We start from the raw sequence: 87552 nt of genomic DNA on the forward strand, positions 1-87552 counted from the left end.
TTCCTTGGGCTTGGACAGACCGCCATAGCTGACATTGATGGTGAATTCACCACCGGTCTTTTCACTGACCAGTTCAGCAAGTTTTTCAACATGTTCGGTAAAGGCGCGCCGCTTGCCCCAGACAGACGCATTCCATTCGGTTGCTGCGGCCTCTGAAACGAATGCAACACCCAAGGCGGCGACGGCAGCGCCGCTCAATATCTTTTTCATCATGAGTTCTCCCTTTGCTGCGCTTCTTGTGCAAGCGCTTGAGATTCAAGCTAGCGCCAACATCGAAATGTGCCAACCCCGGTCGGGCCGTCGCAGCAGTGCGCGTCAGCGCTAACAACCAAAAGGTGAATCGAATGCGCGGAAAAACCCGAAACCACCTCACCAAGACGCAGACAAATTTCGTTACAGATATTTATTTGTTTTTATTTTATTTTTTGTACTGATATAAATTTTGTTTACTGATTTATCCAGATTGGTAAAATTTCTTTACAAACAAATGCTGAGATTTCGGTAATTTATTTCATTGTTTTCAGTTCTCCGTATTATCCGTGTCGGGGAGGAAGCGGATCGACAGTGCTCGTACGACGGGCAAGTATTGGTCCAGAATTTTCAGTCCAGAGGGAGGAGCCTCAGAATGACAACCGCTGCCCAGGCAGATGCCAACGTTTTTCCGCCGTCCGCCGAGACCGTTGCGCGCGCGCATGTCGATGCCGACAAGTACAACGAGATGTACAAGGCCTCGATCGAAGATCCCGTCGCGTTCTGGGGTGAACAAGGCAAGCGGATCGACTGGATCAAGCCGTTCACACAGGTCAAGGATGTCAGCTATGACTTCGGCTCGGTCAACATCAACTGGTATTCTGACGGCACGCTTAACGTTTCCGCCAACTGTCTGGACCGTCACCTGAAAACACGCGGCGATAAGACCGCCATCATCTGGGAGCCGGACGACCCGTCTGAGCCGGCGCAGCACATCACTTATGCGGAACTTCACCGCCGCACTTGCCGCATGGCCAACATCCTGGAATCGATGGGCGTGCGCAAAGGCGATCGTGTCGTCATCTACCTGCCGATGATCCCCGAAGCAGCTTATGCGATGCTGGCCTGCGCCCGCATTGGTGCGATCCACTCGATCGTGTTCGCTGGTTTCTCTCCTGACGCTCTGGCTGCACGTGTTAATGGAAGCAATGCCAAAGTTATCATCACCGCCGATGAAGCGCCGCGTGGCGGTCGTAAAACACCGCTGAAATCGAACGCCGATGCCGCGCTGCTGCACTGCAAGGACACGGTGAAATGTCTGGTCGTCAAGCGGACGGGCGGTCAAACTACCTGGGTATCCGGTCGCGACTACGACTATAACGAAATGGCGCTGGAAGCGGATGACTATTGCGCACCCGCCGAGATGAACGCCGAAGATCCCCTGTTCATCCTCTATACTTCGGGTTCGACCGGTCAGCCGAAAGGCGTTGTTCACTCCACTGGCGGATATCTGGTTTATGCCGCGCTGACCCACGAGATCACGTTCGACTACCATGAAGGTGACGTGTACTGGTGTACTGCGGATGTGGGCTGGGTCACCGGTCACAGCTATATCGTCTATGGCCCGCTGGCCAATGGTGCGACTTCTGTCATGTTCGAGGGCGTCCCGACCTACCCGGATGCGGGTCGTTTTTGGGAAGTCTGCGCCAAGCACAAGGTCAACCAGTTCTATACAGCTCCGACGGCCATCCGCGCCCTGATGGGCCAAGGCAACGAGTTCGTTGAAAAGCACGACCTGAGCGACCTGCGTCTGCTTGGTACCGTCGGTGAGCCGATCAACCCTGAAGCCTGGAACTGGTACAATGAAGTCATCGGCAAAGGCAAATGCCCGATCGTTGACACCTGGTGGCAAACAGAAACCGGTGGTCACCTGATGACTCCCCTGCCCGGTGCACACGCGATGAAACCCGGTGCCGCGATGAAGCCCTTCTTTGGCATTCAGCCGGTAGTTCTGGACCCGCAATCCGGTGTCGAGATCAGCGGCAACGGTGTCGAGGGCGTTCTGTGCATCAAGAACAGTTGGCCCGGCCAGATGCGCACCGTCTGGGGCGACCATGAGCGGTTCGAGAAGACCTATTTCTCGGATTACAAAGGCTACTACTTCACTGGTGACGGCTGCCGCCGTGACGAAGATGGCGATTACTGGATCACCGGCCGCGTTGATGACGTGATCAACGTTTCGGGTCACCGTATGGGCACTGCCGAGGTCGAAAGCGCACTGGTGGCGCACGCCGCCGTCGCTGAGGCCGCCGTGGTTGGCTATCCCCATGAAATCAAAGGGCAAGGCATCTATTGCTATGTCACTTTGATGAATGACCGTGAGCCTTCGGATGAGCTGCTGAAAGAGCTGCGCACTTGGGTCCGGACCGAGATTGGTCCGATCGCTTCACCGGATGTAATTCAGTGGGCCCCGGGCCTGCCCAAGACCCGTTCGGGCAAAATCATGCGCCGTATCCTGCGCAAGATAGCCGAGAACGACTTTGGCTCGCTGGGTGACACCTCGACCCTGGCCGATCCGTCGGTGGTCGATGACCTGATCAAAAACCGCGCGAACAAGTGAGGATGTGATGGACGCTGCCGCTACCACTACCCCCGCCGTTCTGATCCTTCTCGGTCCTCCGGGTGCCGGGAAGGGTACGCAAGCGCGTATGCTGGAAGACCAATTCGGGCTGGTTCAGCTCAGCACCGGTGATCTGCTGCGCGAAGCAGTTGCTGCCGGTACCGAGGCCGGTCTTGCCGCCAAGGCCGTCATGGAGGCCGGTGATCTGGTCAGCGATGAAATCGTCATCGCCATCCTGCGAGACCGCATGGCCCAACCGGATTGCGCCAAGGGCGTCATTCTGGACGGCTTCCCCCGCACCACGGTTCAGGCCGAGGCGCTGGATGGCCTGCTGGCATCCGCTGATCAAAAGATCAGTGCCGCGATCAGCCTCGAGGTTCAGGACGCCGAAATGGTGATCCGCATCTCGGGCCGCTACACCTGCGCCGGCTGCGGCGAAGGATATCACGATCAGTTCAAGCAGCCTGCCGAAAAGGGCAAGTGCGACAAGTGTGGCCACATCGAATTCAAGCGCCGCGCTGACGACAACGCTGAAACCGTTGCGTCCCGCCTTGCTGCGTATCACGCGCAGACGGCACCGCTGATCGAATACTATCAGGCTCAGGGTGTGCTGAAAGGCATCGACGCTATGGGTCAGATCGATGACATCGCGAACGACCTGCAAGGGCTCGTGAGCGAGGTCATGAATTAAGGGGAGGAGATAAGCCCCCGGGGCTTTGATCCTACAGAAGGATACTTCAAAGGAACCGCCTTGGCGGACCGGAGAAGTTTTGCCTGACGCCAGTCCGGTGTTCGGCACAATCGAGAAGCGGCCCGGCGCACTGGAGGAGTTGGGTGACGGGCCGCCCAACGAGGAAGCGAAGGAGGAACCCGCAATGGCGGATCATTCAACAAACTCCGCGCAGACTGCCGAAGCCGATAAGGGCTATTGGCAGGCCAACCTGCGCCTCATCTACATCAGCCTCGCGATCTGGGCGCTGGTGTCGTTTGGATTCGGCATTCTGCTGCGTCCGTTGCTGTCGGGCATCGCCGTCGGCGGAACCGATCTGGGCTTTTGGTTCGCTCAGCAAGGATCGATCCTGGTCTTTCTTGTGCTGATCTTCAACTACGCCTGGCGCATGAACAAGCTAGACGCCGAATACGGCGTGGACGAAGAATAAGGGAGAGCGGGGATAATGGATCAGTTTACCATCAACCTGCTGTTTGTTGGCGCTTCATTCGCGCTATACATCGGCATCGCGATCTGGGCCCGCGCGGGTTCCACATCGGAATTCTACGCCGCCGGACGCGGCATTCACCCGGTCACCAACGGTATGGCGACAGCGGCAGACTGGATGTCTGCGGCCTCGTTCATCTCGATGGCGGGCCTGATTGCCTTTACCGGCTATGACAACTCAACCTTCCTGATGGGTTGGACCGGTGGCTATGTGCTGCTGGCCCTGCTGCTTGCGCCTTATCTGCGTAAGTTCGGCAAATACACCGTGTCGGAATTCATCGGCGATCGCTTCTACAGTCAGACTGCGCGTATCGTCGCTGTGATCTGTCTGATCGTTGCCTCGGTGACTTATGTTATTGGTCAGATGACCGGCGTTGGCGTGGCCTTTGGCCGCTTCCTCGAAGTGTCCAACACCTCGGGTCTTCTAATCGGCGCCGCTGTTGTGTTTGCCTACGCAGTGTTTGGCGGGATGAAGGGCGTGACCTACACTCAGGTCGCTCAGTACTGTGTGCTGATCACCGCCTACACCATCCCGGCGATCTTCATCTCGTTGCAACTGACCGGCACGCCGGTTCCTGCACTGGGTCTGTTTGGTGACACCGCCAGCGGTGAACCCCTGCTGACCAAGCTGGACGCCATCGTGACCGAACTGGGCTTCAATGAGTACACAACCCACCACTCGAACACGCTGAACATGGTGCTGTTCACCCTGTCGTTGATGATCGGTACTGCGGGTCTGCCGCACGTCATCATGCGCTTCTTCACCGTTCCCAAAGTATCTGACGCACGCTGGTCGGCTGGCTGGGCACTGGTCTTCATTGCGCTGCTGTACCTTACCGCCCCTGCGGTTGGTGCCATGGCGCGTCTGAACATCAGTGACATGATGTGGCCCAATGGCGGCATCGAAGGTGGTGCTGTATCGGTCGAGGATATCGACAATGATCCGCGCTATGACTGGATGGCCACATGGCAAAAAACCGGTCTGCTGGATTGGGAAGACAAGAACGGCGACGGCAAAATCCAGTACTACAACGACAAGTCCGAAGCCATGACCGCCATCGCGGAAGAAAAGGGCTGGGTTGGAAACGAGTTGACCAAGTTCAACCGTGATATCCTGGTTCTGGCCAACCCCGAGATTGCCAACCTGCCGGGTTGGGTGATCGGTTTGGTCGCTGCTGGCGGTCTTGCGGCTGCCCTGTCGACCGCTGCGGGCCTGTTGCTGGCGATTTCGTCGGCTGTGTCCCACGACCTTGTCAAAGGTGCGATCAACCCGCAGATCTCTGAAAAGGGTGAGCTGTTGGCGGCGCGTATCGCAATGGCTGTAGCTATCGTTGTCGCAACCTATTTGGGTCTCAACCCTCCGGGTTTTGCGGCGCAGACGGTGGCCTTGGCCTTCGGTCTGGCGGCTGCCTCGATCTTCCCGGCGCTGATGATGGGGATCTTCTCGACCCGCATCAACAACACCGGTGCGGTCGCAGGTATGCTGGCTGGTCTGACCGTAACCTTGGTCTACATCTTCCTGCACAAGGGCTGGCTGTTCATTCCGGGCACCAACTCGTTCACCGATGCTGATCCGCTTCTGGGTCCGATCAAGTCGACCTCGTTCGGCGCCATCGGTGCGATGATCAACTTCGGCGTTGCGTACGTCGTCGCCGGTATGACCAAAGAGACTCCGCCAGAGATCGTGGAATTGGTCGAAAGCGTTCGCATACCCCGTGGCGCGGGCGCAGCTCAGAATAAATGAGCATGATGCGGCATATGGTTAACTTCCATGTGCCGCGTTTTTCGATCTACTACTCCCGTCCGGCACACCACCGGGCGGGATTTTTCAACCAGACGCCCAGGATTTTTTGATGCCTCTCTCTCACGACCAGATCACCCGGTTTCTGAAATCCGTACATCCTTATGACGCCCTTCCCTCCGACGCACTGGACGATCTGGCCAAGCAGATCGAGGTGCGAGAGGTTGACGAAGGCTCTCCCGTGTACACGCTGGGCCATACCCTGCCCGGTGTATTCCTGATCTACGAAGGTCAGGTCGAGATCACAGATGAGAACGGCGCTGTTGTCTCTCATCTCGGGCTCAGAAATTCTTTTGGCGAGCGCGGCTTGTTGAAAGACGGCAAAGCAGCAACTCACGCGCACGCAGATACGCCGTCGGTAGTGTTTATTCTGCCTGCGGCAGTGGTACGCCAACTGATCGACAATCATGATTTCGTCGCCAAGTTCTTTGACCGGACACGCGGCGAGCGTTCTGGCCCGCAAAGCCTGGCAACCAGTTCGATTGATGTCCTGATGGCCCGCAATCCGGCCACCTGTCCCGCGGCCATGCCGGTTCAGGAGGCGGCGCGGCTGATGCGTGATCGCCACATTTCATCTCTGTGCGTGACCGAGGGCGACTCGTTGCTGGGCATCGCCACGCTACGCGACATCTCGGGCAAATACGTGGCGGACGCCATGCCCGACACTACTCCGGTTTCGGCGATCATGACGGTTGATCCGATTACATTGGCGCCCACCGATATCGGCTCGGATGTGTTGCATGTGATGATGGAGCGCGGAATCGGTCACATCCCGATCGCCGAGGGTGGCAAGCTGGTCGGTATCGTGACACAGACCGACCTGACGCACTATCAAGCCGTCAGCTCGGCCGAACTGGTTCGTCAGATCGCCCTTGCCAATTCGGCGGATGAAATGGCCCAGGTCACGGTCGAAATCCCGCAATTGCTGATGCAACTGGTTGCCGCGGGCAACCGGCACGAAATCGTCACCCGTCTGATCACCGACATCGCCGACACCGCAACACGCCGACTGTTGGCATTGGCTGAAAAAAAGCTGGGACCGGCGCCAGTGCCCTATCTGTGGCTGGCCTGCGGCTCGCAAGGACGGCAGGAGCAAACAGGCGTATCGGATCAGGACAATTGCCTGATGCTGGATGACAGCGTGACCGAGGCCAACATGCCCTATTTTGCGGAACTTGCGAAATTCGTCTCAGACGGGCTGGATACCTGCGGGTATTTCTATTGCCCCGGAGACATGATGGCGACCAATCCGCGTTGGTGTCAGCCGGTGCGTGTCTGGCGCGACTATTTCAAGGGCTGGATCGCGAAACCGGACCCCGAAGCGCAGATGCTGGCATCGGTCATGTTCGATCTGCGCCCGATCGGAGGCGCGTTCGATCTGTTTACCGATCTTCAGGCCGACACGCTGGCCGCAGCCAATTCGAATTCGATCTTCGTGGCGCACATGATCTCGAACTCGCTGAAACACACCCCGCCTCTTGGCCTGCTGCGCGGGTTCGCCACCATCCGCTCGGGCGAGCATCGCAACACGTTGGACCTGAAGCACAACGGCGTAGTTCCAGTAGTCGATCTCGCCCGGGTCTACAGCCTGCAGGGCCAATTGACCGAAGCCAACACCCGTGCCCGCCTGAAGGCCGCCGAAGCCGCCGAAGTGCTAAGCCCCGCAGGCGCGCGGGACATTCTTGACGCTTATGACCTGATTGCCGAAGCGCGGCTGGAACATCAGTTGAGGTTAATCAAATCCGGTGAAAAGCCCGACAATTATCTTCCACCATCCGCCTTGTCGGATTTCGAGCGGAGCCATCTGCGCGACGCCTTCGTCGTCGTAAAAACGATGCAATCTGCGGTGGGTCATGGCAAGGGTATGCTGGGCTAAACCAGAAAAACACTAAACGGACGCAAGCGTCTGAAATTCGGAGAGACACATGTTTCTGGAACTGATCGGTACCATCTTTGCAGGCTTCGCCTTCGCAGGTGTGGTGATGGTAGTGAACAAGTTGACGGGCGGCCGCCTGCCCCGCTGGGCGGCTCCGGTTGCCGCAGGTTTGGGCATGATCGGCGTGACCATCGCCAGTGAATACTCCTGGTATGATCGCACTGTTGATACACTGCCAGACGGCATGAAGATCGTGCAGGAGGTCGAAAGCCGGGCCTTCTATCGCCCGTGGACCTATGCGGTACCCTTTGTTGATCGGTTCGCTGCTATCGACACGGTCTCGGTTCGCACCAACGAACAGGTTCCTCAACAACGGCTGGTGGATATGTATTTTTTTGGCCGCTGGGCTCCGATTTCCAAACTGCCGGTGGCCGTTAATTGCGACGCCAACAGCCGCGCCAGTCTGGCCGATGGTGTCGAATTCGGTGATGATGGCCATTTACAAAACGTCGATTGGCTGAGTGTCGGCGACGGTGACCCAATAGTTGAGGCAACCTGCGGAGTGTAAAATGCTGACTCGGTTGAGCCTGCGCATTCGCATTTTTCTGTTCTTCTGCCTGCTTGCCCTGGGAGGCGTTGTGGTCAGTTCTCTGGCGCTGTGGATCAGCTACAAGCGCGCTGCGGATCCGGCTCTTGCGAGCGCTTTCATCTTTGCCGAAATCCTCATCGCCTTCGGTATTGTCGGTTTGATAGTCGGGGTATGGCTGCTGTTTGACGACAACGTCGCCAAACCGATCGAGAGGTTGTCAGCCCAACTGCGCGCCCGCGCCCATGCTGGGGTCAGTACAGATGTCGATATGCAGGCTGCGCGCTATCTGGGAGATCTGGCCCCCGCTGCAGCCGGGTTGGCGGATCAATTGTCGGGCAAGACTATGGATGTCGCCGAAGCTGTGGCTGCGGAAACCGCGCATCTGTCAGCCGAAAAACAACGGCTAACTGCGTTGCTGACCGAGATCCCCGTTGCAATGGTGCTGGCCAGCCCCACCCATAAGATCGTTCTCTATGACGGTCAGGCCGCCGGGGTTCTGGCCCAGATTGCGCATCCCCGTCTGAACGCCTCGTTGTTCGAATACCTGCAGCCAGTGCCTCTGCAGGAAGCCTATGAAAAACTGTCTAAAACCGGGCTCGAGGTCGCATGCACCCTGACCAGCATTGACGGCGCGCAGACCTATTCCGCCCGGATGAAACCGCTGGGCGACGCGCCCGGTTACCTGCTGATCTTTGACGAAAGTGCCGCCAATATCGAGCCCGAAGCCGCGCGGCCGCTGGTCTATGATTTCGACCTGCTCAACAGCGCAGCAGGAGGACAATTCGAAACCCTCGCGCTGCAGGAATTGTGCTTTGTCGTCTTTGACACCGAAACCACCGGATTGCTGCCGCACAAGGACGAGATCGTCCAGATCGGAGCGGTCCGGGTGGTGAACGGCCGGATTGTCGCGGGTGAGAAACTGGATATGCTGGTCAATCCTGGCATGCCGATCCCGCCAGCCTCGACCAAGGTTCACAAGGTCAGCGACCGCATGGTCGAAGGCGCGCCGGACATTGCCGAGGCCGGTCGCACCTTTCACCAGTTCGCGCGAGATGCCGTGATCGTGGCGCATAACGCACCCTTTGACATGGCGTTTCTGCGACGTCACGCCAAACACATGGATGTCGAATGGGATCACCCCATTCTGGACACGGTTCTGTTGTCCGCCGTTCTGTTTGGCGCCAGCGACAAACACACGCTGGATGCCCTGTGCGACAGGCTGGAGATCACCATCCCGCACGAGCTGCGCCACACGGCACTGGGGGATGCGGTCGCCACGGCGCAGGCGCTGGTCAAGATGCTGCCGATGCTGAATGCACGCGGCATGACCACCTTTGGCGCTGTCATCGAAGCCACCCGTCAGCATGGTCGTTTGCTGGAAGATCTGAATTAACCGCAAAATATTCAGATAGAATTCAGCTTTTCATGGACAATCACGGTTGGCCGTGGCACCTGATGCCCGGCCACTGCACGAGCGCGTAATGACGGAAAAGACTTTCACCCCTACCCCGGATCAAAGCCCCGCTTTTCGCGAAGCTTTGGGGTGCTTTGGAACCGGGGTCACCGTAATTACGACGCATTCGGCAAACGGACCACGCGCGATCACCGTCAACTCTTTCTCGTCTGTATCGCTGGATCCGCCGCTGGTGTTGTGGTGTTTGGCCAAGGATTCGCACAGGTTCAGTTCTTTCAACGCCTGCCAGCACTACTCCATTCACGTGATGGCGGAAGAACAGCAGGATCAGGCTTTGCGGTTCGCGCGCGACGGGTTGGATTTCTCACATGCCGTTTGGGAAACCGATCACAAAGGCCGTCCGCAACTGGCCAACTGTCTGGCCCGGTTCGATTGCCAGCTTCATGCCAAACACGAAGCTGGCGATCACTTGATCCTGGTTGGTGAGGTCGAACAGGTGATGTACCGAACCGGCAAGGGTCTGATCTTCAAACGCGGTCAGTTCGGCGGATTTGCGGACCTGCTTTAGTCGTCCAACGAGCCGTGAACGGCCAACGCCTCAAGCTGCGTTTCCTGCGGGGTGATGATGCGAAACGCCTCATGCACTCCGCTGTCGGACAATTCGCGGGCAACGGTCAGCAGAGTATTGGGGGCGTGTTCCTCGCATAGTTCAGCCATATGGACGATCTCGGACTGCGCCACACCCAACGCAGCCTCGACCGAGGGTGCGCCATAGAATTGTACGAAATGCTCGGCCAGGTTATGCGCGATCTGATCCAGTTCGGCCTTTTCGATCTGGGTGACGGCGACAAAAGTCACTCGCCCAAAGGTCTCAACGCCCAGCCAACCGTTTGAAAAGGCCTGCCGTGCCTTGCCCTCCAGATCGGCCTGCCCCCAGTTCGAAAACTCGAACCCGCCCGAGATGCACCATTCTCCGGTTCGGGCCGGGGAATGGAAGACGTTTATGTCGCTTTCATCGAAATGGATCGCGCGGGCCAGTTTCATCATCCGTTCTCCAACAGTTCGGTCAGGGGGCATAGGCGGGTTTCGGCACCGTCGCGGATCAGCATCCCGAACCGCTCATCCGTTCCCAGAAAAACGCCGGTCTCGCAGGGTTCTCCGACACCTCGCAGCAACCCCATCCATTCGCCATGCAGGGGCGCATTACCGTCCTCCTGCCAGCGGTTGAGCCAGGTCAACGTGTGCCGTGACCAGCTCTCGACCAACTGTACGGGCATAACTTCAGCGCAGCCTTCGTCATACAGCGCCGTGATATCCGGTGTTTTGCCCGGTGCCACGCTGGTTTGCATCAGCGCCAATTCCCACCCGACGACCAGCCAGTCGGGTTCTTCATCCGGGGCCGCTGTGGACGCGGAAACACGGAACTCACCGCATTTCGCTCCGTTCACGCAGATCAGCCCGTCCCAGCCAAGATGCACGGCGACCTCGGGCGGTGCCAGCGCGCCCAGCGCGTTCTGGAATCCCACGGCGCATAGCGGCAACATCGTCATGGCATCCTGCAAAGGAACCTCGGGCGCGAAGACAATCGCCACCCGCAGCCGGTCGGCCTGAATGTTGTACATGACCGATCCGGCATCACAGCCCAGCGCGGCCATGGCCTGCGCTCGCTCGAACGGGTCTTCCCCACCCTGCACCGGATGGCCGGACAGCAAGGGCGGGAAGACTGGCTCGCTCATGCGTTGCCCTTGGCGATCATGTCCCGGGCGATCTTGCGGAAGGCCTCGGCCTGCGGGCTGTCAGGTTTGCTAACGACGATGGGGGCTCCTCCGTCGGCGGCAACCCGAATATCCAAGTGCAGGGGGATTTCACCCAGCAGCGGTACGCCCAGCGCCTCGGCCTCGGACGCAACACCGCCATGACCGAACACGTGTTCCTCATGCCCGCAGTTGGAACAGATATGAGTCGACATGTTCTCGATCATTCCAACGATCGGCGTCTTCAACTGGTTGAACATGTCGATCCCTTTGCGGGCGTCGATCAGGGCCACATCCTGCGGGGTCGAAACAACAATGGCGCCGTCCACCTTGAACTTCTGGCTCAGCGTCAGTTGTACGTCGCCGGTGCCGGGCGGCAGGTCGACGATCAGCACGTCCAGTGCGCCCCATTGCACCTGGCTCATCATTTGCTGCAGCGCGCCCATCAGCATCGGGCCACGCCAGACAACGGCCTGCCCTTCATTGGTCATCAACCCCATCGACATCATGGTGACGCCATGATTGCGCAGCGGCAGGATGGTTTTGCCGTCGGGGCTGGCCGGACGACCCGAGACGCCCAGCATCCGGGGCTGCGACGGGCCGTAGACATCAGCATCCAGCAGACCCACGCGACGGCCCTCAGCCGCTAGCGCACAGGCGAGATTCGCCGAAACGGTGGATTTACCAACACCACCCTTGCCCGAGGCAACGGCAATGATCCGGTCCACACCCGGAACGGCCTGCGGCCCGGTTTGCGAGGGTTTGGGTTTGGGCTTCAGATCCGGCGGCGCCTTGTCGGAATGCGCGGTCATCATGGCTGAGACGTTGGCCACCCCGTCCACCATCTGCGCCGCTTTCTCGGCGGTCGCGCGCACCGGTTCCATCTGTTCGGCGTACTTGGGGTCGATCTCCAAGACAAAACGCACCGTGTCGCCTTCGACATTCAGCGCACGGACCACACCCGCGCTGACGATATCCTGACCAGAAACAGGATCAGTGATCTTCTTCAGGTTTGCCAGAACCGCGTCACGAACACTCATGCGATTACCCCTTTGACTTGCCCCACCACGAGGTTGCGTTTCATTGCATGTGTCTCCGTCTCATTCAGTTCATTTGACGCATTCGGGGCCAGATCGTTAGGTTGGGCCATGCGCTTTGTTCTCTTGTGCCTGAGCCTGACGCTCTCTGCCACCCCCACTTGGTCGCAGGAGACGCTGGGCCTTGCGGCCCCGGCCGAGATTACAGACTCTGGTCTGTTGCAACATATCCTTCCGCGCTTCTCTCTCAAGACCGGGATACGCGTTATTGCGGATGATGCGGGCGTTTTGGTGCTGGAAACGGCACCGCCGGGCGATCCGGTCTTCGCCCGTGACAGCGTAGTCTATCACCTGCGGATCGGAGATGACACCAGACATGAACGGTTCCGCGACTGGCTGTTGTCCGATATCGGCAAGAACACGGTTGAGAGCTTTACCCCTGAACAGGGCGCGTCTTTCTCTGCCCGTTTCGAAGTAACGACGGCCCAGCCCGACAAGGTGATCGATGGCGACACCGCCCGCGGTGAGGAACTGTCGATGACTCATTGCGGGCGCTGCCACGTGATCGGTCCAAAGAACCGCATGAACGGGTTGGGATCGACGCCCTCGTTTGCCGTACTGCGGGCGATGCCCGATTGGTCCGAAAGGTTCGAGGCATTCTTTGCGCTGAACCCTCATCCCGCCTTCACCCAGATCGACGGGCTGACCCCGCCTTTCGATCCCACGCGCCCCTCGCCCATCTACCCGGTCGAAATGACCCTGGAAGAGCTGGACGCCATTCTGGCTTTCGTCTCGATCATCAAGGCAGCCGACCTGGGTGCTCCGCTGCAGCTTCAGTGATCCTTTCGTTTTGAGAAATAGTCCTCGGTCGTGACCACCTTTGGCTTTGGCTTGGACTGGAACGGATTGTCCTGCTGCTGGAACTGCGCGTTCACACGGCAATTGTCACACATCTGGATCATCCGCGCCTGGTCCGAGGTGGCAAACATCGGATGCGTGCCCGAGAGTTTCTCCATGATCCGCTCGACCGTGGATTTCACACCGAACAAAGCACCGCATTCGACACAGGCGAACGGTTCTTCTTCGTTCAGCACTTGCTGCGACAGTGCAGCATCACTGAGGTCGAGTTGCGGAACCAGAGTAATCGCATCTTCGGGACAAACACCCTTGCATAACCCGCATTGAAGGCAAGCATCCTGCTGGAAGTTCAGCTGCGGCTTGTCGGGGTTATCAACCAAAGCACCCGACGGGCAGAGCGAGACACAGCTAAGGCACAACGTGCAGGCATCCACATTCACTGCCACGGCCCCATAAGGCGCGTGTTCGGGCAAAGGCAGCGGAGCCTCCACCTGCGGATTCAGCGCCTGCGCCGACAGCCGCGCGATTTGTCTGCGGTTGCCCAGAGGCAGCACCGGGTCGCCCAGTGGTTGCGAGACGTCCTGAGCGTATAGCAGATCAGCCATCGCGTCCGGGTCGGTCTCATCCATCAGCCCGACCTTGCCCGGCCCGGCAATCGCCTGCGCCAGCGCCAGTTCCCGGTCCAGAGCATCCCGTTCAGTTGTCGGTGCCAACAGCACGTCGACTCGGGCAAAGCCATGGGCCAGCGCGGCCAGCATCTCGGCATGACCGAAGCCTGAGATGACGTTCAACTCCAACGGAATGACATCCGCCGGAAGGCCACGCCCGAACCGGGCAGACAGCCGGATCATCTCGGCCCCGTAGGCTTCATGCACCAATAAGCGTGGCGCGCCGCCCCCCGCCTGCCGATAGGTTCGCGCCAGAATATGCATCCGCGACAAGAGGGCTGAGACCGGCGGGTCTTCGTAGGTGATCGCAGTCGACGGACACACTGCCGCGCATTCCCCACATCCAGCGCAGACCATCGGGTCGATGGATACATGCTCGCCAGCCGGAGTGATCGCACCTGTCGGGCAAATGTCCAGACAGTTGGTGCAAGCAACCTGTTCGGCGCGGGAATGGGCGCAGAGCGTCGCTTGCATTCGCACATAAAGCGGTTTTTCGAAGGTCCCTACCAGTTGTGCCGCCTCGAAGACTAGGCGCTCGACAGCGACCGCATCCTTGGGGTCGGCACGCAAATAGCCCTCGCGCTTGGATGGGGCCGGCAAAAAGGACGTCCCTCCATTCAGATCGATCACGATGTCACAGGTCGATTTCGCCCCATCACGCGGCTCGGACCACGTGAAAGCACCGCGCCCACCCGGTGCGACTTGCTGCAGGGCGTCCAGCCGCAGCGAGAACCCTCCGAGCGCGCCGGTCAAAGACCGCATCTGCCCGCGCACCACGTCAAAGGCCCGCGATACCGGTTGGACGTCATCGGTGACCAGCACCGTAACCGCCAGCGTGGTCGCCAGCCGTTCGGCCAGATCAAAACACAACTCACCCTGTCCGATGATGATGCATGTACCTTCGCTGAACACATCCACGCTGGACGTGATCGGCTGCGGCAACAACGCTTCGGCAGCCAGTGCCGCCATCTTGGGCGTGGCATCCTCACCCTGCTCGGACCACCCGGCGCGGTCGCGCAGATCGACAAAGCCCGGCGTTTCTATATTTAACTCTTCGGCAAGCGCACTGAACACCTCCTGTTCCTGACCACAGGCAATCACGACTTCCCGGTCCTGCATCAGCGATGCTGCGGTTTCCAACTCAGCGGTGCATAGGGCCGTGTGAACCTTGGAACACTCTGCTTTGCAGGCGGACGCGATTTTCTCGGCGTTCAGTTTTTGTGTCCCTGCACAGTCGCATAATAGAAATTTTGTTCCCATGGCCTCCCCTCCCGGACGTCTCCCCATCTCGGGATCAGATTAGGGTGTATGCAAAAAGTGGCAATCCCTGCAGACCAAACTACTTTCGGCATTGGGTCGGTGAAGTGGCTCAGACTCATAAACAAACGGTGATCGCGTCCGTGGCCAAAAAGTTCAGGCTTGGCACAAAGCTAACTTGTGTACCATAGTAGGCGCAGTGGAAGGTAGGGGAGAGCCTTCCGGGGAGGACTAAGTGGCGAAGGCCGCAAGCCAGATTGAAATGCCAATCGGCGTCGTCGTGCGCAAAACACCCGGTGTCACCCGCTGGGCGAAGTGGAACTGGCGCGCCGTTGCAGTGTTGCCCGGTGCGGGGCCTGCCGATTGGCAGGAACTGCGCCGAGAAGGCGAGGCTGTGGAGTATCACGCCGCTACCCTCCCTCTTACCCTCTGGGTCGACGAAACCGAAGCCTACATGGTCAACCTCTCCGACGGTCAGCCCTCAATCTACTTGGTTCTGCGTGACGCGCTGGATGGTGAACGCCCGATGGATGCGGTGCTTGTCACTGCATCTCCGTTCGAAGGGCAGGACTACGCAGATACCGGCGAAGAGATTGTCGAGAAGATTCCGATGACCGAAGGGCTGATTGCATGGGTCCGGGATTTCGCTCTGGAACATCACCGCGACGAGGTTTTCGTCAAACGCCGCCGTGACAAGAAACGCACCGATCTGGTCGAGGACGGCAAGGGAGATGCGCGTATCCGCCAGGACTCGGATGTCTACCGCGCCCCGCGGAGGATCGTGCAATGACGCAAGCTCGTGATTTCTGGTCCCGTCGAAAAGCGGCAGTGCAGGCCGAAGCCGAGGCCGAGGTCATCGCGGTTGAAGAACAGACACTTGCTACCCAGCAAGCCGAGCTGGAGCAGAAATCCGATGCCGAGATTCTGGCCGAGTTCAATTTGCCCGACCCGGACGAATTGCAGGCAGGCGATGATGTCTCGGGCTTCATGGCCAAGGCAGTTCCCGATCGTCTGCGCCGTCGCGCACTGCGCCGGTTGTGGCGACTAAACCCGGTACTGGCAAATGTGGACGGGCTGGTTGATTATGGCGAGGATTACACCGACGCCGCCTGCGTGATCGAGAACATCCCCACAGCCTATCAGGTCGGCAAGGGCATGCTGGCCCATATCGAAGCTCTGGCAACGGAAGCCGAAGAGATCGAGCCTGAACCCCTAACTGATGAACCGGAACCAGAAATGGTCGATGAACCGCCGTCTGAACCGGTCGTCATGGCCGAGGCAGAAGACCTCGAAGAGGTTGAGATGCCCCCCACCCCGCGCCGCATGAAATTTGAGTTTGAAGGATAACCCCATGACCGCAGGCAACGCGCAACAAATGGATGTTTCGGCCGAAGATCGCCTGCGCGCGGATTTCTACAATTTTCTTGGGCTGCTGTTGGCGGCTCCGCCGGATCAGATGTTGCTGGATCAGGTGGCCGGTCTGACCGGAGATGGTACTGACCTGGGTCAGGCCATTCAGGCGATGGCGCGCGTGGCCAAGGTCACGAAACCTGCCGCAGCCGAGCGGGAGTTCAATGCCTTGTTCATCGGGCTGGGGCGTGGTGAGTTACTGCCTTATGCCAGCTTTTACCTGACCGGGTTCCTGAACGAAAAACCGCTGGCACAACTGCGCAACGACATGGCTGCACGCGGGATTACGCGGGCACAGAACGTGTTCGAACCCGAGGACAATATCGCATCGTTGATGGAGATGATGGCGGGTACAATCGTTGGTCGTTTCGGCACACCCGCCTCGTTGGAGGATCAGAAAGCGTTCTGGAACAAGCATATCGGCCCCTGGGCCACGCATTTCTATTCGGATTTGGAAGCTGCCGAAGCTTCGGTTCTTTATGCCTCGGTCGGCACGGCCGGACGGGTATTCATGGAGATCGAGCGCGAAGCATTCCGAATGACGACAGCGTGAAGCGCTGTCATTCGCCAACGTCTTTAGGGGCGTTAAACTGCAATTGGGAAAGGAGGATCCCATGAGCAAGACCAAGGAAGAAGGCGCCACACGCCGCGACTTCCTCAAACTGGCCGGAACCGCAGCGCCCGCTGCCGTCGCCGCCGCCAGCCTGAGCGGTCAAGCCGAAGCAGCCGAGCTGCCTACGGACGAAACCCGCATGCAGGACACAGCGCATACCCGCGCTTACCTGGACAGCGCGCGCTTCTAAGCCGCCTCGACTGCGCCCGGTTCTCTGACCGGACGATGTCACCTACCCGGCGGACGGTTGCGATTGGCCCTGATGTCGGCATCAAAAGTACCAAGCCAGCCATGGCTTACATGGCGAGCAAGGGAGGAAACCAATGCTAAGGAAAAAGACCAACGGGGTTGCGAGACGCCCCCAGCGGACAAGTATCCTGTCCCAGGTCGGCGAAAAAACCGTCGATCGCCGCGCATTCCTGCGTGGCTCGGGCCTGACGATCGGCGGCCTTGCCGCGATCAGCGCCACGGGTGGAACCGTGACGCCGGCCAGTGCCCAGACAGCGGCAAACCAGGCCGTTGAAAACATCAAATCCGTATGCACCCACTGCTCGGTCGGCTGTACAGTCGTTGCCGAAGTGCAAAACGGCGTCTGGATCGGGCAGGAACCCGGTTGGGACAGCCCGTTCAATCTGGGTGCACACTGCGCCAAGGGGGCCTCGGTCCGCGAGCATGCCCATGGCGAGCGCCGCCTTAAATATCCGATGAAAAAGGAAGGCGGCGAGTGGAAGCGCATCAGCTGGGAAGAGGCGATCAACGAGATCGGCGACGGCATGATGAGCATCCGCGAGGAATCCGGTCCGGACAGCGTCTACTGGCTGGGTTCGGCCAAGCACAATAACGAACAGGCCTATTTGTTCCGTAAGTTCGCCGCCTATTGGGGCACGAACAACGTGGACCATCAGGCCCGAATCTGCCACTCAACCACGGTTGCGGGTGTTGCGAATACATGGGGCTACGGCGCCATGACCAATTCGTATAACGACATCCATAACTCTCGGGCCATCTTCATCATCGGCGGCAACCCGGCCGAGGCGCACCCCGTCTCGCTGCTGCACGTTCTGCGCGCGAAAGAGCAGAACAACGCCCCGCTGATCGTCTGCGATCCCCGCTTTACGCGCACTGCGGCGCATGCGGATGAGTATGTCCGCTTCCGCCCGGGCACAGACGTTGCTCTGGTCTGGGGTATCCTGTGGCACATCTTCGACAACGGATGGGAAGACAAAGAGTTCATCCGCACCCGTGTCTGGGGCATGGACCAGATCCGAGAAGAGGTTTCCAAGTGGAACCCGGATGAGGTGGAACGCGTCACCGGAACCCCAGGTTCGCAGTTGAAGCGCGTTGCGCGAACCATGGCCAACAACCGTCCCGGCACGGTGATCTGGTGCATGGGCGGTACGCAGCACACCAACGGCAACAACAACACCCGCGCTTACTGCGTGCTTCAGCTTGCTCTTGGTAACATGGGCACCTCGGGTGGTGGCACCAATATCTTCCGTGGCCATGACAACGTGCAGGGCGCGACGGACCTTGGTGTTTTGTCCCATACCCTGCCCGGCTATTACGGCCTGTCGAAAGGTGCGTGGGGCCATTGGGCGCGTGTCTGGGGTGAAGAACCCGAATGGCTGGCCGGCCAGTTCGCCACAATCAAGGACAAGGACGGCAAGGACAAACCGCTACAGAACGAGCGCGGCATCCCGGTCTCTCGCTGGATCGACGGTGTTCTGGAAGACCCGGCCAACATGGATCAGGACAACAATGTCCGCGCCATGGTTCTTTGGGGTCATGCTCCAAACTCGCAAACGCGGGGTCCGGAAATGAAGACGGCGATGGAGAAGCTGGACATGCTGGTCGTGATCGACCCGTATCCCACCGTCTCGGCCGTTCTGCATGACCGCACCGATGGCGTCTACCTGTTGCCGGCCTGTACACAGTTCGAAACCCGTGGCTCGGTCACGGCATCGAACCGCTCATTGCAATGGCGCGACAAGGTGGTAGAGCCGCTGTTCGAAAGCTTGCCGGACGAGGTCATCATGGCCAAGTTCGCCAACAAGTTCGGCTGGGCGGATCGGCTTTTCCGCAATATCGAGATGGAAGACGCCGAGACTCCGAATGTTGAAAGCATCACGCGTGAGTTCAACAAGGGCCTCTGGACCATCGGCTATACTGGTCAATCGCCAGAACGCCTGAAAAGCCATATGGCCAACCAGCACACGTTCGACAGAACCACGCTGCAGGCGATCGGTGGCCCCAACGACGGCGAGTACTATGGTCTGCCCTGGCCTTGCTGGGGAACGGCTGAGATGGGTCACACGGGGACACCAAACCTCTATGACATGTCAAAACCGGTGGCCGAAGGCGGCCTGACCTTCCGCGCCCGTTTCGGTGTGGAGCGCGATGGTGACAACCTGCTGGCCGAAGGGGTCTATAGCGTGGGCTCGGAAATTCAGGACGGATACCCTGAATTCACGATGCAGATGCTGATGGACCTTGGCTGGGACGGCGATCTGACGGCGGAAGAACGCGCTGCGATTGACGCCGTTGCGGGACCAGAGACCAACTGGAAAACCGACCTCTCCGGCGGAATCCAGCGGGTCGCGATCGAGCATGGCTGCGCGCCCTTCGGGAACGCCAAGGCCCGCGCGGTTGTCTGGACCTTCCCGGATCCGATCCCATTGCATCGCGAACCGCTTTATACCAATCGGCGCGATTTGGTGGAGGACTATCCGACCTACGAGGACCGTCAGGCCTATCGCCTGCCCACGCTGTATGCATCGATCCAGAAGAACGACTTTTCAAAGGATTACCCGATAATCCTGACGTCCGGTCGTCTGGTCGAGTATGAGGGCGGCGGCGAGGAAAGCCGGTCGAACCCGTGGCTGGCTGAGCTGCAGCAGGACATGTTCGTCGAGATCAACCCCCGCGATGCCAACAATCTGGGCATTCGTGACGGAGCTCAGGTCTGGGTCGAAGGTCCCGAAGGCGGCAAGGTCAAGGTGATGGCGATGCTGACCAACAGGGTTGGTGCCGGGGTGGCTTTCATGCCGTTCCACTTTGGCGGCCATTTCCAGGGTCAGGACTTGCGCGAGAAATACCCCGCAGGCGCCGATCCCTACGTTCTGGGTGAGAGTTCAAATACCGCCCAGACTTATGGCTACGATTCAGTAACCCAGATGCAGGAGACCAAAGCGACTCTCTGCAAAATCTCGGCAGCGTAAGGAGGACGATAATGGCTAGAGCAAAGTTTCTCTGCGACGCTGAACGCTGCATCGAGTGCAACGCCTGCGTCACCGCGTGCAAGAACGAGCACGAGGTCCCATGGGGCATAAACCGCCGTAGGGTGGTGACGATCAATGACGGCAACCCGGGCGAACGCTCGATCTCGGTTGCCTGCATGCATTGCTCGGATGCGCCCTGTATGGCGGTCTGCCCGGTGGACTGCTTCTATCAGAACGAAGAAGGTGTCGTCCTGCACTCCAAGGACCTGTGCATCGGTTGCGGTTATTGTTTTTACGCGTGCCCGTTCGGCGCGCCACAATACCCGCAGGCGGGCAACTTCGGATCACGCGGCAAGATGGACAAATGCACCTTCTGTGCCGGTGGCCCCGAGGAAACGCACTCGACTGCGGAGTTCGCTAAATACGGTCGCAACCGGATCGCCGAGGGTAAACTGCCCCTCTGCGCCGAAATGTGTTCCACCAAGGCCCTGCTCGCCGGTGACGGCGATGTGGTCTCGGCTATTTACCGCGAGCGTGTCGTCGCGCGTGGATTTGGCTCGGGCGCATGGGGTTGGGGCACGGCCTACGACCAAAAAGACGGTTAACTCCGTTTGAAAATGGCGGCTCCGCGGTGTCAGCCACGGGGCCGCCTAAGCCCGGTCACAACCTGTTGGCCGAGCATATGTAGGCGTGACCTGTCCGAGAGGAACCTTCTATGACTTCAGATGTTTATTGGCTGCTGAAACTCGACCTGCAGGCAAATCAGGATGTCGCATTCGATGAGCTGATGGCTGAAATGGTAGAGGCAACACTGAAGGAAAGCGGCGCAAAATCCTATGAATGGCATCGCAGCGGATCGGCTGTTCACATCTTTGAACGTTACGCCAGTTCCGATGACGCGATGATCCATATGCAGGGCTTCGGTGCAAATTTTGCCGATCGTTTTCTAGCAATTCTGACACCGATGCAGTTAGACGTTTACGGACCGGCAAAAGAAGACCTGCGCGCAGCTCTTACCCCCGTTGGTGCGACCTTTCACAAGCAAGTCGGCGGCTTTGACCGGTAAACACGAACGACACAGGAGATTCGACAGATGCGCCTGATCCAAATGCTGCTGATCCCCCTTTTTCTTACAAGCTTCGCCTGGGCTCAGGAAAATGTGGACATCCCTCAGGAATCTGACCGCAGCACGACCGGCGGCGCAACCACTTTGGAAGACATTCTGGCCCGCCAACGTGGCGAAAAGGTCGACAATAGCTACCGATCGGATAACACCGGACAGGGCAATGCCGAGGGTCTGCTGGGCCAGTTGGGCACGCGCGGCGTGGCCTCTGACAGCGATATTTACCGCGCCATACGCTATGGCTCGGCCGATACCACGGTTTCGTCCAAAGGACCCGCAGCGGGGGTACTGATTCAGGATGGCGGCATGTGGTGGCTGAACTTCCGCACCGGGCCGCTGCGTGAATACGGAACCTATATTCTTGGCGGGATGATCGCCATCATCGTTTTGTTCTTCCTGATCCGCGGGAAAATTCGCATAGACGGAGAAAAGACCGGCCGCACTGTCACCCGATTCAATGGCCTTGAACGCTTCGGACACTGGCTGTTCGCCGGATCTTTCCTGGTGCTTGGGGTAACCGGACTGCTGACCCTCTATGGCCGTGATTTCCTGATTCCGATCTTCGGGAAAGAAGGTTTCGCGACCATCGCTCAGGGATGCAAATGGCTGCATAACAATCTGGCTTGGTCCTTTATGCTGGGGCTGATCATCGTCACCGTGAACTGGATCGCCCATAACATTCCCAATCGGACTGACCTGAAATGGCTGGCCGCCGGGGGAGGCCTGTTCACCAAGGGCAGCCACCCGCCCGCCAAGAAATTCAACGCGGGCCAAAAGGTCATCTTCTGGGCCTGCATCCTGCTGGGCGTCTCGATCAGCCTGTCGGGGCTGTCGCTGCTATTCCCGTTCGAACTGCCGATGTTCGCAAAGACTTTCGAGATCGCCAACTCCACCGGTATTCCACAGATGCTGGGTCTGAACCTGCCAACGCAGATGTCACCACAAGAAGAGATGCAATACGCACAGGTGTGGCACGTGATGGTCGCCTATGTGTTCATCGCCATCATCATCGCCCATATCTACCTTGGCTCGGTCGGCATGGAAGGCGCGTTCGATGCGATGGGCACCGGCGAGGTCGAAGAGCAATGGGCGCGCGAACACCATTCGCTGTGGTTGGAAGAGGTGCAGGAAAAAGAGGCCAGCAAGGCGGCAGCCTCTCCCGCTGAATAGATGCACCGGCTGGTTCTGGCACTGGCGCTGGTTCCCCTACCCGCTTTGGCCGAGTTCTTTACACTCAAGGGCCACGGCGGGCCGATCATGGGGATCGCCACTGCGCCCGACGGGCGGATTGCCACTGCCAGTTTCGACAATTCCGTCGGCTTGTGGTCGGACCGCAAGCCGGAATGGCTTGAGGGGCACGAGGCCTCTGTAAACTCCGTAGCCTTTAACGGGCACGCGATCTATTCGGCCGGGGATGACTTTACCCTGCGCCGGTGGCCGGGCGGAGAGGTTGTCGGGCGGCACAAAGGCAAGATCGTGGGGCTTGCAGCCTCGAAAACCCATGTGGCCACCGCCAGTTGGGACGGCACGATCGGTCTGTGGCCCGAGGATGGATCAGCCCCGAAAGTGCTTAAGACGGGCAGCGGCGTGAACGCCGTGACGTTCTCCTCGGATGGCGCGACGCTGTATTCGGCAGACATGGACGGAACGCTGCGGGCCTGGGATGTAGCCGCGGGGCAGGAAACCCGACGACTGGTCGAACATGGGTTTGGTGTTAACGAACTGGTTCTGAACGACCAAGACAACTGGATCGCTTATGGCGCGGTGGATGGCGTCACGCGCATTCTGGACCTGACTACCGGAGACGTGCGCGACTTTACGCTCGACCGCCGCCCTATTCTGGCCCTGGCGCTGAACCCAGATCGCAGCCTGTTGGCTGTGGGCGATGGTCAGGGCTATATCATGGTGATCGACACCGCCGAATGGCGTATCGCGCAGGATTTCCGCGCAACACTTCGTGGGCCGGTCTGGGCGCTGGCCTTTTCCACCGACGGCCAGAATCTCCACGCTGGCGGACTTGATGACGCGATGTACAGCTGGCCCGTCAGCACACTTGGCGATCAGGCGCAGATGGCTGCGACCGAACCCAGTTTTCTGAAGAACCCCGACGAGATGAGCAACGGGGAACGCCAATTCGCCCGCAAATGCTCGATTTGCCATAGCCTGACGCCCGACGGGCAAAGGCGCGCGGGGCCGACCCTGCATGGCGTGTTCGGACGCAAGGCGGGTACATTGCCTGGATATTTCTACTCGGACACGCTGCAAGACTCTGATATCATTTGGAATGACGAAACGATAAATGCCCTTTTCGACCAGGGGCCTGACCACTACATTCCGGGGTCAAAGATGCCGATGCAACGGATTACGCAGGCCCAGGACCGCGACGACTTGATCGCCTTTCTGCGTCGCGCGACAGCACCGGTAAACGGGACCGGAGGAGACCAATGAAAGCCTTTCTTGCCGCTATGGCCGCAATGGTCGTGATCACTGTTGCCGCGCCCTTTGCACTACAACAGATCGGGTTCAGCGCCGCGGATGCCGGCTCTGGTACAGCGGTTCGGCTCGACTGAATGCCCGAATATCTGACGACGAAAGAACTGGCCGACCTGCTGCGCATTGGCGAGCGCAAGGCTTATGATCTGGCTTCCTCAGGCGAGGTGCCCTGCGTTCGCGCCATGGGCAAGCTGTTGTTTCCCCGGGCCGAGGTCGTCGCGTGGCTGAACGCCTCACGATCCGGCCCGCAGGTGGCCGAACCGCCCCTGCCCCCAATTGTCGCCGGCAGCCACGATCCTCTGCTAGACTGGGCCCTGCGCGAAAGCGGTTCGGGACTGGCCACCTATTACGACGGTTCGTTCGATGGCCTGAATCGCCTGAAGGATCGCAGCGCACAAGCTGCCGCATTGCATATCCACGAAGACGACGGGTTTAACACACAAACCCTGCGTGACATGCTGGGTGAAGCCCCGGTTGTTCTGTACGAAATCGCACACAGGCAGCGCGGGTTGCTGCTGGCCCCCGGTGTGACCGGTATCTCTGGCTTTGCAGACCTGAAAGGTCGCCGGGTGATCCTGCGTCAGGACAGTGCCGCAAGCCAACGGCTGTTCGACACACAACTCGAGACTCATGGCCTGTCGCGCGAGGATCTGGACACCTTGCCCACCTGCGCCCGCACTGAAGAGGAACTGGCTGTAGCCTTGCATGACAGCAAGGCCGAAGCCGGGTTCGGCCTCGGCGCTTTGGCGGGTTTCTATGATCTGGACTTCACCCCGACCCATTCCGAACGCCTGGACCTTGCGATCTGGCGCCGGGCCTATTTCGATGACCCGATGCTCAAACTTCTTGGGTTCGTGCAATCGGATCGCTTTACCACCCGCGCCACCGAACTTGGTGGATATGATCTGTCCGGTCTGGGCACGATCCACCACAACGGCGCGAGCGGTTAGCCTCGATCACTTGGCGTTGGGAAAGAACAGCTGCTCACCATCCAACTGGAATGACTCTATTGCCGCCTGCCCATCCGGGCCGGTCAGCCAGTCGATGAACCTCTGCCCAGCGGCCGCCCGCACGCGCGGGTGCTTTTCTGGGTTCACAAGGATAACGCCATACTGATTGAACAAGCGCGGGTCACCTTCGACCAGAACCTCAAGGTTGCCTTTATTCCCAAAGGACTGCCAAGTCGCACGATCTGTCAGGACGTAGGCGTCCATCCCGCTGGCCACATTCAAGGTCGCACCCATACCCGAGCCCGTCTCACGATACCACTCGCCCGAGGCCTTGGTCGGATCAGCTTCCGCTACTCCCCACAAACGCATCTCGGCTTTGTGGGTTCCGCTATCATCACCACGTGACGCAAATGGCGCCTCGTACTCGGCCACGGCACTCAGAGCCGCCACGATATCTGTGCCACCATTCACCTTGGCAGGGTCCGATGTTGGCCCTACGAGGACAAAATCGTTGTACATCACGTCAAAACGCTCAACGCCCCAACCATCAGCGACGAACTGCTCCTCGGCCTGTTTTGCGTGCACCAGCAACACATCACCATCCCCGTTGACCGCATTTCGGATCGCCTGACCAGTGCCAACCGCAACGACACGTACGTCGATGCCCGTCTCGGCCTCGAACCCCGGCAGGATGTAATCCAACAGGCCCGAGTTCTGAGTCGATGTTGTCGATTGCACGACGATAAACGGCTCTTCGGCGCTGACTGCCGTTGCGGTCAGGCCAAAAGTTACCAATGCTGCCCGAACAATATTCCGGATCATTTCGATCTCCATATTATTTGATTAAGTCACCAGCCCACCAGCCAAATACCGGCGTGAGGCGTCGCTTTCAGGGGTATCAAGTATCTGTTTGGCTGCCCCATGTTCAACCACATGGCCACCCTGCATCATTACGATATCGGCGGCCAACCGCCGAGCCTGCCCGATGTCATGTGTGACCATGACGATGCGCACTCCGCAGGTCGAGGCGCGCAGAACCATCTGTTCGATCATCTGCGTCGCGTTTGGGTCCAGCGCGCTGGTGGGTTCGTCCAGGAACAGCGTTTCGGGATCCAAAGCGAGCGCGCGCAGGATGGCAAGCCGTTGCGCCTCACCCCCCGACAAGGACCGCGCGGATTGCCGTGTTTTGCCGTCCAGCCCACCTTCGGCCAGCAGCTCTTCGATACGGGCTTTACGGGTGCTTCGGGGCAAACCTCGCCGCTTTAAAACAAAGTCCAGATTGGCCGCAACCGACCGACGCAACAACACGGGTTGTTGAAAAACCATCGCCTGCCGCGCCTTGTGTTCGGCGTTCAGGACCACCCCATCCTGTCTGACCTGCCCGCGGTCGGGTACGATCAGCCCGTGAAGGCAACGCAGCAGAAGACTTTTACCCGACCCGTTCGGCCCAAGGATCAGGGTCGGCCCCGGCCCGTCAAGCGCCAGGTGCGGCACATCCAGCAGTACCTTGCCTTTGCGGGTGATCCGCACCCCATCCACCGACAGGCAGCTAGCCATTTCCGAAACCAGATCACGCATGGCGCAGCCCCTCCTGCTCGGCTCGCAGGCTAAGCGTGCTGACCATGGCGTTAACCGCTACGGCAATGCCTATCAGGATAGCGCCAAGCGCCAATGCCAGCGCCAGATTGCCCTTGGACGTCTCAAGCGCGATGGTCGTAGTCATCACCCGGGTCACATGGTTGATATTGCCGCCGACGATGATAACCGCCCCGACCTCGGCAATCGCGCGGCCAAACCCGGCCAGTAATGCGGTCACCAGCGCCAGCCGCGCGTCCCACAGCAGCACCGGGACCGAAGCCAGCCGTGACACGCCCAGCGAACGCAGCTGTTCCGAGTATTCCTCGGCCAGCATCTCGACCACTTGCCGGGTCAGCGCTGCTATGATGGGGGTGACAAGCACCACCTGTGCAATGATCATCGCCGTCGGCGTGTAGAGCAACTCAAGAATGCCTAACGGCCCCGAGCGTGACAGCATCAGATAGACCAGCAAACCCACAACAACCGGCGGGAACCCCATCAAGGCGTTCATCAGGACTATCAGCGCCCGCCGTCCCGGAAAACGCGCAACCGCCAGCGCGGCCCCCACGGGCATACCGATCAGAGCCGATATCAGGACCGCAAAGATGGAAACTTTCAGGGACAACAGCACAATCGCCCACAGCTCTGCGTTCCCGTTCAGGATCAAAGCCATTGCTGAACTGAATTCTGTTGCAAATAATTGCATTTTCTACCACATACCGTGTATTTCGTACAAAATACGTCTTATTTCATAAGGATACTAGACCATTTAGTCGCCAAGTACAGACACGATTTCGACATCCCCAAACGAAAACGCGGCCCCGATTGGGACCGCGCGAATTCAGGTTGTGAAACTGGGTTCAGTTCAGCGCCGCATCTGTGATCTGATGTGTCCAGGCCCCGTCGGGCTCTTTGGTGATCGCAGGGTTTTCCGCTGAAACTGCCGAAAGCAGCGTTTTCACAGTCTGCTCATAGTCGGCGGGATCAAGCGCTCCGTCAGATCCTTCAATCAGTTTAGCAACCTCACCCATCATGTAGACCTGATGATCCAACTCCTGCGCGCCGGTTGCGTCGAAATCAAGAACGATCTCGGCAGCTTCTTCCTGATGCTCGGCGGCGTATTCCCAACCTTTCATCGACGCCCGCACGAAACGGATCATTTTGTCGGCAAACTCGGGATCGTCCAGGTTTTCTTCAAGAACGTACAATCCGTCCTCAAGCATGCCGAAACCCATCTGAAGGTAGTTGAAGGTGACCAGTTCTTCAGGCGTGATGCCTGCCTGCAGGATCTGGCGATATTCATTGTAAGTCATGGTCGAGATGCAATCCGCCTGCCCTTGAATCAACGGATCAGCAGAAAACGCCTGCTTCAGAACGGTCACGCCGTTTTCATCCGCGCCGTCTGTTTCAATCCCCAGTGACGCCATCCACGCATAGAACGGGTATTCGTTTCCAAAGAACCACACACCCATAGTCCTCCCCGGGAAATCATCAGGAGATTCAACGCCTGTCGATTTGAGGCAGTTCACTTGCAAACCACCGGTTTTGAAAGGCTGCGCAATATTCACCAGCGGCACCCCGCGCTCGCGCGCGGCCAACCCAGCTGCCATCCAGGTCGTGATGACATCCGCCCCGCCACCAGCAATCACCTGTTCTGGTGCGATATCAGGGCCACCGGGTTTGATAGTGACATCCAGCCCCTCTTCGTCATAGAACCCTTTGGCTTCCGCCACGAAATACCCGGCAAACTGAGCTTGGCCGACCCACTTCAGTTGTAGTGTGACCTCATCCGCTGCCAAAGCTGTGCTGGCTGCCAGACTCAAGGCGGCGACCGCCCCGCTGAGTAGCTTGTTCATCTTCTATCTCCTAGTTGCTATTGACGCCCCATTTTCGGGGTCTGATTAATTCAAGTTGTCACCCGCGTTGCGATGGGTGCCAGAATGTCACCGCCTTTTCGATCATGGCGACCAGACCGTAGAACGCCGTCCCGGCCAAAGCGGCCACGACGATCTCGGCCCAGACCATATCCAGCGAGAGTTGTCCGACACTGGTTGAGATCCGGAAGCCCATGCCCACAATGGGTGAACCAAAGAACTCGGCAACGATAGCGCCGATCAACGCCAGAGTGGTAGAAATCTTTAGTCCGTTGAAAATAAACGGCATCGCTGCGGGCAAACGCAGTTTGAGGAAGCTCTGCCAATAGCTCGCCGCATAGGTCTCCATCAGGTCACGCTGCATGGCCGTGGCCTCTCGCAACCCCGCCACGGTGTTCACCAGCATCGGGAAGAAAACCATCACCACGACCACAGCGGCCTTGGAGTGCCAGTCGAACCCGAACCACATCACCAAGATCGGAGCGGTCCCGACAATCGGCAATGCCGCGACAAAGTTTCCGACGGGCAGCAGGCCGAGGCGCAGGAAATCCCAGCGATCCACCGCAATCGCCATCAGGAAAGCAGATCCGCAGCCGATGATATAACCGCTGAGCGCACCTTTGAGGATAGTTTGCACGAAATCCGCCCACAGGATTGGAAGACTGTCGGCAAAACGAACGGTGATAACCGACGGCGCTGGTAGTATGACCAAGGGTACTTCGAGCCCACGAACCACCAGTTCCCAGATGCCAATCACGGTCAAGCCAAACACCAGCGGTGCCACAAACCGCACCATCCGGGTATCGGCATAAGGCCCGCTGGCCAAGCGTCCGTTCAGCCACCAGCCGAACAGCCACAGAAGGATCGCACAGAAAACAAGGATCATTACGCTATCCCCATCCGCTTGAGAACCGTTCGCTCAACCAGTCCCAGCAACCCGACCAGACAGGCCGCCAGAATGGCTGCGGCAAACAGGGCCGACCAGATTTGCACCGTCTGACCGTAATAGCTGCCCGCCAGCAGGCGCGCACCCAAACCGGCGACCGCGCCCGTTGGCAATTCGCCTACGATGGCCCCGACCAGAGAGGCCGCGATACCAATCTTTAGCGAAGTGAACAGGTACGGCATCGACGCCGGCAAGCGCAGCTTCCAAAACCCCTGTGACCGGTTGGCGTTATAAGTCCGCAGCAAATCCAGCTGCATCGCATCTGGGCTGCGCAGGCCTTTGACCATGCCAACGACGACGGGGAAAAAGCTGAGATAGGCAGAGATAATCGCCTTGGGAATGATCCCCTGAACACCCACCGAATACAGCACCACAATGATCATCGGAGCCAGCGCAATGATCGGAATGGTCTGGCTGACAATGGCCCATGGCATCACCGAAAGGTCCATAACCCTGCTGTGAACGATCCCGACGGCTAACAGAATGCCCAGCCCGGTACCGATCGCAAAGCCCAGCATCGTCGCGCTTAACGTCACCCAGCCGTGATAGAACAGCGACCGTTTCGAGGTGATCTTCTTCTGCGCCGTCGTCTCCCACATCTCGATGGCCACCTGATGTGGAGCTGGCAGACGGGGCCTTTCCTGCTCCCACGTGGCCGGAATGGCAAATCTGTTGTTCAACGCTAGTCCGAATTCGGACATGTCCCGCCGATCCTTGGCGGACGGAGGCTGCACCTCTGCGCCTGCCCTTTCCTGTTCGGTCAGAACACCCTTGATGTTCATCGGCACACAGGCGGCGTACCAGAATACTCCGATTACCAATAACACCGTAAGAACGGCCCAAAACGCATGTAGCTCCTGTCTAAACATCTGCATGCCCAGCCCGTAGCCCCTCGCGTACACGATGCGCCACTTCGATGAATTCCGGCGTATCGCGAATATCCAGCGGTCGTTCTTTCGGCAGAGGGCTGTCGATCACATCCGTGATCCGCCCGGGCCGGGGGCTCATCACGACGATCTTGGTGCTGAGATACACTGCCTCGGGGATCGAGTGAGTTACGAACCCAATGGTCTTTTCCGTCCGCGCCCAAAGCGCCAGAAGCTGCTCATTCAGGTGGTCGCGCACGATCTCATCCAGCGCGCCAAAGGGTTCGTCCATCAGCAGAATATCGGCATCGAACGCCAGCGCCCGCGCAATGCTGGCCCGCTGCTGCATCCCGCCCGACAGCTGCCATGGAAACTTACCGCCAAACCCTTCCAGATCAACAAGTTCGAGAACATTCCTGACCCGATCTTCCTGCTCCTTGCCCGAGTATCCCATGATCTCAAGCGGCAATTTGATGTTCTTGGCAATAGTCCGCCACGGATACAGCCCCGCCGCCTGAAACACATAGCCATAGGCCCGGTTCCGCCGCGCCTCATCCGGGGTCATGCCGTTGACGGTCAGGGCGCCACCGGTCGGTGTCTCCAGCGCCGCGACACAGCGCAGAAAGGTGGTCTTGCCGCACCCCGATGGGCCGATAAAGCTGACGAAATCGCCCTTGTCGATCGTCAGGTTCACATCCTTGAGCGCATGGATCGGCCCGTCATTGGTCTGGAAGGTGAGGTCGAGATGATCCGCCCGGATTACGGATGCGAGGTCATTTGATTGAGGAACCATATTTACTCGATTGTTGGTAAGGCAATCAGTGCTGCGACCAAAGCCGCAGGAATGCCAAAGTTAAGTAGAAAGCTGAGGTTTAACAGGCCATCCAGGGGATCAGATGCTGCAATGAGCAGAACCCCCAAAAGCCAGGCCACGACAGAAGTTGCGGCGGCGGCAGTCAAGTTTGGTCCGTATCGACCGAACGGCAAATACGACACCGCATTTCGGACGATCCTGAAGACCACGCTTCCAGGAAAAAGCGCAAACAACAGAATTGGTCCCCAAATCACCCATCCGAACAAGACCGTGAATAAGAGGCCAGCGCCAAACACACCAATCTGAGAGAATACCGGTTCCTCAGGATTGGCGCCTGCCCACATCAGCCAAACCCAGAACGCGAGGATGGCAAGAGCCGTTGCCAGCACCGAAAAGCGGACAAACTGTATTGGTGTTGGATTCCTGGTGTCCATTGTGGTTCCATCAAACCCCGGTTGCCGGGATACCCGTCCGTTCCACCGGCCGCGGCGCGGTCAGTTCTTTCCAGGTGCTCAGGGCCTTGTTCACGTGACCGTTCGGCTCGCGCGCAACAAACTTACCATGTCCTTCCTTCGTACGGATTTCTCCGTCATGCACCGCCACGTGCCCACGGGTCAGGGTAAAGCGCGGCAGGCCTTTGACCTCTTTGCCCTCGAACACGTTATAGTCGATCGAGGATTGCTGCGTGTCCGCGCTGATCGTTTTGGTTTTTTCAGGGTCCCAAACCACGATATCCGCATCCGCACCCACAAGGATTGCACCCTTTTTCGGGTAACAATTCATGATCTTGGCGATGTTTGTTGACGTCACAGCGACAAACTCGTTCATCGTCAGCCGACCGGTGTTCACCCCATGCGTCCACAGCATCGGCATCCGATCTTCCAGACCGCCAGTTCCGTTCGGAATCTTGGTGAAATCCCCTACGCCATAACGCTTCTGCTCGGTCGTAAAGGCGCAATGGTCGGTCGCCACAACGCTCAGCGTGCCGGAATGCAGACCGTTCCACAGGCTATCCTGATGCTGCTTATTCCGGAACGGAGGACTCATGACCCGCCGCGCTGCGTGGTCCCAGTCCTGATGGAAATACTCGCTCTCATCTAATGTCAGGTGCTGGATCAGAGGCTCACCCCATACTCGCTTACCCTGCATCTTGGCCCGGCGAATGGCCTCATGCGCCTCTTCGCAGGAGGTGTGCACCACGTAGAGCGGCACGCCCGCCATGTCGGCGATCATGATGGCGCGGTTGGTGGCCTCACCTTCCACCTGCGGCGGACGCGAATAGGCATGCGCTTCGGGGCCGGTGTTTCCTTCGGCCATCAGCTTGGCCTGCAACTCGGCTACTACGTCACCATTCTCGGCGTGCACCATGGCTATCCCGCCCAGTTCGGCCAGACGCTTGAAAGATGCAAACAACTCATCGTCATTCACCATCAGCGCGCCTTTGTAGGCCATGAAGTGCTTAAACGTGTTGATGCCGCGCGTCTCGATCACCGTCTTGATGTCATCGAACACTTGCTCGCCCCACCAGGTCACGGCCATGTGGAAGGAGTAGTCGCAGTTCGCCCGCGTCGACTTGTTGTCCCAGCGCTTCAAAGCATCCAGCAGGCCCTCACCGGGGTTCGGCAGCGCGAAGTCCACCACCATCGTGGTGCCCCCGGCTAAAGCCGCGCGTGTGCCGCTTTCGAAATCATCGCTGGAATAGGTACCCATGAACGGCATTTCCAGGTGCGTGTGCGGGTCGATCCCGCCGGGCATGACATAACACCCGGTCGCATCCAGTTCCTTGTCACCTTTCAGATCCATTCCGATCTCGGTGATAACCCCACTTTCGACCATTACATCCGCCTTGTAAGACAGATCGGCGGTCACGACGGTCCCGTTTTTGATAACAGTGCTCATCTTAATCTCCCTGTTGCGGTCTGCGCCGCTTGCTTCATCTGGCCAATAGCATCCCGGGGGAGTCTCCCGGTAGGCGACGGGGACGGTACCCCCTATTCTACGATTTCCGCCGTCTCGACGACCGCATGAAACAGAACATCCGCGCCGGCCGCAGCCCAATCCTTGCTGATTTCCTCGGCCTCATTGTGGCTCAGCCCATCCACGCATGGGCACATCACCATCGCAGTCGGCGCTACGCGGTTGATCCAGCACGCATCATGCCCAGCGCCCGAGATGATGTCCCTATGCGAATAACCCAACCGCTCGGCCGCATCGCGCACGGCGGCCACGCAACCTGCGTCGAATTCTACCGGATCGAAACCGCCGACCTTCTCGAATTCGATCTGCAGACCCATCTCATCGACAATATCCTTGGCGGCGACATGCAGACGGTTCTCCATATCGGTGATAACATCCAACTCGGGTGAGCGGAAATCGACCGTAAATACCACCTTGCCCGGGATCACATTGCGCGAGTTCGGGTACACATCGATATGCCCTGCCGCACCCACGGCATGAGGCGCGTGTGACCAGGCGATCTCATCCACTTTCTCCAGAATACGCGCCATCGCCAGCCCGGCATTTTTGCGCATCGGCATCGGGGTCGAACCGGTATGGGCGTCCTTGCCCATCACAGTGATCTGGGTCCAGCTCAGGCCCTGCCCGTGAGTTACAACGCCGATGTCTTTGCCTTCGGCCTCAAGAATCGGCCCCTGTTCGATATGCAGCTCAAAGAACGCATGCATCTTGCGGGTGCCGACCTCTTCGTCGCCGCGCCAGCCGATACGCTGCAGTTCATCGCCGAATTTCTTGCCCTCGGCATCCTCGCGGTCATAGGCCCAGTCTTGCGTGTGAACCCCTGCGAAAACGCCCGAAGACAACATGGCCGGGGCATAGCGCGTGCCCTCTTCATTGGTCCAGTTGGTCGCAACAATCGGATGTTTGGTCTTGATGCCCAGATCGTTCAAGGTGCGGATAACCTCCAATCCGCCCAGCACACCCAGCACGCCGTCATACTTACCGCCCGTCGGTTGCGTATCCAGATGCGAGCCGACATAGACCGGCAGCGCGTCGGGATCAGTCCCCTCACGGCGGGCAAACATGTTGCCCATCTGGTCCAGCCCCATCGTGCAACCGGCATCCTCACACCATTTTTTAAACAGCGCGCGCCCCTCGGCATCATCATCCGTCAGAGTCTGCCTGTTATTGCCACCCGCAACGCCGGGGCCGATCTTGGCCATCTCCATCAGACTGTCCCACAACCTGTCGCCATTGATTCTGAGGTTCTGCGCCGGAGCTGCCATTTTCTTTTCCCTGTTGCTTGCGATTTGGCTCGCTTTTGGTGTCTTGATTTGACCATCTGGTCAAACTCACGCTATCACGGGTTGGCTATCAGTCAAGAAATTGCGAGACGCCGTCGATAATTTTGGCATAAACGGTGCCTGCTTGCCGGAAAATGAGACAACCTGAAAACATGCCCAAAGATCGCGCCCCAACCAGAATTCAGAAAAAGAACCGAGCAGCAATTCTGGACGCTGCCCTGAATGTGTTCTCGGCACACGGGTTTCGCGGCTCGACCGTTGATCAGATCGCGACCGAAGCCGGGCTGAGCAAACCAAACCTGCTGTATTATTTTCCGTCGAAAGAGGCGATCCATACCGCCTTGCTGTCCGGTCTTCTGGACGTCTGGCTCGCCCCGCTTCACGATCTGGATGAGGCCGGCGACCCGTTGCAGGAAATCCTTTCCTACATCCACCGCAAACTGCAGATGAGCCGCGAACTGCCGCGTGAAAGCCGCCTGTTCGCCAATGAGCTGGTCCAGGGTGCGCCGCGCATTCACGACGCGCTGTCGCAGGATCTGAAACAGCTGGTGGATGAGAAGACCGCGGTCCTGAAGCAATGGATGGACGACGGCAAAATCGCGCAGGTTCACCCCTATCACCTGATCTTTTCGATCTGGGCACTGACCCAGCATTACGCGGATTTCGATGTGCAGGTTCGCGCGATTCTTGACGACGAGGACCCGTTCGAGGGCGCCGAACCGTTTATCGACACGCTCTATCGCAAACTGCTCAAACCATAAAAAGGGGCCGTTCACCCCAGCCCTTTACAGTAAGTGGCGCAGGTAAACGATAGTGAAGCTCGGAGCTTAATGTCCGCTCCGAGCCCAAAGCGACCAATGCGGCGACATACATAAATGTCTGTTTCCAACTCCAAGAATAATTGCGACGGAAATTAACTAATCAGTCGTTGTACTAATACGGACAACGGAGAAGAGAATGCCCGACCGCGCACGATTACTACCTTTCATCGCATTGGTTGTCTTTTCTGGGATGAGCTTGCTCGCCGTAGAAACATCAGAGACACTTGCAGTCGCAGGGTACACGCCTGTCACTGACGGTGAACTCAATTGCGTGGGGCGATGCCACGCTACAGGCAACGCGACCCTTGAGTTGAAAACCTTGGAGTGAAGCGCTTGAACCTCACGACCAGATCGCACCGAACACAGAAACGGAACATGGCCCATGAAACCTGATATCCTGTTCAATTCCATTATGGTATTTGCCTTCATTGCCGCGCCTGCGCTTGCCGGTTCACCGAAGCTGCAAACGCCTGCTCCCGTCATCTACTTGGCCGACAACCTTGACGAACAAGACGACTTCGGTTGGTGCATTGACACGCTTGGCAGAGGATTTGCCGAGCGACTGCAAGCCCATTCCTGCAAACCGGAAGGCGGCGACGTGCAGTTTTCGTTCGATGCCAAAACAGGAAATATTCAATCGGTCGCGTTCTCGGACTATTGCATGTCTCATCAACCCAACGAGGAAAGCACGTTCGCCCTCGTCCCCTGCGATACTAACGCAACTGACCAGCAGTTCGTATTCGACGCAGAGAGCCGCGCCATTCGTACATCAGATGACGAAAACACTTGTGTATCCGTTGGCCAACACAGCCAATCTGCCGGGCCGTACATGTCACGGGCACTCGTTTTGACCGACTGCGTGACAACTCCTGAAGCGCTCAAGGAATGGGTGATTCTGGAATGAGACGCGCTAACGACTCCACAAAAGGACGTTTACTGAAACCAACAATTTCCCTAATCGCGCTATCCTTTGTGACGCCCGTGGCCCTACAGGCCGAGACCTTCTCTGCGGATGTCTGGGCCGACAATTGGTTCGAACTGCGCGTAAATGGCACCCAAGTTGCTGAAGACAGCGTGCCGATCACGACGGAACGCTCGTTCAACGCCGAGAGTTTTGATTTTTCGGCTGAGCGCCCTTTTGTGCTGGGCCTTGTGGCCAAGGACTTTAAAGAAGATGATACGGGATTGGAGTATATCGGCACCCGTCGTCAGCAAATGGGCGATGGTGGCGTGATCATGCAAATCAGGGATGCCTCTGGCGCGACTGTGGTATTAAGCAATGCTGACTGGCAATGCCATGTGATCCACGCCGCACCGCTAGATAAAACTTGCGAAAACGAAAACGATCCCGTCGCGGGCACTGCCCCGTGTGGATTTGATGCCAGCGAAGAGCCTGCAGGCTGGGATGGTGCTGACTTCGACGCATCGTCTTGGGCAAGCGCAAGCGTTTTTTCTGAGGCTGAAGTCGACCCCAAACTCGGGTATGATGAAATCTCTTGGGATGCGTCCGCCGAATTGATCTGGGGCCCGGATTTAGAACAGAGCAACACCGTTTTGTGCCGTTTGACTGTCAACTAACACCCAAGGACAACCAACATGTTGAAATCAACCCTGACGACCATTGCTGTTTTAAGCACCGGGATGGTCCACGCGGAAAACGTCGAAATCTATGTCGTCGATATGCTCGACAACATTCAGAACGGTTATTGTATCGACATAGCAAAAGGTAAAGGCGCTTCTGCCAATCCCGAAGATGGGCTTCAAGCGCACACCTGCTACAGCCCGCTCGGCGAAGTGCTGGTAGATCAGGCGTTTGATCCGGAGCAATTCGCGGACGGTGTCCTCTTTATGCCTGAGTTTGACGTCTGCATGCAGGCTACCTCGACCGAGGCCGATGCGCCCGCTGAATTAGCCGCCTGTGATGGCTCCACAGCCCAAAGTTGGGTTTTTGACGGCGAAGGCACCATAGCCCCTGCGTCTGCCCCGGAAATGTGCCTAACCCTGACGGGTGAGACCAGAACCGGTCGCAGCGAGGAAAACCAGATGATCGCAATGACGCTTCAGGCGTGCTCTGAAGAACAAGCAGCGTATCAAACCTGGTCTAATCGCACTGCGGACTGACAGGGGGCCAAGGAAGCACTCAAATTGTGCTTTTGGGGCCGACAACCAGAGTCAGTGCAGGTTTCTGTAAGTATCGTCAGCGTTCATGTTCTCGAAAAGCCGATATTAGGTTAAGCGCCTCGAATTGGCGCTTTTCCCGCATAGCGGACATTCACGAAATTCTGCTGAACGACCGCATTGAGCCCAAAGCGGTCACTCAAGGCCTGCCCCGCAAGTTGATTTTTTGCCGCGCCAACTAGTCCAATGACAGTCACCCGTATGTCTATGTCCTCTCCTTTCACTTGCGACAAATTGGAAAGGTGCAGTGGCAACTGCCAACTATTTAACATTGCTTGGAGCCGTCGTTCGGCACCATAATCGGCAGATATCGATTGAAAGGGAGTTTTAATGAAAAGAAAGTCATTGCCAGCATTGTCACTCCTCTTTCTGACCGTAGCAATTCCCGCTTTGGCACAAGATGATTGGAGCGCGCTTGAGGCCATGGTGCCTGAGAACCCGATCAAGAACGCTTACTTCGGCGAAACTCATGTACATACTTCGTTTTCACTTGATGCCTACATTGGAGGTGCACGCCTGACACCTTCGGACGCGTATCGCTTCGCGAAGGGCCAACCTGTCTCGGTAAACAACGTGCAGCGCAGAATTGGTCGACCTCTGGATTTTGCGGCCGTTTCCGATCATGCAGAATTTCTTGGCGAGATGCTCTCAACGCAGATCCCATCTGCTCCAGGGCATTACCAAGAAGCTCTTGCTGAGTTGCGCGGTTTGTCGGACATAGAAACGCAACGTGCATGGTTCGTGAAATATGTAATAAGCAACATGCGATCTGGCGAGCCTGAGCATCCCCCTTTTTTTGCTGGACTTGAAACTACAGCAACGGCTTGGGAAGACTATGTCGTAGGGGCTGCAGAGGCGCATTACGAGCCGGGGACTTTTACCAGCCTTATCGCGTTTGAATGGACGTCGGCCCCCAATGCTGGAAACATGCATCGTAACGTGATTTTCCGAGACAACAATGTGCCAGACATCCCGCTAAGTGCGCTTGATACTACAGACGAGGAAGAACTTTGGGAGTGGATGGAGGAGCAAGAAGCTGCGGGCTCTACACTGTTGGCCATCCCACATAATTCTAACGGAAGCAAAGGCTTAATGTTTGAGCCGATCGACAATGCCGGAAATCCGATCACACGTGAATATGCCGAGCGTCGCGCCAAGTGGGAGCCGTTGATCGAGATGATGCAGATCAAAGGCAATTCCGAAACCCATCCCGGCGTGTCGCCTAACGACGAATTTGCGAACTTCGAGAATGCAGAGAGTATCGCCACATTCAGTGAACGTTCCTTCCGCACCGATGGCTTCGTCCGTTGGGCTGCGACTAAAGGGCTCGACTATGAGCAGAAGCTAGGGGCGAACCCTTGGAAACTTGGTTTCATCGGAGGCACCGACAATCATAACGGTACCCCAAGTGATGTCGATGAGGCGACCTATAATGGCAGCCATGGTGTTGCCGACGGTACTATCGAGCAACGCCGCGAAGGCGAGATAGACGGCTGGTTGCTTGGCCCCGACGCTAACCCGGGCTCGCTCGCAGGCGCCTGGGCGTCCAAGAACACACGTAGTGCGATTTTTGACGCGATGCAAAGCCGCGAAACCTTCGCCACATCAGGCCCTAGGATACAGCCGCGTTTCTTTGGCGGTGCAATGCTCCAAAGCAACAACGATCCCGTGAAGCTTGTAATGGACGGTTATGCCAACGGCGTGCCGATGGGCGGTTCTCTGACAGCTTTGAACGGCCCACCAACTTTTGCGGTGCACGCATTAAAAGATCCGATCGGAGCCAACCTCGATCGCGTACAAATCATCAAGGGTTGGGTCGATGAGGGCGGATCGCCGCAAGAACGTATCATAGATGTAGTGTGGTCAGGAGATCGCGTGCCGGATGTGAATGGTAAGCTGCCGCCCATTGGCAATACGGTTGATCCTGAAACTGCGACTTACAGTAATGCAATCGGAGCTGCGGAGTTGTTTGGTCATTGGACAGACGACGATTTTGATCCTGGCCAACATGCTCTGTACTACATGCGCGTCATCGAAATCCCAACTCCACGCTGGACGACGTATGACGCCGTTCGCCACGGCCTGCCGCTCCTTGAGGATGTCGCGGTGTGGATACAAGAACGAGCATGGACTTCGCCAATTTGGTATTCACCGGAGCAGTAGCCCACAAAGGCGGTGCAACAGGCCTTATGTTATTCTTCCGTATTTGGAACTTCTGCGAATTCGCAGAGCCTCTGCGTGTGCCAATGAATGGCAACTTTGTCCGCTAACCGGACCTCACTACTCTGCTCTTGAAGAAATCTCCGGGAGCTTTGCTCGACATAGAAAAACGAACCCATAGGCCTGTGGTCACGCGTGCAACATTTACGGCAAAGGGCTGGCTGTTCACCGGCCCCGTCTTATTCTGCAATAAAGCTTACTCGGCGGCCTTTGCCATTGGATTGTTCGGGTGTGTTGTCCAGTTGGCATAGTCGGGCTGTACTTCCAAGCCGGTGCGCGGGTCGATCTCTCCGGCGGCCATCGGCACCATCGAGATACATCCGTCCACGGGGCAAACATCCACGCACAGGTTGCAGGCAACGCATTCATCGTCCATGACCTCGAACACCCGGTCGTCAGACATCGAGATCGCCTGGTGGCTAGTGTCTTCGCACGCCGCGTAGCAACGGCCGCATTTGATGCACTGGTCCTGATCGATCTTGGCCTTGGCCACGTAGTTTAGGTTCAGGTACTGCCAATCGGTCACGTTCGGAACGGCCAGGCCGACGACTTCGGAAACGTCCTTATAACCCTTTTCGTCCATCCACTTGGACAGGCCAGCGGTCAGTTCGTCGATGATCTTGAACCCATAGGTCATTGCCGCAGTGCAAACCTGAACGGTGCCACAGCCCAAAGCCATGAACTCTGCCGCATCGCGCCACGTGGTCACGCCGCCGATACCCGAGATCGGCAGCCCGTGCGTCGCCTGCGCCCGCGAAATCTCGGACACCATCGAAAGGGCAATCGGCTTCACCGCCGGACCGCAATAACCGCCATGGCTGCCTTTGCCGTCAATCGACGGTTCGGGGCTGAACGTGTCCAAATTGACGCTGGTGATCGAGTTGATCGTGTTGATCAGCGACACAGCATCCGCGCCACCGTTCCTGGCGGCCTCGGCAGGCTTACGGATATCGGTGATGTTCGGCGTCAATTTCACGATGACCGGACGGTCATAGTATTTCTTGCACCAGCGGGTCACCATCTCGATATATTCCGGCACCTGCCCCACGGCCGAGCCCATACCGCGCTCGCTCATCCCGTGCGGGCAGCCAAAGTTCAGCTCAATCCCGTCTGCACCAGTCTCGGCCACACGCGGCAAGATGGCCTTCCACGCCTCTTCTTCGCAAGGCACCATGATCGAGGCGATCAGCGCGCGATCCGGGTAATCGGCCTTGACCCGCGCCATTTCCTCGAGGTTTACCTCAAGCGGGCGGTCGGTGATCAGTTCGATGTTGTTCAATCCCAGCAGCCTTCGATCCGCGCCATAGATCGCGCCATACCGAGGTCCGTTCACGTTCACGACCGGCGGTCCTTCAGACCCCAGCGTCTTCCACACAACACCGCCCCATCCGGCCTCAAATGCGCGGCGGACGTTGTATTCCTTGTCGGTTGGCGGCGCCGAGGCCAGCCAATACGGGTTCGGGCTTTCGATGCCCAGAAAGTTTGTCTTCAAATCAGCCATTTATCCGGCCTCCCTGATGCAATTCAGCATCTTTGCCATTGAGTTTCACGCGGTCAGGCTCGCGTGGATATCCATTGCGGCGTCTCGACCCTCGGCCACGGCGGTCACGGTCAGGTCTTCGCCACCGGCCGCGCAGTCGCCCCCGGCCCAGACACCGGCCATCGAGGTGCGACCAGCCCCGGTCACGGCGATCTTGTTGCCATCCAGCTTTAGCCCCTCAGGCGCGCCGTCCAACTTTTGACCAATTGCCTTGAGCACCTGATCGGCCGGCACGCGGATGATCTCTCCGGTACCGGAAAGCTGACCGCCATGGCTGGATGTATACTCCAATTCAATCTCGGCGGCCGCACCGTTTCCGTGAACGGCAACGGGTTGCACATTGGTCATGATCTTGACGCCCTGCGACGAGGCCAGATCCTGCTCGTACCGGCTGGCGCCCATCGCATCGCGGCCGCGCCTATATGCGATGGTCACATGCTCGGCGCCCAGCAGTTTCGATTTCACCGCCGCGTCCACGGCGGTCATACCACCACCAATGACCACGACATTGCGACCCACCGGCAGATCCGCCAGGTCAGATGCCTGACGCACGTCCGAGATGAAATCGACGGCAAAGTGCACACCATCCATCTCGGCCCCTTCCGCGCGCAGGGCATTCACCCCGGCCAGACCAATGGACAGGAAAACAGCATCGTAGCTTTCAACGAGGCCGTCCAGCGAGACGCTCTCACCCAACACCGAACCGGTTTCAATCGTGATGCCGCTGATCTTTAGCAGCCAGTCCACCTCGGCCTGCGCAAAATCATTGGTCGATTTATAAGCAGCGATGCCATATTCGTTCAGACCGCCGGGCTTGGGCTTGCTTTCGTGGATCACCACATCATGCCCAAGCATCGCCAGACGGTGCGCACAGGCCAGACCCGCAGGCCCTGCCCCGATCACGGCAATGGTCTTGCCGGTCGGCGCGGCACGCTCGAACGGGTGATCTCCGGTCATCATGACGCTGTCCGTCGCGTAGCGCTGCAAGCGACCGATCTCGACCGGAGCACCCTCGGCGGTTTCGCGCACGCAGGCCTCTTCGCACAGTGTCTCGGTCGGACAAACGCGCGCGCACATGCCGCCCAGAATGTTTTGCGCCAGAATGGTCTCGCCTGCGGCTTCGGGTTGTCCGGCCTGAATCTGACGCATGAACAACGGAATATCGATATCCGTCGGACAGGCCGTCACACATGGCGCATCATAGCAGAAATAGCACCGATCCGCCGCCACGGCGGCCTCATGCGCAGCCAATGGCGGATGCAGATCGGTAAAATTCGAGGTCAGTTCATCGCTGGAAAGCCGCCCGGAGACAATGCCGGGGACCATCTGGCCCTGTGCCATCGCTCTACTCCCTGTAGATATGATTGTTATGATCTCAGCTTGCCACAATCTGATTTTTTATCAATTGGTAAAATTTATAAAATCGCCAAAAACCGTAAAAACAGGGTAGTTTTCCCAGGATTCGTGGGCAAAACCGCCTGTATATCTTGCATTCCGAATACTCGAGGCAAATGCGCGGCTACGATACGGTCTCTGGCGGAATGGAATCCGAAGATTCCCCGCATCTGGTTTTGACGGGCCTTACGGCGTGTTGTAGGTCAGGAAAAACCCGAGCAGCGCCGAACAGCGGCCATATACGTGAAAGTCACCTGATGCAGGCCAGCCCTTCGAAGTTCAACATCGTCATCATCGGGCAAAATAATCGGCTGCAATACGAGGCCTTGTTGTTTGCTGCCTCTTTGCGCCACAGCTCACCGAACTTCTCGGGGCGGTTATTTGTTGCCGTCCCACAGCCCGGGCCGCGCTGGCGTCAGGACCCCAGCATACGAAACGAAGATGTTTTGAAGGCCCTGCGGCAACTGGATGCCGAGATTCTGCCCTTTGACAGTCAGGTCTTCGGCGACAGCTATCCCTATGGAAACAAGATCGAGGCCCTGCTGGCCCTGCCCGAAGACGAGCCCTTCGTATTCTTCGACAGCGACACTCTGATCACCGGCGACCTGACCTCGGTTCCGTTTGATTTCGACCACCCCGGCGCCTCGCAAAAGGTCGAGGGCACGTGGCCCAAGCCGACGCTGTATGGCCCCGGTTTCGATGGCATCTGGAACGCATTGTACCGCCGCTTCGGGTTGGATTTTGGAAGCTCTCAGGACATCAGCCAGCCGATAGATTACTGGCGACGGTATCTGTATTTCAACGCCGGTTACTTCTTCTATTCCTGTCCGCGTAAATTCGGAGAGCGGTTTCTGGACTATGCCCGCACGATCCAGGATGAGGAGATTCCTGAACTGGCCGGACAAAACCTTGACCCCTGGCTGGATCAAGCCGCCCTGCCACTGGTGATTCATTCATTCGGCGGCGGTCGCGGTGCCCTGCCCCCCGGACTGTTGGACGGATCGATCAGTTGCCACTATCGCCTGTTCCCTTTGCTCTATGCCCGCGAGAGCGACCACGTGGTCGAGGTGCTGGAAACCGTGGTGACCCCGAACCGGGTCAAGAAGGTGCTCAAAGGATATGAGCCGATCAAAAAGCTGGTTGTGCAACGCAAGGGCCACAAGATCCGGGATATGTTCGACCGCGAAAACCTGCCCCAGCGCGAGCAGGTCATTCGCAACACGATCCGCAGCAAGGGCCTGTGGATGCGCTGACAGGATTGTTGTGCGCGCGCGCCGGATCGCCTAGAGATTCAGCAACACACATTCCAACAGGAGATTTCGACGATGTCTGACGGCCCGACTTACGGTTTCGACACACTGCAGATTCACGCGGGCGCGCGGCCCGACCCGGCGACAGGTGCGCGTCAGACTCCGATCTACCAGACCACCGCCTATGTGTTCCGCGACGCCGATCACGCGGCGGCCCTGTTCAATCTGCAAGAGGTCGGCTTCATCTATTCCCGCCTGACCAACCCGACCGTGGCTGTCCTGCAGGAACGTATCGCCACGTTGGAAGGCGGTGTCGGCGCCGTGTGCTGTTCCTCGGGTCACGCGGCACAGATCATGGCACTGTTCCCGCTGATGGGTCCGGGCTGCAACGTGGTTGCCTCGACCCGTCTGTATGGTGGCACGGTCACGCAGTTCAGCCAGACCATCAAGCGCTTTGGCTGGTCGGCCAAGTTCGTCGACACCGACGATCTGGACGCCGTGAAGGGCGCAATCGACGAAAACACCCGCGCGGTGTTCTGCGAATCCATCGCCAACCCGGGCGGCTATGTCACCGACATCCGTGCGATGGCTGATATTGCAGATGCAGCAGGTATCCCTCTGATTGTCGACAACACTTCGGCAACCCCCTACCTATGCCGCCCGATTGAACAGGGTGCTACTTTGGTGGTGCATTCGACCACCAAGTACCTGACCGGCAACGGTACCGTCACCGGCGGCTGCATCGTGGATTCAGGCAAGTTCGACTGGTCGGCGAATGACAAGTTCCCCTCGCTCAGCGAACCGGAGGCGGCCTATCATGGTCTGAAATTCCACGAGACCTTCGGCCCGCTGGCCTTCACCTTCCACGGTATCGCCATCGGCCTGCGCGATCTGGGAATGACAATGAACCCGCAAGCTGCGCATTACACGCTGCTGGGGATCGAGACCCTGTCGCTGCGGATGGAGCGCCATGTGGAGAACGCCCAGAAAATCGCTGCCTGGCTCGAGGCCGATGAGCGTGTGGACTATGTGACCTATGCGGGCCTGCCCTCTTCACCCTATTACGACCGGGTTCAGGCGCTGTACAAGAAGGGTGCTGGCGCGCTGTTCACCTTTGCGGTCAAGGGCGGCTATGACGCCTGCGTCAAGCTGGTGAATTCGCTCGAGATATTCAGCCACGTCGCCAACCTGGGCGATGCACGGTCGCTGATCATCCACTCGGCATCGACCACCCACCGCCAGCTGACACCGGAACAGCAAGAGGCGGCAGGTGCCGGGCCGAACGTGGTACGCCTGTCCATCGGTATCGAAGACGCCGACGACCTGATTGCCGATCTCGATCAGGCGCTGGCCAAAGCCTCGGCCTGATCAATGAGCGGGCACGACACCAACGATCAGGGCCAACCCATCGGCAGGCCGGTTTCGGGCGACTTCCCTCGTCCGACGCCGCCCTATACTCCAATGGATGGTCAGTATTGTTCTGTCGTTCCCTTGGATGTGAATCGGCACGCGCCCGGATTATACCGGGCGTTTGCCAACGACACGGACGGTCGCAACTGGACCTATCTGCCCTATGGGCCGTTCGCCTCGGAACACGATTTTGTTGAATGGGCCCGCGCGACCTGCATGGATGCTGACCCGATGTTCCACACGGTGCTCGACAGTGATGAAACGCCGGTCGGCGTGGCCTCGTTCCTGCGGATCGCACCCGCGGCGGGTGTGATCGAGGTCGGCCATATCCACTTCTCACCCCTGTTGCAGCGCAGTCCGCAGTCGACCGAGACTATGTACCTGATGATGCGTCGTGTGTTCGACGAACTGGGCTATCGTCGGTACGAGTGGAAATGCGATGCGCTGAACGAGGTATCCCGCAACGCCGCCGAGCGGTTGGGCTTCACCTTCGAGGGCATTTTCCGGCAAGCAACCCATTACAAGGGTCGCAACCGCGATACGGCTTGGTATTCGATCCTCGACAGCGAATGGCCACGCATCAAAGCTGCGTTCGAGGCCTGGCTGTCACCGGATAATTTCGACCAGACGGGCCAGCAGCGACAACCGCTGACGGCCCGCGCCAAAGCTGCCGGTTCAGTCGGAAATCCCGAATTCCATCGTCACATTGACCGAGACTGAAATCTCGCCGCCCGCGACCGGAACGCCGCCCGCCTCGGCCATGCTCATCGCACGCATCTGAGGCGCGGGACGAATACCGCCAGCTTGCTCGCTGATCGTTTGGACCTGCCCCAGAGTCACGTTGGCTGCCTGTGCCAGTTGCTCGGCTTTTGCCGTCGCTTCGGCCACGGCCTTGGCGCGCGCCTCTGCCTGCAGCGGAGCGGGATCCTGTACGCCAAAGCTTAGCCCGCCGAAATCATTGGCGCCGTCCTGAATGACCGCATCCATGATGGAACCCAGCTTGGTCAGGTCGCGCACACGCACCTGAACGTTGTTCGAGGCGACAAAGCCGGAAATCTCGGGCCGTTCGCCGCTGGGGTTGTTGCGCCCGGACCAGACCGGCGACAGCGACAGATCACGGGTCTGCACATCGTGGGATTCGACGCCCATATCCTCCAGCCGCTTCAAAATCTGTGCAACGGCATCAGAAGTCGCCTGCATGGCATTCGACGCCTCGGCATCTTCGTTTGTAACGCCCAGAGTGATAGTCGCCATATCGGGCGCGGCCTGAACGGTTCCGGCCGCATCCACCGTGATGCGACGTTCTTCCGCATGCGCCATGCCTGCTGCGGTCACGGCCATCATCGCGGCCAGAAAAGCGATTTTCTTCAAGGTCTTCCCTCCAATTTCTCCAGGACCAACATGGGGATGTGAGGGCTGATCAAACAAGGGGAACATCCGGCTTTTTCTTTCCCTCGGCGAGAACCTGCTTTAATGTCACTCTGCGGACGAGATGTCGTTTGCATTGATGCTGACAATTATGGTTCTTCGGGAATATGAAACCCGCATTTGCGCTGTCTTTTTCTGCGACCAAAATATCTGTGCACCACCAATCGGATGACGACTGGTACTGCATTGGTGAGGTTGCACTGGATACGCCAGACTTGGACGATCAGCTTCATGCCTTGCGGGACAAGGCGTTCGCGCTGGAAAACAACCTGAGTTGCAAGGTCGTGATTCCGGCAGATCAGGTCCGATTCCTGTCAATGGAAACAGATGGAGAAACGCCGGAGGAAAGCGCAAAACAGGCCCGGTCCGCGCTGGCCGATGCAACACCATACTCGGTCGATGACCTGGTTTTTGACGTCGCAACGGTCGGCTCTACCACCCATGTTGCGGCCATCGCGAAACAGACGCTGGACGAAGCACACGATTTTGCAACCGAACATGGGTTTATTTCAGTTCAGTTCACGGCGGACACAGATCAGGCCCAGTTCCCGGCCGAGCCCCTGTTTTTGGACCATAAAAGCGAAAACCCGGCAGCACCGCAGGACAGGGTTATTCCTGCGCCTAACGTCCACGCTATCGCTGACACAACGGCTCCGGACTTGTTCCGCGCGCCGTCCGCTGATGAGACGCCCAAGGCGACCTTTGAAGCGTTGGCCAAAAAACACGCCGTATCAATTGCAGCTGCACTCACCGTCGCGGTGGCGTTAGGGGCATGGGCTCTGATCGCGCCGGACAGTGACGAAGAGCCTGAAACGGCGCAGGTCGAAATCACCCTGCCCGAGCCTGACACTCAGGTCAGTGAAACCACGCCGGTAGTTCCGGCCGAGCCCGAAACGCCGCCCGCTGAAACAGCCGAACGCGAACCGGAGGGGCCCCTTGTCGATGAGCCTGAGCTATCTCCCACGGATACCGCGATCCTCGAAGCGCTGAATGTGGAACCAACGCTGGTCGAAGAGATCGATCGCGACCCCGAACCGCAGGACATCCCAGCACAACCCGGCATCGAGATCATCGCGCCCGCGCCTCTGACACCCCCGGCTCTGCCCCCGCAAGAAGAGCTGTATCTGGCCTCTATCGACAAATCCAACCTGTCCAACGACGCAATTGCCCAACCTTCCGTTGAAAGCTTTGCTACCGACGCGCCCTTTGATCAGGTCGCACTGCCCAGCGTTGCCGGTTCCCGGTTCGACCTGGATGAACGAGGGCTTGTCGCTCCCAGTGCCGAAGGAACGTTGAACCCCGAGGGGATTGTCGTCTATCTCGGGCGCCCAGCCAAGGCACCGCCAGCGCCCCCCGTCCGGTTCGAACAGGAACCGACCCTTGAAGAGCCCTCTGACCGGCTGGCCGGGCTGCGCCCGAAACCGCGCCCTGGTGACCTGATCGAGCGGTTCGAGCGTCAGCAGTTGGGCGGACGCTCTCGCGAGGAACTGGCGGCGCTGCGCCCCAAAGTTCGCCCTGCGTCTCTGCAAAGACAAGAGGTTGAAGAAGCACCTGCCCCCGCTGTGCTGGGAGGACTGCGCGTACCGCGTCCAAAAACACGCCCTACGGGTCTTGCCCCTTCTTCGAGCACCCAAACTGCCAGTTTGGGTTCGACGGCCGGTATTGGTCAGGTCGAGGCCGGCTCGTTCCAGCCCAAGGCCGTGGCCCCCAAAATTCCGTCAACAGCCTCGGTTGCACGGCAAGCAACGATCGACAATGCGCTGAATCTGCGAAAGCTGAACCTGATCGGAGTCTACGGCACACCCGCCAACCGCCGGGCGCTGGTACGCTTGCCCAGCGGCCGCTACAAGAAACTGAAAGTGGGTGACAGGCTTGACGGCGGCAAAGTAATCGCAATTGGTGACAGCGAGCTACGCTATCAGAAAAAGGGTCGGAACCTGACGCTGAAAATGCCGCGCGGTTAAAGCGGGCGAAAATACCCGCTTTAACTTATGCCATCAAGCCGCTGAAATTTCTCCGCTTTCGATTTGCTCCCGTTCAATGGACTCGAACAGGGCCTGAAAGTTCCCCTCTCCGAACCCATCATCGCCTTTGCGTTGAATGAACTCGAAAAAGATCGGGCCGATCACGGTTTTCGAGAAGATTTGCAGCAGGATTCTGGTTTCGCCGCCGTCCAGAACGCCCTCGCCGTCGATCAGGATGCCATGTTTCATCATCCGGTCCAGCGGCTCGTCGTGGTCGGTGACACGATCCTTGGACATGTCATAGTAGGCCTTGTTCGGCCCGGGCATGAATTTCAGCCCCTTTTCGGCAATCGCATCGGTCGAGGCATAGATATCCTCGCTACCCACCGCGATATGCTGAATGCCCTCACCTTTGTACTTGTTCAGATAAGACACGATCTGCCCGGTCTCGCCGCGATCTTCGTTGATCGGTATGCGAATACGGCCGCAAGGCGATGTCAGGGCACGGCTGTAGAGGCCGGTATACTTACCCTGAATGTCAAAGAACCGGATTTCGCGAAAGTTGAACAGGGCTTCGTAAAACTTAAACCACTTGTCCATATTCCCGCTATAGACGTTGTGCGTCAGGTGATCGAGGTAATAGAACCCGTCGCCGCGTGGCTTGGATTGCTTCGTCCAGGTGAACTCCTGATTGTAGGGCGAAGTGTCATGGTATTGGTCGATGAAATAGATCAGCGACCCGCCGATACCCCTGATTGCGGGAACATCCATGGTCTTGTCTGCCGCATCATAGGGTTCGGCGCCTTTGGACACTGCGTGATCATAGGCCTTTTTTGCGTCCACCACACGCCAGCCCATCGCCGATGCGCAGGGGCCGTGCTCGGCAACAAACCGCGCGGCGAAGCTTTCGGTGTCGGCATTCAGAATGTAGGTCACATCGCCTTGCTGCCACAGCTCAACCTCAGGTCTGTCCGTGTGGTAGCCAACCTGTTCAAAGCCCATTTTGGCGAACAGATCACGCAGTTCCTGAGGCTCAGGATGCGCAAATTCCACAAACTCAAACCCGTCGGTACCGACGGGGTTTTCTTTGCTGATGACAGATTTCGGGGCGTTGTGCGGGAAAGGACCCATGGTGCACCTCATTAAAATAGGAATTTCTTTGCTGATTCTAAAATACGCCTTAACCAGCGCTGTTTCTGCGCATTGTTTTCGTATAACCTAGCAAAATACGCGCAAAACACGCACTGTTTTGCACATTAGTGAAGAAAGCCCGCATATGCTGGATGCCACCGACACGCGCCTGCTCTCTGCCCTGCAAAAGGACGCCCATCTGACTGCGCATCAACTGGGGGAAATGCTGAACCTATCACCCAGTCAGGCCGGGCGGCGGCGGCAGAGGCTGGAAGCTGAGGGCTACATCACCGGATACACCGCCCGGCTTGACCCGCTGAAGCTGGGTCTACATGTGCAGGGGTTCATTCAGGTGCACCTGGGCACGCATGGTCCCGAACAATCGGAGAGTTTCGCCCGTATGGTTCACTCACGCCCCGAGATCACCAGCGCCTGGACGATGACCGGTGAGGCGGATTACCTGCTGCGCGTTTATTGCGACGATCTAACTGCGCTCAACCGCTTGCTTCACGAGGTGATACTGCCGCATCCTGCAGTCGCACGGGTGCAAAGCCAAATCGTGATGGATCAGCTCAAGCGCGACGCCCCTTTACCCACCTGACCTGACCGAAAGGACCGACATGGACGATTTCCTCTATCAGGCCTCAATCTATCTGGCAGCCGCTGTGATTGCCGTGCCCCTGTCGGCGCGTCTGGGGCTGGGGTCCGTGTTGGGGTATCTGGCTGCGGGCATCGTCATTGGCCCCGTGTTCGGCCTAGTCGGCGCCGAAACCGAAAGCCTACAACACGTGGCCGAGTTTGGTGTGGTCATGATGCTGTTTCTGATCGGGCTGGAGCTTGAGCCGCGCGCGCTGTGGGATATGCGTGACAGGTTGCTGGGCCTTGGCGGCCTGCAGGTCGGTCTATCGACAGCTGCCATCGCCTGCGTCGCCATGTATGCAAACCATCCTTGGTCTGTTGCGCTGGCGGTCGGGTTGACCCTGTCGCTGTCTTCTACTGCAATCGTTCTGCAAACGCTGTCGGAAAAAGGGCTGATGCAGACCAATGGCGGTCGCGCTACATTCTCGGTGCTGCTGACGCAGGACATCGCGGTGATCCCTATTCTGGCGCTGCTGCCGCTTTTGGCGCTGCCTTCGATACCGCATCTGGAAAGCGACGGATCAATCGACCGGGGCGTGAAAGACTTGCACGATGCAGGCCATCACAGCCTGTCCTTGGTTGAAGGCTTGCCCGGCTGGGCCGTCACGCTGGTCACCATAGGCGCGATTGCCTTCGTGATCCTTGCGGGCGTCTACCTGACACGGCCGCTGTTCCGCTTTATCCACGCCACCCGCCTGCGCGAGATGTATACCGCGCTGGCACTGATGATCGTGGTGGGGATTTCCTTCCTGATGACGCTTGTTGGCCTGTCCCCTGCGTTAGGCGCCTTTCTGGCGGGCGTTGTTCTGGCCAGCTCGGAGTTCCGGCATGAAATGGAAAGCGACCTTGAGCCGTTCAAGGGTCTGTTCTTGGGCCTGTTCTTCATCACGGTCGGCGCCGGGATCGATGTCGGCTATTTCTTCAATGACCCGCTCGAACTGATCGGGCTGGCCCTTCTGGTAATTCTGTTCAAAGGGGTCATCCTGTATCTCGTTGGCCGCGCCTTCAAGCTGCGCGGACGGGACCACTGGCTTTTCACGTTAGGCCTGGCACAAGCAGGTGAGTTCGGCTTTGTCCTGCTGGCCTTTTCGACGCAGCAGAACGTCATCCCGTCCGACCTTTCGCAGAAACTGCTGATGATCATCGCCCTGACCATGCTGATCACACCGCTGCTGTTCATCATCTATGACCTGCTGTCCCGCCGGATCAGAGACAGCGGACCGCAGCCGGAACCGGACAAGATTGACGAGCAAGGCCCGGTAATCATCGCAGGCATCGGCCGCTTTGGTCAGATCGTGAACCGTCTGGTCCGGGCGAGCGGGTTCAAAACCATCGTATTGGATCATAATATCGACACCATCCAGTTGATGCGTCGCTTTGGCGTCAAAGGGTTTCTGGGTGATCCGACCCGACCCGAGTTGTTGCGCGCCGCAGGGCTTGAGAAAGCGACTGTGCTTGTTGCCGCGATGGATGACCGCAAACAAGTAACACGTCTGGTCAGCTTTGCCCGACGTCAGCGCCCGGATCTGCACATCATCGCCCGCGCCCATGACCGAACTCACGTGTACGAACTGTACCAGGCAGGCGCGAACGATATCGTGCGCGAGATGTTCGACAGCTCACTGCGAGCCGGGCGTTATGTCCTCGAGAATATCGGCCTGAGCGAATATGAGGCCGCGCAGGCCGAACAGACCTTCTACCACCACGACCGCGCATCAATCCGCGAACTTGCCGAGCTTTGGATCCCCGGGATGCCGACAGCGGAAAACAAGAAATACATCGAACGCGCGCAGCAGTTCGAGAAAGATCTGGAAACCGAGCTTCTGGAACTGGCCGAGAAGCACGCCCAGAAATCGGCCTGACCCTGACATGCGGGTCAGGCCGTTCGGGTTACCCGTCTGAAACTCCAGCCTCGGCAAAGGTGGCCATGCCCGAATGGCAGGCCACTGCGCTTTTCAGAATGTTGATCGCCAGCGCCCCTCCCGAGCCTTCGCCCAATCTCAGGCCAAGTTTCAGCAACGGTTCCTTGCCGAGCTTTTTTAGCACTGCGCCATGCGCGCCTTCTGCGCTCTGATGCCCGGCAATGGCGTGATCCAGGGCCCCTGCGGAGACGTTAGCCAGACAGGCCGCAGCCGCCGAGCAGATGAAACCATCCAGAATGACCGGAATGCGCAGAACGCGCGCGGCGGCGATGGCACCGGCCATCGCCGCAATCTCGCGCCCACCGAGGCGACACAGAACGTCCAGACCGTCACCAGCCCCTGCGTGCAGGGCCACACCTTCGGCCACGACGCGGGTTTTGTTGATCAGCCCGGCGTCATCGACACCGGTGCCGCGCCCGGTCCAGTCAGATGCGTCTCCGCCGAACAGGGCACAGGCGATCGCGGCGGCCGGAGTGGTGTTTCCAATCCCCATCTCTCCGACAACCAGCAGATCCGCCTTGGGATCAACGGCATTCCAACCGGTGCGCAGTGCCTGCAACAGCTCATCCTCGGACATGGCCGGACCTGCAGTGAAATCGGCGGTGGGCGCATCCAAATTCAGCGCGTGTACATCCATCGTGGCACCGGCAGCCTTGGCCAACTGGTTGATTGCCGCGCCACCGTGTTCAAAGTTCATCACCATCTGCACGGTCACTTCCGGTGGAAAGGCCGAGACGCCTTGCGCCGTGACACCATGGTTGCCCGCAAAAACAATCACCTGCGGAGCGCTAATCTGCGGACGGGCATCCCCACGCCACCCCGCATACCAGATCGCCAAATCCTCGAGCCTACCCAGCGCTCCCGGCGGCTTGGTCAGCTGTCCATTGCGGTCAGCCGCCCCTTGCAGCGCAGTCTCATCCGGAGCGGGTGCTTGGCTCAGAGTATCACGGAGTGTTTTCAGATCATTAAGTTCGGGCAGCATCGAAAGCCTCGTTGCATCAGAGTGGTCCTGTGTGTTTAACCGAAGCGTCCAATCCAACAAGACCCGGAAAGGCGCGGGAGTGCATAAAAACGACAACACCCTGATTTCCGCATGGGATATTCCGCTGGCGCTGGTGCTACTGACACGCCTGCCGGTACCCCGCCTGCCCGAAAAGGCCTTTGCGCGTCAGGCCGATTCCGCCTGGGCTTTTCCTCTGGTCGGACTGGTGGTGGGCCTACTGGCCTGCGCCGTAGGTTGGGTCTCGATAGCGATGGGTCTGCCCGCAATGATCGCTGCTGTACTTGTTACCGCCACGCTGGTGATTTCAACCGGCGCCATGCACGAAGACGGGTTGGCCGACACAGCAGACGGGCTTTGGGGCGGGTTCACGCGGGAGCGCCGGTTGGAAATCATGAAGGACAGCCATATCGGGGCCTACGGGGTCCTGACGCTGATCTTCACCCAATTGATGCGTGTCGCATTGATTGCAGCCCTGCTGACGGCTGGCACTTACGGAGCGGTTCTTGCCGCGTGCATCGTGTCCCGTGCGTTCATGCCGGTGCTGATGGGTGCCCTGCCCAACGCCCGCAACGGCGGCCTGAGCCATTCGGTCGGCGCGCCGCGCCGGGCAACCGTGGCGGTCGGACTTGCGCTGGCCGTTATCTGCGCGGCGCTTTTGGCAGGGGCAGGAACCACCCTGCCCGTCATCCTTGCCGCTGTAAGTGCCGCAGTGCTGGCTTGGGTCGCAAAGGCCAAGATCGGCGGCCAGACCGGTGACATCCTGGGCGCTACGCAACAGCTGGCCGAACTGGCCTTCCTGGCCACAGCCGTGGCGACACTTTAGCTCACACCGCCAGTCTCGATCCTCAGGGTTGCACCGCAATGTTTGCAATGCACCGCGTCTGGGTCGTGACGGTAAAGCCCACAGCTTGGGCATTTGTGCCGCACTTTCTGCGGCATGAAGATCGCCTGCGCCAACCGCACGAACAGCGCCACGCCCACCACCATGATGAACACCGAAAACAACTTACCGCCCGGGGTCGACAAGGTGATATCACCGAAGCCGGTCGTGGTCAGCGTTGCCATGGTGAAATAGAGGGCATCGATATACGCGGTCTGGCTGTTGTCGGGGATGAAGAACACAAGAACGGCCGTGGAAGTCGCGAACACGAACACCATCAGGTTGATCGCTGCGATCACAGCGTCTTCATGCGTCCGGAAAAACTGACTGTCGCGCCGCAGGTCACGCAGCAGGTGATAGGAGTGGATCAGGCGCAAAGCACGCAGAATCCGCACGAAGGCCAGGTTTCCTGGCAAGAACGGATCAAGCAGCAACGAGGAAATCACGACGATATCGGCCAGCGTGTAGACCTTGCGCAGTAGCTTCCAGCGATCCTTTGCGATCCACAGTCGGGCCAGAAAATCCAGCAGGATCAAAAAACCGACGCACAGGCTGGCGATGGTGATCCCCGGACCATGTGGGATATTCGCCGTAGCCACGAAAAACACGATCGACGCCGCGTCGAACAGGATCAGACCATAGCGGAACCAGACGGAAACCGGCTCATGCGCGATGTAAAGGAACTTAACGGTTTGCTTTATCCCGGTCATGTATCCGCCTCTGGTTACAGGAAAATTAGCGGCAAACGGGGAATTCACCAAGACCAGAGACGAAAAAGGCCGCCCCCCTAACGGGAGCGGCCAGAATTTCAGTGTTCGCTGCAATCAGGCGGCGGCGGCGCGTGAGGTCAGAACTTCATCCACCTGCTTGGCAGCCGAAACTTCGCCAGCGCCGGAGACAGCGGCCACTTCGCGGGTCAGACGCTCGAGCGCGGCTTCGTAGAGTTGACGCTCAGAATAGCTCTGTTCGCGCTGGTCGTCGGTGCGGTGCAGGTCGCGGACCACCTCAGCGATCGAGATCAGATCGCCCGAGTTGATCTTTTGTTCGTACTCCTGCGCCCGGCGGGACCACATGGCGCGCTTGACCTTGGCCTTGCCTTTCAGTGTTTTCATCGCTTGGCTGATGACATCCGGTGAGCTGAGCGACCGCAGGCCGGATTCGGTGACCTTGTTGGTCGGCACTCGCAGGGTCATCTTGTCTTTTTCAAAGGAGATGACGAAGAGCTCAAGCGAGTATCCCGCGACTTCCTGCTCTTCGATCGAGATGATCTGACCCACGCCATGCGCAGGGTAAACAACATAGTCGTTCGGGCGGAACTCAAGCTTTTTCGACTTAGACATACAGGTTCATCCTTGGTTACAGAGCGAGATACGGGACAAAAAAACACACAAGCCGGAGCCTTTTTCAGCTCCGCCAAGCGGCTGTTTTGTCATTAAATCAGAACTCCAAAGCAGTCATACTTACGGAGCACATCCCCATCTCATTCATCATTCAGGTTACGATTATATCACAGAATTACGGCGCCCGAAAGGTCACGACCAATTGCGGCCTTGAAAACCTATTTTTTTCAAGGCGATGCAACCTGTTTCTATACCTGAACGAACAAGTTCAGAGAGCGAATCGCTTAGCCACCTTCGCCTGGCGCTTCCGAGAAATACTTCTCCATCTTGCCCTCTTCACCGTCACGTTCTTCGGCTTCGGGCAGCGGGTCTTTCTTGGTCACGATCACCGGCCATTGTTCCGAGTATTTCCGGTTGAATTCGACCCACTGATCCATGCCCGGTTCGGTGTCGGGGCGGATGGCGTCGGCGGGGCATTCAGGTTCGCACACGCCGCAGTCGATGCACTCATCGGGGTGAATGACCAATGTGTTCTCACCTTCGTAGAAACAGTCCACCGGGCACACCTCGACACAGTCGGTGTATTTGCAGGCGATGCAGTTTTCAGTGACAACGTAGGTCATGGTCGGATTCCCATTTGCGCTTTGGGCGTTAGCTAATCCAGTATTGCATTGTCTTCAAGGGAAGATCAGCCCTCTTTGGTGCGAGAAAGATCAAGCGCGCGCCGATCTTTCTTGGTCGGACGACCTTTTCCTTCGAAACCCGGATTTTTGGGCGGGACGTCCCGTTTTTCAGTCAAATCGAAGTATAATGTCTGAGCCTCGGGTGCCGGACCTCGTCGCTCGCCGAGCTTTTCGACCCGAACCACTCGCACGGTACGGGCCTGTGGGAAGGTCAGAACGTCTCCGGGTCCTACGGCCTGCGCCGGTTTCAGGACCCGATTTCCGTTCAGCCGGACATGGCCGGCGCTGACCTGTTTGGCGGCAAGGCTGCGGGTCTTGAAGAACCGCGCCTGCCACAGCCATTTGTCGATCCGCAGCTTGGCCTCGGCCATCGACGTTTAGTTACCGTCCTTCAAACCCATCAGCGCTGCTGCGAACGGGTTATCGGGGTCGATAGCCTTTTCCTTCTTGGGCGGACGGGACGAGAAGGACTTGGCACCTTGCGGCTTGCCACCCTTCTTGCCCTGCGGCTTGCCGCGCCCGTCCTGAGGTTTGCCTCGCGGTTTGCCTTTGCTCTGCCCCTGCCGCTGTTCACGACGTGGGCCACGGTTGGCTTGGCGCTGACGACCCCAGGTGAAGGTGTAGAATACTTCGACCCCGGGTTCCTCTGATTCCAGAGCCTCAGCCGGCGCCTCGGTGCTTTCGGTGGCCTCGGCTGACGCCTCGGCGGGGGCGACGACCTCTTCGGTTTCCGCGACGGGCGCCGGAGTTTCTTCGGTTACCGGTTGTTCAATCGCATCCGCGATGGGTTGCTCTGCCGGAGCAGGTTTCACCTTTTCACGCTCACCTCGTTCAGCCTTATAACCCAAGCCCTGCATCAGGTCGGCGAACTGTTCCAGCGTCATGCCGGTGATCGACAGCATGTCGGGCTTGGCTTCGAACCCACCACGGCTGTCTTCGGCGCGCAGCATATCCGCCAGACGTTCCAGCATGTCGATCCGGATCGAGCGTTCGCCCGCATCGCGGTAACCGCACATAGTATCGTAACCCTCGGGCGCATCCTTGGCGACCGGAACGGTGACCAGACCCGGAGGCGGTGCTTCGGGGAATTCCTGCAGCCCGTTGGCCAGCGCCCACAAAACAAGTCGCAGGCGCGTCGGTGCAGGCTTCAGCAGCAGCGGCATGAAGATGGTGAACTGACCGAACCGGATGCCATGCTTTCGCAGCGCGCCGCGGGCGTCCTGATCCAGATCCTTGACCTCTTGCGCGACACCGGCACGCGGCAGAACGCCCAGCGCCTCGACCATCCGGAAAGCGAAGCCTTTGGCCAGACCGGACAGTTCCTCGTCCCGTGACAGGTTCAACAGCGGCTCAAACAGCGCGGCAACCTTGCGGTCGATAAAGTGCTGCAGACGGCGCTGCACCTTCTGTTCGACATCCGGGCCTGCGGCCTCGTCCACAAAAACCTCAACCATCGGCTTGAGGGGCTCTACCCCGGCAACCAGCTTACCGACGGCATATTCGCCCCACATCAGGCCACCCTGATCGGTAAAATCAATTTCGGTATCGGGCGCATTGTAGAAGCGGTCTGCACGCAGATGGAATTGCGGTGCGAGTGCTTGCAGGGAAGCCGACTTCAAAGCTTTCGCCTCGGTTCCTTGCGCGCTTTTGTCCGGTGTAAACCGGAACCCTTCCAATCGACCGACGAATTCTCCTTCGACGGTCACTTCACCCTTGTCATTTACTTCGGCCAAAAGGGCCTCCTTCTGTTTGAGCCGGCGCAGCAACACAGATGTGCGCCGGTCCACAAATCTTTGCGTCAGTCGGTCATGTAATGCGTCCGACAGCCTGTCTTCTACAGTGCGCGTTTCGTCACGCCAATGTGATTCGTCACGCACCCAACCGTTTCGCTGCGCAACATATGTCCAAGTGCGAATATATGCCAACCTTTTGGACAGTGCATCAATATCCCCGTCGGTCCGGTCGATCCGACGTATTTGCCGCGCCATGAAGTCATCCGGGATCGAACCGCGTTCGTGCAAGTGCCCATAGATCACTTCGAGCAGACTGGCGTGTTCGGCGTGGCTGATACCGCGAAAATCGGGGATTCGACACACATCCCACAGCAAACGGATCGATTGGCCATCACTGGCGCGAGCCGCGACCTCGGTCACTTGCGACAGTGATTTCAGCACATTCAGGTCATCCGCGGGCCGTGCCTTGATCAGATGTTCGTCGTTTGGACTGACCTCAAGCGAGTCGATCAGCGCCTCAATCGAGCCAAACCGCAGGGTGGCATTCCTCCAGTTCAGTTTTTTCATCGGCGTGAACCGGCTGTCCATGATTGCCTGCGCGACACCCTCGTCAAGTGGCGGGGCCTCACCAGTCACGCCGAACGTGCCATCCGACATCCCGCGACCAGCGCGGCCTGCGATCTGAGCCAACTCATTGGGAGCGAGCGGACGCATCCGGCGGCCATCGAATTTGCTTAGGGAAGAAAAGGCGACGTGTTCGACATCCAGGTTCAGCCCCATGCCAATAGCATCGGTGGCGACCAGGTAGTCGACCTCGCCATTTTGATACAGGTCCACCTGCGCGTTCCGCGTGCGCGGGCTGAGCGCCCCCATGACCACGGCCGCACCGCCCTTTTGGCGGCGCAAAAGCTCGGCAATCGCATAGACACTATCGACTGAGAACCCGACAATCGCACTGCGCGACGGCATACGGCTGATTTTCTTTGATCCCGCATAGACAAGCTGCGACATCCGTTCACGGCGAACAAACTGAGCCTCAGGCACCAGCGCCGCGATGGAGCCGCGCATGGTGTCTGATCCCAGAAACAACGTCTCATTGGTGCCGCGCGCCCGCAGCAGGCGGTCGGTGAAGACATGGCCGCGTTCGGGATCGGCGCAGAGCTGGATCTCGTCGATGGCCACGAAATCCGCGCCCATGCCCTCGGGCATCGCCTCAACCGTGCAAACCCAGTACTGGGTGCGCGGCGGTACGATCCGCTCTTCACCCGTTACAAGCGCCACAACGGACGGGCCGCGAATGGCGACGATCTTGTCATAAACCTCGCGCGCCAGCAGACGCAGCGGCAGACCGATTACTCCGGTCCGATATCCCAGCATCCGCTCGATCGCGTAGTGGGTTTTACCTGTGTTGGTCGGGCCGAGTACGGCCACAATTCGGGATGACCCGCTCACCTTTGCCCCCTGCCCCGTCTCTTAGAGGGCCGAGCCCTCGACCTGGGGCTTCAGTCGATTCACTGCATTGGTTACTTCTTCATGATGAGGATGTATAGCCAGCGCGCGCTCATAGGCGTCGAGCGCTTTGTCGGGCTGTTCGATGATCTCGAAGATCAGCCCAAGCCCGTAGATTGCTTCGTAATTATTCGGGTTCAATGTCAGCGCGTGCTCAAGATCGGCTGCGGCCATGCCAAAGCGATCCATTCCGAAAAACGCCGAGGCCCGCAGATGCCAGCCTTCGGCAAATCCGGGCGCGTGATCGGTCAGCGCCGTCAGGTGTTCGATGGCGGTCAGAGTATCTCCGTCTTCCAGCGCCTCGCGCCCGCGCTCCAAAAGCAGATCCGCCGAGGCCGAGCCGGATTGCGACCACAGCGCCTTGAGCTGCCGATCCAATCCAATCGCCTGTTCCGGCGTGGCCAGCGACAGTTGCTGCAACAGCGCGACCTCATCCCGCAGGTCCGCCTGTTGCGCGGCGGAACTGGTGGAAAACATGACTGTGACAAAAAATGCCGCAACGGTACCTTTGAGATTGTTGATTGCAATGCCCATAACAATGTTCAGTGTAGCGTTGCGACCGGGGATGTCCATTCACGGCGCAGAAACAATATGAGGAACACAATGAGCGACACTCTTGAAAAAGCCGCGGCCGCGCTGAACGAAAAACTGACCGGCGGCGATTTCGACGCATCGGCAAAGTTTGCCATTGCCGATCTGGGCACTATCGTTCTGGATGCAAACGGCGCACGCGTCAGCGACGAAGAGACCGACGTAACCCTGAGCGCCGATGCAGATACGTTTGAACAGATCCTCAGCGGCGACTTGAACCCCACCGGTGCGTTCATGTCGGGCAAGCTGAGCGTAGACGGTGACATGGGTGTTGCCATGAAACTCGCTTCGGTGCTGGCCTGATGCAGTTCTCGCCGGCCCCCTTTTATGAAGACGTGGCCGGCGGACCCGCCGGTGGTGCCGCCCATTGGGTGACAACTTCGGACAACATCCGGATTCGCGTGGGCCACTGGCGCCCCGAAGGCGAGGCAAACGGCACGGTGATGCTGTTCCCCGGCCGGACGGAATACATCGAGAAATACGGCGATGCTGCAAATGAATTCGTTGGTCGCGGCTTTGCTTGTCTGGCCGTTGATTGGCGTGGTCAGGGGCTGGCAGACCGACTGCTTGAAGACCCGCGCGTCGGGCATGTCGAACAATTCACCGACTATCAGCAGGATGTGAAGGCCACTCTGGATCTGGCCGAGCAACTGGAGTTGCCTAAACCATGGTACGTGATCGGTCACTCAATGGGCGGCGCGATCGGCCTGCGCGCAATTCTGGAGCGCGACTGCTTTGCCGCCTGCGCCTTTACCGGCCCCATGTGGGGCATCTTTTTCACACCGATCATGAAGCCGCTCAGCCGATTGACCGCCTATTGGGGGCCACGCATCGGGCTTGGGGAAAAGACGCCCCCGACCACATCGCTGGAAAGCTATGTTGCCTCGCAACCCTTCGCCGGCAACGTGCTGACGCGTGATCCGGCGATGTACCAGATGATGAAGGATCAACTGATCGCGCATCCCGAACTGGCGCTCGGCGCGCCGTCGACTATATGGCTGCGCGAAGCACTGGACGAATGCGCTTGGTTGATGGAACAAACCGCCCCTGCGACGCCCGCCCTGACCATCCTGGGCAGCCATGAGCAAATCGTTGATCGCAAAGCGATCCGCGCGCGGATGGCAAACTGGCCCAACGGCACGCTGGTCGAAATCACCGACGGTGAACATGAGGTGCTGATGGAGCCGCCCGAGGTGCGTGGCCCTGTCTTTGATCAGTTGGCCGGGCATTTTCTGGCCGCGCAATCGCGCGCTACGCCGGCGCCTGCCCTCTCGAAGTAAAGAGAATCTCGCGCAAAGGCGGCTTGTGATCCGGGCCGGCCGCGCCTAGATGTTTGCGAAAGCAGATATTCCGAGGTGATCCATGCGCGACCTTCCTTTTCCCGTCCGAGACGCAAACGCAGTTGGAGGAGCCGGCGATCTTGGCAACCTGCCGGAATGGGATCTGACCGACCTCTACAGTTCGGAAGAAGCGCCGGAACTGGACCGCGATCTGGACTGGTTGGAGGGCGAATGTGCGTCCTTTGCAGCCGACTACGAAGGTAAGCTGGCGGACCTGGATGCCGAAGGTCTGCTGACCTGCGTCCAGCGCAACGAAAAGATCAACTCGATTGCCGGTCGTATCATGTCTTTCGCCGGTCTGCGGTATTACCAGCTGACCACCGATGCCGAGCGCGCCAAGTTCCTGTCGGACATGCAGGAAAAGATCACCATCTTCACCACGCCGCTGGTTTTCTTCACGCTGGAAATCAACCGCATCGACGATGACGCGCTAAAGGCGCGTTTCGACGCAAATGTCGATCTGGCACGCTATGAGCCGGTCTTCCGCCGCATCCGGGCAATGAAACCCTACCAGCTTTCGGACGAACTGGAGAAGTTCCTGCACGATCTGGGTGTTGTTGGCGACGCATGGGAGCGTTTGTTCGACGAAACCATCGCAGGCCTGACCTTCACCGTCGACGGTGAAGAGCTGAATATCGAGGGCACACTGAACCTGCTGACGGAACAGGACCGAAGCAAACGCGAAGCCGCCTCGCGCGAGTTGGCAGCTGTGTTTCAAGACAACATCAAAACTTTCGCCCGTGTGCACAACACGCAGGCCAAGGAAAAGGAAATCGTCGACCGCTGGCGCAACATGCCGACTGCGCAGGCCGGCCGTCACCTGTCAAACGACGTCGAACCCGAGGTGGTCGAGGCGCTGCGCGAGGCTGTTGTGGCCGCCTATCCCAAGCTGAGCCATCGTTATTATGAGCTGAAACGCAAATGGCTGGGGCTGGATGTGATGCAGGTCTGGGACCGCAACGCGCCGCTGCCGATGGAAGACACCCGGGTTGTCGGCTGGGACGAGGCCGAGAAGACCGTGATGGACGCATATAACGCCTTCGATCCCCGTATGGGGGAAATCGCCTCGCCGTTCTTCTCGAAAGGCTGGATCGATGCAGCAGTAAAACCAGGCAAGGCTCCGGGTGCCTTTGCACATCCGACCGTGACCGAAGTGCATCCGTATGTGATGCTTAACTATCTGGGCAAACCGCGTGATGTGATGACTCTGGCGCACGAACTGGGCCACGGCGTCCACCAGGTGCTGGCCGCCGGCCAGGGAGAGATGCTGTCCTCAACCCCTCTGACACTGGCCGAAACTGCCTCGGTGTTCGGTGAGATGCTGACCTTCCGCAAGATGCTGGATCAGGCCGAAACCCCGGAACAGCGCAAGATTCTGCTGGCCGGTAAGGTTGAGGACATGATCAACACGGTCGTGCGTCAGATCGCCTTCTACGACTTCGAATGCAAGCTCCACGCCGCCCGCCGCGAAGGCGAGCTGACCCCTGACGACATCAATGCCCTGTGGATGAGCGTTCAGGCCGAAAGCCTTGGCCCGGCGTTTGAGTTCATGGATGGGTATGAAGCTTTCTGGGCCTATATTCCGCACTTCGTCCACTCGCCCTTTTACGTCTATGCCTACGCCTTTGGCGACGGCTTGGTGAACGCTCTCTATTCCGTCTACGAAAGCGGATCGGAAGGGTTCGAGGACAAGTATTTCGAGATGCTGCGGGCGGGCGGATCGAAACACCACAAAGAACTGCTTGCCCCATTCGGACTGGATGCGAGCGATCCGAAGTTCTGGGACAAGGGTCTGTCAATGATTTCGGGCTTTATCGACGAACTGGAAGCTATGGAGGCGTGATCACGCTTCTACCGCTGGACCGTCAGGATCCTGATCAGGTCGCGGGGATTAAACTGCGGCCCGATCAAAAGAAGTTTGCAGGCACAGTAGCCGAAGCGCTGGCTGAGCCTGCAGGCCGGTTTGATCTTCACCAGATCAGATTGGGCAGCAAGGCGATCGGTCTTTTCAAAATAGACAGAGCTTATTGGCGGGACTATCCCTTCGCATCGGACACCGATTTGGGTCTGCGAGCGGTCATCCTTGACCACCGCGCCCAAGGCAAAGGTCACGGTACCGCGGCCATGGCGGAACTGAAGACTTACTTGCCAAAACAATACCCCGAGGCTCTTAGCTTGCTCCTGACCGTGAACTTACAAAATCCGGTTGCCATCTCAACCTACCGCCGCGCTGGTTTTTCAGAGACCGGCGATATCTGGCCTCATGGTAAAGCTGGCCCGCAATACGTAATGTCTTTGACCCTGAGCACGCCCGCAGGTTAAGAAAAATTCCTTTTTCAATCACCGTACTTCTTCATAGACGTCACGAAGATCGCCCCCACGATCAGCACGGCACCTGCAATTGCAATCGGCGTGATTGTAGCCCCCAGAAACACCGCCGAATTTATAAAAGTGAAAACTACGGAAGCTGCGAACAACAGCGTTGCTGTCAAGGTCGACACCCGCGCCGCGGCCTCATACCACAGGTAATAAGCCATCGCGGTCGGAAGCACACCTAACAGGATTAGGAAAACAACATCATTGGCTGTTGGCACCTGCATCGAAAAAGCGGCCAGCGGCAACAACAGAACACCCGCGCTCAGAAAAATACCAAACAGGAAATTGAGGCGCTCTCCGGTTGTTTCGGAATTGCGCATCGCACGGCTGCTGGCGATTAGGAAAACAGCCCAACTCAGCCCCGCACCGATTTCCAGAATATCGCCGAACACGGGTTCTCCAACACCCTGAAAATCTTGGTAAACAGTTAGAAATACGCCCAGAATGGCCAATACTGTGGCCAGAACATCCGTGCGAGTAACCGGTGTATCGGCAAAGAAATACAGGAAGATCAGAACAAAGAACGGAGCTGTGTTTTCGAGCACCATAGCGTTGGCCGCACCGGTATGCTCCAGCCCGATATGGAACAGGATATAGTTGACCACTGTCGACAAAACAGCCAGTCGGAAATTCCAGTCGCCCAGCCGGATCGACACGGCAATCCGCATCACGCGCAACATGCCATAGATGGCCAGCGCCGCGATGAACAGGCGGGTCACCGCGATCTGCATCCCCCCAAGATCCGCGGTTAAATAGCGGACGATGACACTGTGCGTGCCCCACAGAAACGCGGCAAGAAACCCCAGAACCAAACCGTTTTGCAGAAGGCTGGCTTTGGGCATCGCACTGCCCCGCTTACTTCAGTTGGCTGTCTTTGGAACCGCGACGGTTAATGCCCGAACGCGCCTTGAACGCTCCGTCGCGTTCCTGTTGACAGTCCAGACACAGCTTTACACCCGGAATGGCAATTCGCCGTTTCTCCGGAATTGGCTCTTCGCATTCGGCGCAATGGGTAAGGCTTTCCCCGATCGGACGCTTTTGCGCCTGCATCCGGGCCAGCTCGTCCGTAATTGACGCTTCAATCTGCTCACTCACCGCGTCGTCGCGCGCCCAGCCGCCTGCCATGGGCCTCCCTCCTGATCAGGTGCCCGTCAGATTAGCCTAGCGACGCGTGGCGTGGCAAGTCAGAGGGGCACCGCCTTTTCCAGCACCAGATCGATCATTTCCTGCGTCCCGCGCGAGAATTCCAGAGGGCACGGATACCCCGCCCCTTCACGTACCGAGCGGCCGAACGCCTCGACCTGCAGTTTGTAGTGGTCGTCGCCGGGGAAACGAATGACCTGAACCTCAAGCCCCGGACGGTGCAATTCCACCCGTGCCTCGCCAAAGACCCGGGCGTTGAACGGCGCGGTCAGGCGGATCACACCGCCTTCGCCGTGAAACACCATTTCCTGATGCGGGTGCATGCGGATCGAGACATAGCTGGAATAGGTAAAACCCGGAAACTGCGCGCGGATTTCCGTAAAGGTGTCGATACCATCTTCCCACCGGATCGCAGACTCGACCTGCACCGGTTCCTGACCTGTCGCAAACCGCGCGCCGCCGATCACATAGACGCCGATGTCACGCAACCCGCCACCACCGGTTTCCGCGCGGTTTCGGATATTTGCGGTATCCGCGCGATTGTCGAAACTGAACGCACCGGCCACATGCGCAAGCTTTCCAATAGCTCCGTCCGCGATCAGTTTTTGTACCAACTGCCACTGCGGATGATGCACGATCATATAAGCCTCGGCCGCCAGCAACCCGGTTTCATCCCGCTTTTGGATCAGCGGTGCAAACTCGGCCGCGGTCATGGTCATAGGCTTTTCGCACAGCACATGCTTCCCCGCATCCAGCGCCTTGAGGGCCCATTCCACATGCAAGTGATTGGGAAGCGGGATATATACGGCTTCGATCTGAGGATCGGCTAGCATTGCCTCATAGCTGTCAAAGACTGTCAAATCAGGGCAAAAGGCCTGAAACAGTTCTGCCTTGGCCGCGCTTGACGTGGCCAGCCCCGCCAGTTGTGCGCCGTTGGCAGCATGAATCGCCGGTGCCATGAATTGGCGCGCAAACTTGGCAGCGCCCATAACACCCCATTGAACTGGATTTTGCATATTCTCCTCCGACATACGTGATCTCAGCCGAATCCGAAAGTTACCGCTAACAGGCTTGTTCCCGCCCTTCTAGCAACCTTCCGACGTTAAGTCAGGCTTTTATCTGCAAGAAACCACCCTAATGTGCCCGCAGAAGTCGGGAGGAAGTGTGAATGAAGCGGATTTTCAAACGGATAGGCGGTCTGCTCGGGTTTGCCGTGATCGTCGGTGCTGTTGTGTTTTTCGGATTTCTGCCATCTTACATCGAAGCGAAACGCAACAGCGTGATCGACCACGCGCCCTTTGAGATATCGGGGGACGCCGCCGCCTTGCATGAAACCCTGATTGTCGGCGACCTGCACGCAGATCCCTTGTTGTGGAGCCGTGACCTGAACGAACGCGGCACACGGGGTCAGGTCGACATCCCCCGTCTGATCGAAGGCAACGTCGCCTTGCAAGTCTTTACCGCCGTTACCAAATCCCCCGCCGGACAGAATTATGAGGCAAACTCGGCCGAGGCGTTCGACAACATCACCCTTCTGGCGATCGGGCAGCTTTGGCCCCTGCGCACCTGGGACAGCCTCAAAGAACGCGCCATCTATCAGGCCGAAAAGCTGCACCAGTTCGAGGCTTCCTCGAACGGTCAGTTGAAGGTTGTCAAAACCCGCGCCGATCTGGACACCGTATTGGCCGCACGCGCAGCGGGTCAGCCGGTCGTCGGAGGTATCTTGGGTATCGAGGGCGCACACGCGCTGGAAGGTGACCTGAGCAATCTGGACACGCTGTTCGATGCCGGGCACCGCGTCTTTGGACTGCACCATTTTTTCGACAACGAACTTGGCGGGTCTCTGCATGGCTATGGCGAAATTGGCCTGACCGAGTTCGGACGACAGGTCGTGACAGAGCTGGCACAGCGCCCTGTCGTCATCGACCTTGCCCATTCCAGCCCGCAGGTCGCCCATGAGGTGATCGCGATGACCGACGTCCCCTTGATTGTCAGCCATGGCGGCCTGCACGGGTTCTGCCCGGTTAAACGCAATTTTCCGGACAATCTGATGCTTGACATCGCCGCAACCGGGGGTGTTATCGGCATGGGTTATTGGGCGGATGTTACCTGCGGCGATATCTCTCCGACCGGTATTGCCAAGATGATCAAGGCCGCGATCGATACCGTGGGAGAAGATCATGTGTCGTTGGGTTCGGACTATGACGGCTCGGTCGAAACGGCGTTTGACACCTCGGAACTGGCCGCCTTGACGTCGGCTTTGCTGGCACAGGGTCTGACCGAAACGCAAGTTCGCAAAGTGATGGGTGAGAACATGGTGCGCGTTTTCAGGCAACAATTGAAGTAGGTGAATCTCACTCTATAACCGCATGACATCACAAAGGGATTTAGCCCCGGAAAGGTCGGTCAATCGCACCGTGCCAAATCTCGACATCCGAATTTGGTGATCCGTTTTCCAACTCCCTCCGTACCAAATGTATCGCCGGTGGGGAGATGTGCCTTCGCAGGTCCTTTCCCGGTCAAAGGCGGCAACCAGGGTGGGAGATGAACTGAAATGCCTGACATGACAGACGGACCAACGATCACGGAACGCGTTATTCAAATCAGCGGAGCTCCGGGTACATTCGACAGCGATGGTGGGGATTTTGACATCCTCCGCGAAGCTGTCATCGCGGCCGGACTTGCCGGGACGCTGGACAGCGACGCGGTCGATCTGACCGTATTTGCACCAACCGATGCTGCCTTCGTGGCCTTGGCGCAGGCCTTGGGCTATGGCGGCTCGGATGAGGACGGGGCGCTTGGGCACGTCGTTAAAGCCTTGACCCTGCTGGGCGGCGGTGACCCCCTGCCCCTGCTGACCAATATCCTGCAATACCACGTCGTGGACGGATCGTTCACCAAGGATGCCGTAGTCAGTCTTGGTGATGGTGCCCAGATCGAAACCTTGCTGGGAACAAGCCTGGAACTGAACCTGCTGAGTTCGCCTCCAAGCCTTGGAGACGCGGATCCGGGTATTGCGGACCCGGGCCTCATTGCCTTCGACGTCGAAGCTTCGAACGGGATCATCCACGTGCTTGACGGAGTGCTGCTTCCGGTCTCAGTTACCGGCATTTTGGGTCAGAAGAACACGGACTTCATTATTGGTGACGAGTCGGACGAGTTTCATTTTACCGGGCGCGGTCAGGACTTTGTGCATGGCGGCGGCGGCAATGATTTTATCGTTGCCGGGCGCGGCAATGATGTCGCCTTGGGCGGCACTGGGCATGACACCATCTTCGGTGGCCGCGGCAAGGACATCCTGCGCGGTGATGAAGGCGACGACTCCATCTTTGGCGGTCGCGGCAAGGATCTGATCGATGGCGGAGCCGACGATGACTTTCTAGTCGGTGGACGCGGGCACGACACCTTCTTCTTCGACGATGGCGACGGAGAAGACCTCATCCTCGACTTCCAGGTTGGCAAGGACAAGATCGACCTCAGCGCCTATGACGGCATTCTCAGCTTTGAGGACATCGAAGACCACATCTCGGGCGGTTTCTTCCGCACAACCATCGAGTTGGGAGATGGTGACAGCATAGACCTGCTTGGTGTGCGGGCCGGCCAGTTGTCTGAGAGCGATTTTGTATTCGCGTAACAAAAAAAGCCCGCCGTGAAAGGCGGGCTTTCTTAGCTTGGGCAGGTCTCAGACCGTGCCCAGCATTCCTTTTTCACGCGCCAGTTCACGCATCTTTTTCTGCAGCTTCTCGAAGGCACGGACTTCGATCTGGCGAATGCGCTCGCGGCTGACATTGTACTGCGTGCTCAGTTCTTCCAGCGTGACGGGCTGATCCATCAGACGGCGCTGGGTCAGGATATCCTTTTCCCGATCATTCAGCACGTCCAGAGCAGCCGCCAGCAACTCACGCCGCGCATCCAGTTCGTCACGCGCTTCATAGTCGCCAGCCTGGTCGGCATCTTCATCCTCAAGCCAGTCCTGCCACTGCATGGTGCCTTCGCCCTCGGACCCGACAGTCGCGTTCAGCGAGGCATCGCCACCGGACATCCGGCGGTTCATGCTGATCACTTCGTCTTCGGTCACGCCCAAATCTTCGGCGATCTTCTTGACGTTCTCGGGGCGCAGGTCCCCTTCCTCAAGCGCACCAATGCGCGCCTTGGCCTTGCGAAGGTTGAAAAACAGCTTTTTCTGCGCGCTGGTTGTGCCCAGTTTCACCATCGACCATGACCGCAGAACGTATTCCTGGATCGAGGCGCGAATCCACCACATCGCATAGGTCGCCAGTCGGAATCCCTTTTCAGGGTCAAATTTTTTGACCGCTTGCATCAGGCCCACATTGGCTTCGGAAATCACCTCGGCTTGCGGCAAACCATAGCCGCGATAGCCCATGGCGATCTTGGCCGCCAGTCGCAGATGCGAGGTGACCATTTTATGAGCCGCTTCAGCGTCTTGCTCTTCCACCCAACGCTTTGCCAGCATGTATTCTTCTTCCGGCTCCAGCAGCGGAAACTTACGAATTTCCTGCATATAGCGGTTCAGGCCGCCTTCCGGCGTCGGCGCGGGGAGATTTGCGTAATTTGCCATGTTTCATGTCCCTCCGACAAATGTTTAAGTCGTTAACATGGATATGGGAGGTCTTCCCAATCCGTTCAAGAGGTACCGTTAACAGTTTGGAATTAACGATTGATAAAGGAAACCTAAGAAAGTGTTCTTCACGTAACTTTGCGCATTATGTCAGCGGCGCGCGAAGCTGTTCAATCAGTTTTTGCATGTCTTCCGGCAATTCGGCCTCAAAGCGCAGGTTTTCCCCCGTCACCGGGTGCTCAAAACCCAAAACGGCAGCGTGAAGCGCTTGACGTGGGAAGGTTCGGATGGCCTCGGAGATTTCCGAACTGAACGCCTTGGCCGCCAGTTTGCGCTTGCCCCCATAGACAGGATCGCCCACCAACCCATGCCCGGCATGGGCCATGTGGACGCGAATCTGGTGCGTACGACCGGTCTCCAGCCAGCATTCGATCAGCGCCAACCCTGCCGGAATGCCGAATGCCTCGACCACACGCGCCCGAGTAACCGCGTGTCGACCACCGTGGAACAGCACTGCCTGTCTTTGCCGGTCGGTCTTGTGACGCGCCAACTGAGTGGTCAGACGCATGATGTTTCCAGGCTCGAAGCTGACCCCCTTCACGCCACGCAGACGCGGGTCATTCGCATCAGGCACGCCGTAGCAGATCGCACGGTAGTACCGCTCAACCGTGTGCGCCTCGAACTGAGCGGCCAGCCCGTGGTGCGCGGCATCCGATTTTGCGACCACCAACAAGCCACTGGTTTCCTTGTCGATACGATGCACGATTCCGGGGCGCTTCACCCCACCGACGCCGGAAAGGTCATCGCCGCAATGATGCAGCAACGCATTGACCAGTGTCCCGTTCGGCGAGCCCGGTGCGGGATGCACAACCATACCTGCCGGTTTGTTGATGACGATCAGATCAGCATCCTCGAAAACCACCTCCAACGGGATATCTTCCGGACCGATGTGGCTGTCTTCGGCCTCGGCCACGGAGATCGACACCGAAGCGCCTTCGGCGACTTTGGCCTTGGGGTCGCGCGCCTCGGTCCCGTCGATCCGCACGGCGCCTTGATCGATCAGCTTGGCCAATCGCGTGCGCGACAGATTTTCCTCGGCTGGCACATCGCGCGAAAGCGCCTTATCAAGGCGTGGCGGCGGATCGGCCGCGATCTGAAATTCAATCTGACGGGTGCCCATGACTGTCCCTTCCGAACCCCAAGAACCGCAGGAAACGCCGCAGCTTCGCCTGCTGCGGAGAATGGTCATGCTGCTGACCGCGGTGATGATTGGCGGGGTTCTAGTGACATTCGCGCTGATTGTCATCCGACTATCGGACAGAACCCCCGCCCTGCCGGATCAAGTCGAACTGCCCGACGGCGCGAAGGCGCAGGCCGTGACCATCGGCAACAACTGGTACGCGGTGGTGACGGATGACAACCGCATTCTGATCTTTGACAAGACAACCGGTCGCCAGCGTCAGGAAGTCACCATCGAGCCCTGACTCTCAATTCTCCAGCGCCATGCGGAACACGATCTCGGACGCGCGAAGCAGGGCGTCGTACTCCTGGGCCGTATCACGACGGAATTTCTGATCCTCGTCGCTCAACTCAACCGGGTTGAACATCTGAGAACGTTCGGGAAAAAACTCTTGCTGGAAGGTGACATCGTGGCTGGCTACGAACTCGTCCAGCCAGGCCCGCTCATCCGGTTCCAATACGTCATATCGCCGGATCATGACCGGATCCTCGACCACGCGCCGGCGCAGACGACGACTTTTCTGACGCCCGAGAGCCTTGGACACGATACCAAAGGCCTCGCTGGCGGCACGCGATTGCGATAGGTTCGAAGGCCGATCGACCACCGCTTCGTCAGGCAAAGACACACCTATGTGCGACATGAAGTCATCGACCACGTGCCCCCGTACCATCTGAGAACGGTCATACAGGACCGGCAAGACGGCGACCCCCGGAAAGGCCTGGCGGATTCGATTCAATTTCGCCGAAAAACTGTAGATACCTGGGTCAGCCTTGATCCTGTCCAGCAAGTTGCGAACATACTCGGTCGCACTGCCCCCCAAACGGCCATTCTTGGCACGTTGCTTGTAATCGGCTTCCAGAAAATCAGAATATCTGCGGCAATAGTAGGTAATCTGTAACTCGCGCGAGGGGATTTCCGCAAAGACCTGCGCCAGCTTGCTCAGGTCGCAGTTATAGAACATTTCGGATGACACCAGGCAGGTCTGATCTCTGTGCGCGTCGTATTCGATGGCCATTGCCTCACGAAACGAATCCATCGGCTGATTGGTCTGGTTCATGTGAAAGGCAATGATGTTGTGGCTGATCGCAAGACGGCCCTGACCTTCATGGCGACGCCGTCCGGTTTCCATATAGCGCAACCCCACATCGGCAAGCTGCGACTTGTTCTGCTGCACATATCCCTGAAGCGCAGTCGTACCGGTCTTGGGCATACCCAAATGCAGCCAAAGCATCAGATGCCTCCTGTTTCAGATTTAATCCCGCTCATTCGCTGTGACTGGCCGTAAAATCTGCTGTCATCCGTTGCATCAGGTCCTGCATCTCGGGTTGTTCACGCAGCTGCGCAATCTTCTGTCTGTGCAGGTCACAGGACATGTGATGCAACCGGGCCGTCTCGGGGTCCGAGAGCAATTCGTAGTAATGATCGCGCTTGCGGTCGAGGATGGAATCAATCGAGCCGTCTTCCTCGGCGTTGTGGTTCATCATGTTCCAATAATCCATGCCCAGGGTTTCCCCCAGATGGTGAGCCCGCCCGCGCATTTTCTTGACCAGATAGCTTTCGCAGGATTTCAAAGCATAGTGGTTGATCTGCACCAAATCATACCCGATGGAATCCCGCGCCGACCGCCAACTGCTAGTAAAGTAACGGTCCGGCATCAACTGACCCGACCCATTATACCAATGGCACTCTTCCATGGTCTCGACAGTCGGTCGTTTTGGTCTGTGAACCCCCAGTGTACCCCAAAGTTCGCGCTTGAACATTGTCTTGAAGCCCCAGGCTTGCGGGGGTCTGTTTTTTTGCAGCTTTGCCGCTCGCCGAAACTGATCCGACAGGAACCGGTCTTCATACCGGACAACACCCGCATTTCCAAACAGCCGCCAAGTCATCGAGACCATTTTCGCGTCCGGAATCGCATCGGTCAGCGCCCTCAGCGTGTTGTCCCCGGTTTTGATGTTAATGTGTTCGTCGGCGTCAATCACGAGGACCCAGTCCTGAGGCCGCGCGACCTCCATATTCAGAAATTTCTTGTACGCGCGCTTTTGCGGACTGCCCTGGCGCCCCGAATTGTTGTCGACGTGGGTCAGGATGCCCCTGTCGTCCAGCCGCTGCAGCAGTTCATCCGTGCCGTCGGCGCAGTCATTGGTCATCACGACAATTTGGTCGACACCGATCGCGCGACAATGGGCCACCCATTCCAACACAAAGGGGCCCTCGTTCTTCATCGGAGTCACGCTGATAAATCGGGGATCGTGGTCAGACACTTATTCGCCTCGTGTTTTACCGCTTTTTAAACCTGCGCCCGAAATCCTGCGGCTTTCGCTCGGACCACAGCCTAGGCTTACAGTGCGCAACAGCCAAGCGTAATCCGGCATCGTTGTGAAGACCTGCGTCATTCTCATCATGTACGGGCCAGTTGGTTTGCAAAACGCTTGAACGGCGGAAACAGGTCATGCGCTTTTTTCAGGTATGGCCGAGCCTTGCCCTTTTTGCCCCGCCGCAGGAATATTTGACCGGCTTCGCCCTGAATGACCGCTGAGTTCTCATCGAGGTCAGCCGCCTGAACGATCTGATTTTGCCCTTGCTCGACGGCCTTATTCCTTTCCAGAAGCTTTCCCATCGCGAAAACCAGAAACGGGTTTTCAGGATCACAGGCCACGGCTTCTGCAAGTGTCATCCGGGCGCGGGGCAAATCACCATCCGCTTCGTAAAGCACTGACAACCTTTTATGATAAAGCGGGTTTTCCGGCCAGCCGGATGTGATTTTCCGCATTTCATCGATGGCTTGCGACAGGCTTATGGCGCCTAATTGCCACTGCAGCACTGCCCTGCCTGCCAGAACACCCGGGTCATCAGCGCTTATGCTCTCAAAGCTGTCGAACCCTTCGCTCAAACGCTCCAAACGAGAACGATCATCAAGAAACCTGCGAGCTTTTTGATCCAAGGCTAGATCGGCCCAATCCATCAAGATGAAATCGAAGTTGCAGGGCTGCCTGACCAGTACCTTGTGCTGCACCAAGTACAGATTGTTGAATGGCGGGAAACGCCGCCGCCGAAGCTGTCTCTGCACCCGCCAGTCCGTCGGTGGAAACAGTCGGGCGGAAACCTGGTCGCGGTACAGCATTCGGGACGCCAACACGGCAACATCGGGGCGTAAAGGCTTGCCCCAGAATGCCCGCGCCAAGTAACGGCTGGCAGACCACCGTTTCTTTTGCGCCCCCAGTGTGGCTGCACGCAAAGCAAGCAATACCGCATAGTCTTCGGACCACAGGTTCCTGTTGCCCAACCCGGCGGCAGCAAGCTTTTCGCATTCTTTCCACTTTGACAGGTAGAAACAATTAATGGCCTGCAAAAGCGGCATGAACGCATTGTCTACCTTTACGTCCAGAATGGGTTGAGCCAGATCGTAGGATTTTTCTATTTCATCCCGCGCGCACAGGTACTGCGCAGCCTTGGCATAAATATGTGCCGCCTCAGACGGATTCAGAAATGCGTCGGGGCCCTTGGAAACACGGTTGATCACACGATGATTGGCCAAAGAGATTTCATTCTCGGTCAGGACGTCTTTGAACACCAGGCGTTGCCGCCCTGAGATCCGGGCAGCAGCCATTGAAAACGCCGATATGTATGGCGCCACTACCTGCTCGGCCCGTGACATCGTGTAAAGCTCCAGAAAATCGCGTTGGGCTCGTGTCATGCCTGAGACATCTGCAATGTCGGACATCTTCAACAGGTGCGGATGTCTTTTCTGGAATCGGGTGATCAGTTCCGGCTGATCTGAAAACATAATGGCTGTTTGCCCTACGGTTTTTTCCAGATGCGCCTCGTACAACTCTTCTGGCTCGATCTTGGCAGGCCACGTCGTGTGCTTCCAGGGTAACCCGTTCAGAATGTCGCCCCGCCGGATGTGATAGGCCGACACCCCCCGCCCGGACAGTTTGGCATCCGCGCGGTCCATGATGGCGCGGACTTCATCCGTGAACCCGATTTGATGGATGAAATCCCGGTATCTCGGACGGATCGCTTCGATATCCTCCCAGGGAAAGGCCAGTACCTCGAACCCTTCCTCGACCAGAACCGAGCGGCCTTCGTTGAGGTGCGCCATCAGCCGGTCCGGAGATTTGTCGCCCTGAAAAGCCCAGACCGGCAGGGCCTTTCTGGCAAGGCGATCAAATTCCTTGCCGCGGAGAAAACGCGTGTCCATCCAGTCCTGTGCAAATAGTTCTTGTGGCTGATCCAGTTCCGGTGCATCCGATCCTTGCGGAAACCAGTTCACCTTGTAGGTTGTGCCAAAATCCTCGGCCAGACGGATGCATGTCAGCATCATCAGCAGGCGCGCGCCCATGCGGTCTTTGCGCTGTCCGATGAACACCCCTTTTTCTCGTGTCATGAGGAGTTCCCGGCCAATGCAGCGCGACGCAGCGTCCGGAACCTCTGGCGTGCCTGCAGCACCAATAGCGGGTGACGCTCACCCGCCTGCGCCTCGATGGCGCGCATGACCATGGGCAGACGGCGGCGGGCACGCATCAACCGGTAAAACTCGTCCGTCGTTAGCGAACCGTCCATCGCCTTTAGCATTACAGGCTTGAGGATATCCAGTTTGCGCAGCATCGGGGCGGCGAAATGGTTCGAAAACCACGTCTTGAGCAATACAACGTTCTCTCCCTGCAACCGCGTGACCTGCCGCCGGTCGAGGTCGAAAAAGGGGTCATAGAACACATAGACCTTGCCCGCCTTCTTCACGGTCCGCGCCGCGTCCCCCAGTGGTAGATCCCAGTCCTGAACCCGGCCAAAGCGATACCGGGTTTCCCACGGCACCAGACGTTCATCCAGCGTAGTTTGCGGGTTGAACGCGACCACATGCGCGCCGGGCACCAGTTCGGAAAAGGTCAACGCCCCGAAGCCGCCCATCGAAGCACCGGCAAAGACGACTTGATCAAACTTGTCGAAAAACCCTTCGGTCGCGCGGTTTTGGAAATACGAGATGATCTCGGGGTCGCGATACCACGCCTTGGTGCGCGCGAAGACGCCCATATGGGACCAGCCCTCATCGCGGAAAAACTTCCAGCCCCAGGGTTCGCGCGCAAAGGACAGGTCATTGGCATTGGCGATATTGTCAAAGCTGACAACCAACTGTGACGCAGAACGCTGATGGAACAGCACCGAATGGCGTTCCAGTTTTTGCAGAAAACCGGCCCCATCGCCGCCCGGATAGAGCTCGACAAACCACGGCGGCGCGGGATCGGTCAGAATACGCTCGTACCCCGTCTTGCGGTCAGGGTGTTCGGGTTTCAGTTGCTCTTTCGAAAGGTCGTCTGCCATGATCCTCAGATGAGATTATCCGCCAGCCACATCCGGAAATCCACCCAATCCGGGCGCATTTTGATCTCGGCGATTTTTGCGCGGTGCCAATCGCAGGCCCGCGCGTGCAATTCACTTAGAACCGGGTCTGCTTTCAACTCTGCCAGCAGAGGTGCAGCGCGCCGTGCGATGGGTTGTATGGACGGGTCGGTTTCTTTGTTGGCGTTCATGTCCTGCCAATAGGACTGTCCCTGATCCACCTTGATATGATTGGTCCGTCCGCGGTCACGCTTAATCAGAAACCCATCCAGCGACCGGACAGAATAGTGGTGCAGACGTCCAAGCGAATGATCAAACCCGCGCCAGGCCCGCCACCCTACCTTTTCGGCTGAGTACAGGTTGCCCCCGGCGTCGGACCAGGCCACCTCGGCCTCCTTGCCCTCTTCTATGCCCTTCGGGCGATGCGGCCCGAACCGCGTGAACTTGCCGTTGTTGCGAAACAGGGTCTTCAGGCCATAGGCCCGGCCCGAGTGATAGGGAAATTCCTGATCGCCCATTTCGAATGCTTCGGTTACCGGCCGGTCTTCAAAGCTGATGTTTCCGGAACTTCCAAACAGTTTCCACGCGAATGAAATCGCATCCACCGGCTGACCCGCGCGGCTTTCGACCTCGGTGATTAGAGAGTCAAAGCTGTTGTCACCATGGCGGATATTCCAAAACTCATCCACATCCAGACACAACAGCCAGTCGGCTTCCTTGACCTTGGGCTGACGCCGCGCGCGCCGCAACATCTGGTGCTGCGGATTGCCGCCTTCTTTCACTTCGTTGGAAACATGGGTGGCCAGTCCCAGTTCCTGCAATCTGCGGGCGATATCGTCGGTGCCGTCTTCGCAGCTGTTGGTAAAAATCACAAAGTGATTGACCCCCAGCGATTTATGAAACGCGACCCACTCTAGCATATAGGGGCCTTCGTTCTTCATCGTGGTGAATACGGTAATGGCCTGCGACATCAAAACTTCCCGACTTGTATTGACGTTCGTCATACACAACCCAGCGGGCATGGGCGAGACAGGAAATCACAACATCGATAATCCGCAGCAAAATGGTGCAGCTCTACCCTGCCCGAATGGGGCCAATCGCCAGATTGTCTGATGATGATGGTGCGGTCGAGACGCTTCGAAATCACGTATCACCTAAAATCAGCCGATCTCAACGAGCAGCGTTATTCATTTTTATTTTTTATTTTTAGATAGTTACTTGCCTCTTTTAATCTCAAAATCTATCAATAGCCATCATCAAACCTTGCGGCAAAAGGTGGACACTAAGGTGGATAAATGACGAGAGCGCTTCATAAACTTACCGCACTTAAAGTAAAGAACTCACCACCTGGAAAGTACTCCGACGGCGGCGGCCTCTGGTTGCACAAACGCGCTGACGGCGGGGCTCAATGGTTTCTCCGGTATGTATTGTACCGCCGCAGACGAGAAATGGGCTTAGGCTCCGCCCGAGAAGTCTCGCTGAAAGAGGCACGGAATGAAGCAGAAAAGTGGAGAAAAGTTCTACGAGAAGGCAAGGACCCGATCAAAGAGAGGGAGAAACAAAAAAAGGAAGCCGCGCGAGATTTGTACCTGCTTCGCGATATAGCTCAAGACGCCTTCGAAGCTCGAAAGGCCGAGCTAAAAAACGACGGTGAAGCGGGACGCTGGTTTAGTCCGTTAGAGCTTCATGTTCTTCCTAAGCTAGGTTCGATGCCAGTCTCTCTAATCGACCAAAACGATATTCGGAACACCCTCCAGCCTATTTGGCACGAAAAAGCATCCACAGCCCAAAAGGCTATTGAACGATTGGGAATTTGTATTCGCCATGCGTCCGCACACGATATCGATGTTAACCTTCAGGCGGTTGCGAAGGCAAAAATCCTGCTTGGGAAACAGCGCCACAAAGTAAAACACATCCCTGCGATGCACTGGAAAGATGTGCCTGACTTCTACGCTAGTCTCGTCGAGCCGACACCGACACATCTTGCCTTACGCCTGCTAATACTTACCGCAATGCGATCAGGGCCCATCCGCTTCTTGCGGACGGAGGAACTTTCATCAGATTTATGGACCATTCCCCATGAGAAAATGAAATCCAAGGTTGGCGAAGATGATGACTTTCGTGTCCCACTTTCGAAAGAAGCCCAACATGTAGTCAAATTGGCGAAGCCATTTGCGCGAAACGGTTATTTGTTTCCAGCCAAACGAAAAGGCGTTTTAAGCGACGCCACAATGGCAAGGTTGATGGAACGAAGGGACTTAGATGCCCGACCTCACGGATTTCGGTCAAGCTTTCGCGATTGGTGCGAAGAAGCCACGAATACTCCCGAGCACATCTCAGAAGCTGCCTTGGCTCACTCAAGCGGGAACAAAGTTATGGATGCTTACCGTCGAACCCAGTTTCTCGATAAACGTCGCCCTCTAATGGAGAAGTGGGCGAAACACGTAACCAGCCTCGCAACCAAGACATGAAGGCCAGCAATTGTTTGTAAACGACCGAACCAGAACGTCGCTCTACGACATCCACTCAAAAGTCCTGTCCTTGATCGAAAGCAAAATGCCAACCTTCAGATGGGATCCCGATGGTGATGTGCGCGACGACGAGCCTAACTACTACGCCGCCTCAGAAATTGTAGGGCAAGAAGAAGACTATGATCCTGCGATATTGATGCTCCCTGGTGGGCGAAAAAGAACTGTTTACGAATTGAAAGAGAAACCTAAAGAAAAACAGAGTGGCTTCCCAGCGCCGACTTTTCTTGACGCTCCTGCCGTAAGTGGTTTCTACAAGGACGATGAAGCTTGGGACTACTTCTACAACCATTTTTTGACGCTTGCTCAAGATTTCACTTGGGATTTCGTAAGCTCGAATAAACACAAGGCAGAAGTTTTGATGCCTACTGGCGGTTCGGCAGCTGTCAGTGCGGAACTATTCCGACGTCCAGACAACGAAACTGGGCCTGCGAACACTCATATCGATGTCCGTATTGGAACAGTTGGATCAGGGCATTTGAAGTACCTACCTTCTCTAGGCAAAGGATCGCATGGCGCGAACTCTAATCTGCGGATCTTGTACGGAGCGCAGCTTTATCAACCGATCACATTCGCAGGGTCGGATTTCGGCAGGTTTTTTGAAGATCTCAAGAAAGCAAAACTAGATATTCCGATGGATTACGATGCGCTCTTGGTCCAAGACATCCTTACTTTGAGCATCGAGGGAAGGTGGAACAAGCAAGAAATCAAGCAAAAATTGGCTCCCAAGATGAAAGACGCTTCGTGGAATGTAATTTGGGCTGATGCTGCTAGGGAAAATGTCAAATTAGGCAAACCTGGGCCGAAAGGTGGGCCTAAGCTGAGCTTCAACGTACTGAAAACTAAATTAAAAACAGTCCGTTTATAATTCATTCAAATAATTCGCAACGCTAAGTAGTTCGTTGCAACGAATTCATCGTTCAGGATCAGCCCAAGTCACAACATGAAAGGGCTGATCAATGGACAACATCGATCCACTTCTTACCGCCTCTGAGAGCGCGCAGTATCTTCAAATCTCAGTGCCAACATTTTGGCGCAGGGTTGCCGATGGCACAGTACCACCGGCTGTCAAAATCGGATGCCTGTCACGCTGGCCTCGCTCGGAGATTGTGGAGGTCATCGAGGACGCCAAATCCAGGCGCTTTGAACCTGAAGCCGCGAAGAAAGTACTTCTTGCACCTCAGAAAACTGAGCCAGCCTCCTTTGTCTCGCCATTGACCGGAAATTTTCAATGAACATGCGCACTGATTATACCAGCATCGCTAAATCGGCGGCTGATTACGCTGCTCGAGGGTGGCATGTTTTTCCCGTGCCGCCCGGAGAGAAAAAGTCTTACAAATCCGAGAAACACTGTGGCGGTCAAAAATGGGGCGCTACTACGGACCAAGGTGTAATTGCGAGGGACTGGCAGAAATGGCCATCCGCTAATGTTGGAATCGTCACGGGACCAAAGTCCGGTTTTTTTGTGATCGAGGCGGATACACTGCAAGGGCACAAGACAGATGGGATCTCCAACTTGCTCTCCCTCATCGATGCCAACGGAACTCTGCCTGAAACGGTGGAAGCCCTCAGTCCCACCGGCTCTTGGCATTTATACTTCAAGTGGCCGGAAGGCACTAAAATTCGCAACTCGGCAGGCCAAGTAGCACCAGGTGTGGACGTACGCGCTGATGGAGGGATGGTATTAGGAGTGCCTTCCGTCCGGCCTGGGTTTGACCAAAGATACCGCTGGAAGAACCCACCTGGATTGTTCGAATTAGCCGAATGCCCAGACTGGCTGCTGAAGTCAGTGTTGAAGCCAGAAAAGGAAAAGGCTGAACCCAGGCACAGCTTGAATGCCGACATCGACAACCGTTGGGCACAAGCGGCGTTGCAATCTGAACTAGCTGCACTACTCGCCACACCAGTAGGCGGTCGCAATCATCAGTTGTTCAAATCTGCGTCCGCACTGTTTGAGGTCGTCTCTGGCGGTCACTTAGGTGAAGCATTGGTTCGTGAGCGACTGGAGGCAGCAGCTTGTGCCATTGGCCTCGACTCCTTGGAAACTTGGCGCACCATCGATAGTGGTTTTAAGGCTGGTATCGAGAAACCCAGAGGCCCCAAACAAAGAAAAGAAAACACGGAACTAAAGTTCCGCCATAGCGAACTGAGCCTAGTTCGGGACGACAAAGGTCGTCCGTTCTTTAACCCAGCAAATGCACTTACTCTGCTTTCCCAACACCCAGAATGGTCAGGTGTTTTAGCTTACAATGGGTTCACCGCGCAAAAGTACTTGTTGAGGCCAATTCCTGGACAAAAAGCAGGTAGCTCTCCTCGTCCTCTCGAAGATGATGACTACGTAGCTGTTCAATGCTGGTTCAATCGAAATGGCTTTCCACGAACCAGCATGGATATTGTTCAAGGAGCTGTACGAAAGACCTGCCGCGACAATTACTTTGATCCCCTCCAAGATTATCTAAACAACTTAATTTGGGACGGAGAGGAGCGTTTAAACACTTGGTTAAGCGCTTATTGCGGAGCAGAACCAAGTGTTTTTTCTTCCGAGGCGGGCAAGCGTTGGTGCATTTCAGCAGTTGCTCGCGGCCTTTCACCGGGGTGCAAAGCTGATCATATGCTGGTTTTAGAGGGCTCCCAAGGACGAAAAAAATCTACCGCCTTGGCAACTCTGACCGGCGTTGACTGGTTCAGCGATGCTCTTCCAGCGATGGGGACCAAGGATGCTTCAAGTTTTTTGCGTGGAAAGTGGGTAATCGAAGTCGGCGAACTAGAGGCGATGCGGAGAGAAGTGGATGCGGTTAAAGCATTCATTTCGAGGCAGGTGGAAACATTCCGTCCGGCTTATGGTCGTGAGGAGGTTAGCGAACCCCGTCGATGCGTATTCGCTGGCACAACCAACAAAGAAGATTGGCAACGTGACGAAACCGGTGGACGCCGATTTTGGCCTGTCCGTGTTGGAGAAATTGACATCAATGCACTTGCCCGCGACCGAGACCAGATTTGGGCCGAGGCCGTCGAGTTATATCGTCAAGGTGAGAGATGGTGGCTCGAAGGTGAGGCGGAGAAAATTGCTCGCAAAGAAGTTTCAAATCGCCGTCCCATCGATCCTTGGAGTGAAGATATTTGTAAGGCGGTGCACGGCCACACGGAAGTGACTGCCAAGCAGGTGTTGAGCAAGATGGGTGTTAAGCGCGCCGACATGACACCGCTTTTAGCCAAGCGGGTCGCACAAGAATTGGTGGCACAGGGATGGAAAAGAGCCGGACGTATCACTTCAGGTGAAGGAAAGGGAGCTGTGAGGTTTGTTCCCGACGACAAATCGATGAAGGCGAAGTGAAGATGGTGAAGGTGGTGAAGGTGGTGAAGAAGGTGAGGCAGAGAAAGCCAAAACCCAACACAACAGATAAGTGCATGTTATTAGGCACTTTGTTGAAGATTCTTCCATTCAAGGAAAAACTCTTCACTCGCTTCACTGAAGAAAGCAACTTGCGCATACAGCTATGTGAGCGCTGCTAAACAGCGGTCCATTTCGTTACCTAGACATTCTGAACGAACTCTCCAAAGAGGAAAACCGAATGACCAAAATCACAGCCCTTGACTGCATCCGCGATGCAATAAAAACCGCCGAGTTAGAAGTCCGCGCCCTCGAGATTGAGGAAGCGCTGAACATACTGTGCGATCACATCTCGCCACCGGACTGCCTAAACCTGACAAAAATCGACATGCGCTACAACAGGCTGCATCGCGAGTTGTGCGACATCTACCAGTCGCTACATCTGCGCTACCGCAGTTTAGCACAATAAAGAAAGAGGCAGAGCATGACTACCAAAGGCCCAAACACAGACATGATATCCGCAACCGAAAGTAACTGCACAGATGAAACCTCACAGAAGCTCAAGAAGTTCAGCGAAGTGTTAGTAGCGGAATATTACCAGCGGTACGATGAGGTAGGCGAAGTGAAAATACCTATTGGTGCTATTGGACCAATTGTTGAGAACATTGAGGGTAAGAGGGGACAGGTACACTACCTAGGAGGCTCGATCTGGCACGTAATCGTTCAGCGGCAGCCCAGAGGACATATTCGGACGAGGATCAAATCTGGCGCTTGGCTTGCGGTTCTAGAACACATCCTGAATTATGGCGGCGACAACACTTCAAACCGTGAAGCGCTCACACACCTGCAAAGTTTTATTGAAACCGTCAGTGACAAAAACTTTGAAACAAATAAGAAACAAATAACTAAGTTGCCGAAGGTAATCGAATGTCAGAAATAATCAAAGCAGCAGAAGCTGCGTTAAAGTCAGCTCACTTTGTTCTCGCAAAAGTCAACGAAAACGGCGCTGAGTTCAACGATTTGGCGGTTGCAATGATCGGAGTGATTGGCGGTTTCATCGTGGCGCTGGAAAGCGAGCTAACAAGCAATCTTGCGCCAGAGGTCCGCAATAGAATCCTTGGCGTAATTAAGCGACTTCGCGCAACACAAACTGAGCTGGAAGAAGCGATCACCCCTCTAACAAGTATGACCCCGCGATGAACCACGTTTTCGGATTTGCAAGCTCAAAAGGCGGGGTCGACAACGAGTTCGACGAAGCAATCGTTGCCCTCTTCGGCCTAAAACACGGTGCAAATTTCTCAATGGCAAACCTTAAATGCCACGTGTGCGACGAGCAGACCAAACACACCGTCGCATTCACCGAAACAAGCCGCGAATGGGAGTGCCAGAGATGTGGCCAGATCGAGATTGAGGACAACGACGAATAAAAAGGGCCGAGGCACTTCTACCCCGACCCTGAGACCTGCCCCCGCCATGCTAACAGTTGCTGAATCTCAAATTGCAGTCACCGCACAAAATACAAGACCTGCCCTTGCTGCTCGGGGCGGCAAATTGAGGACTTCTAAACGTCTCTTTCATTGGCTGGCACATATGCATCTAATGGCCAAAAATCTTGAAACACACCCCTGCAATTTTGACGACTCCGCAGCGGTGGACGCCGCAGCAATGGCTGGCCGTATCCGGCCCCAATTCATGACACCTGACCAGGTCGAACGACTACGCCCCGCCCTGATCGAAACAGAGGCTGTGACGGTCGCAGAAGCCGTGAAACAGCTTGCGCATCTGCCCGAGCGTAACCGCGAATGGTGGCAGTTTATTCAGGCTAAAACCAAGCTGAGAATTTCTGAGATTTTGGAAGAAATTGGCGACGAGATCGACCATCCAGAAGACCCAGGCGCGGTCGATATTGCAGGGATCATCAACCGCGAACTAGGCCCGCGCTGATCACATCCCTGGACCGCTGAAAAAGGCAATGTCCCGGCGCGCTCGATGAGCTGCCGCATATGCCAGCAAAAACATCCGCGCAGTTGCCACCGTTTTCTTATTCTTCCGAAACCCAACTCCTGAAGGGCGGCCAACCGCCCGAGCAAATGCTCGCCGCAGCTCCTTCGAACTGATGGCGAACATGTTGAACATCACCGTGATAATATTCATTTCCTGCCACCCGTCTCTTGTAGCAGCGCTTCACCAAAAATAGCTAACAGCGCACGTTCCCGCTTTTCGCTCCTTTCCAGATGATCAATGATCGTTCTTTGCAGCTCAAAATGTTCGCGCAACGCCGTATCCATTGCTCTTTTCAGCTCAAATTCTTCAAATTTCATTGCCTGATCCTCCTGCCTTGCAGGTGTGCAGATCGAGGCGGAACGCAAGCTGGCTTTAATGTTCTATAAACATTTCAGGGTGAGCCATGAGGCCCACCCTGCAACCACGTCCGAAAACATGGCTTCTGCCCCCCGCAAATGCGGGGAACAAACTGCCTATAGCAGCCACCGGCGAAACGCTTCTTTTGCTGTGATAATCTCGCCAGATTCACGCTGGGGAATCTCTTCTTTTTCCAATTTGTGGCCCTCCGTTCCCACCGGTCCACAGTTCTCTTTGTGACCCTTTCATGTGGCCCGCTATCCCTCTGAATTTGCATTTTAATGTTTCACTGCAATTTACAAATCAGCGCCTGAACATTTGGGGGTTTAGGAAAGAGCAAGTGGGATCGTCTAGCCCCTCCGGGACCGACGAACACTTGCAAAGGGGAGTTGCATTCCCCCTTGACCCCCTGTGGCGGGCCACAGAAAAATGAGGATTTTTATGATGGACCCTATTGCCCCTGAGACCCCGCAGAGCGTTGACCCTGCGGCCCCTGGGCCCGCACCGGGCCAACCGCCAAACAGGACGCATGTTTTCAAGATGCGCTTGACCCCAGACGACGCCGCCCGATTGAAAACATGGGCGCATCGAAACGAGCTATCACAAGCTGACTACGTTCGTTTCATGACGTTCGGCAGGACCACATTTGCGCCGCCGAACAGCTCGAAGTTGGAGGCCATCGCCCGCCAGCTTGTCGGCATCGCTACGAACATTAACCAATGTCAACACTCGATCAATGAGGCTCAGCAATCCGGCACACTGACTGCCACCCAATTCGAGGCGATGGGCCGCGTTCTGGATCAGAGCCGCAGAGCCTTTGCCAAACCACTGGCCGAGCTGCGCGCCGAGCTGAAGAAGCTGAAGCCCGCCGCCACTGACACATCCGACGAGTTGGACGCCGGATGATAATCAAGACGGGTGGCATAAGCGCAGGCGATGGCCCCCGCATCTGCAACTATGTGGTTGCAGAGGGCGACAACGAGCGCGTCGACGTCCTGACATCCAGCAATGATCAGCTCTTAGTCGCCGACGATTTTGCACAGCTCAGAGGCCGCAAAAACGGCCTGTTGCACATCATCATCAGTCCTGACGAAGCGCTGACACCCGACGAGCTGGCCGCGACCGTCGCCGCGATCCGCGAGGAGTTCGGATTCGATAGAGATGATCCTGAAACGCTGGCGATGCACGAAAGCAAGCGCGCAGATGGATCGACCCAAAAGCATTATCACTTAGTGCGACCAGCTCAGAACAGTGTGACCGGCAAGACTTACAAGCTTTTCCGCGGCAAGGCGAAAGACGAAGCTGTTAGCCGCCTTTGCGAACTGCAATTCGGCCACCAGCTCACCAGCGGCGCGAACAATGCTTTTGCTGAAATGAGATTGCGAGAACAAGGCAAAGACGAGCTGGCCGACCGCCTGGCCGCTGAGCTGGGCGACGACGAGCGCCCCAGAGCTGCCTTTTCCAACGATCAGCACCAGCAGGCCAAGCGATCAGGTTTTGACCTGCCAGCCTTACGCCACCAGCTCACAACCATTGCCGCCCTGCCCCGTGACCAGCAGCCCGCCAAGCTGGCCGAGCTGATCGAGCGCGAATGGCTAGAGCTGGCCGACGCCATTCCCGAAGGACGCGGTCGAAGCCGGATTATGATCGAAACCCCGGAAGGCATCCGCGATCACAACGCAAACAGAACTTTGAAAATCAAAGCCCAAGACGTAGCCAAATTCATTTCAAAAACACAGGAGATAGTACATGAACTCAGAGCCAACAAAGCCCGCTCCCGACCAAACTTTGCGGGACCTGCTATCGCAGATCATCCAAGGGCAGGAGCAGATTCACCAGAGCAACCAGGCCATAATAGCTCGCATGAACGCTCTTCTGAAAATCTTTCAGGCAATCAGCAGGAGCTGAAAGAGAGTAAGGAACTGACACTGGCAGCGATAAGTTTGCGGCCACTGGCGGCACAGTTTGCAGATAACCGCTCAGACGATGTAACTTCGACTGGCATTGAACCGATCCCAGACCCCGGCGATCCGAACTTGCTTCGCAAGCTGGCCGCAATACTTCGAAAACAAATAGAGAAGGCAAATGCCGCGCTCAAACGGGCCACCCATAGATCTGACGGCATGACGTTAGTCTAGAAAATCCTTGCAGGAAAATCGGGTTGAGTGGCAGGTTGCTGTCACAACTTTAAGATTTTCAAGCGAGTCACGAATGATTGAAGCTATCCATTTAGCAAACCAAGGCGCGTACGATGCAACGGGCACCAAGCTCGAAGGATTGAAGAAGCTCAATTTTATCTTCGGCTCGAATGGATCAGGCAAGACAACGATTTCCCGTGTTATCGAAGGCTCGGGAACTTTCCCCGACTGCCAAATAACCTGGGCGGGCGGCAGTCCGCTGGAAACCCGCGTCTACAATAAGGATTTTGTCGAAAAGCACTTCGATGCAGAAAGTAGCATCAAGGGTATCTACACATTCGGAGAGAACGTCGAGATCGCCGAGAAGATCAAGACTCTCAAGGGCGAGGCTGATGTAATCAAAACAAAGCTTGGTGGGCTCCGAAAGAATCTCTTCGGCGAAGATGGAGCAAGCGGAAAGAAGAAAGAACGTGAAGCGCTCACCGCGCAGATCGTGGAGGATGTATGGAGCGCCAAAAAGAAGTTTGATAAACTGGAAGCAGCCTTCACAGGACTGAACAACAACAAGAAAAGCTTCTGCGACCGCTATCTCAAAGAAGCGTCGAGCAACATCGCTACAGTGAGGGATATTTCAGAACTACGTGAAGACGCGACAACGGTCTTTTCGGGGTCGTTAACCAAGGCAACAGTCTTGCCCAATCAGGATAGCTCGACGATATCGATACTGGAAGGCTCAGCGATCCTGAAGAAGAAGATCATCGGAAAAGAAGACGTGGACATCGCGGCGCTAATCGAAAAGCTCGGCAACAGCGATTGGGTGCAGCAGGGACGGCAATACTTTGATCAACTAGAGGACCAGTGCCCATTCTGCCAACAAAAGACGGATGCAGCCTTCAAGCAGAGCCTGGAAGCGTATTTTGACGAGAGTTACATCTCCGACCTCGTATCAATCGACAAACTGCTCGCCGGTTATGCTGATGCAGCAAAAGACTTACTGAACGCATACAGAGCCACCGATATTGTTGAGTCGCCCTACCTTGACCGCGAGACCTACGAAAAGGACGTTGCAGCCCTTGGCCTCGCTCTGGATAGCAATATTGAGCACATCACGGCTAAGCGAAAAGAACCAAGTGCCGTCGCCACGCTTACTAGCACAGCCCCGTTAATCTCAGCGGTGGATGCCCTTATCAACGCGGCCAACAAGAAGATAATAGCAAACAACGATACAATCGATAATCTCGCTGCGCGAAAGAAAGAACTTGTCCGTCATCGAATGATTTGGAACACGAGCGTTTGATTGGCTTAGGAGGATCAGGCTCGCTGTAGTTTCAATCTAC

89 protein-coding genes (1 of these 89 cut by a window edge) are annotated in these 87552 nt (G+C 57.4%); 51 read left to right on the top strand and 38 right to left on the bottom strand.

Going from position 1 to position 87552, the window contains the following annotated elements; translation table 11 throughout:
- Positions 1 to 210 carry the beginning of a C4-dicarboxylate TRAP transporter substrate-binding protein gene (locus AC2FEE_RS06655; RefSeq protein ID WP_496863911.1) on the bottom strand. 807 nt of this gene lie to the left of the window's left edge, so only the first 210 of its 1017 coding nucleotides appear in the window; it begins with the start codon at positions 208 to 210; the stop codon falls past the left edge of the window.
- A gap of 415 nt (positions 211 to 625) precedes the next feature.
- Here AC2FEE_RS06655 and acs point away from each other — a divergent pair, with 415 nt between their 5' ends.
- The 8 genes from acs (at position 626) to AC2FEE_RS06695 (ending at position 10054) form a co-directional block, all read left to right on the top strand.
- On the top strand, positions 626 to 2590 hold the full coding sequence (gene acs, locus AC2FEE_RS06660; RefSeq protein WP_496863913.1) for an acetate--CoA ligase: 1965 nt from the start codon (positions 626 to 628) through the stop codon (positions 2588 to 2590).
- Positions 2591 to 2597: 7 nt separating this feature from the next.
- On the top strand, positions 2598 to 3281 hold the full coding sequence (locus tag AC2FEE_RS06665; protein ID WP_496863914.1) for an adenylate kinase: 684 nt from the start codon (positions 2598 to 2600) through the stop codon (positions 3279 to 3281).
- A 184-nt stretch (positions 3282 to 3465) separates the two neighbouring features.
- Entirely contained in the window at positions 3466 to 3750 is a 285-nt protein-coding gene (locus AC2FEE_RS06670; protein ID WP_480532861.1) for a DUF4212 domain-containing protein, read from the top strand.
- A 15-nt stretch (positions 3751 to 3765) separates the two neighbouring features.
- Positions 3766 to 5550: a sodium:solute symporter family protein gene (locus AC2FEE_RS06675; RefSeq protein ID WP_496863915.1), complete on the top strand. Its 1785-nt coding sequence runs from the start codon at positions 3766 to 3768 to the stop codon at positions 5548 to 5550.
- A 109-nt stretch (positions 5551 to 5659) separates the two neighbouring features.
- On the top strand, positions 5660 to 7483 hold the full coding sequence (locus tag AC2FEE_RS06680) for a DUF294 nucleotidyltransferase-like domain-containing protein (protein ID WP_496863917.1): 1824 nt from the start codon (positions 5660 to 5662) through the stop codon (positions 7481 to 7483).
- 49 nt (positions 7484 to 7532) lie between these two features.
- Positions 7533 to 8051 (top strand): hypothetical protein, encoded by a 519-nt coding sequence (locus AC2FEE_RS06685; protein WP_496863918.1) that lies wholly within the window; start codon positions 7533 to 7535, stop codon positions 8049 to 8051.
- Between the two features lies 1 nt (position 8052).
- Positions 8053 to 9465: a 3'-5' exonuclease gene (locus AC2FEE_RS06690; protein WP_496863919.1), complete on the top strand. Its 1413-nt coding sequence runs from the start codon at positions 8053 to 8055 to the stop codon at positions 9463 to 9465.
- 88 nt (positions 9466 to 9553) lie between these two features.
- Positions 9554 to 10054, top strand: coding sequence for a flavin reductase family protein (locus AC2FEE_RS06695; protein ID WP_496863921.1), 501 nt, complete (start codon positions 9554 to 9556; stop codon positions 10052 to 10054).
- Here AC2FEE_RS06695 and AC2FEE_RS06700 read toward each other — a convergent pair.
- From AC2FEE_RS06700 to AC2FEE_RS06710, 3 genes are read right to left on the bottom strand one after another with little or no spacing between them, the layout of a single operon-like run.
- A complete protein-coding gene (locus AC2FEE_RS06700; protein ID WP_496863922.1) occupies positions 10051 to 10530 on the bottom strand; it encodes a DUF6505 family protein in 480 nt (159 codons plus the stop codon). The two genes, AC2FEE_RS06695 and AC2FEE_RS06700, sit on opposite strands and share 4 nt — an antisense overlap.
- Positions 10530 to 11222 (bottom strand): biotin/lipoate--protein ligase family protein, encoded by a 693-nt coding sequence (locus AC2FEE_RS06705; RefSeq protein ID WP_496863923.1) that lies wholly within the window; start codon positions 11220 to 11222, stop codon positions 10530 to 10532. The genes AC2FEE_RS06700 and AC2FEE_RS06705 overlap by 1 nt, the downstream gene beginning before the upstream one ends.
- On the bottom strand, positions 11219 to 12280 hold the full coding sequence (locus tag AC2FEE_RS06710) for an Mrp/NBP35 family ATP-binding protein (RefSeq protein ID WP_496863925.1): 1062 nt from the start codon (positions 12278 to 12280) through the stop codon (positions 11219 to 11221). Before AC2FEE_RS06710 ends, AC2FEE_RS06705 begins: the two co-directional genes overlap by 4 nt.
- 108 nt (positions 12281 to 12388) lie before the next feature.
- Here AC2FEE_RS06710 and AC2FEE_RS06715 point away from each other — a divergent pair, with 108 nt between their 5' ends.
- Entirely contained in the window at positions 12389 to 13117 is a 729-nt protein-coding gene (locus AC2FEE_RS06715; protein WP_496863926.1) for a c-type cytochrome, read from the top strand.
- On the opposite strand, the gene AC2FEE_RS06720 is transcribed toward AC2FEE_RS06715, so the two are convergent.
- Positions 13111 to 15063 carry a 4Fe-4S binding protein gene (locus tag AC2FEE_RS06720; RefSeq protein WP_496863928.1) on the bottom strand — a complete coding sequence of 651 codons (1953 nt, stop codon included), beginning with the start codon at positions 15061 to 15063 and terminating at the stop codon, positions 13111 to 13113. The two genes, AC2FEE_RS06715 and AC2FEE_RS06720, sit on opposite strands and share 7 nt — an antisense overlap.
- 232 nt (positions 15064 to 15295) lie before the next feature.
- Between AC2FEE_RS06720 and AC2FEE_RS06725 the strand changes: the two genes are divergently transcribed.
- The 11 genes from AC2FEE_RS06725 (at position 15296) to AC2FEE_RS06775 (ending at position 24867) form a co-directional block, all read left to right on the top strand.
- Entirely contained in the window at positions 15296 to 15850 is a 555-nt protein-coding gene (locus AC2FEE_RS06725) for a DUF3305 domain-containing protein (protein ID WP_496863929.1), read from the top strand.
- Entirely contained in the window at positions 15847 to 16407 is a 561-nt protein-coding gene (locus tag AC2FEE_RS06730; protein WP_496863930.1) for a DUF3306 domain-containing protein, read from the top strand. Before AC2FEE_RS06725 ends, AC2FEE_RS06730 begins: the two co-directional genes overlap by 4 nt.
- Positions 16408 to 16411: 4 nt before the next feature.
- Positions 16412 to 17023 carry a TorD/DmsD family molecular chaperone gene (locus AC2FEE_RS06735; RefSeq protein WP_496863931.1) on the top strand — a complete coding sequence of 204 codons (612 nt, stop codon included), beginning with the start codon at positions 16412 to 16414 and terminating at the stop codon, positions 17021 to 17023.
- A gap of 61 nt (positions 17024 to 17084) precedes the next feature.
- Positions 17085 to 17273 carry a ubiquinol-cytochrome c reductase iron-sulfur subunit N-terminal domain-containing protein gene (locus tag AC2FEE_RS06740; RefSeq protein WP_142634359.1) on the top strand — a complete coding sequence of 63 codons (189 nt, stop codon included), beginning with the start codon at positions 17085 to 17087 and terminating at the stop codon, positions 17271 to 17273.
- Positions 17274 to 17406: 133 nt separating this feature from the next.
- The gene (locus AC2FEE_RS06745; RefSeq protein ID WP_496863933.1) at positions 17407 to 20301 is read left to right on the top strand and encodes a formate dehydrogenase subunit alpha; all 2895 of its coding nucleotides are present in this window, start codon (positions 17407 to 17409) and stop codon (positions 20299 to 20301) included.
- A gap of 11 nt (positions 20302 to 20312) precedes the next feature.
- On the top strand, positions 20313 to 20906 hold the full coding sequence (fdh3B, locus tag AC2FEE_RS06750) for a formate dehydrogenase FDH3 subunit beta (RefSeq protein ID WP_170324620.1): 594 nt from the start codon (positions 20313 to 20315) through the stop codon (positions 20904 to 20906).
- 110 nt (positions 20907 to 21016) lie between these two features.
- Positions 21017 to 21367 carry a putative quinol monooxygenase gene (locus tag AC2FEE_RS06755; RefSeq protein ID WP_496863934.1) on the top strand — a complete coding sequence of 117 codons (351 nt, stop codon included), beginning with the start codon at positions 21017 to 21019 and terminating at the stop codon, positions 21365 to 21367.
- 27 nt (positions 21368 to 21394) lie between these two features.
- Positions 21395 to 22594, top strand: coding sequence for a formate dehydrogenase subunit gamma (locus tag AC2FEE_RS06760; protein WP_496863935.1), 1200 nt, complete (start codon positions 21395 to 21397; stop codon positions 22592 to 22594).
- Entirely contained in the window at positions 22595 to 23872 is a 1278-nt protein-coding gene (locus AC2FEE_RS06765; RefSeq protein ID WP_496863936.1) for a c-type cytochrome, read from the top strand. It abuts the gene before it with no gap.
- Positions 23869 to 23994, top strand: coding sequence for a hypothetical protein (locus AC2FEE_RS06770; protein WP_496863937.1), 126 nt, complete (start codon positions 23869 to 23871; stop codon positions 23992 to 23994). The genes AC2FEE_RS06765 and AC2FEE_RS06770 overlap by 4 nt, the downstream gene beginning before the upstream one ends.
- Positions 23995 to 24867: a substrate-binding domain-containing protein gene (locus AC2FEE_RS06775; protein ID WP_496863939.1), complete on the top strand. Its 873-nt coding sequence runs from the start codon at positions 23995 to 23997 to the stop codon at positions 24865 to 24867.
- Between the two features lie 6 nt (positions 24868 to 24873).
- On the opposite strand, the gene AC2FEE_RS06780 is transcribed toward AC2FEE_RS06775, so the two are convergent.
- From AC2FEE_RS06780 to AC2FEE_RS06825, 10 genes are all read right to left on the bottom strand, one after another.
- Positions 24874 to 25689, bottom strand: a complete 816-nt coding sequence (locus tag AC2FEE_RS06780; RefSeq protein WP_496863940.1) for an ABC transporter substrate-binding protein — start codon at positions 25687 to 25689, stop codon at positions 24874 to 24876.
- Between the two features lie 21 nt (positions 25690 to 25710).
- Positions 25711 to 26445 carry an ATP-binding cassette domain-containing protein gene (locus AC2FEE_RS06785; protein ID WP_496863942.1) on the bottom strand — a complete coding sequence of 245 codons (735 nt, stop codon included), beginning with the start codon at positions 26443 to 26445 and terminating at the stop codon, positions 25711 to 25713.
- Complete coding sequence (locus tag AC2FEE_RS06790) at positions 26438 to 27151, bottom strand: ABC transporter permease (RefSeq protein WP_496863943.1); 714 nt, start codon at positions 27149 to 27151, stop codon at positions 26438 to 26440. Before AC2FEE_RS06790 ends, AC2FEE_RS06785 begins: the two co-directional genes overlap by 8 nt.
- A 154-nt stretch (positions 27152 to 27305) precedes the next feature.
- Entirely contained in the window at positions 27306 to 28301 is a 996-nt protein-coding gene (locus tag AC2FEE_RS06795; RefSeq protein WP_496863944.1) for an ABC transporter substrate-binding protein, read from the bottom strand.
- Between the two features lie 58 nt (positions 28302 to 28359).
- The gene (locus AC2FEE_RS06800; RefSeq protein WP_496863946.1) at positions 28360 to 29205 is read right to left on the bottom strand and encodes an ABC transporter permease; all 846 of its coding nucleotides are present in this window, start codon (positions 29203 to 29205) and stop codon (positions 28360 to 28362) included.
- A complete protein-coding gene (locus tag AC2FEE_RS06805) occupies positions 29205 to 30134 on the bottom strand; it encodes an ABC transporter permease (RefSeq protein WP_496864026.1) in 930 nt (309 codons plus the stop codon). The genes AC2FEE_RS06800 and AC2FEE_RS06805 overlap by 1 nt, the downstream gene beginning before the upstream one ends.
- On the bottom strand, positions 30127 to 30924 hold the full coding sequence (locus tag AC2FEE_RS06810) for an ABC transporter ATP-binding protein (RefSeq protein WP_496863947.1): 798 nt from the start codon (positions 30922 to 30924) through the stop codon (positions 30127 to 30129). The genes AC2FEE_RS06805 and AC2FEE_RS06810 overlap by 8 nt, the downstream gene beginning before the upstream one ends.
- A 2-nt stretch (positions 30925 to 30926) precedes the next feature.
- Positions 30927 to 31379, bottom strand: a complete 453-nt coding sequence (locus tag AC2FEE_RS06815; protein WP_496863948.1) for a hypothetical protein — start codon at positions 31377 to 31379, stop codon at positions 30927 to 30929.
- Positions 31380 to 31389: 10 nt separating this feature from the next.
- Positions 31390 to 32844 (bottom strand): dihydropyrimidinase, encoded by a 1455-nt coding sequence (hydA, locus tag AC2FEE_RS06820; RefSeq protein WP_496863949.1) that lies wholly within the window; start codon positions 32842 to 32844, stop codon positions 31390 to 31392.
- Positions 32845 to 32936: 92 nt separating this feature from the next.
- A complete protein-coding gene (locus tag AC2FEE_RS06825; protein WP_496863950.1) occupies positions 32937 to 34187 on the bottom strand; it encodes a Zn-dependent hydrolase in 1251 nt (416 codons plus the stop codon).
- A gap of 170 nt (positions 34188 to 34357) precedes the next feature.
- Here AC2FEE_RS06825 and AC2FEE_RS06830 point away from each other — a divergent pair, with 170 nt between their 5' ends.
- The 5 genes from AC2FEE_RS06830 (at position 34358) to AC2FEE_RS06850 (ending at position 39367) form a co-directional block, all read left to right on the top strand.
- Positions 34358 to 34966 (top strand): TetR family transcriptional regulator C-terminal domain-containing protein, encoded by a 609-nt coding sequence (locus AC2FEE_RS06830; RefSeq protein WP_496864028.1) that lies wholly within the window; start codon positions 34358 to 34360, stop codon positions 34964 to 34966.
- Between the two features lie 442 nt (positions 34967 to 35408).
- Entirely contained in the window at positions 35409 to 35930 is a 522-nt protein-coding gene (locus AC2FEE_RS06835) for a ricin-type beta-trefoil lectin domain protein (protein WP_496863952.1), read from the top strand.
- Complete coding sequence (locus AC2FEE_RS06840) at positions 35912 to 36604, top strand: PEBP family protein (protein ID WP_496863954.1); 693 nt, start codon at positions 35912 to 35914, stop codon at positions 36602 to 36604. The genes AC2FEE_RS06835 and AC2FEE_RS06840 overlap by 19 nt, the downstream gene beginning before the upstream one ends.
- 21 nt (positions 36605 to 36625) lie before the next feature.
- Positions 36626 to 37147, top strand: coding sequence for a ricin-type beta-trefoil lectin domain protein (locus AC2FEE_RS06845; protein ID WP_496863955.1), 522 nt, complete (start codon positions 36626 to 36628; stop codon positions 37145 to 37147).
- A gap of 387 nt (positions 37148 to 37534) precedes the next feature.
- Complete coding sequence (locus AC2FEE_RS06850) at positions 37535 to 39367, top strand: DUF3604 domain-containing protein (RefSeq protein ID WP_496863957.1); 1833 nt, start codon at positions 37535 to 37537, stop codon at positions 39365 to 39367.
- A gap of 253 nt (positions 39368 to 39620) precedes the next feature.
- On the opposite strand, the gene preA is transcribed toward AC2FEE_RS06850, so the two are convergent.
- Both preA and AC2FEE_RS06860 read right to left on the bottom strand, forming a co-directional pair.
- Positions 39621 to 40925, bottom strand: coding sequence for an NAD-dependent dihydropyrimidine dehydrogenase subunit PreA (preA, locus tag AC2FEE_RS06855; RefSeq protein ID WP_496863959.1), 1305 nt, complete (start codon positions 40923 to 40925; stop codon positions 39621 to 39623).
- Between the two features lie 45 nt (positions 40926 to 40970).
- Entirely contained in the window at positions 40971 to 42305 is a 1335-nt protein-coding gene (locus AC2FEE_RS06860; protein ID WP_496863961.1) for an NAD(P)-dependent oxidoreductase, read from the bottom strand.
- A gap of 311 nt (positions 42306 to 42616) precedes the next feature.
- On the opposite strand from AC2FEE_RS06860, the gene AC2FEE_RS06865 reads away from it, so the two are divergent.
- The 3 genes from AC2FEE_RS06865 to AC2FEE_RS06875 all read left to right on the top strand — a co-directional run bounded on the left by AC2FEE_RS06865 (position 42617) and on the right by AC2FEE_RS06875 (position 45739).
- The gene (locus AC2FEE_RS06865; RefSeq protein ID WP_496863963.1) at positions 42617 to 43612 is read left to right on the top strand and encodes a GT-B fold glycosyltransferase domain-containing protein; all 996 of its coding nucleotides are present in this window, start codon (positions 42617 to 42619) and stop codon (positions 43610 to 43612) included.
- Positions 43613 to 43684: 72 nt separating this feature from the next.
- Positions 43685 to 44977: an O-acetylhomoserine aminocarboxypropyltransferase/cysteine synthase family protein gene (locus tag AC2FEE_RS06870; RefSeq protein ID WP_496863965.1), complete on the top strand. Its 1293-nt coding sequence runs from the start codon at positions 43685 to 43687 to the stop codon at positions 44975 to 44977.
- A 3-nt stretch (positions 44978 to 44980) separates the two neighbouring features.
- Positions 44981 to 45739, top strand: a complete 759-nt coding sequence (locus tag AC2FEE_RS06875; RefSeq protein WP_496863967.1) for a GNAT family N-acetyltransferase — start codon at positions 44981 to 44983, stop codon at positions 45737 to 45739.
- Here AC2FEE_RS06875 and AC2FEE_RS06880 read toward each other — a convergent pair.
- Positions 45695 to 46390, bottom strand: a complete 696-nt coding sequence (locus AC2FEE_RS06880) for an SIMPL domain-containing protein (RefSeq protein ID WP_496863969.1) — start codon at positions 46388 to 46390, stop codon at positions 45695 to 45697. The genes AC2FEE_RS06875 and AC2FEE_RS06880 overlap by 45 nt on opposite strands.
- 164 nt (positions 46391 to 46554) lie before the next feature.
- Between AC2FEE_RS06880 and AC2FEE_RS06885 the strand changes: the two genes are divergently transcribed.
- Positions 46555 to 48411, top strand: a complete 1857-nt coding sequence (locus AC2FEE_RS06885) for a hypothetical protein (RefSeq protein ID WP_496863970.1) — start codon at positions 46555 to 46557, stop codon at positions 48409 to 48411.
- Between the two features lie 33 nt (positions 48412 to 48444).
- On the opposite strand, the gene hppD is transcribed toward AC2FEE_RS06885, so the two are convergent.
- A complete protein-coding gene (gene hppD / locus AC2FEE_RS06890; protein ID WP_496863971.1) occupies positions 48445 to 49542 on the bottom strand; it encodes a 4-hydroxyphenylpyruvate dioxygenase in 1098 nt (365 codons plus the stop codon).
- A gap of 145 nt (positions 49543 to 49687) precedes the next feature.
- Here hppD and AC2FEE_RS06895 point away from each other — a divergent pair, with 145 nt between their 5' ends.
- Together AC2FEE_RS06895 and AC2FEE_RS06900 are read left to right on the top strand one after the other, a co-directional pair.
- Positions 49688 to 50143, top strand: coding sequence for an Lrp/AsnC family transcriptional regulator (locus AC2FEE_RS06895; protein WP_496863972.1), 456 nt, complete (start codon positions 49688 to 49690; stop codon positions 50141 to 50143).
- Between the two features lie 19 nt (positions 50144 to 50162).
- Entirely contained in the window at positions 50163 to 52043 is a 1881-nt protein-coding gene (locus AC2FEE_RS06900) for a monovalent cation:proton antiporter-2 (CPA2) family protein (protein WP_496863973.1), read from the top strand.
- Positions 52044 to 52071: 28 nt separating this feature from the next.
- On the opposite strand, the gene cobT is transcribed toward AC2FEE_RS06900, so the two are convergent.
- On the bottom strand, positions 52072 to 53085 hold the full coding sequence (gene cobT, locus AC2FEE_RS06905; RefSeq protein ID WP_496863974.1) for a nicotinate-nucleotide--dimethylbenzimidazole phosphoribosyltransferase: 1014 nt from the start codon (positions 53083 to 53085) through the stop codon (positions 52072 to 52074).
- Positions 53086 to 53164: 79 nt separating this feature from the next.
- Between cobT and cobS the strand changes: the two genes are divergently transcribed.
- A complete protein-coding gene (cobS, locus tag AC2FEE_RS06910) occupies positions 53165 to 53929 on the top strand; it encodes an adenosylcobinamide-GDP ribazoletransferase (RefSeq protein WP_496863975.1) in 765 nt (254 codons plus the stop codon).
- Here the strand turns inward: cobS and AC2FEE_RS06915 are convergent.
- From AC2FEE_RS06915 to AC2FEE_RS06940, 6 genes are all read right to left on the bottom strand, one after another.
- Positions 53926 to 54696, bottom strand: a complete 771-nt coding sequence (locus tag AC2FEE_RS06915; protein WP_496863977.1) for an ion channel — start codon at positions 54694 to 54696, stop codon at positions 53926 to 53928. The genes cobS and AC2FEE_RS06915 overlap by 4 nt on opposite strands.
- Before the next feature lie 114 nt (positions 54697 to 54810).
- Entirely contained in the window at positions 54811 to 55326 is a 516-nt protein-coding gene (locus tag AC2FEE_RS06920; protein ID WP_170348382.1) for a CarD family transcriptional regulator, read from the bottom strand.
- 284 nt (positions 55327 to 55610) lie between these two features.
- Entirely contained in the window at positions 55611 to 55949 is a 339-nt protein-coding gene (fdxA, locus tag AC2FEE_RS06925) for a ferredoxin FdxA (protein WP_170324594.1), read from the bottom strand.
- Positions 55950 to 56014: 65 nt separating this feature from the next.
- Entirely contained in the window at positions 56015 to 56380 is a 366-nt protein-coding gene (locus AC2FEE_RS06930) for an RNA-binding S4 domain-containing protein (protein WP_496863979.1), read from the bottom strand.
- A 6-nt stretch (positions 56381 to 56386) separates the two neighbouring features.
- Positions 56387 to 59194 carry a helicase-related protein gene (locus tag AC2FEE_RS06935; protein ID WP_496863980.1) on the bottom strand — a complete coding sequence of 936 codons (2808 nt, stop codon included), beginning with the start codon at positions 59192 to 59194 and terminating at the stop codon, positions 56387 to 56389.
- A 21-nt stretch (positions 59195 to 59215) separates the two neighbouring features.
- On the bottom strand, positions 59216 to 59824 hold the full coding sequence (locus AC2FEE_RS06940; protein WP_496863982.1) for a tetratricopeptide repeat protein: 609 nt from the start codon (positions 59822 to 59824) through the stop codon (positions 59216 to 59218).
- 30 nt (positions 59825 to 59854) lie between these two features.
- On the opposite strand from AC2FEE_RS06940, the gene AC2FEE_RS06945 reads away from it, so the two are divergent.
- The 4 genes from AC2FEE_RS06945 to AC2FEE_RS06960 all read left to right on the top strand — a co-directional run bounded on the left by AC2FEE_RS06945 (position 59855) and on the right by AC2FEE_RS06960 (position 63504).
- A complete protein-coding gene (locus AC2FEE_RS06945; protein WP_496863983.1) occupies positions 59855 to 60145 on the top strand; it encodes an SCP2 sterol-binding domain-containing protein in 291 nt (96 codons plus the stop codon).
- Entirely contained in the window at positions 60145 to 61122 is a 978-nt protein-coding gene (locus AC2FEE_RS06950; RefSeq protein WP_496863984.1) for an alpha/beta fold hydrolase, read from the top strand. The genes AC2FEE_RS06945 and AC2FEE_RS06950 overlap by 1 nt, the downstream gene beginning before the upstream one ends.
- 82 nt (positions 61123 to 61204) lie before the next feature.
- A complete protein-coding gene (locus tag AC2FEE_RS06955) occupies positions 61205 to 63025 on the top strand; it encodes a M3 family oligoendopeptidase (RefSeq protein ID WP_496863986.1) in 1821 nt (606 codons plus the stop codon).
- On the top strand, positions 63022 to 63504 hold the full coding sequence (locus tag AC2FEE_RS06960; protein ID WP_496863988.1) for a GNAT family N-acetyltransferase: 483 nt from the start codon (positions 63022 to 63024) through the stop codon (positions 63502 to 63504). Before AC2FEE_RS06955 ends, AC2FEE_RS06960 begins: the two co-directional genes overlap by 4 nt.
- Before the next feature lie 14 nt (positions 63505 to 63518).
- On the opposite strand, the gene AC2FEE_RS06965 is transcribed toward AC2FEE_RS06960, so the two are convergent.
- Genes AC2FEE_RS06965 through AC2FEE_RS06975 form a run of 3 tightly spaced genes read right to left on the bottom strand, consistent with a single transcriptional unit; the run spans position 63519 to position 65717 of the window.
- Positions 63519 to 64400, bottom strand: coding sequence for a DMT family transporter (locus AC2FEE_RS06965; protein WP_496863990.1), 882 nt, complete (start codon positions 64398 to 64400; stop codon positions 63519 to 63521).
- Between the two features lie 13 nt (positions 64401 to 64413).
- Positions 64414 to 64683: a DksA/TraR family C4-type zinc finger protein gene (locus AC2FEE_RS06970; RefSeq protein WP_496863992.1), complete on the bottom strand. Its 270-nt coding sequence runs from the start codon at positions 64681 to 64683 to the stop codon at positions 64414 to 64416.
- Positions 64684 to 64742: 59 nt separating this feature from the next.
- Positions 64743 to 65717 (bottom strand): Gfo/Idh/MocA family protein, encoded by a 975-nt coding sequence (locus AC2FEE_RS06975; protein ID WP_496863994.1) that lies wholly within the window; start codon positions 65715 to 65717, stop codon positions 64743 to 64745.
- A gap of 152 nt (positions 65718 to 65869) precedes the next feature.
- Here AC2FEE_RS06975 and AC2FEE_RS06980 point away from each other — a divergent pair, with 152 nt between their 5' ends.
- On the top strand, positions 65870 to 67048 hold the full coding sequence (locus AC2FEE_RS06980) for a dipeptidase (protein ID WP_496863995.1): 1179 nt from the start codon (positions 65870 to 65872) through the stop codon (positions 67046 to 67048).
- 207 nt (positions 67049 to 67255) lie between these two features.
- Entirely contained in the window at positions 67256 to 68335 is a 1080-nt protein-coding gene (locus AC2FEE_RS06985; protein ID WP_496863996.1) for a fasciclin domain-containing protein, read from the top strand.
- 48 nt (positions 68336 to 68383) lie between these two features.
- Here AC2FEE_RS06985 and rpoH read toward each other — a convergent pair whose 3' ends face one another.
- Positions 68384 to 69280 carry an RNA polymerase sigma factor RpoH gene (gene rpoH, locus AC2FEE_RS06990; RefSeq protein ID WP_496863997.1) on the bottom strand — a complete coding sequence of 299 codons (897 nt, stop codon included), beginning with the start codon at positions 69278 to 69280 and terminating at the stop codon, positions 68384 to 68386.
- A 145-nt stretch (positions 69281 to 69425) separates the two neighbouring features.
- Positions 69426 to 70460 carry an RluA family pseudouridine synthase gene (locus AC2FEE_RS06995; RefSeq protein ID WP_496863998.1) on the bottom strand — a complete coding sequence of 345 codons (1035 nt, stop codon included), beginning with the start codon at positions 70458 to 70460 and terminating at the stop codon, positions 69426 to 69428.
- Between AC2FEE_RS06995 and AC2FEE_RS07000 the strand changes: the two genes are divergently transcribed.
- On the top strand, positions 70459 to 70764 hold the full coding sequence (locus tag AC2FEE_RS07000; protein ID WP_496863999.1) for a DUF6476 family protein: 306 nt from the start codon (positions 70459 to 70461) through the stop codon (positions 70762 to 70764). The two genes, AC2FEE_RS06995 and AC2FEE_RS07000, sit on opposite strands and share 2 nt — an antisense overlap.
- Positions 70765 to 70767: 3 nt before the next feature.
- Here the strand turns inward: AC2FEE_RS07000 and AC2FEE_RS07005 are convergent, their stop codons facing one another.
- The 5 genes from AC2FEE_RS07005 to AC2FEE_RS07025 form a co-directional block, all read right to left on the bottom strand.
- Complete coding sequence (locus tag AC2FEE_RS07005; protein ID WP_496864001.1) at positions 70768 to 71751, bottom strand: hypothetical protein; 984 nt, start codon at positions 71749 to 71751, stop codon at positions 70768 to 70770.
- Between the two features lie 31 nt (positions 71752 to 71782).
- A complete protein-coding gene (locus AC2FEE_RS07010; protein ID WP_496864002.1) occupies positions 71783 to 72742 on the bottom strand; it encodes a glycosyltransferase family 2 protein in 960 nt (319 codons plus the stop codon).
- Positions 72743 to 72918: 176 nt separating this feature from the next.
- Complete coding sequence (locus AC2FEE_RS07015; RefSeq protein WP_496864003.1) at positions 72919 to 74907, bottom strand: hypothetical protein; 1989 nt, start codon at positions 74905 to 74907, stop codon at positions 72919 to 72921.
- Complete coding sequence (locus AC2FEE_RS07020; RefSeq protein WP_496864004.1) at positions 74904 to 75839, bottom strand: hypothetical protein; 936 nt, start codon at positions 75837 to 75839, stop codon at positions 74904 to 74906. The genes AC2FEE_RS07015 and AC2FEE_RS07020 overlap by 4 nt, the downstream gene beginning before the upstream one ends.
- A 5-nt stretch (positions 75840 to 75844) precedes the next feature.
- Complete coding sequence (locus tag AC2FEE_RS07025; RefSeq protein WP_496864005.1) at positions 75845 to 76828, bottom strand: glycosyltransferase family 2 protein; 984 nt, start codon at positions 76826 to 76828, stop codon at positions 75845 to 75847.
- A gap of 324 nt (positions 76829 to 77152) precedes the next feature.
- Here AC2FEE_RS07025 and AC2FEE_RS07030 point away from each other — a divergent pair, with 324 nt between their 5' ends.
- From AC2FEE_RS07030 to AC2FEE_RS07070, 9 genes are all read left to right on the top strand, one after another.
- Positions 77153 to 78328, top strand: a complete 1176-nt coding sequence (locus AC2FEE_RS07030; RefSeq protein ID WP_496864007.1) for a tyrosine-type recombinase/integrase — start codon at positions 77153 to 77155, stop codon at positions 78326 to 78328.
- Positions 78329 to 78413: 85 nt separating this feature from the next.
- Positions 78414 to 79253: a hypothetical protein gene (locus AC2FEE_RS07035; protein WP_496864009.1), complete on the top strand. Its 840-nt coding sequence runs from the start codon at positions 78414 to 78416 to the stop codon at positions 79251 to 79253.
- A 91-nt stretch (positions 79254 to 79344) separates the two neighbouring features.
- Positions 79345 to 79620 carry a helix-turn-helix transcriptional regulator gene (locus AC2FEE_RS07040; RefSeq protein WP_480449962.1) on the top strand — a complete coding sequence of 92 codons (276 nt, stop codon included), beginning with the start codon at positions 79345 to 79347 and terminating at the stop codon, positions 79618 to 79620.
- Complete coding sequence (locus tag AC2FEE_RS07045) at positions 79617 to 81719, top strand: VapE domain-containing protein (protein ID WP_496864010.1); 2103 nt, start codon at positions 79617 to 79619, stop codon at positions 81717 to 81719. Before AC2FEE_RS07040 ends, AC2FEE_RS07045 begins: the two co-directional genes overlap by 4 nt.
- Positions 81720 to 81957: 238 nt before the next feature.
- On the top strand, positions 81958 to 82185 hold the full coding sequence (locus AC2FEE_RS07050) for a hypothetical protein (protein ID WP_170716965.1): 228 nt from the start codon (positions 81958 to 81960) through the stop codon (positions 82183 to 82185).
- A 15-nt stretch (positions 82186 to 82200) separates the two neighbouring features.
- Positions 82201 to 82656 carry a hypothetical protein gene (locus AC2FEE_RS07055; RefSeq protein WP_496864012.1) on the top strand — a complete coding sequence of 152 codons (456 nt, stop codon included), beginning with the start codon at positions 82201 to 82203 and terminating at the stop codon, positions 82654 to 82656.
- Positions 82644 to 82916 (top strand): hypothetical protein, encoded by a 273-nt coding sequence (locus AC2FEE_RS07060; protein ID WP_496864013.1) that lies wholly within the window; start codon positions 82644 to 82646, stop codon positions 82914 to 82916. The genes AC2FEE_RS07055 and AC2FEE_RS07060 overlap by 13 nt, the downstream gene beginning before the upstream one ends.
- The gene (locus AC2FEE_RS07065; RefSeq protein WP_480589652.1) at positions 82913 to 83143 is read left to right on the top strand and encodes a hypothetical protein; all 231 of its coding nucleotides are present in this window, start codon (positions 82913 to 82915) and stop codon (positions 83141 to 83143) included. Before AC2FEE_RS07060 ends, AC2FEE_RS07065 begins: the two co-directional genes overlap by 4 nt.
- A gap of 46 nt (positions 83144 to 83189) precedes the next feature.
- Complete coding sequence (locus tag AC2FEE_RS07070; RefSeq protein WP_496864014.1) at positions 83190 to 83660, top strand: hypothetical protein; 471 nt, start codon at positions 83190 to 83192, stop codon at positions 83658 to 83660.
- Here AC2FEE_RS07070 and AC2FEE_RS07075 read toward each other — a convergent pair whose 3' ends face one another.
- Positions 83661 to 83870 carry a hypothetical protein gene (locus AC2FEE_RS07075; protein WP_496864016.1) on the bottom strand — a complete coding sequence of 70 codons (210 nt, stop codon included), beginning with the start codon at positions 83868 to 83870 and terminating at the stop codon, positions 83661 to 83663.
- Positions 83867 to 84037 (bottom strand): hypothetical protein, encoded by a 171-nt coding sequence (locus AC2FEE_RS07080; protein WP_480449969.1) that lies wholly within the window; start codon positions 84035 to 84037, stop codon positions 83867 to 83869. The genes AC2FEE_RS07075 and AC2FEE_RS07080 overlap by 4 nt, the downstream gene beginning before the upstream one ends.
- 484 nt (positions 84038 to 84521) lie before the next feature.
- Between AC2FEE_RS07080 and AC2FEE_RS07085 the strand changes: the two genes are divergently transcribed.
- The 3 genes from AC2FEE_RS07085 (at position 84522) to AC2FEE_RS07095 (ending at position 87512) form a co-directional block, all read left to right on the top strand.
- Entirely contained in the window at positions 84522 to 84983 is a 462-nt protein-coding gene (locus tag AC2FEE_RS07085) for a plasmid mobilization protein (protein WP_496864029.1), read from the top strand.
- Complete coding sequence (locus AC2FEE_RS07090; protein ID WP_496864017.1) at positions 84980 to 86215, top strand: hypothetical protein; 1236 nt, start codon at positions 84980 to 84982, stop codon at positions 86213 to 86215. The genes AC2FEE_RS07085 and AC2FEE_RS07090 overlap by 4 nt, the downstream gene beginning before the upstream one ends.
- 73 nt (positions 86216 to 86288) lie before the next feature.
- Positions 86289 to 87512 carry an AAA family ATPase gene (locus AC2FEE_RS07095; protein ID WP_496864018.1) on the top strand — a complete coding sequence of 408 codons (1224 nt, stop codon included), beginning with the start codon at positions 86289 to 86291 and terminating at the stop codon, positions 87510 to 87512.
- Positions 87513 to 87552: the final 40 nt, after the last annotated feature.

Source organism: Ruegeria sp. YTSC199 (genome assembly GCF_059609725.1).

Coding starts and splice junctions, on each gene's coding strand:
- acs (WP_496863913.1), top strand. CDS start 626: ATGACAACCGCTGCCCAGGCAGATGCCAACGTTTTTCCGCCGTCCGCC.
- AC2FEE_RS06665 (WP_496863914.1), top strand. CDS start 2,598: ATGGACGCTGCCGCTACCACTACCCCCGCCGTTCTGATCCTTCTCGGT.
- AC2FEE_RS06670 (WP_480532861.1), top strand. CDS start 3,466: ATGGCGGATCATTCAACAAACTCCGCGCAGACTGCCGAAGCCGATAAG.
- AC2FEE_RS06675 (WP_496863915.1), top strand. CDS start 3,766: ATGGATCAGTTTACCATCAACCTGCTGTTTGTTGGCGCTTCATTCGCG.
- AC2FEE_RS06680 (WP_496863917.1), top strand. CDS start 5,660: ATGCCTCTCTCTCACGACCAGATCACCCGGTTTCTGAAATCCGTACAT.
- AC2FEE_RS06685 (WP_496863918.1), top strand. CDS start 7,533: ATGTTTCTGGAACTGATCGGTACCATCTTTGCAGGCTTCGCCTTCGCA.
- AC2FEE_RS06690 (WP_496863919.1), top strand. CDS start 8,053: ATGCTGACTCGGTTGAGCCTGCGCATTCGCATTTTTCTGTTCTTCTGC.
- AC2FEE_RS06695 (WP_496863921.1), top strand. CDS start 9,554: ATGACGGAAAAGACTTTCACCCCTACCCCGGATCAAAGCCCCGCTTTT.
- AC2FEE_RS06700 (WP_496863922.1), bottom strand. CDS start 10,530: ATGAAACTGGCCCGCGCGATCCATTTCGATGAAAGCGACATAAACGTC.
- AC2FEE_RS06705 (WP_496863923.1), bottom strand. CDS start 11,222: ATGAGCGAGCCAGTCTTCCCGCCCTTGCTGTCCGGCCATCCGGTGCAG.
- AC2FEE_RS06710 (WP_496863925.1), bottom strand. CDS start 12,280: ATGAGTGTTCGTGACGCGGTTCTGGCAAACCTGAAGAAGATCACTGAT.
- AC2FEE_RS06715 (WP_496863926.1), top strand. CDS start 12,389: ATGCGCTTTGTTCTCTTGTGCCTGAGCCTGACGCTCTCTGCCACCCCC.
- AC2FEE_RS06720 (WP_496863928.1), bottom strand. CDS start 15,063: ATGGGAACAAAATTTCTATTATGCGACTGTGCAGGGACACAAAAACTG.
- AC2FEE_RS06730 (WP_496863930.1), top strand. CDS start 15,847: ATGACGCAAGCTCGTGATTTCTGGTCCCGTCGAAAAGCGGCAGTGCAG.
- AC2FEE_RS06735 (WP_496863931.1), top strand. CDS start 16,412: ATGACCGCAGGCAACGCGCAACAAATGGATGTTTCGGCCGAAGATCGC.
- AC2FEE_RS06740 (WP_142634359.1), top strand. CDS start 17,085: ATGAGCAAGACCAAGGAAGAAGGCGCCACACGCCGCGACTTCCTCAAA.
- AC2FEE_RS06745 (WP_496863933.1), top strand. CDS start 17,407: ATGCTAAGGAAAAAGACCAACGGGGTTGCGAGACGCCCCCAGCGGACA.
- fdh3B (WP_170324620.1), top strand. CDS start 20,313: ATGGCTAGAGCAAAGTTTCTCTGCGACGCTGAACGCTGCATCGAGTGC.
- AC2FEE_RS06755 (WP_496863934.1), top strand. CDS start 21,017: ATGACTTCAGATGTTTATTGGCTGCTGAAACTCGACCTGCAGGCAAAT.
- AC2FEE_RS06760 (WP_496863935.1), top strand. CDS start 21,395: ATGCGCCTGATCCAAATGCTGCTGATCCCCCTTTTTCTTACAAGCTTC.
- AC2FEE_RS06765 (WP_496863936.1), top strand. CDS start 22,595: ATGCACCGGCTGGTTCTGGCACTGGCGCTGGTTCCCCTACCCGCTTTG.
- AC2FEE_RS06770 (WP_496863937.1), top strand. CDS start 23,869: ATGAAAGCCTTTCTTGCCGCTATGGCCGCAATGGTCGTGATCACTGTT.
- AC2FEE_RS06775 (WP_496863939.1), top strand. CDS start 23,995: ATGCCCGAATATCTGACGACGAAAGAACTGGCCGACCTGCTGCGCATT.
- AC2FEE_RS06780 (WP_496863940.1), bottom strand. CDS start 25,689: ATGATCCGGAATATTGTTCGGGCAGCATTGGTAACTTTTGGCCTGACC.
- AC2FEE_RS06785 (WP_496863942.1), bottom strand. CDS start 26,445: ATGCGTGATCTGGTTTCGGAAATGGCTAGCTGCCTGTCGGTGGATGGG.
- AC2FEE_RS06790 (WP_496863943.1), bottom strand. CDS start 27,151: ATGCAATTATTTGCAACAGAATTCAGTTCAGCAATGGCTTTGATCCTG.
- AC2FEE_RS06795 (WP_496863944.1), bottom strand. CDS start 28,301: ATGAACAAGCTACTCAGCGGGGCGGTCGCCGCCTTGAGTCTGGCAGCC.
- AC2FEE_RS06800 (WP_496863946.1), bottom strand. CDS start 29,205: ATGATCCTTGTTTTCTGTGCGATCCTTCTGTGGCTGTTCGGCTGGTGG.
- AC2FEE_RS06805 (WP_496864026.1), bottom strand. CDS start 30,134: ATGTTTAGACAGGAGCTACATGCGTTTTGGGCCGTTCTTACGGTGTTA.
- AC2FEE_RS06810 (WP_496863947.1), bottom strand. CDS start 30,924: ATGGTTCCTCAATCAAATGACCTCGCATCCGTAATCCGGGCGGATCAT.
- AC2FEE_RS06815 (WP_496863948.1), bottom strand. CDS start 31,379: ATGGACACCAGGAATCCAACACCAATACAGTTTGTCCGCTTTTCGGTG.
- hydA (WP_496863949.1), bottom strand. CDS start 32,844: ATGAGCACTGTTATCAAAAACGGGACCGTCGTGACCGCCGATCTGTCT.
- AC2FEE_RS06825 (WP_496863950.1), bottom strand. CDS start 34,187: ATGGCAGCTCCGGCGCAGAACCTCAGAATCAATGGCGACAGGTTGTGG.
- AC2FEE_RS06830 (WP_496864028.1), top strand. CDS start 34,358: ATGCCCAAAGATCGCGCCCCAACCAGAATTCAGAAAAAGAACCGAGCA.
- AC2FEE_RS06835 (WP_496863952.1), top strand. CDS start 35,409: ATGAAACCTGATATCCTGTTCAATTCCATTATGGTATTTGCCTTCATT.
- AC2FEE_RS06840 (WP_496863954.1), top strand. CDS start 35,912: ATGGGTGATTCTGGAATGAGACGCGCTAACGACTCCACAAAAGGACGT.
- AC2FEE_RS06850 (WP_496863957.1), top strand. CDS start 37,535: ATGAAAAGAAAGTCATTGCCAGCATTGTCACTCCTCTTTCTGACCGTA.
- preA (WP_496863959.1), bottom strand. CDS start 40,925: ATGGCTGATTTGAAGACAAACTTTCTGGGCATCGAAAGCCCGAACCCG.
- AC2FEE_RS06860 (WP_496863961.1), bottom strand. CDS start 42,305: ATGGCACAGGGCCAGATGGTCCCCGGCATTGTCTCCGGGCGGCTTTCC.
- AC2FEE_RS06865 (WP_496863963.1), top strand. CDS start 42,617: ATGCAGGCCAGCCCTTCGAAGTTCAACATCGTCATCATCGGGCAAAAT.
- AC2FEE_RS06870 (WP_496863965.1), top strand. CDS start 43,685: ATGTCTGACGGCCCGACTTACGGTTTCGACACACTGCAGATTCACGCG.
- AC2FEE_RS06875 (WP_496863967.1), top strand. CDS start 44,981: ATGAGCGGGCACGACACCAACGATCAGGGCCAACCCATCGGCAGGCCG.
- AC2FEE_RS06885 (WP_496863970.1), top strand. CDS start 46,555: ATGAAACCCGCATTTGCGCTGTCTTTTTCTGCGACCAAAATATCTGTG.
- hppD (WP_496863971.1), bottom strand. CDS start 49,542: ATGGGTCCTTTCCCGCACAACGCCCCGAAATCTGTCATCAGCAAAGAA.
- AC2FEE_RS06895 (WP_496863972.1), top strand. CDS start 49,688: ATGCTGGATGCCACCGACACGCGCCTGCTCTCTGCCCTGCAAAAGGAC.
- AC2FEE_RS06900 (WP_496863973.1), top strand. CDS start 50,163: ATGGACGATTTCCTCTATCAGGCCTCAATCTATCTGGCAGCCGCTGTG.
- cobT (WP_496863974.1), bottom strand. CDS start 53,085: ATGCTGCCCGAACTTAATGATCTGAAAACACTCCGTGATACTCTGAGC.
- AC2FEE_RS06915 (WP_496863977.1), bottom strand. CDS start 54,696: ATGACCGGGATAAAGCAAACCGTTAAGTTCCTTTACATCGCGCATGAG.
- AC2FEE_RS06920 (WP_170348382.1), bottom strand. CDS start 55,326: ATGTCTAAGTCGAAAAAGCTTGAGTTCCGCCCGAACGACTATGTTGTT.
- fdxA (WP_170324594.1), bottom strand. CDS start 55,949: ATGACCTACGTTGTCACTGAAAACTGCATCGCCTGCAAATACACCGAC.
- AC2FEE_RS06930 (WP_496863979.1), bottom strand. CDS start 56,380: ATGGCCGAGGCCAAGCTGCGGATCGACAAATGGCTGTGGCAGGCGCGG.
- AC2FEE_RS06940 (WP_496863982.1), bottom strand. CDS start 59,824: ATGGACATCCCCGGTCGCAACGCTACACTGAACATTGTTATGGGCATT.
- AC2FEE_RS06945 (WP_496863983.1), top strand. CDS start 59,855: ATGAGCGACACTCTTGAAAAAGCCGCGGCCGCGCTGAACGAAAAACTG.
- AC2FEE_RS06950 (WP_496863984.1), top strand. CDS start 60,145: ATGCAGTTCTCGCCGGCCCCCTTTTATGAAGACGTGGCCGGCGGACCC.
- AC2FEE_RS06955 (WP_496863986.1), top strand. CDS start 61,205: ATGCGCGACCTTCCTTTTCCCGTCCGAGACGCAAACGCAGTTGGAGGA.
- AC2FEE_RS06965 (WP_496863990.1), bottom strand. CDS start 64,400: ATGCCCAAAGCCAGCCTTCTGCAAAACGGTTTGGTTCTGGGGTTTCTT.
- AC2FEE_RS06970 (WP_496863992.1), bottom strand. CDS start 64,683: ATGGCAGGCGGCTGGGCGCGCGACGACGCGGTGAGTGAGCAGATTGAA.
- AC2FEE_RS06975 (WP_496863994.1), bottom strand. CDS start 65,717: ATGCAAAATCCAGTTCAATGGGGTGTTATGGGCGCTGCCAAGTTTGCG.
- AC2FEE_RS06980 (WP_496863995.1), top strand. CDS start 65,870: ATGAAGCGGATTTTCAAACGGATAGGCGGTCTGCTCGGGTTTGCCGTG.
- AC2FEE_RS06985 (WP_496863996.1), top strand. CDS start 67,256: ATGCCTGACATGACAGACGGACCAACGATCACGGAACGCGTTATTCAA.
- rpoH (WP_496863997.1), bottom strand. CDS start 69,280: ATGGCAAATTACGCAAATCTCCCCGCGCCGACGCCGGAAGGCGGCCTG.
- AC2FEE_RS07000 (WP_496863999.1), top strand. CDS start 70,459: ATGACTGTCCCTTCCGAACCCCAAGAACCGCAGGAAACGCCGCAGCTT.
- AC2FEE_RS06995 (WP_496863998.1), bottom strand. CDS start 70,460: ATGGGCACCCGTCAGATTGAATTTCAGATCGCGGCCGATCCGCCGCCA.
- AC2FEE_RS07005 (WP_496864001.1), bottom strand. CDS start 71,751: ATGCTTTGGCTGCATTTGGGTATGCCCAAGACCGGTACGACTGCGCTT.
- AC2FEE_RS07010 (WP_496864002.1), bottom strand. CDS start 72,742: ATGAAGAACGAGGGCCCCTTTGTGTTGGAATGGGTGGCCCATTGTCGC.
- AC2FEE_RS07015 (WP_496864003.1), bottom strand. CDS start 74,907: ATGACACGAGAAAAAGGGGTGTTCATCGGACAGCGCAAAGACCGCATG.
- AC2FEE_RS07020 (WP_496864004.1), bottom strand. CDS start 75,839: ATGGCAGACGACCTTTCGAAAGAGCAACTGAAACCCGAACACCCTGAC.
- AC2FEE_RS07025 (WP_496864005.1), bottom strand. CDS start 76,828: ATGTCGCAGGCCATTACCGTATTCACCACGATGAAGAACGAAGGCCCC.
- AC2FEE_RS07030 (WP_496864007.1), top strand. CDS start 77,153: ATGACGAGAGCGCTTCATAAACTTACCGCACTTAAAGTAAAGAACTCA.
- AC2FEE_RS07035 (WP_496864009.1), top strand. CDS start 78,414: ATGCCAACCTTCAGATGGGATCCCGATGGTGATGTGCGCGACGACGAG.
- AC2FEE_RS07040 (WP_480449962.1), top strand. CDS start 79,345: ATGGACAACATCGATCCACTTCTTACCGCCTCTGAGAGCGCGCAGTAT.
- AC2FEE_RS07045 (WP_496864010.1), top strand. CDS start 79,617: ATGAACATGCGCACTGATTATACCAGCATCGCTAAATCGGCGGCTGAT.
- AC2FEE_RS07050 (WP_170716965.1), top strand. CDS start 81,958: ATGACCAAAATCACAGCCCTTGACTGCATCCGCGATGCAATAAAAACC.
- AC2FEE_RS07055 (WP_496864012.1), top strand. CDS start 82,201: ATGACTACCAAAGGCCCAAACACAGACATGATATCCGCAACCGAAAGT.
- AC2FEE_RS07060 (WP_496864013.1), top strand. CDS start 82,644: ATGTCAGAAATAATCAAAGCAGCAGAAGCTGCGTTAAAGTCAGCTCAC.
- AC2FEE_RS07065 (WP_480589652.1), top strand. CDS start 82,913: ATGAACCACGTTTTCGGATTTGCAAGCTCAAAAGGCGGGGTCGACAAC.
- AC2FEE_RS07070 (WP_496864014.1), top strand. CDS start 83,190: ATGCTAACAGTTGCTGAATCTCAAATTGCAGTCACCGCACAAAATACA.
- AC2FEE_RS07075 (WP_496864016.1), bottom strand. CDS start 83,870: ATGAATATTATCACGGTGATGTTCAACATGTTCGCCATCAGTTCGAAG.
- AC2FEE_RS07080 (WP_480449969.1), bottom strand. CDS start 84,037: ATGAAATTTGAAGAATTTGAGCTGAAAAGAGCAATGGATACGGCGTTG.
- AC2FEE_RS07085 (WP_496864029.1), top strand. CDS start 84,522: ATGGACCCTATTGCCCCTGAGACCCCGCAGAGCGTTGACCCTGCGGCC.
- AC2FEE_RS07090 (WP_496864017.1), top strand. CDS start 84,980: ATGATAATCAAGACGGGTGGCATAAGCGCAGGCGATGGCCCCCGCATC.
- AC2FEE_RS07095 (WP_496864018.1), top strand. CDS start 86,289: ATGATTGAAGCTATCCATTTAGCAAACCAAGGCGCGTACGATGCAACG.